This window comes from Pseudomonas sp. RGB, assembly GCF_007713445.1.
Lineage (GTDB): Bacteria > Pseudomonadota > Gammaproteobacteria > Pseudomonadales > Pseudomonadaceae > Aquipseudomonas.
The window spans coordinates 57,672-173,014 of record NZ_VMSH01000011.1; the positions used below are offsets into that span (position 1 = coordinate 57,672).

97 protein-coding genes and 2 pseudogenes (2 of these 99 cut by a window edge) are annotated in these 115,343 nt (G+C 61.4%); 36 read left to right on the top strand and 63 right to left on the bottom strand.

Annotated features, from left to right (window positions below):
* Nucleotides 1-1,425 carry the 5' portion of a 5-methyltetrahydropteroyltriglutamate--homocysteine S-methyltransferase gene (gene metE / locus FPT15_RS21650; RefSeq protein WP_145164499.1) on the bottom strand. Its footprint begins 864 nt before the window's first position, so the window shows 1,425 of its 2,289 coding nt (coding positions 1-1,425); it begins with the start codon at nt 1,423-1,425; its stop codon lies off the left edge, out of view.
* A 98-nt stretch (nt 1,426-1,523) separates the two neighbouring features.
* On the bottom strand, nt 1,524-2,129 hold the full coding sequence (locus FPT15_RS21655) for a LysE family translocator (RefSeq protein ID WP_145164501.1): 606 nt from the start codon (nt 2,127-2,129) through the stop codon (nt 1,524-1,526).
* 370 nt (nt 2,130-2,499) lie between these two features.
* On the opposite strand from FPT15_RS21655, the gene FPT15_RS21660 reads away from it, so the two are divergent.
* On the top strand, nt 2,500-2,988 hold the full coding sequence (locus FPT15_RS21660) for a GNAT family N-acetyltransferase (protein WP_145164503.1): 489 nt from the start codon (nt 2,500-2,502) through the stop codon (nt 2,986-2,988).
* Nucleotides 2,979-3,428 carry a hypothetical protein gene (locus FPT15_RS21665; protein WP_145164506.1) on the top strand — a complete coding sequence of 150 codons (450 nt, stop codon included), beginning with the start codon at nt 2,979-2,981 and terminating at the stop codon, nt 3,426-3,428. The genes FPT15_RS21660 and FPT15_RS21665 overlap by 10 nt, the downstream gene beginning before the upstream one ends.
* A gap of 44 nt (nt 3,429-3,472) precedes the next feature.
* Here the strand turns inward: FPT15_RS21665 and FPT15_RS21670 are convergent, their stop codons facing one another.
* The 7 genes from FPT15_RS21670 to FPT15_RS21700 all read right to left on the bottom strand — a co-directional run bounded on the left by FPT15_RS21670 (nt 3,473) and on the right by FPT15_RS21700 (nt 10,418).
* Nucleotides 3,473-4,792: an OprD family porin gene (locus FPT15_RS21670; protein WP_145164508.1), complete on the bottom strand. Its 1,320-nt coding sequence runs from the start codon at nt 4,790-4,792 to the stop codon at nt 3,473-3,475.
* 137 nt (nt 4,793-4,929) lie between these two features.
* A complete protein-coding gene (locus FPT15_RS21675) occupies nt 4,930-5,763 on the bottom strand; it encodes a phosphodiesterase (protein ID WP_145164510.1) in 834 nt (277 codons plus the stop codon).
* A gap of 9 nt (nt 5,764-5,772) precedes the next feature.
* Nucleotides 5,773-6,804: an ABC transporter ATP-binding protein gene (locus FPT15_RS21680; RefSeq protein ID WP_145164512.1), complete on the bottom strand. Its 1,032-nt coding sequence runs from the start codon at nt 6,802-6,804 to the stop codon at nt 5,773-5,775.
* Nucleotides 6,801-7,595: an ABC transporter permease gene (locus FPT15_RS21685; RefSeq protein WP_145164514.1), complete on the bottom strand. Its 795-nt coding sequence runs from the start codon at nt 7,593-7,595 to the stop codon at nt 6,801-6,803. The genes FPT15_RS21680 and FPT15_RS21685 overlap by 4 nt, the downstream gene beginning before the upstream one ends.
* Nucleotides 7,592-8,410, bottom strand: a complete 819-nt coding sequence (locus FPT15_RS21690) for an iron ABC transporter permease (RefSeq protein WP_145164516.1) — start codon at nt 8,408-8,410, stop codon at nt 7,592-7,594. The genes FPT15_RS21685 and FPT15_RS21690 overlap by 4 nt, the downstream gene beginning before the upstream one ends.
* A complete protein-coding gene (locus FPT15_RS21695; protein ID WP_145164518.1) occupies nt 8,411-9,415 on the bottom strand; it encodes an ABC transporter substrate-binding protein in 1,005 nt (334 codons plus the stop codon).
* Nucleotides 9,399-10,418, bottom strand: coding sequence for a LacI family DNA-binding transcriptional regulator (locus tag FPT15_RS21700; protein WP_145164520.1), 1,020 nt, complete (start codon nt 10,416-10,418; stop codon nt 9,399-9,401). The genes FPT15_RS21695 and FPT15_RS21700 overlap by 17 nt, the downstream gene beginning before the upstream one ends.
* 344 nt (nt 10,419-10,762) lie before the next feature.
* On the opposite strand from FPT15_RS21700, the gene FPT15_RS21705 reads away from it, so the two are divergent.
* Complete coding sequence (locus FPT15_RS21705; protein WP_145164522.1) at nt 10,763-11,860, top strand: carboxynorspermidine decarboxylase; 1,098 nt, start codon at nt 10,763-10,765, stop codon at nt 11,858-11,860.
* Between the two features lie 28 nt (nt 11,861-11,888).
* Nucleotides 11,889-13,133, top strand: coding sequence for a saccharopine dehydrogenase family protein (locus FPT15_RS21710; RefSeq protein ID WP_145164524.1), 1,245 nt, complete (start codon nt 11,889-11,891; stop codon nt 13,131-13,133).
* Nucleotides 13,134-13,409: 276 nt separating this feature from the next.
* Here the strand turns inward: FPT15_RS21710 and FPT15_RS21715 are convergent, their stop codons facing one another.
* On the bottom strand, nt 13,410-14,189 hold the full coding sequence (locus tag FPT15_RS21715; protein ID WP_145164526.1) for an IclR family transcriptional regulator: 780 nt from the start codon (nt 14,187-14,189) through the stop codon (nt 13,410-13,412).
* Between the two features lie 215 nt (nt 14,190-14,404).
* On the opposite strand from FPT15_RS21715, the gene FPT15_RS21720 reads away from it, so the two are divergent.
* The 7 genes from FPT15_RS21720 (at nt 14,405) to lspA (ending at nt 19,563) form a co-directional block, all read left to right on the top strand.
* Nucleotides 14,405-15,187 (top strand): ABC transporter substrate-binding protein, encoded by a 783-nt coding sequence (locus tag FPT15_RS21720; protein ID WP_145164528.1) that lies wholly within the window; start codon nt 14,405-14,407, stop codon nt 15,185-15,187.
* Nucleotides 15,184-15,852, top strand: a complete 669-nt coding sequence (locus tag FPT15_RS21725) for an amino acid ABC transporter permease (RefSeq protein ID WP_083358110.1) — start codon at nt 15,184-15,186, stop codon at nt 15,850-15,852. The genes FPT15_RS21720 and FPT15_RS21725 overlap by 4 nt, the downstream gene beginning before the upstream one ends.
* The gene (locus FPT15_RS21730) at nt 15,849-16,601 is read left to right on the top strand and encodes an amino acid ABC transporter ATP-binding protein (RefSeq protein ID WP_145164530.1); all 753 of its coding nucleotides are present in this window, start codon (nt 15,849-15,851) and stop codon (nt 16,599-16,601) included. The genes FPT15_RS21725 and FPT15_RS21730 overlap by 4 nt, the downstream gene beginning before the upstream one ends.
* On the top strand, nt 16,598-17,866 hold the full coding sequence (locus FPT15_RS21735; RefSeq protein WP_145164532.1) for an FAD-binding oxidoreductase: 1,269 nt from the start codon (nt 16,598-16,600) through the stop codon (nt 17,864-17,866). The genes FPT15_RS21730 and FPT15_RS21735 overlap by 4 nt, the downstream gene beginning before the upstream one ends.
* Nucleotides 17,867-17,994: 128 nt before the next feature.
* Entirely contained in the window at nt 17,995-18,234 is a 240-nt protein-coding gene (locus tag FPT15_RS21740; protein ID WP_145164534.1) for a hypothetical protein, read from the top strand.
* Nucleotides 18,235-18,652: 418 nt separating this feature from the next.
* The gene (locus FPT15_RS21745) at nt 18,653-18,988 is read left to right on the top strand and encodes a DUF6124 family protein (protein ID WP_145164535.1); all 336 of its coding nucleotides are present in this window, start codon (nt 18,653-18,655) and stop codon (nt 18,986-18,988) included.
* A 71-nt stretch (nt 18,989-19,059) separates the two neighbouring features.
* The gene (gene lspA, locus FPT15_RS21750) at nt 19,060-19,563 is read left to right on the top strand and encodes a signal peptidase II (protein WP_145164537.1); all 504 of its coding nucleotides are present in this window, start codon (nt 19,060-19,062) and stop codon (nt 19,561-19,563) included.
* A gap of 52 nt (nt 19,564-19,615) precedes the next feature.
* On the opposite strand, the gene FPT15_RS21755 is transcribed toward lspA, so the two are convergent.
* The 5 genes from FPT15_RS21755 to FPT15_RS21775 form a co-directional block, all read right to left on the bottom strand.
* Nucleotides 19,616-20,335, bottom strand: a complete 720-nt coding sequence (locus FPT15_RS21755; protein WP_145164539.1) for a zeta toxin family protein — start codon at nt 20,333-20,335, stop codon at nt 19,616-19,618.
* Nucleotides 20,336-20,355: 20 nt separating this feature from the next.
* Complete coding sequence (locus FPT15_RS21760) at nt 20,356-20,646, bottom strand: hypothetical protein (protein WP_145164541.1); 291 nt, start codon at nt 20,644-20,646, stop codon at nt 20,356-20,358.
* Between the two features lie 149 nt (nt 20,647-20,795).
* Entirely contained in the window at nt 20,796-21,704 is a 909-nt protein-coding gene (glsB, locus tag FPT15_RS21765) for a glutaminase B (protein WP_145164673.1), read from the bottom strand.
* A gap of 81 nt (nt 21,705-21,785) precedes the next feature.
* The gene (locus FPT15_RS21770; RefSeq protein WP_145164544.1) at nt 21,786-22,172 is read right to left on the bottom strand and encodes a hypothetical protein; all 387 of its coding nucleotides are present in this window, start codon (nt 22,170-22,172) and stop codon (nt 21,786-21,788) included.
* A complete protein-coding gene (locus FPT15_RS21775) occupies nt 22,162-22,557 on the bottom strand; it encodes a hypothetical protein (protein WP_256676506.1) in 396 nt (131 codons plus the stop codon). Before FPT15_RS21775 ends, FPT15_RS21770 begins: the two co-directional genes overlap by 11 nt.
* A 245-nt stretch (nt 22,558-22,802) precedes the next feature.
* On the opposite strand from FPT15_RS21775, the gene FPT15_RS21780 reads away from it, so the two are divergent.
* Nucleotides 22,803-23,150 (top strand): hypothetical protein, encoded by a 348-nt coding sequence (locus FPT15_RS21780; protein ID WP_145164548.1) that lies wholly within the window; start codon nt 22,803-22,805, stop codon nt 23,148-23,150.
* 370 nt (nt 23,151-23,520) lie between these two features.
* Here FPT15_RS21780 and FPT15_RS21790 read toward each other — a convergent pair whose 3' ends face one another.
* Nucleotides 23,521-23,931 (bottom strand): hypothetical protein, encoded by a 411-nt coding sequence (locus FPT15_RS21790; protein ID WP_145164551.1) that lies wholly within the window; start codon nt 23,929-23,931, stop codon nt 23,521-23,523.
* A gap of 109 nt (nt 23,932-24,040) precedes the next feature.
* Between FPT15_RS21790 and FPT15_RS21795 the strand changes: the two genes are divergently transcribed.
* Complete coding sequence (locus FPT15_RS21795; protein WP_145164553.1) at nt 24,041-24,889, top strand: helix-turn-helix domain-containing protein; 849 nt, start codon at nt 24,041-24,043, stop codon at nt 24,887-24,889.
* Here FPT15_RS21795 and FPT15_RS21800 read toward each other — a convergent pair whose 3' ends face one another.
* Nucleotides 24,890-25,531 carry a ribonuclease T2 gene (locus FPT15_RS21800; RefSeq protein WP_145164555.1) on the bottom strand — a complete coding sequence of 214 codons (642 nt, stop codon included), beginning with the start codon at nt 25,529-25,531 and terminating at the stop codon, nt 24,890-24,892.
* 44 nt (nt 25,532-25,575) lie between these two features.
* Nucleotides 25,576-26,556 carry a Gfo/Idh/MocA family protein gene (locus tag FPT15_RS21805; protein ID WP_145164557.1) on the bottom strand — a complete coding sequence of 327 codons (981 nt, stop codon included), beginning with the start codon at nt 26,554-26,556 and terminating at the stop codon, nt 25,576-25,578.
* Between the two features lie 126 nt (nt 26,557-26,682).
* On the opposite strand from FPT15_RS21805, the gene FPT15_RS21810 reads away from it, so the two are divergent.
* Nucleotides 26,683-27,045 carry an NUDIX hydrolase gene (locus tag FPT15_RS21810; RefSeq protein ID WP_145164559.1) on the top strand — a complete coding sequence of 121 codons (363 nt, stop codon included), beginning with the start codon at nt 26,683-26,685 and terminating at the stop codon, nt 27,043-27,045.
* Nucleotides 27,046-27,478: 433 nt separating this feature from the next.
* On the opposite strand, the gene FPT15_RS21820 is transcribed toward FPT15_RS21810, so the two are convergent.
* The 4 genes from FPT15_RS21820 to FPT15_RS21835 are packed head-to-tail and all read right to left on the bottom strand — an operon-like array spanning nt 27,479 to nt 29,325.
* Nucleotides 27,479-27,973 (bottom strand): periplasmic heavy metal sensor, encoded by a 495-nt coding sequence (locus tag FPT15_RS21820; RefSeq protein ID WP_145164561.1) that lies wholly within the window; start codon nt 27,971-27,973, stop codon nt 27,479-27,481.
* Nucleotides 27,970-28,401: a hypothetical protein gene (locus FPT15_RS21825; protein WP_145164563.1), complete on the bottom strand. Its 432-nt coding sequence runs from the start codon at nt 28,399-28,401 to the stop codon at nt 27,970-27,972. The genes FPT15_RS21820 and FPT15_RS21825 overlap by 4 nt, the downstream gene beginning before the upstream one ends.
* On the bottom strand, nt 28,398-28,976 hold the full coding sequence (locus FPT15_RS21830; RefSeq protein ID WP_145164565.1) for an RNA polymerase sigma factor: 579 nt from the start codon (nt 28,974-28,976) through the stop codon (nt 28,398-28,400). The genes FPT15_RS21825 and FPT15_RS21830 overlap by 4 nt, the downstream gene beginning before the upstream one ends.
* 37 nt (nt 28,977-29,013) lie before the next feature.
* The gene (locus FPT15_RS21835; RefSeq protein ID WP_145164567.1) at nt 29,014-29,325 is read right to left on the bottom strand and encodes a YXWGXW repeat-containing protein; all 312 of its coding nucleotides are present in this window, start codon (nt 29,323-29,325) and stop codon (nt 29,014-29,016) included.
* Between the two features lie 225 nt (nt 29,326-29,550).
* Here FPT15_RS21835 and FPT15_RS29855 point away from each other — a divergent pair, with 225 nt between their 5' ends.
* Complete coding sequence (locus FPT15_RS29855) at nt 29,551-29,691, top strand: hypothetical protein (protein WP_178119734.1); 141 nt, start codon at nt 29,551-29,553, stop codon at nt 29,689-29,691.
* On the opposite strand, the gene FPT15_RS21840 is transcribed toward FPT15_RS29855, so the two are convergent.
* Nucleotides 29,688-29,936, bottom strand: coding sequence for a DUF1652 domain-containing protein (locus tag FPT15_RS21840; RefSeq protein WP_145164569.1), 249 nt, complete (start codon nt 29,934-29,936; stop codon nt 29,688-29,690). The two genes, FPT15_RS29855 and FPT15_RS21840, sit on opposite strands and share 4 nt — an antisense overlap.
* A gap of 246 nt (nt 29,937-30,182) precedes the next feature.
* Between FPT15_RS21840 and FPT15_RS21845 the strand changes: the two genes are divergently transcribed.
* Nucleotides 30,183-31,127, top strand: coding sequence for a sensor domain-containing diguanylate cyclase (locus FPT15_RS21845; protein ID WP_145164571.1), 945 nt, complete (start codon nt 30,183-30,185; stop codon nt 31,125-31,127).
* 265 nt (nt 31,128-31,392) lie between these two features.
* Here the strand turns inward: FPT15_RS21845 and FPT15_RS21850 are convergent, their stop codons facing one another.
* The 6 genes from FPT15_RS21850 to FPT15_RS21875 form a co-directional block, all read right to left on the bottom strand.
* Nucleotides 31,393-31,653: a hypothetical protein gene (locus FPT15_RS21850; protein WP_145164573.1), complete on the bottom strand. Its 261-nt coding sequence runs from the start codon at nt 31,651-31,653 to the stop codon at nt 31,393-31,395.
* A gap of 4 nt (nt 31,654-31,657) precedes the next feature.
* On the bottom strand, nt 31,658-32,104 hold the full coding sequence (locus FPT15_RS21855) for a GNAT family N-acetyltransferase (protein WP_145164575.1): 447 nt from the start codon (nt 32,102-32,104) through the stop codon (nt 31,658-31,660).
* A 129-nt stretch (nt 32,105-32,233) separates the two neighbouring features.
* Nucleotides 32,234-33,142: an AraC family transcriptional regulator gene (locus FPT15_RS21860; RefSeq protein ID WP_145164577.1), complete on the bottom strand. Its 909-nt coding sequence runs from the start codon at nt 33,140-33,142 to the stop codon at nt 32,234-32,236.
* A 36-nt stretch (nt 33,143-33,178) separates the two neighbouring features.
* Nucleotides 33,179-33,874: a fumarylacetoacetate hydrolase family protein gene (locus tag FPT15_RS21865; RefSeq protein WP_145164579.1), complete on the bottom strand. Its 696-nt coding sequence runs from the start codon at nt 33,872-33,874 to the stop codon at nt 33,179-33,181.
* A 104-nt stretch (nt 33,875-33,978) separates the two neighbouring features.
* Nucleotides 33,979-34,308 (bottom strand): hypothetical protein, encoded by a 330-nt coding sequence (locus FPT15_RS21870; protein WP_145164581.1) that lies wholly within the window; start codon nt 34,306-34,308, stop codon nt 33,979-33,981.
* Between the two features lie 88 nt (nt 34,309-34,396).
* The gene (locus tag FPT15_RS21875; protein ID WP_145164583.1) at nt 34,397-36,889 is read right to left on the bottom strand and encodes a TonB-dependent siderophore receptor; all 2,493 of its coding nucleotides are present in this window, start codon (nt 36,887-36,889) and stop codon (nt 34,397-34,399) included.
* A gap of 254 nt (nt 36,890-37,143) precedes the next feature.
* Here FPT15_RS21875 and FPT15_RS21880 point away from each other — a divergent pair.
* The 3 genes and pseudogenes from FPT15_RS21880 to FPT15_RS21890 all read left to right on the top strand — a co-directional run bounded on the left by FPT15_RS21880 (nt 37,144) and on the right by FPT15_RS21890 (nt 42,546).
* Nucleotides 37,144-41,710: pseudogene (locus FPT15_RS21880) on the top strand (RHS repeat-associated core domain-containing protein).
* Entirely contained in the window at nt 41,707-42,126 is a 420-nt protein-coding gene (locus FPT15_RS21885; RefSeq protein WP_106580269.1) for a hypothetical protein, read from the top strand. Before FPT15_RS21880 ends, FPT15_RS21885 begins: the two are co-directional and overlap by 4 nt.
* 36 nt (nt 42,127-42,162) lie before the next feature.
* Complete coding sequence (locus FPT15_RS21890) at nt 42,163-42,546, top strand: hypothetical protein (RefSeq protein WP_106580270.1); 384 nt, start codon at nt 42,163-42,165, stop codon at nt 42,544-42,546.
* On the opposite strand, the gene FPT15_RS21895 is transcribed toward FPT15_RS21890, so the two are convergent.
* Complete coding sequence (locus tag FPT15_RS21895) at nt 42,543-42,980, bottom strand: DUF3995 domain-containing protein (protein ID WP_094953794.1); 438 nt, start codon at nt 42,978-42,980, stop codon at nt 42,543-42,545. The genes FPT15_RS21890 and FPT15_RS21895 overlap by 4 nt on opposite strands.
* Nucleotides 42,981-43,073: 93 nt before the next feature.
* On the opposite strand from FPT15_RS21895, the gene FPT15_RS21900 reads away from it, so the two are divergent.
* The gene (locus tag FPT15_RS21900; RefSeq protein WP_106580272.1) at nt 43,074-43,463 is read left to right on the top strand and encodes a DUF2946 domain-containing protein; all 390 of its coding nucleotides are present in this window, start codon (nt 43,074-43,076) and stop codon (nt 43,461-43,463) included.
* A gap of 95 nt (nt 43,464-43,558) precedes the next feature.
* On the top strand, nt 43,559-45,685 hold the full coding sequence (locus FPT15_RS21905; RefSeq protein WP_145164586.1) for a TonB-dependent siderophore receptor: 2,127 nt from the start codon (nt 43,559-43,561) through the stop codon (nt 45,683-45,685).
* Between the two features lie 151 nt (nt 45,686-45,836).
* Here the strand turns inward: FPT15_RS21905 and FPT15_RS21910 are convergent, their stop codons facing one another.
* Together FPT15_RS21910 and FPT15_RS21915 are read right to left on the bottom strand one after the other, a co-directional pair.
* A complete protein-coding gene (locus tag FPT15_RS21910; protein ID WP_106580274.1) occupies nt 45,837-46,853 on the bottom strand; it encodes an ABC transporter substrate-binding protein in 1,017 nt (338 codons plus the stop codon).
* 133 nt (nt 46,854-46,986) lie between these two features.
* Entirely contained in the window at nt 46,987-47,457 is a 471-nt protein-coding gene (locus tag FPT15_RS21915) for a hypothetical protein (protein ID WP_145164588.1), read from the bottom strand.
* A 387-nt stretch (nt 47,458-47,844) separates the two neighbouring features.
* Here FPT15_RS21915 and FPT15_RS21920 point away from each other — a divergent pair, with 387 nt between their 5' ends.
* From FPT15_RS21920 to FPT15_RS21930, 3 genes are all read left to right on the top strand, one after another.
* The gene (locus tag FPT15_RS21920; RefSeq protein WP_145164590.1) at nt 47,845-48,120 is read left to right on the top strand and encodes a hypothetical protein; all 276 of its coding nucleotides are present in this window, start codon (nt 47,845-47,847) and stop codon (nt 48,118-48,120) included.
* Nucleotides 48,121-48,230: 110 nt separating this feature from the next.
* Nucleotides 48,231-48,461, top strand: coding sequence for a hypothetical protein (locus tag FPT15_RS21925; RefSeq protein ID WP_119741687.1), 231 nt, complete (start codon nt 48,231-48,233; stop codon nt 48,459-48,461).
* Between the two features lie 71 nt (nt 48,462-48,532).
* Complete coding sequence (locus FPT15_RS21930; protein WP_106580278.1) at nt 48,533-48,769, top strand: DUF2789 domain-containing protein; 237 nt, start codon at nt 48,533-48,535, stop codon at nt 48,767-48,769.
* A gap of 7 nt (nt 48,770-48,776) precedes the next feature.
* On the opposite strand, the gene FPT15_RS21935 is transcribed toward FPT15_RS21930, so the two are convergent.
* The 3 genes from FPT15_RS21935 to FPT15_RS21945 all read right to left on the bottom strand — a co-directional run bounded on the left by FPT15_RS21935 (nt 48,777) and on the right by FPT15_RS21945 (nt 51,278).
* Nucleotides 48,777-48,980 (bottom strand): hypothetical protein, encoded by a 204-nt coding sequence (locus FPT15_RS21935; RefSeq protein ID WP_145164592.1) that lies wholly within the window; start codon nt 48,978-48,980, stop codon nt 48,777-48,779.
* A 115-nt stretch (nt 48,981-49,095) separates the two neighbouring features.
* Complete coding sequence (locus tag FPT15_RS21940) at nt 49,096-50,778, bottom strand: methyl-accepting chemotaxis protein (protein ID WP_372241490.1); 1,683 nt, start codon at nt 50,776-50,778, stop codon at nt 49,096-49,098.
* Between the two features lie 95 nt (nt 50,779-50,873).
* Nucleotides 50,874-51,278 carry a TraR/DksA C4-type zinc finger protein gene (locus FPT15_RS21945; RefSeq protein ID WP_010564800.1) on the bottom strand — a complete coding sequence of 135 codons (405 nt, stop codon included), beginning with the start codon at nt 51,276-51,278 and terminating at the stop codon, nt 50,874-50,876.
* Between the two features lie 420 nt (nt 51,279-51,698).
* On the opposite strand from FPT15_RS21945, the gene FPT15_RS21950 reads away from it, so the two are divergent.
* Entirely contained in the window at nt 51,699-56,393 is a 4,695-nt protein-coding gene (locus tag FPT15_RS21950; protein ID WP_145164596.1) for a dermonecrotic toxin domain-containing protein, read from the top strand.
* A 102-nt stretch (nt 56,394-56,495) separates the two neighbouring features.
* On the opposite strand, the gene FPT15_RS21955 is transcribed toward FPT15_RS21950, so the two are convergent.
* From FPT15_RS21955 to iolC, 12 genes and pseudogenes are all read right to left on the bottom strand, one after another.
* A complete protein-coding gene (locus tag FPT15_RS21955) occupies nt 56,496-57,518 on the bottom strand; it encodes an ABC transporter permease (protein ID WP_026013640.1) in 1,023 nt (340 codons plus the stop codon).
* A 58-nt stretch (nt 57,519-57,576) separates the two neighbouring features.
* Nucleotides 57,577-59,130, bottom strand: coding sequence for a sugar ABC transporter ATP-binding protein (locus tag FPT15_RS21960; RefSeq protein ID WP_145164598.1), 1,554 nt, complete (start codon nt 59,128-59,130; stop codon nt 57,577-57,579).
* Between the two features lie 63 nt (nt 59,131-59,193).
* Nucleotides 59,194-60,129: a sugar ABC transporter substrate-binding protein gene (locus tag FPT15_RS21965; protein WP_145164600.1), complete on the bottom strand. Its 936-nt coding sequence runs from the start codon at nt 60,127-60,129 to the stop codon at nt 59,194-59,196.
* A gap of 48 nt (nt 60,130-60,177) precedes the next feature.
* A complete protein-coding gene (locus FPT15_RS21970; protein ID WP_145164602.1) occupies nt 60,178-60,360 on the bottom strand; it encodes a hypothetical protein in 183 nt (60 codons plus the stop codon).
* 128 nt (nt 60,361-60,488) lie between these two features.
* A pseudogene (locus tag FPT15_RS21975) lies at nt 60,489-61,517 on the bottom strand (Gfo/Idh/MocA family oxidoreductase).
* Between the two features lie 197 nt (nt 61,518-61,714).
* A complete protein-coding gene (locus FPT15_RS21980; protein ID WP_145164604.1) occupies nt 61,715-62,575 on the bottom strand; it encodes a sugar phosphate isomerase/epimerase family protein in 861 nt (286 codons plus the stop codon).
* Nucleotides 62,576-62,733: 158 nt separating this feature from the next.
* Complete coding sequence (locus FPT15_RS21985; protein WP_145164606.1) at nt 62,734-63,744, bottom strand: Gfo/Idh/MocA family protein; 1,011 nt, start codon at nt 63,742-63,744, stop codon at nt 62,734-62,736.
* Nucleotides 63,745-63,763: 19 nt separating this feature from the next.
* Complete coding sequence (gene iolD / locus FPT15_RS21990; protein WP_145164608.1) at nt 63,764-65,695, bottom strand: 3D-(3,5/4)-trihydroxycyclohexane-1,2-dione acylhydrolase (decyclizing); 1,932 nt, start codon at nt 65,693-65,695, stop codon at nt 63,764-63,766.
* 149 nt (nt 65,696-65,844) lie between these two features.
* A complete protein-coding gene (locus FPT15_RS21995) occupies nt 65,845-66,666 on the bottom strand; it encodes a TIM barrel protein (RefSeq protein ID WP_145164610.1) in 822 nt (273 codons plus the stop codon).
* A gap of 25 nt (nt 66,667-66,691) precedes the next feature.
* Complete coding sequence (gene iolB / locus FPT15_RS22000) at nt 66,692-67,480, bottom strand: 5-deoxy-glucuronate isomerase (RefSeq protein WP_145164612.1); 789 nt, start codon at nt 67,478-67,480, stop codon at nt 66,692-66,694.
* Between the two features lie 3 nt (nt 67,481-67,483).
* Nucleotides 67,484-68,371, bottom strand: coding sequence for a myo-inosose-2 dehydratase (gene iolE / locus FPT15_RS22005; protein WP_145164614.1), 888 nt, complete (start codon nt 68,369-68,371; stop codon nt 67,484-67,486).
* Nucleotides 68,372-68,519: 148 nt separating this feature from the next.
* The gene (iolC, locus tag FPT15_RS22015; protein WP_145164616.1) at nt 68,520-70,457 is read right to left on the bottom strand and encodes a 5-dehydro-2-deoxygluconokinase; all 1,938 of its coding nucleotides are present in this window, start codon (nt 70,455-70,457) and stop codon (nt 68,520-68,522) included.
* On the opposite strand from iolC, the gene FPT15_RS22020 reads away from it, so the two are divergent.
* Both FPT15_RS22020 and FPT15_RS22025 read left to right on the top strand, forming a co-directional pair.
* On the top strand, nt 70,456-70,659 hold the full coding sequence (locus FPT15_RS22020; RefSeq protein ID WP_145164618.1) for a hypothetical protein: 204 nt from the start codon (nt 70,456-70,458) through the stop codon (nt 70,657-70,659). The two genes, iolC and FPT15_RS22020, sit on opposite strands and share 2 nt — an antisense overlap.
* An 83-nt stretch (nt 70,660-70,742) precedes the next feature.
* Complete coding sequence (locus FPT15_RS22025) at nt 70,743-71,651, top strand: MurR/RpiR family transcriptional regulator (RefSeq protein WP_106580294.1); 909 nt, start codon at nt 70,743-70,745, stop codon at nt 71,649-71,651.
* Between the two features lie 124 nt (nt 71,652-71,775).
* Here FPT15_RS22025 and FPT15_RS22030 read toward each other — a convergent pair whose 3' ends face one another.
* Both FPT15_RS22030 and FPT15_RS22035 read right to left on the bottom strand, forming a co-directional pair.
* Nucleotides 71,776-71,976 carry a hypothetical protein gene (locus FPT15_RS22030; protein ID WP_145164620.1) on the bottom strand — a complete coding sequence of 67 codons (201 nt, stop codon included), beginning with the start codon at nt 71,974-71,976 and terminating at the stop codon, nt 71,776-71,778.
* 45 nt (nt 71,977-72,021) lie between these two features.
* Nucleotides 72,022-73,443, bottom strand: a complete 1,422-nt coding sequence (locus tag FPT15_RS22035; protein WP_145164622.1) for a PLP-dependent aminotransferase family protein — start codon at nt 73,441-73,443, stop codon at nt 72,022-72,024.
* A gap of 92 nt (nt 73,444-73,535) precedes the next feature.
* Between FPT15_RS22035 and FPT15_RS22040 the strand changes: the two genes are divergently transcribed.
* On the top strand, nt 73,536-74,747 hold the full coding sequence (locus tag FPT15_RS22040; protein ID WP_145164624.1) for a multidrug effflux MFS transporter: 1,212 nt from the start codon (nt 73,536-73,538) through the stop codon (nt 74,745-74,747).
* Between the two features lie 102 nt (nt 74,748-74,849).
* Here FPT15_RS22040 and FPT15_RS22045 read toward each other — a convergent pair whose 3' ends face one another.
* Nucleotides 74,850-75,755, bottom strand: a complete 906-nt coding sequence (locus tag FPT15_RS22045) for a hypothetical protein (RefSeq protein WP_106580301.1) — start codon at nt 75,753-75,755, stop codon at nt 74,850-74,852.
* Between the two features lie 323 nt (nt 75,756-76,078).
* Here FPT15_RS22045 and FPT15_RS22050 point away from each other — a divergent pair, with 323 nt between their 5' ends.
* A complete protein-coding gene (locus FPT15_RS22050) occupies nt 76,079-76,762 on the top strand; it encodes a response regulator transcription factor (RefSeq protein WP_003219726.1) in 684 nt (227 codons plus the stop codon).
* Nucleotides 76,740-78,131, top strand: coding sequence for a HAMP domain-containing sensor histidine kinase (locus FPT15_RS22055; RefSeq protein ID WP_145164627.1), 1,392 nt, complete (start codon nt 76,740-76,742; stop codon nt 78,129-78,131). The genes FPT15_RS22050 and FPT15_RS22055 overlap by 23 nt, the downstream gene beginning before the upstream one ends.
* Nucleotides 78,132-78,263: 132 nt before the next feature.
* On the opposite strand, the gene FPT15_RS22060 is transcribed toward FPT15_RS22055, so the two are convergent.
* Genes FPT15_RS22060 through FPT15_RS22070 form a run of 3 tightly spaced genes read right to left on the bottom strand, consistent with a single transcriptional unit; the run spans nt 78,264 to nt 80,528 of the window.
* Nucleotides 78,264-78,680 carry an SRPBCC family protein gene (locus tag FPT15_RS22060; RefSeq protein WP_145164629.1) on the bottom strand — a complete coding sequence of 139 codons (417 nt, stop codon included), beginning with the start codon at nt 78,678-78,680 and terminating at the stop codon, nt 78,264-78,266.
* A gap of 29 nt (nt 78,681-78,709) precedes the next feature.
* Nucleotides 78,710-79,507, bottom strand: coding sequence for an SDR family NAD(P)-dependent oxidoreductase (locus tag FPT15_RS22065; RefSeq protein WP_145164631.1), 798 nt, complete (start codon nt 79,505-79,507; stop codon nt 78,710-78,712).
* A gap of 16 nt (nt 79,508-79,523) precedes the next feature.
* On the bottom strand, nt 79,524-80,528 hold the full coding sequence (locus FPT15_RS22070) for an aldo/keto reductase (protein ID WP_145164633.1): 1,005 nt from the start codon (nt 80,526-80,528) through the stop codon (nt 79,524-79,526).
* Nucleotides 80,529-80,641: 113 nt separating this feature from the next.
* Between FPT15_RS22070 and FPT15_RS22075 the strand changes: the two genes are divergently transcribed.
* Nucleotides 80,642-81,535 (top strand): LysR substrate-binding domain-containing protein, encoded by an 894-nt coding sequence (locus FPT15_RS22075; protein ID WP_145164635.1) that lies wholly within the window; start codon nt 80,642-80,644, stop codon nt 81,533-81,535.
* Between the two features lie 118 nt (nt 81,536-81,653).
* Here FPT15_RS22075 and FPT15_RS22080 read toward each other — a convergent pair whose 3' ends face one another.
* Genes FPT15_RS22080 through FPT15_RS22090 form a run of 3 tightly spaced genes read right to left on the bottom strand, consistent with a single transcriptional unit; the run spans nt 81,654 to nt 85,416 of the window.
* On the bottom strand, nt 81,654-82,949 hold the full coding sequence (locus tag FPT15_RS22080; protein ID WP_145164637.1) for an FAD-binding oxidoreductase: 1,296 nt from the start codon (nt 82,947-82,949) through the stop codon (nt 81,654-81,656).
* A complete protein-coding gene (locus tag FPT15_RS22085) occupies nt 82,946-84,034 on the bottom strand; it encodes a polyamine ABC transporter substrate-binding protein (protein WP_145164639.1) in 1,089 nt (362 codons plus the stop codon). Before FPT15_RS22085 ends, FPT15_RS22080 begins: the two co-directional genes overlap by 4 nt.
* 23 nt (nt 84,035-84,057) lie before the next feature.
* Nucleotides 84,058-85,416: a glutamine synthetase family protein gene (locus FPT15_RS22090; RefSeq protein ID WP_145164641.1), complete on the bottom strand. Its 1,359-nt coding sequence runs from the start codon at nt 85,414-85,416 to the stop codon at nt 84,058-84,060.
* Between the two features lie 139 nt (nt 85,417-85,555).
* Between FPT15_RS22090 and FPT15_RS22095 the strand changes: the two genes are divergently transcribed.
* Both FPT15_RS22095 and FPT15_RS22100 read left to right on the top strand, forming a co-directional pair.
* Complete coding sequence (locus FPT15_RS22095) at nt 85,556-86,452, top strand: helix-turn-helix domain-containing protein (RefSeq protein WP_145164643.1); 897 nt, start codon at nt 85,556-85,558, stop codon at nt 86,450-86,452.
* Nucleotides 86,453-86,550: 98 nt separating this feature from the next.
* Nucleotides 86,551-88,710, top strand: a complete 2,160-nt coding sequence (locus FPT15_RS22100) for a TonB-dependent siderophore receptor (protein ID WP_145164645.1) — start codon at nt 86,551-86,553, stop codon at nt 88,708-88,710.
* Here FPT15_RS22100 and FPT15_RS22105 read toward each other — a convergent pair.
* On the bottom strand, nt 88,700-89,830 hold the full coding sequence (locus FPT15_RS22105; RefSeq protein ID WP_145164647.1) for an MFS transporter: 1,131 nt from the start codon (nt 89,828-89,830) through the stop codon (nt 88,700-88,702). The two genes, FPT15_RS22100 and FPT15_RS22105, sit on opposite strands and share 11 nt — an antisense overlap.
* 97 nt (nt 89,831-89,927) lie before the next feature.
* On the opposite strand from FPT15_RS22105, the gene FPT15_RS22110 reads away from it, so the two are divergent.
* Nucleotides 89,928-90,698, top strand: coding sequence for a helix-turn-helix transcriptional regulator (locus FPT15_RS22110; RefSeq protein ID WP_145164649.1), 771 nt, complete (start codon nt 89,928-89,930; stop codon nt 90,696-90,698).
* Between the two features lie 4 nt (nt 90,699-90,702).
* Here the strand turns inward: FPT15_RS22110 and FPT15_RS22115 are convergent, their stop codons facing one another.
* Together FPT15_RS22115 and FPT15_RS22120 are read right to left on the bottom strand one after the other, a co-directional pair.
* Complete coding sequence (locus tag FPT15_RS22115; protein WP_145164651.1) at nt 90,703-91,140, bottom strand: carboxymuconolactone decarboxylase family protein; 438 nt, start codon at nt 91,138-91,140, stop codon at nt 90,703-90,705.
* A 122-nt stretch (nt 91,141-91,262) separates the two neighbouring features.
* Nucleotides 91,263-91,733 carry an Lrp/AsnC family transcriptional regulator gene (locus FPT15_RS22120; RefSeq protein ID WP_145164653.1) on the bottom strand — a complete coding sequence of 157 codons (471 nt, stop codon included), beginning with the start codon at nt 91,731-91,733 and terminating at the stop codon, nt 91,263-91,265.
* Between the two features lie 123 nt (nt 91,734-91,856).
* Between FPT15_RS22120 and FPT15_RS22125 the strand changes: the two genes are divergently transcribed.
* Nucleotides 91,857-93,104: a methionine gamma-lyase gene (locus tag FPT15_RS22125; protein WP_145164655.1), complete on the top strand. Its 1,248-nt coding sequence runs from the start codon at nt 91,857-91,859 to the stop codon at nt 93,102-93,104.
* A 232-nt stretch (nt 93,105-93,336) separates the two neighbouring features.
* On the top strand, nt 93,337-94,014 hold the full coding sequence (locus tag FPT15_RS22130) for a response regulator transcription factor (RefSeq protein WP_178119735.1): 678 nt from the start codon (nt 93,337-93,339) through the stop codon (nt 94,012-94,014).
* A gap of 65 nt (nt 94,015-94,079) precedes the next feature.
* Here FPT15_RS22130 and FPT15_RS22135 read toward each other — a convergent pair whose 3' ends face one another.
* The 4 genes from FPT15_RS22135 to FPT15_RS22150 all read right to left on the bottom strand — a co-directional run.
* On the bottom strand, nt 94,080-96,038 hold the full coding sequence (locus FPT15_RS22135) for a MacB family efflux pump subunit (RefSeq protein WP_145164659.1): 1,959 nt from the start codon (nt 96,036-96,038) through the stop codon (nt 94,080-94,082).
* A 3-nt stretch (nt 96,039-96,041) separates the two neighbouring features.
* Complete coding sequence (gene macA, locus FPT15_RS22140; protein WP_145164661.1) at nt 96,042-97,193, bottom strand: macrolide transporter subunit MacA; 1,152 nt, start codon at nt 97,191-97,193, stop codon at nt 96,042-96,044.
* A gap of 156 nt (nt 97,194-97,349) precedes the next feature.
* A complete protein-coding gene (locus FPT15_RS22145; protein ID WP_145164663.1) occupies nt 97,350-108,674 on the bottom strand; it encodes a non-ribosomal peptide synthetase in 11,325 nt (3,774 codons plus the stop codon).
* Nucleotides 108,671-115,343 carry the 3' portion of a non-ribosomal peptide synthetase gene (locus tag FPT15_RS22150; RefSeq protein WP_145164665.1) on the bottom strand. The gene runs 6,233 nt beyond the window's last position, so the window shows 6,673 of its 12,906 coding nt (coding positions 6,234-12,906); its start codon lies beyond the right edge, outside the window — the gene reads right to left on this strand; its stop codon occupies nt 108,671-108,673. The genes FPT15_RS22145 and FPT15_RS22150 overlap by 4 nt, the downstream gene beginning before the upstream one ends.

The window sequence follows — 115,343 nt, forward strand, 5'->3', positions numbered from 1 at the left end:
GGCGTGCTTGATCTCGCTGTGCATCGCTTCGACGTACTCGGCTTCGCTCAACTTGCCGGCCTTGTACGACTGGCGCGCCAGGCGGATCGAGGCAGTTTGCGGGAACGAACCGATGGTGGTGGTCGGTAACAGCGGCAGGTTCAGGCCGGCACGTTGCTGCTCGATACGCTGGGCAAACCGCGACTGGCGCTGACTGTCCTTGGCGGTGATCGCCGCCACGCGGGCTTGTACGGCAGGTTTGTGAATTCGCGTTGAAGCCGCGCGAGCCGCTTGCACGGCGCGGCTCTGCGCCAACGCGGCGCGTACATTCGACGCCTGCGGCGCGTTGACGGCCTGGGCCAGCACCGCCACTTCGGCGCACTTCTGCACGGCGAAGGCCAGCCAGCTCTTCAGCTCGGCATCCAGCGTGTCTTCGCGGCCCAGGTCGACCGGGCTGTGCAGCAGTGAGCAAGACGGCGCCACCCACAAACGATCACCCAACTTTTCATGTGCGTGCTTCAAGGTCGCCAAGGCTTTTTCCAGGTCGCAGCGCCAGACGTTGCGGCCATTGACCACGCCCAGGGACAACACTTTGTAAGCCGGCAGGCGATCAAGAATGGTCGGGTACTGCTCCGGTGCACGCACCAGATCGATGTGCAAGCCATCGACCGGCAGGTTGGCAGCCAGGCCGAGGTTTTCTTCCAGACCACCGAAGTAGGTGGCCACGAGCTTTTTCAGCGGGTCGCGCTGGATCAGGTTGTAGGCGCGCTCAAAAGCGTTTTTCCAGTCTTGCGGCAAGTCCAGAACCAGGATCGGCTCGTCGATCTGCACCCACTCAACGCCCAGGTCAGCCAGGCGCTGAAAGATCTGGCCGTACAGCGGCAGCAGACGATCGAGCAGGTCCAGCTTGTCGAAGTCACCGCCCTTGGCCTTGCCCAACCACAAGTAGGTCAACGGGCCGATGACGACGGGCTTGACGTTGTGGCCCAGGTCACGGGCTTCCTTGACCTCTTCAAACAGCTGCTCCCAACCCAGGTGGAATTGCTGGTCAGCACTGAATTCAGGCACCAGATAGTGGTAGTTGGTATCGAACCACTTGGTCATTTCCTGGGCGTGGGCACCGCCGCAGCAGTTGTCGCTGACGCCACGGGCCATGCCGAACAGCGTGTGCAATGTGGCTTGGCCGTCGGCTGGGCGGAAGCGCTCAGGGATCACGCCGAACATCAAGGAATGAGTCAGGACCTGGTCGTACCAGGCGAAATCGCCGACCGGCAACAGCTCGATGCCGGCCTGCTTCTGCAACGCCCAGTGAGTGTTGCGCAGGTCACGGCCCACGGCGCGCAGGCCGGCTTCGTCGAGTTCGCCCTTCCAGAACGCTTCCTGCGCTTTTTTCAGTTCACGATCGCGTCCAATGCGCGGAAATCCCAGGGAATGAGCGACTGCCATGACTTACAACTCCAATGTCGATATTTGATGGCAGCCATTGTCGACACCCACTCATCGTGAGACAAACTCATTCTATTCCAGATGATCACAAGATTCGTTCATGTTGAAGCGACGTGGAGATAGAACGCGTGAAACATGAAATACGCACAGCCGGCCAACGCCAGGCCCATGCAGCGGTTGAACCACGTGAACGCCGCCGCCCCGCTGATCCTGCGTCCTAACATGGCGCCCAACAAGGCGTACACCCACGGCGCGCCGACCGCGCCCAGCCCCAGCAAAGCCGAAACCCCGGCGATGGACGCCCCGGTAATATGCGCCGCCGGCAACATCACGCTGGTAATCGGCAAGACCGCCACGATGCCCTTGGGGTTAAGCAACTGAATCACCAGGCCATTCCAGAACGTGAGGGCCTTGCCAGGCGTGCTTGAAGTTTCTTCAACCACCGTGCGGGCGGTGAACACTTGGTAGGCGAGGTACAGCGTGTAGACCCCGCCGACCAGCGAGATATACGGCAGCGCCGCCTGGGAAATGATCGCCTCGCCGGTGTAGCCAAACAGCACGAACATCAACAGCATCGCGCAGCCCACACCGAGGTAGAACCCGCTGGAGCGACGGAATTTGCCGGTAAGCCCGGCGTTCAGCCCCATCAGGTTCACAGGGCCGGGGCTGTACATGACGCTGAAGGCGTAGAGGAAAATGTCCATGGAGAAACCTGCCGTAGAAGAAGTCCGGCGAGTCTACTGAGGCGCTTTGCGCTGAATCTTGTACGTTTGTGGTTCAGCCTGTGGCGAGCAGTCTTTCAGTGGCGAGCAGGCCTGTTGTGGCGAGCGGGCTTGCCCCGCGTTGGGTGGCGAAGCCGCCCCAAAAACCGGCTGACGTGATTTGCCTGAATAAATGCGTTGTTCTTATTGGGGCTGCTTCGCAGCCCAACGCGGGGCAAGCCCGCTCGCCACTACAAGCCCGCTAGCCACAACAGGTCCGCTAGCAACAGCGAGCCTTGTTTCCCGCAGCGATTCATTCACCCCAGCCTCTGCGTGCTGAAATAAACTGTGCGCGTACCTAGTGGGATTATTTATGACTCAACCCAGCGGAGACTTTTCGATACGCACGTTGGAAGACCCTCCCGCGCAGCTGCGCAATTTGGAAAAGCAGGCCGTTGCCGAAGGGTTCAGGTTCCTGACGCGGCTGATAACCGAATGGGAAAACCGCACGAACCGGTTTGACCAACCGGGAGAGTGCCTTGTGGGAGTCTTTCGACAGGGCCAGTTGATTGGCGTTGGAGGCCTATCCCGCGACCCATACGCAGGCCCGCAAATCGGTCGGCTACGCCGGGTATACGTTGATCCAGCGATGCGCGAGCGTCGTATTGGTGGAGAGCTGGTCAGCTATTTACTGGAATACGCCGCTAAACAGTTTCAAGCAGTGCGTCTTTCCACGGATAGTCCAAGTGCCATGAAGTTTTATCTGCGCTGTGGTTTTCACCCCGTGAGCGACGACACCGCAACCCACGCAAAGTCGCTGGTACCCTCGATCGGCAGTGACCCGGAGACCGCATGCAGGTGATAAACAACAGCAGACCTGAGTACATGCCCAGGCTCGAGCAACTTCTGTACGGCAATAACTACAGCGTCTCAATAGACCTGTATGGCCCACTGGATGCGAACCTTCCGCTGATCGAGGTGCTTAAATCAGCGGTGAATTCGTCATGTGAAGTCCCCCGCAGTGCACTCATCAGTGTTGATGAAGCGCGGGCACACATTCTTGAGTCATTGCTTTACTCAGGTGATCCGGCTGCCGGGCCAATCGACCTGCCTGCTAAATGCAGTGAAATAACCTCACTGGTTGAGCAACTGCTGGAAGGTGCCCAGGTCAATAGAGCCGACGCTATCTACAGCTTTCACCTCGCTAAGGGCCACCCAGGCTACCCGGTGTGGTGGGAGTTCGCCCTGGATGTCCATGCGCGAGGCAGTCGTTGGATTCTGCTGGGTTGCAGCAGCGATTAGGCGTAAACCCCAATCGTGAATTGGGGCGTACGCCACTCGACGACTTACAGCAACGGAATCGAATAACTCACAAACACCCGATTCTGATCCTGGTCGCGCGCCACTTCACTGCGCGACACGCCGTTGCGCCAGCCAAAGCCGACGTTTTTGAACGTGCCGCTCTGCACCACGTAATCCAGGGAGATGTCCCGTTCCCATTCGCTGGCAGTGTTGCCGGCGGTGGTGAGGATATGGTCGCCTTTCAAATACATCACCGACGCCTTCAGGCCAGGCAGGCCCAGCGCGACAAAGTCGTAGGCGTATTGCGCAAAGGCGGTGCGTTCGCCGGCCTGGATGAAGGTTTGCACGGTGCGGTCGGTGTAAAGGTACAGGCTCGAACCGCCCTCGCCTTTGTTGACCAGGCCACCCTGGTTGAGTTGGGCAAAGTTGCTGTCGTCGGAAACTTGCTGGTAACCCGCGGTGATCGCGTGCGGGCCCAGCGAGTAGATGAACGCGGCGCTCCAGGTGTTGTTGTCGATTTCGCCGTTGCCGTTCCGGGTATAGCCGCTGAATTTATACCCTTCGGCACGCCCGGCGGCAGTGCTGTTCTTGCCGTCGGAGGTGGTGTTGAAATAACGCAGGTCGGTTTTCAATGAGCCGTAGTCGCCCAACGGCAATACATGGATCAACCCGGCAAAGTGCTGTTGGTAATAGTCTTCGAGGTTGGCGTAGTAGTACTGGACCAGCAGGTCCTTGTTCACTTGGTAGTCGAAACCTGCGTAGTTGAATTTATTGCTCTCTTGCGTGCCACCCGCGGCCGCCAGGCCACTGCGATCGCTTGAGCCACGGCCGGTGGTGTGTTGCAGCTGGCCGCCGATCAGCGTCAGGTTGTCGATGTCTTTGCTGGTGACCTGCGCGCCCTCGAAGGATTGCGGCAGCAGGCGGCCATCGTTGCTCACCAGGATCGGCAAGTTCGGGCGCAGGTAGCCGTAGCGCAGTTCGGTTTTGGCAAAACGCGCCTTGGCCGTCGCGCCACCGCGCGCCCAGCTGTCGGCTGCCTTGCCGTCATCGGTGGGGATCATCGAGCTGCCCACGTGGCGGCCAGCGCCACTGTCGAGGGTTACGCCGAGCATGCCGACGGCGTCGAGACCAAAACCGACGGTGCCGTCGGTAAAGCCCGACTGGTAGTTGAGGATAAACGCCTGGCCCCACTCTTCGGTCTTCGACGGTGCGGCGGCGCCGTCGCGGTTGTCGTTATTGAAGTAGAAGTTGCGCAGGCCCAGGTTGGCTTTGCTGTCGCTCAAAAAATCAGCCGAGGCCAAGGGGCTCAGGGCAATACCCAGGCCGCCGGTTAATACACTCAGTACATTCAAAGTAGCTTTCATCAGGACGAACTCCGGCGCGGAATCCAGGTTCCGGGCGCGTAAAAAGGGCAGCAGGATGCACGCGGCCATCTTAGGTTGGCCGCCGCGTTAACCAACGTTTAAGTGCTTAGTTGAGTGAAGTGAACCTCCGTAAAACCTCAGTCAATCAATCCATGAGCGTCATAAAACGGATACGGCCCCGGGTAGTCCCCGAACACGCCGTTGTGGCTGATCAACCCGTGCTGTGCATCCCAGCGGTGCAGCAGGTAGCCGGCCGGCTCCAGGTTGAAATGCGCAGGCGCGGCGTCTTGCAGGTCAAGCACGATCTGGTGCGAAGTGCCGGGGCACACGCAACTCAGGCTGCCGCCAAAACGCCGTTGCATCGGGCGGTGCAAATGCCCGCACAACAGGCGCTCCACGTGTGGGTGGCGGGCGACGACGCGCTCCAGGGCGGCGGCGTTGATAAAGGGCTCGCGGTCCATATGGCCGATGCCGCTGCTAAACGGCGGGTGATGCAGGATCAGCAAGGTCGGTGCCTCGGGGCGCAGCGCCAATTGCGCGTCGAGCCACTGCAATTGGCTGTCGAGCAGTTGGCCGCCGTGACCACCGGGAATGGTCGAGTCCAGGCCGATCAAGCGCAACGGATGCTCATCCACGACCCAATCCAGCGGGCCGTCTGCCGACGTCGGCAGATAAGCGTGATCGCCGAACGCATCCAGTAACGGCCCGCGCGTGTCGTGGTTGCCGGGCACCAGGTAGCAGGGCATGTGCAGGCGCGCCAACTCCGGGTGCAGCACGGCGTATTCATCGGCGCGGCCAAAATCCACCAGGTCGCCGCTGATCACTACGATATCGGGCCGTGGGTAACTGGCGTTGAGATGGTCGACGGCGCGGCGCAGTGCGCCCAAGGTATCGACCACCCCATAGGTCAGGCGGTTACCGGCTTTAAGGTGCAGGTCGCTGATCTGCGCAACAAGAAACGGACGGTTCAAAATAAGCTCTCACGCATTCAGGGTGAACACCACGTGCGGCGCGATTGCCAGGGCAATCGGCGCGCCGACGCGGTGCAGTTGGTTATCGCTGCTGTCCACCAGCAGCGGTTGCGGGCCGCCCACATCCACCAGCAGGCGGCTTTGTGCGCCCTGGAAGAACTGCGCGACCAGATGGCCGTGCAGGTGCCCTTCGTCTTCCATCACGCGCAGGTGTTCGGGCCGGCAGTACACGGTGCTCGGTAAGCCGGCGCCGTGCCACGGCAGTTCGCCGCCGCAGACTTTCAGGCCGTGGGCAGTCCGCGCCAGCACAGAGAAGGCATTGAGGTTGCCGACGAAGCCTGCGACAAACGCATTGGCCGGTTGCTGGTAGATCTCCCGAGGGCTGGCCAGTTGCGCGATACGCCCCTGCTCCATCACCAGGATGCGGTCGCCCAGCGCCATGGCTTCGCCCTGGTCGTGGGTGACGAACACCGAGGTGATGCCAAGCCCGCGCAGCAGTTGATCCAGCTCGCTGCGCAGGCGCTCGCGCAATTGCGCATCCAGGGCGGCCAGCGGCTCATCGAGCAACAGCACTTTGGGACGCGGTGCCAGCGCGCGGGCCAGGGCCACACGCTGACGCTGGCCGCCCGACAGTTCATGGATGCTGCGCTTGCCGTGGTGCTGCAAGCCCACCAGTTCCAACAGTTCCTCGCAGCGCTTGTTGCGCTCAGGCGCCGACACGCCGCGAATCTTCAAGCCGTAGACAATGTTGCCGGCCACGTCCAGGTTGGGAAACAGCGCGTAATTCTGGAACACCATGCCCACATCACGGCGCTCGATGGGCAAGCGCGTGACATCCTGATCGCCGAAAAACACCTGGCCCACGTCCGGGCGTTCCAGGCCGGCAATCAGGCGCAAGGTCGTGGTTTTGCCACAGCCGGACGGGCCGAGAATTGCCAGGGTTTCGCCGCCTTCGACGCTCAGGTTCAGGTCATGCACGGCCACGGTGCCGTCGGCGAATGCCTTGCGACAGCCTTGCAGGCGAATAGTGATAGCGGTCATCGACGCTCTCCACGGGACAAACGAGCACTGATGGCCTGCAACGCAATCAGCAGCGGCACGATCATCAGCAAAAAGATAAGGGTGTAGGCGCTGGCGATTTCCAGACGTGCCGAGGCGTAGCTGTCGGCCAACCCCACCGGCAGCGTCTTGGTCATCGGCGTGTGCAGCATCCAGGTCAGGTTGAACTCACCCAGGCTCAGGGTGACCACCATCAGCACGCCGGCCAGAATGCCCGCCCGACAATTGGGCACCACCACGCTGAAAAAGCGCTTGATCGGCCCCGCGCCGAGGCTGGCGGCAGCCTCTTCCAATACCGGCAGTTGCTGACGTTGCATCACCGCCATCACCGGGCGCACCAGGAACGGCAAGGTGAACAGCACATGGCCGACAAGGATGAACAGCCAACTGCTGCGAAAGCGGCCGAATTGGCCGTAGGTCAGCAGCAACGCCAACGCACTGGCCAAACCCGGCATCGCCACCGGCAGCACCATCAGCTCTTCGAAGGCGCGGCTGAAGCGGTTGTTCATGCGCACCAAGGCATAGGCCGCCGGCACGCCGACCACGCAGACGCACACCGCACAGGCCAGGGCCAATTGCAGCGACAGCCACACCGTGGGTGAATAGGCCTGCCACACCTGCACCAGCCAGTCGAAGGTCAAGCCGCTGGACAGGCCGACGAAGAAATTACGCGTCAGCCCGGCCAGCAACGACATCAACACCGGCACCAACATGAAGGCGCACACCAGCAGGGTAAACAGCAGTTGCACCACAAACAGCGATGAGCGCTTCACAGGACCGTCCCCGCGTTTTTCACCAGGCGACGCGTTAGCAGCAACACCGCCCAGGTCACTGCACCGAGCACCACCGACAGCGCGGCGGCGACGGCAAAGTTGGCGTAGTTGGTGAACACGTTGTAGATCGCCACAGGCGTGACATTCAGCCGCGTGCCCAAGGTAAAGGCGGTACCGAACGCGCCCATGGACGTGGCAAAACAAATCGCCCCGCAGGAGGCCAACGCAGGCGCCAGCCCCGGCACGATCACGTCGCACACCACCCGCCAATGCCCGGCGCCCAGTGAGTGCGCGGCTTCCTCCAGGCTGCGGTCGAGGCTTTCGCACGCGGCCATCACCGTGAGGATCACCCGCGGGATCGAGAAGTACAGGTAGCCGACAAACAACCCCGCCAGCGAGTACGCGAAAATCCAGCGCTCACCGGCCAGTTGCAGGCCCAGGGCCGCAAACAGGCCTTGGCGACCGGCCAACAGGATCACCAGAAAGCCCACCACCACGCCAGGAAACGCCAACGGAAAGGTGAGCAATGCCACCAATGCCGAACGCCCGAAGAACTGCTGCCGCGCGAGGAATACACCACTGATGCCGCCGATCAGTAACGCGGTGAGCGTCACAAACACGGCCAGCACGCAGGTCTGCGCCAGGCTGCCCAGGTACTGCGTGCTGCTGAGCACCTGCCAATAGCCGCTGCCGTTGCTGTCGCGGCGCTCGGTGCCCAGCACGATCAAATGCGCCAGCGGCAACAGCCAGAACGCGAACAGCACCGCGAAGGCCGGGGCCAGTGCCCAGGCGGCATGTTTTGCCGAGGTTGCCACTTACTTGACCTCGCTCAGGTAACGGGCGGCGAAGGCTTCCTGCACAGCGGCCATTTTTTCGTAGTCCACCACGCCAGCGCGGGCGTAGTCGCTGTCGGGCAGGAACTGCGCGGCGACGTCGGCCGGCATTTTCATTGCGCGCACCGGGCGCAGGTAGGCCTTGGCCCACAATGCCTGGCCTGCATCGGAGAGCACGAAATCGAGGACCTTTTCAGCGTTGGCGCGGTGCGGCGCGTTGGCCACCAGGCTCATCACGTACGGCACGCTGATGCTGCCTTCTTTGGGGATCACGAAGGCAACGTTGGCGTTGTCCTTGTAACGCGCGCGGTAGGCGTTGAAGTCGTAGTCCACCAGAATCGGCAGCTCACCGGACAGCACCCGCGCATAGGCGGTTTGCTTGGGCACGATGGGCGCGTTTTTGGCGAGCTTCTGGAAGTAGTCGATGGCCGGGGCGAAGTTATCCAGGTCGCCGCCCAAGGCGCGGTTGATCGCCACGGCGGAGACGTAGCCGACAAACGCGCTGGACGGGTCGAGGTAACCGACCATGCCTTTGTACTCAGGCTTGAGCAGGTCGGCCCAGCTTTGCGGCACGGGCAAGCCGCCCAGTGCATCGACGTTGACCATGATGCCCAAGGTGCCGGAGTGAATCGCAAACCAGTGGCCGGCCGGGTCTTTCAAACCATCGGGGATCTGCTCCCAGCCCTTGGGTTTGTAGGTGCCCACCACGTCGGCCTTTTGCGCCTGCAAGCCGAAGGTCACGCCGTAATACACCACATCGGCCACCGGCGCGGCTTTCTCCGCCACCAACTGCGCCAGCGACTGCCCGGAGTTCTTGTTGTCGAGCGGCACCTGCACGCCGGTATTGGCGGCGATGGCCTTGAGTTGGCTGCCCCAATCGGCCCAGTCGGGCGGGCAGTTGTAGCAAATCGCGGTTTCGGCGGCCTGGGCCAGGCTGGCCATGCCGCACAGCAGCACGGCTGCCAGGGTTTTACTGAACGCGCGCATCAGGTGTCTCCTCAAGGGGTTGAGTGCTGTCGCCGGGCCGGATATGGCACGGCAGGCAATGGGAAATCGGGGCGTTGCCGGCGATCTGCGCCAGCAATTGGTCAATCACCGTGCTGGCCAGCAGGCCGATGGGCTGCACCACGCTGCACAGCGTCGGGTGCATCTGGGTGCCGAGGGCGATGCCGTCAAAGCCCATCACCGAGAGTTGCTCGGGCACATTCCAGGCGTTGCGGCGCAACTCGGCGATCAGGCTGATGGCCAGAAAATCGTTGGAACACACCAGCGCGGTCGGCGCCTGCGGGCCTTGGAGAAACGGCTCGATTGCCGCGAACTCGGCCTGGGTGTGAGCCGGCATTTCAATCACCGCGCGGCTTTTAAGCCCGTACTCGCGCATCGCGTCGCAATAGCCGGCGTAACGAAGGCGCGCACGGTCGGACTGCAACGCGGGGCCGGCGACCATGCTGATGCGCCGGTGCCCCGCTTCGAGCAAATAACGCGTGGCCAGGGCCATGCCCGCGCGGTTGTCGACCGACACGGCGCTGTAGCTGGGGTTGCTGGGTTGGTGATACGCCAGCACGAACGGTGTTTGTTCGCTGGCAAGGCTGTTGAGCACGCTGTTGCTTTCGGCGTCGGTCACGGTTAACACCAGCCCGTCGACGCGCTGGCGCAGCAACTCTTCCACCACAATGCTCTCGCGTTCGCTGCTGTAGTCGGTGGTCGCCAGCAGCAGGCTATAGCCACGCAGCCGGGCGGCACGCTCCATGGCCTGGAACTGTTCGGCAAACACCGGATTAAGCAGGTTGGGCACCACCACGCCAATCAGCTGGGTGGTTTGCAGGCGCAGTTGGCGGCCGAGCAGGTTCGGCCGAAAGCCCAGCTCGCGGGCGGCGGCGAACACTTGCTCACGGGTCGCCGGGCGCACCTGGTCGGGGGAAGCAAAGGTGCGGGCGGCGGTGGCGCGGGATACCCCGGCCAGCTGCGCAACGTCTTTCAGGTCAGTCATGGTCACTCGCTTGAGATCGATCTCATTGGCGAGGACAGTAACGAGGGAATGTGGCAGTAGCGTGGTGCCAAGATGACGGTTTGATGGCAGCGCCCCCGTGCTAAATGTGGGAGGGGGCTTGCCCCCGATAGCGGTGGGTCAAAAAAGAATAGGCTGACTGACACACCGCAATCGGGGGCAAGCGCCCTCCCCCATCAGATCGGTGTGTAGCCACAGATAGTCATACTCCGCGGGTATGCTTGGAAACCGGCGCAGCAAAATCCGCCCGCTAACCTTTCGATCTGATCCAAGTGCGGGCACAATGCGTGTCCTTTTTTGGCAGGCACCGCCGCAGGCTCTCAAAAATGATCAAAACGCCGTACTACCTCATCGATAAACAGAAACTTCTGGTCAACATGCAGAAGATTGCTTACGTGCGCGAACAGTCCGGCGCCAAGGCTTTGCTGGCGCTCAAGTGCTTTGCCACCTGGTCGGTGTTCGACCTGATGCAGCAATACATGGACGGCACCACCTCGTCGTCGCTGTATGAGTTGAAGCTGGGCCGCCAGAAGTTCGAAGGCGAGGCGCACGCCTACAGCGTGGCCTGGGCCGACGATGAAATCGAAGAGATGCTGGAGAACTGCGACAAGATCATCTTCAACTCGATCAGCCAGCTGCAGCGCTTTGCCGAACGCAGCGAAGGCAAGACCCGTGGCCTGCGCGTGAACCCACAGGTGAGCAGCTCCGACTACCTGCTGGCCGACCCGGCGCGACCATTCAGCCGTTTGGGCGAATGGGACCCGGTGAAGATCGAAGGCGTCATCGAGCAAATCTCCGGTTTCATGTTCCACAACAATTGTGAGAACGGCGATTTCAGCCTGTTCGACAAGATGCTCGGCACCATCGAAGAACGCTTCGGCGCGCTGCTGCACAAGGTCAAGTGGGTCAGCCTCGGCGGCGGCATTCACTTCACCGGCGAAGGCTATGCCATCGACGCGTTCTGCGCCCGTTTGAAAGCGTTCTCCGAGAAGTACGGCGTGCAGGTTTACCTGGAACCGGGAGAAGCAGCGATCACCAACAGCGCTTCGCTGGAAGTCACCGTGCTCGACACCCTCTACAACGGCAAAAACCTCGCCGTGGTCGACAGCTCCATCGAAGCCCACCTGCTGGACCTGCTGATCTATCGCCTCAACGCCAAGCTGGCGCCGAGCGAGGGTGAACACACTTATATGGTGTGCGGCAAATCCTGCCTGGCCGGGGACATCTTCGGCGAGTATCAATTTGATCGTCCGCTGGCCATCGGCGATCGGCTGTCGTTCATCGACACCGCGGGCTACACCATGGTCAAGAAAAACTGGTTCAACGGCCTGAAAATGCCGTCCATCGTAGTGAAACAACTCGACGGTACTGTCGAGGTGGTTCGTGAATTTGGTTACGACGACTACCTGTCCAGCCTTTCGTAAGCTGGCGGATAAAGGAGAGATAAAGCAATTGAAAAAGAACGTTCTTATCATTGGTGCAGGAGGTGTCGCCAAGGTGGTGGCCCACAAGTGCGCGCAGCACAACGACGAACTCGGTCGTATTGCTATCGCGTCGCGCAACATCTCCAAATGCCAGGCCATCATCGACAGCGTCAAGGCCAAGGGTAGCCTCAAGGTGCCCGCCGACATCCAAGCCTTCGCGCTGAACGCCCTGGACGTGGAAGCGACCAAGGCCCTGATCCGCGAGACCGACTCGCAGATCGTCATCAACGTAGGTTCCGCCTTCCTCAACATGTCGGTGCTGCGCGCCTGCATCGATACCGGCGTTGCTTACCTTGACACCGCCATCCACGAAGAGCCGGGCAAGGTCTGCGAGACCCCGCCGTGGTACGGCAACTACGAATGGAACCACCTGCAAGAGTGCAAACAGAAGAACATCACCGCCATCCTTGGCGTGGGCTTCGACCCGGGTGTCGTCAACGCGTATGCCGCGCTGGCGCAGCAACAGCATTTCGACCGCATTGATTCGATCGACATTCTCGACGTCAATGCCGGCAGCCATGGCAAATACTTTGCCACCAACTTCGACCCGGAAATCAACTTCCGCGAATTCACCGGACAGGTGTGGAGCTGGCAGAACAGCCAGTGGACCAGCAACACCATGTTCGAAGTCAAACGCACCGACGACCTGCCGGTAGTCGGTTCGCAAAACCTGTACCTGACCGGCCACGATGAAGTGCACTCGCTGTCGAAAAACCTCGACGTGCCCAACGTGCGTTTCTGGATGAGCTTTGGCGAACACTACATCAACGTGTTCACCGTGCTGAAAAACCTCGGCCTGCTCTCCGAAAAACCGGTCAAAACCGCCGAAGGCCTGGAAGTGGTGCCGTTGAAAGTGGTCAAGGCCGTACTGCCCGACCCGTCTTCGCTCGCCCCTGGCTACACCGGCAAGACCTGCATCGGCGACCTGGTCAAAGGCAGCAAAGATGGCCAGCCGCGTGAAATGTTCATCTACAACGTGGCCGATCACGAAGAAGCCTTTGCTGAAACGGACAGCCAGGGCATCTCCTACACCGCAGGCGTACCACCGGTGGCCGCAGCGCTGCTGGTTGCACGTGGCGAGTGGGATGTGAAACACATGGCCAACGTCGAGGAGCTGCCGGCTGAGCCGTTCCTTAAAGCGCTGGACGTGATGGGCTTGCCGACTCGGATCAAAGACGAGAACGGCGACCGTGCGTGGGATGCGATTGCCTGAACAGGCGATTGCTGACTGAACAAAAAAATGCGCCCTTGGGGGCGCATTTTTTGTTTGGGCATATACAGACCCGCAATCCAATGAAGATTCAAAATGTGGGAGCGGGCTTGCTCGCGAATGCAGGGTGTCAGTCAACATATTCGGCACTGACACTCCGCTTTCGCGAGCAAGCCCGCTCCCACATTTTAATTTGTGGCTGTTATTCCCCAGTGGCTTGGCGCACGAAAGCATCGAACAAACACCGCACTAGATTTGCAGTGGATTTGAGAGGTCGAGTTATTCCAGATTTCTGGCCGAGTTGCTCAGCGCCCGCGAGCACTGCAACAACGCCGGTGCCAGCTGTTTCTCGGCATCTGCCCTACTCCACCGACTGGTCGGCGCCACCACATGCACTGCCGCCACCGGCCGGCCATTGGCGCCGAGCACCGGCGCGCCGATGGTCATGTCGCCCAGGAACAGTTCCTGGCCGTTCACCGCATAACCCTGTTCCCGCACCTGTTGCAGCGACTCAAGAATCTGGTCGACTTCAGTCAGCGTCTGGCTGGTGTGGGCAATGCGCTGGCTGCTCTCAATCAACACCAACGCCTCATCCGTCGGCAACGCGCTCAAATACGCGCGCCCCGAGGCCGTGCAATACATCGGCACCCGCGAGCCAATCGGCATGTGCACCGGCACGAAGCCCGCGCTGACAAACCGCGCGATGTAGGTCATGTCGTAGCCCGCAGGCTCGGTCAGGCACGAGGTTTCGCCGGTCAAGCGCGTCAACTCAGACAGAAACGGGTTGGCCACCTCAATCAACGAATGCGCATCCAAATAACTGAAACCCAACTCCAGCACCCGCGGTGTGAGTTGGTAATGCCGTGTGCGCGAGTGTTTCCGAAGGTAACCCAGGCTCTCGAGGGTAAACACCATGCGCTGAGCTGAGCTTTTGGTCATGCCGGCGGCCTCGGCCACCTCTGCAAGGCTCATGCTGCGGCGCTGGGCGCTGAATGCCTTGAGCACCGACAGGCCTTTTTCCAGGGATTGGTTGTGCAAGCTGTTGCGTTCTTCAGACATGGCGGACTCACGGTCAGGTCGATCAGGCGTGGCGATATTCTTACCTCAGATCACAAAAATAGACCACTAAATATCGTATATCGATACGAATGATTCATTTTGTTGATTTTACAACCCAACATACGATTTATTTTAATCGAAATGGCACAGAGCTTGCGGTTTCATCAGCAACCGCTTGCGGTACTGACGATCCGTTTTCCTTCTGGAGTAACCCGATGAACAGTCTTTCGCCCTTGTTTCGCCGCCTTGCCTTCGGTCTTTGCGCCGCGCTCTGTGTCAGCGCCGTGCACGCAGAGAGTGCGTCCTCGTACAAAGTCGGTGCAACGGCCAGTGGCTCGCCGTTTACCTTCCTGGATATCAAGAGCAACAGCATTCAAGGCGTAATGGTCGATGTGGCCGAGGCCGTCGGCAAGGCTGGCGGGTTTACCAGCCAGATCGAACAGACCAACTTCGCCGCGCTGATCCCCTCTCTCACCTCCGGCAAGCTCGACTTCATCGCCGCCGGCATGCTCAAGACCGCAGAGCGCACCAAAGTCGTCGACTTCAGCGCTCCGGTGTATGCCTACGGTGAAGGCCTGATCATCAGTGCCGACGACAACACCGCCTACCCCGATCTCACACCACTCAAGGACCAAGTGGTCGGCGTGCAAGCCGGCACGGTGTTCTATGACCAACTCAACAAGCTCGGCATCTTCAAGGAAATCCGCACCTACGACTCCATCGGCGAGATGGTCCGCGACCTGTCCTTGGGCCGCATCAAGGCGGCGGTCGGCGACCAGCCGGTCGTCGCCTACCAGATCCGCCAGAAGCTGTTCAAAGGCGTGAAACTCGCCCCCGACTACACACCCACCAACGTCGGCGAAGTGTGCCTGGTGGTACGCAAAGGCGATGCGCAAACCCTCGATCGCCTGAACACCGCAATCGCCAGCATCAAGGCTGACGGCACTCTCGACGCCATCCTCAAGAAGTGGGGGCTTGATACCCAGGTGCGCCCATGAACCCGGCTGAATTCCTGCAAAACGCCCAGGACTTTTTGCCGATCCTGCTGCAAGGCGCGTGGGTGACGATCCAGATCACCGTGCTGTCGTTCCTGCTCAGCAGCGCGATTGGCTTGGTGTTGGCACTGCTCAAGTTGTCGCCGATACGCGCGTTGTCGTGGGCGGCCAGCACCGTGATCAACGTGATCCGTGGTCTGCCGATCATCGTGCAACTGTTCTATATCTACTTCGTGCTGCCGGACATGGGCGTGCACCTCACCGCGTTCTACGCGGGCGTGATCGGCATGGGCATCGCCTACTCGGCGTACCAAGCGGAGAACTTTCGCACCGGCATCATTGCCGTCGAACAAGGCCAGCGCGAAGCCGCCGAGGCATTGGGCATGCGCTCGGTGCTGATGATGCGCCGGGTGATCCTGCCGCAAGCCTTCCGTATCGCCTTGCCGCCCTACGGCAACACCCTGGTGATGATGCTCAAGGACTCATCCCTGGTGTCGACCATCACCGTGGCCGAGATGACCCGCCAGGGCCAGTTGATCGCCTCGTCGACCTTCCAGAACATGACCGTCTACACCCTGGTTGCCCTGCTCTACCTGCTGATGAGCCTGCCGCTGGTGTACGGCCTGCGCCGGATGGAACAGCACTTGGGCCGGAGGAAAAAAGCATGATCGCGATACGCCAACTGCAAAAACATTACGGCAGCCACCGCGTGCTGCACGGCGTCGACCTCGATGTAGCCAAGGGCGAAGTAGTGTGCCTGATCGGCCCGTCGGGCTCGGGCAAATCCACCCTGTTGCGCTGCATCAACGCGCTGGAAGCCTACGACGGCGGCGTTATCACGGTGTTTGGCGAAACCGTGCAGCGCGCTAGCAAGAGCGTGCACGCCCTGCGCAGCCGCATGGGCATGGTGTTCCAGCGGTTCAACTTGTTCCCGCACCGCACGGTGCTGGAAAACGTGATGGAAGGCCCGGTGTACGTCAAAGGCGAGCCACTCAAACAAGCCCGCGAAGAAGCCTTGGTGCTGCTGGAAAAAGTCGGCCTGAGTGCCAAGGCCGACGCCTACCCGGAACAGCTCTCTGGTGGCCAGCAACAACGCGTGGCCATCGCCCGCGCCTTGGCGATGAAACCCGACGCCATGCTGTTTGACGAACCCACCTCGGCACTGGACCCGGAGCTGGTCGGCGATGTGCTGGCGGTGATGCGCACCCTGGCAGATGAAGGCATGACCATGATCGTGGTCACCCACGAAATGGGTTTTGCCCGCGAAGTGGCCGACCGCGTGTGCTTTCTGCACGGCGGCTACATCGTCGAAAGCGGTGCGGCCGAGCAAGTACTCGGCGACCCGCAACACCCACGCACCCAGGATTTCCTGCGGCGCGTGCTGCACCCCACCGGCAATACGCGGAGCCTGTCATGAAGTCTTTATGGTCAGCGACGGCGCCGTCGGTACTGCCGACACCGGCGTTGAGTGAGTCGGTGAAGGTCGATGTGGCGATTGTGGGCGCGGGTTACACCGGCCTGTCGACCGCCCTGCACCTGGCCGAGCGCGGCGTCAACGTGTGCGTGCTGGAGGCCAACGAGCCCGGCTGGGGCGCATCGGGGCGCAATGGTGGGCAGGTCAACCCGACACTCAAATACGACCCCGAACAGTTGGTGCAGATGTACGGGCCGGAACGTGCCGAACCGTTGATTTACACGGTATCGAATTCGGCGGACCTGGTATTCAAGTTGATCGAACGCCATCGCATAGATTGCGCGCCGGTGCGCAAAGGCTGGATGCAGGTGTCGTACACGCAAAAAGGCGTGGCCGGGCTGCACGCTCGAGCCGATCAATGGGCGCGTCGCGGCATACCGGTGCAGCGCTTGGAAGCACGTGACGTGGCGGCGCGCATGGGCAGCGAGGCCTTTGCCGGCGGCTGGCTGGATGGCCGCGCCGGGGCGATTCAGCCGTTGGCGTATGCGCGTGGGCTGGTAGGCGCGGCGTTGGCGGCGGATGTGCAAATTCATGGCCACAGCGCCGTGACGGGGTTGCAGCGCCAGGGGTCGGGCTGGCAATTGCAGACAGTTTCTGGCGCACAGGTCACGGCCGATCAGGTGGTGCTGGCCACCAATGGCTACAGCGGCAATCTGTGGCCGGGCATGGCACAAAGTATCTTGGCGGCGAACAGCTTCATTGTCGCCACAAAGCCGTTGAGCGGGCGTGCGGCTGACAGCATCTTGCCGGGGCAGGAAACCGTGTCCACCGCGCAAAGGCTGCTGCTGTACTTTCGCAAGGACAGCCATGGGCGCTTGCTGATGGGCGGGCGCGGCCTGTTCAACGACCCCACATCACCCGCCGATTTTGCGCACCTGGAGCGCTCGCTGGCGTTGCTGTTTCCACAGCTGGGGCCGCTGGAATTTGAGTACCGTTGGGCCGGGCGTATCGCAATCACCCGCGACTTCATGCCCCACATTCACCAACCGGCGCCGGGGCTGACGCTGGCATTGGGGTGCAATGGGCGTGGGATCGCGCTGTGTACCAGCCTGGGGCAGCAATTGGCCGGGCGTTTGTGTGACGGCAACGCGGATTTCGCTTACCCGGTGACGCCATTACAGCGTTTGCCGTTGCATGGGTTGCAGCGCTTTTACATTGGAGCGGGTGTGGCTTGGTATAGCTTGCTGGACAGATTGAACATCAGTTGACGGCCCAGACAGTCTAGAAAACTGTCAACTCTCACAGGTTACCGAACCCGCAAAATCCGTTAGCTTCGCCAGTCGAGAGTCAATCATCGATTGGCTTACCCACTCGGCATGTGCAAAAGGAATCGTCCATGACGTTCCACGAAACCTCAAACCGCAACCCTTCGCCTATCAAGCCTAAAGGACGAAACCGCTTGGGCATCACCGCCCGCCTTCCGCGCTGGGCATTCGCAGTGCTGATCGCGCTCTGCGGCATCGGCGTGCTGCAAGAGCGCACTCGCCGCGTGCGGCCAGCGCACGCCCTATTGCTGGGCGTCGGCGTGCTCATGCTGTTAGGGATGGGCTGGGTGCGGGGGTGTGTACAGGCGTGATGAACACCTGTGGCGAGGGCGCTTGCTCCCTCGCCACAGGGTTTTCGCAGGGTTTCAAGACCGCGCTTAGCTCACAGCTCGAAGGCAAAACACACCAACACTTGCCAGGCTTGCGGCTCTCGGAAGTTTCCTACAAGGGTTTCAGGTTGTGGCTCGGATAGGGGCTGACTAACCTCTCGTCGTCGCTGCCAATTCAGCGACCGGATTTGACCGTCCGATTCCAAAAGAGCAAATGTGCTAACACCGATATTGGGCGTTTTTTTACGTCTGAGGTATCGTGTCGCGGCAGCTGTGCGCGGGATACCTTCGGGTATGCCGGTTTTGCTCCTTTTGGCCGGTCGGTCAACCCGCGTATAGCTGCCACCCTCTTTCGTTTGACCGCGAATCGTGGCAGTTCCATTTATAAAGGAGCTTCACCATGATTAAAGACAGCCCCAATCCCCCAGGCCAGCAAGACTTCGACACCAGCACCCTGCACGAAGTGGCCTACCGTGCGATCAATCACTACCTCAATCCGGGCAAACCCATTCCCGAACCCAGCGAAGGCCTTTTCACCGTGCGCGCCGACCTGGGCACCGAAACCTTGCTGGTCAACGCATCCCAGGACCTGGCGTCCATCTGTGATATTGCCAACCATATGGCCTTTGAAATCGACGGTTCCCAACGTAATGTCGCGCTGGGTATCTGCCGGATGCTCGAAGGGGTGCAACTGCTGGTGGACAAGGCACTGAACGTGGCCCACCCGACGGTTTGAGATGGACGAGATAGAGCGCCTGAGCTATCTTCGGGCGCTCTATCGACAGACCCGGAACAGGAAGTTACCGCTTGAGCTCCTCGCCCCTACTGCGAAGCCGCACCTTCGCTCTCTTCGCTGGCATAGCCTTTATTGCCGTGGACCAACTGGTCAAACTGCTGGCCCTGGTTTCGCTGCATGCCAACAGTTTCAAAATCGGCTCTAACCCCATCAACCTGGCGCTGGAACTGAGCCTTAACCCAGGCGCCTTTCTCAGCCTGGGCGCTGCGCTGCCGCCGCAGGTCAAACAACTGATTTTTATCGTCGGCGTGGCCATCGTGGTCGCATGGGCGATGGCGTGGTCGCTGACCCACTGGAACCAGCCGCTGCGTAAAGTCTTACCGCTTTATGCGATTGCCCTGGGCGGTATCGCCAACCTGATCGACCGGGTATTTCGCGACGGGCATGTGGTGGATTACATGGTGTTGAACGTGGGGCCGACGCATACCGGCGTGTTCAATATTGCCGATATCGCGATTACGGCCGGGGCGATTTATTTGATGTTGGATTTGTTTATAAAACCGCGCAAGGCTTAAATCGAAACGCGACCACCGAGCCCAAAGTAAAAGCAAAACCGTCGCGCTACTTCTACGTTAATTTATCGATAACGTATTGCTGAAACCAAGCTGGCTGGGTATCCGAGATGATATCGATATCCTCACCTTCTGTGATTTCAGCAAGCTGAGCGAAGATGGGTTCACCATCTTGTGAGTTGTCAAAGATGTAAGCTCGGTTTGACAGCAATATTGCCTCGGACAGATTTTCCAAAGACCGCTGATAACGAGATCGGATCTTGTCTGCTGGGACATCATGCCCTCCCTGGGATGCTCTGTAAGCGACCCTGGCGACGTTGATATCAGCATCTGCCGTAGCAACGTAGTAAACGTACACGCGGTAACCGGCGGCTTTTGCATGGCGCAGCAGTTCAATTTTGCTGATATCCGACATAACGGTTTCGAAAGTGAAACTCACACGCTCTTCAATCAACGAAACTCGAATAAAGTCAGCTATAGCAGAAGCGATATAGGAGTCGACTTGCCGCGAAGGAAAGGCGATCTGATCATGTGCCACAACCAGACTATCCAGCTTTGCCAGTGAATCGGGAAATTTTAAAAGTAGCGTATGACTACGCAAGAATGGGATAGCCCGCCTTGCATAGTGTTCAAGCCCAAAGGCGGCGAACTCAAAGGTGCCCGTCTCGCGAATGCTTAACTCAATTGCGTCAGGGTTGATGTAGTTAACCAGCAAATGCGCCGGAACTTTCGAGTTGAACGTGCTCTTACCACTCCCATTCGGCCCGGCGAACATCCGGACTCGAGGCGTCGTGCTCAAGCCTGAATCTGCGCCTGGGCAGATCGACGATCCAAAAGAGACTTTCTGGTTTTCAAGCGGGTGCCAGCCTTGATTGTCCCGTAGGTTTCGACTGGGCGGATAATCAGCGTCTCGGTATTTGAGACCTTCATCAGTTGGCCAGCACGAACGACGAGTACCGACTCTCCCTTGGAAAGGGCAACCTCATAAGCATCCCGAAATGCCTTGGCGGCAATAGAGGGGATACTCGATTCCTGGGCAAGAACCTGTGCTTCGGTAATCGGTGGCTTAACTTTTTTACGTGACATGCAAGTCTCCGGCTCAGGACAAGGGAGGATCAATGACAATTAGCATAGATCACCTCGGGCGTCGATCGCAGGACTGACTTTACCTCAATATGTATCCCATGTCCCCCCAGCCAACGTTTTTACGGCGTTCACACCCAAGGTGGAAGCGCTCAAAACACCGACCACCCAATCCGCTCACTCAACAATTCCAACGCCTTCATCCCCGCCAGCGAATTGCCCGCCGCATTCAACTCCGGTGACCACACGCATACGGTGAACTGCCCCGGCACCACCGCGACAATCCCGCCACCTACCCCGCTCTTGCCCGGTAAACCCACGCGATAAGCAAAATTGCCCGCCTCGTCATACAGCCCGCTGGTGGCCATGATCGAGTTGACTTGCTTGGTCTGGCGCGCGGTCAGAATCTGCTCGCCGCTGTGGGCACTCACGCCCTGGTTGGCGAGGAAACTGAAGGCCCTGGCCAAGTCCAGGCAGCTCATTTGCAATGCGCAGTAGTTGAAGTAGCTGTGCAGCACTGCGTCCACGTCGTTGTGGAAGTTGCCGAAGGCTTTCATCAGGTAGGCCATGGCCGCGTTGCGTGCACCGTGCTGCGCTTCGGACTCGGCGACAACGCTGTTGACCAAAATCTGCGGGTTGCCCGACAGGCGCCGCACGAAGTCGCGCATCGACAGGATCGGCACGGCGAAACGCGATTGGTTGATGTCGCAGATCACCAGCGCGCCAGCGTTGATGAACGGGTTGCGCGGGCGGCCGCGTTCGAATTCCAGCTGCACCATGGAGTTGAACGGTTGCCCCGACGGTTCGTGGCCCAGGCGCTCCCAGATGGTTTCGCCGCCGTGGTCGATGGCCTGCACCAGGCTGAACACCTTGGAAATGCTCTGCACCGAAAACAGCGTGTCGGCGTCACCGGCGCAGTAGGCCGAGCCATCGTTGCCGTACACGGCGATACCGAGTTGATTGGCGGGCACATCGGCCAGTGCGGGGATGTAGTCGGCGACTTTGCCCTGGCCGATCAGTGGACGAACTTCGTCGAGGATCGACTCGAGCAACGCCTGCATGTCTTGTCCGGTCATTGTTTCTTTGAATCAGTGATAAGCGGGGCGCGCAGGATACCTGAAACGCGCCGCTCAGGTGGCGCACTAGAGAACGTGAAGCCCGGCATCGTCGCGCAAATACATCAGCGACTCGTACTGGAACGACAGCAAGAAACAGGCATCACACCTCGCGGCCAGTTGCTCCATCAACGCCCTTACGTCAGCCAATGGATCGGCATCCTCGGGAACTGGCCCTTTGATGCGCAGATAACCTCGGGTGGCCACTGTAAACGTCAGATCGTGCAGACCCTGTGCGCGAATAGCCGGATCCTCCACTTCATAGAAGCCACTCAGGAAAAGGCCCGACTCAAAGCGGGCCTCTAGTGACTGCTCATTCTGGTCCAGCTCAACGCCGCCTATAGCGTTTACCGCATCGGCCAAGTGCGCCATGGACATTCGCGTGTCAGCTTCAAGATGAATATCAAGCCCCATGGGGTGCCGCCTGCAACTTTGCACAGAGGCGCACAGCGTCGCTCTCGTCGGCATTTGCGTCGAGAAAGATCAAATCCTCAGACACCCCCGAAGCCGATGAAATACCCACCACGAAATCACGCCGTGTTACGCCGGCCAAGGCCTTTATGAATAGCACCAATTGGGTGATTTGAGCCCGGCCTGCATGGTGCAAAGGAAGATTGAGCCCGATAAACCAATCGCTCAGGTCATCAGGCGCCATGCCTGGGGCACGCTCGTGTACTTGATTTACCAGCACAGCGGAAAATGGCGCCCAGTCGAGGGTCAATGTGCGAAAGGCGTCGACCAACACGGGCTCAATGGTTTCGTTGTCAGCACCATCGACGTAACAATAAAGCGTCTGCATGTTGTGCATCCCGGGTCTGCGAGTAGCGAGTCTAACGCGATCGCGGCGGATGCGGATCAATCCGGTTGGCCAGCAGGTTTTTCACGTTGTCGAAAATCTGCGTGCTCAGGTCGTTTTCCAGCAGGGTGACATAGCGTTTCCATCAGGTGTGCATGGGTCACTTCCGGGTAGGGATCGCTCGCCAATCAAAGTAGTCCAATAGCCCGTACACTGCACCGCTGCGCTTACTCCACGAGGACTTTTGCATGAAATTGATGATTGGCTTGGCCGCCCTGTTGCTGGTATCGGCCTGCTCGACCCACTCGCCCACCGCTGCACCGGCGCAGGACTCTGCCGCATCCACGTGCCTGGCGGGCGGTGGCACGATGAGGCAGGTCGGCAAGTTGCAGAGCTGGAAGTGCATCACGCCGTACAAGGATGCGGGCAAGGCTTGCACGGATTCGAGCCAATGCCAGGGTGAGTGCCAGACCAGTGTGACCACGCAATCGGGCAACGGCCCGGTAGCGGGTACGTGCCAGGTGGACAACAGTCACTTCGGCTGCTCGGCGACGGTGGAGAAAGGCAAGCTGGGCCGGGCGATTTGTGTGGATTGATGGGCGCCGCCGAAACAATGTGGGAGCGGGCTTGCTCGCGAAAGCGGAGTGTCAGTCACTGCATGTGTAGCTGACTGGGAGCGGGCTTGCTCGCGAAAGCGGAGTGTCAGTCACTGCATGTGTAGCTGACCCACCGCATTCGCGAGCAAGCCCGCTCCCACAGTTTTACCGCGTACACGTCGAAAGTGAGCGACGTTGGAGACTGGCTCATTCAGCACCGTTGGCCGAGTGCTGTGCCTGAACCAAAGGACGTCACCGAAATAATGTGGGAGCGGGCTTGCTCGCGAAAGCGGAGTGTCAGTCACTGCATGTGTAGCTGACGCACCGCATTCGCGAGCAAGCCCGCTCCCACAGTTTTACCGAGTACACGTCAAAAGTGCGCCACGTCGGATATCTGCTCATCGAGCAGATCCCGCGCCAGCGCCCATGCCTGGTCCCTGGACTCTACTACCAGCAGCGGGTAGCCCCAGGCTTTGCCGAACATCACGGCAAATGGTTTGAGGGCCAGGCGTTGGGCGGCACTGGGTTCTACCTGGATCATGCCTTTGACGAAGGTGCGCAGCGCCTGTTTGTTTTTCTTCATCCAGATCGAGGCTTGCTTGCGCTCCTCGTGGGAGTGCTCGTGGTTGTTTTCGTCCACGGATTTTTCGTGCAGCAGCAAGAACGCCTGCTCTCTGGCCAACAGCCCTTCAAAGACCACAAAGGCATCTTCCGGGCCGCCTTCGTTGGGCGCGTCGAAGACGATTTTCACCACGGGGAACGTTGTACTGTCGAGTCGCATGGCACAGCTCCTGAATGAGAGTGGATCTCACTATAGTGACCACGCCACTGGACGGCATTGCACAAAATAGCCAGACTGTTTCGCAATTCAGCCAAGCTGCGAACTCACCATGAAGCACCATCGCCTCGATCTGCATCATCCCTCGATGTCCAAGGATGCCGACCTGTTCCCGCGTGCGGTGGTGGCCGTGCGTGCCAGCAGCACCAGCGAACGCTGGGAGCACGCGCCGCATTCGCATCGCAAGGGCCAACTGATGTACACCCTGCGCGGGGTGATTCACTGTCAGATCGAGGCCGGTATCTGGATCGTGCCGCCCCAATGCGCGCTGTGGATTCCCGGTGGCCTGCCGCACGCCGCGAGGGGTTCAGGTGAGGCCGAGGTGTATTGCCTGTTGATCGACCCCGACGTCAGCGGCGCCCTGCCCGCGCAATGCTGCACCCTGGCCGTGTCGGGCCTGTTGCATGAGTTGATCGGCAAGGCGGTGAGTTTCCCGCAGCTGTATGACGAAGACGGCGCCCAGGGGCGTTTGATCAACACGCTGCTCGATGAACTGGCCCAAGCACCGGTCGAAGCCCTGCATTTGCCCATGCCCCAGGACCTGAGGCTGCGACGCCTGGCGGAAAGTTTGCTGGCCGATCCCGGCGACAAGGCGACCCTCGGCCAATGGGCCGTGCGCATCGGCATGAGCGAACGCAGCATGACGCGCTTGCTGTTGGAGGAGCTGGGCCTGAGTTTCGGGCGCTGGCGCAGGCAGTTGCATGTGATCCTGTCCCTGCAGCGCCTGGCCAAGGGTGAAAGCGTGCAGCGCGTGGCGCTGGACCTTGGCTATGAAAACGCCAGCGGTTTTATCACCATGTTCCGCAAGGCGGTGGGCCAGCCACCGGCCCGTTACCTGGCGGACCGCGCCGGGGCGTCGAGCCCCACGCCGGCAGCCATTTCGATGCACCCGGGCGCCTGATCAGCGCTGCACCGGGACCCGGATATCCCCGCTGCGGCACTGAGTCTTCACGCTTGCGGGGCAACCGGCAAAGCGCAATTCCTTGGTCAGGCACACGCGCACTTCGGACAACACCTTGCCCTTGCAGATCACGGCCATGCCATGGTCGCCCATGGCCGGGTTGCTCTGGCGAAACAGCTGTTCGATGTCGCGCGCTTCCAGGTAATTGGGCACATTGAACGGCTGCAATTGCTGCGGAATCTGCACTGTCGCCAGCGCCGCATCCGTCGCGTCCAGATAGCGCGACGCATCCAGTCCGCTGCACGTGCCGTGCTTGGACCATTCGTGTTTAAGCAGCGTGCGCGTGGGGAATATCAAAGCGCCCTTGGCCAGTTCCTGCGCCGACAATCGCGATTGCGGGTCACACGACGCCGGCCACCCGCCTTTCGCGTATTGCGGCCATAGCCCATGCAAGACAAACCCATAGCCCTTGCCGGAGCATTGTTGGTTGTCCGGGTGCGTGAGGCAAAACGTCGGCGACCACGACAGTGACAGCAGGTAAAAATCAAAATCTCCCGCGGGCCGCTGCTCGCGTGGCGCCGCTTGCGCCACCAGGCTGGCCAGCACCAGCCACAGCGCTATCCAGGCTGTCTTGTAGTTCATCCATCTGTTCCTTGAAAAAATAAGCGCCACGCACCGCAGGACAGTTACTCGGGGCGGTTGGGATTGCGCTGCAGTACCTTGTCCAGAACCCGATCGGTCTTCAGCGCCTCGATCGCCAGCGAAGGATGCTCGGCCTCGCCACGAATGTGCGCGTTCATCGCCAGCACATGGTGCCACTGGATATGCGCATGGCAAGGCACTTCGAGCACTTCGTCGACTTCACCTTCAAGGCGCAATGGCTGGTCTTCGAACACGGCAAAGGTGATGCGGCCCCGGCTGCCGATCAGCTCGACGCGGTCTTCGCGGCGGTCCGCAACAAAGTTCCAGCAGCCCATGCCCAGCGCGCCGGAACCGAAGGTCCAGCAGGCCGTCACGGCATCTTCGGCGGCATATTCCCCGGCTTGTCGGGCGGTAAACCCGGTGACTTCGACGATATCGCCGGCCAGAAACTGAAACAGGTCAAACCCGTGGCTGGCGAGGTCCGCAAAGTAGCCGCCACCGGCAACAGCCGGGTCGGTACGCCAATTGGTGGCACTGGCGTCCGCGGCGGCCGGTGGCTTACTCAAGGTCCAGATCACTTGGCGCAATTCACCGATGCGCCCGTCCCGCAGCCAGTCACGCACCTGCTGAAAGCGCGGGAGCGAGCGGCGGTAGTACGAAACAAACAAGTGCAACCCGGCGCGTTCGAAGGTGCGCTGCATCAACGCGCTTTGCTCGGCGTTGAGGGCCATGGGTTTCTCGACACAGCAATGTTTGCCGGCCGCCGCCACCATCAGGCTGTATTCGAGGTGGCTGTCGGGCGGTGTCGCGATGTACACCGCGTCCACTTCAGGGTCGTCGATCAGTGCCTGCGCGTCGGTATAGAAGCGCGCAATGCCGTGGCGTGCCGCATAATCGCGCACCGCCTCCTCGCGACGCCCCATCACGGCCACCAGCGCAGAACCTGGCGCTTTGTAGAAAGCGGGTCCACTCTTCAATTCAGTGACACTGCCACAACCGATCATGCCCCAACGTACGGTAGTCATCTGTTCTCCTCGTCGGTTTTCATCAATCGGTCAGTATCCACATCCCCACCAGTGCGCGCCATAAGCACTTAGCATGACAATTGCATTACACTTTTGTGACATTCATCCCGCTGCGGGGCACACACGATGAAAATAAGGGCCACGGTCATTTGCGAACACGAGGGGCATATCCTCTTCGTGCGCAAGGCCAGATCAAAATGGGCGTTGCCCGGCGGCAAGGTCGAGCGTGATGAGCGCCCGGTTGGCGCGGCCGAACGCGAGCTGGAAGAAGAGACCGGATTGAACGTGGACGGCTTGCTGTACTTGCAGGAGTTAAAGGCCCGCGACACCGTGCACCACGTGTTCGAAGCCTCGGTGGTGAATATCGCCGATGCGCGGCCCTGCAACGAGATCGTCGATTGCCGCTGGCACGCCTATGGCGCCCTGGACGAACTGGACACCACCGACGCCACCCGCCACATCGTCAAATCCTTCCTACGCCGCTTGTAATTCCGCGCTCTGCCCGCTGTCCGGCACACCTCACTTCACCACGCCATTCGCTTTCTGCCGTTCGACAAAGGATTTGACGAACGCGGCAGCGGCTGCATGCGCCACCAGAACCGCGCGAGAGCCGCCAAACCGGGCAAATTGGAAAGATGGGCCTGTTAGCCTGGAGCCTTGCGCGGTCAAAAATGTGGGAGCGGGCTTGCTCGCGAAGGCGGTGTGTCAGTCAATGGATTCGTACCTGATCCACCGCCTTCGCGGGCAAGCCCGCTCCCACATTGGGTTTACCTACAATCAGGTAGATCGCAACACGCCGCCGTACAGCGAAGAAGTGCTTTTGTGGTAGCCACTCGCGCCCCCCCAGGAAAACCCAAAGGCTTGTTTCTTTTCAGCAGCCGGCATATGCAACTCTCGAAGGTGATCGTGAGTGCATAACAGCTCAAGAGCGCGGTTTATTCCCCGCTACCTGGGGAAGTTTCTCGCGGCTTTTGGCCTGCCCGCGCTGGTATAACGCCTCCACCAGTTTTTGCCGTTCATCCTGGGGCAGATTGCTCGCGAACTGCGCCAGGGTGGTGTCCACCAAGGCCCGCAGCGCTGCGTCGGCCTCACGCGCCTTGGCCAGTTCCGTCACCAGCACTTCGCGATCGAGGGTCGGTGCTTCCAGCTGCTTGATCACGCCCAGCCGCGCTTCGCGACCGGCCATGATCAGCGGTTGACTGTCGGCACGGTTCTGGCGCAGTAACTGGCGCAATTCCTTGCGCCGCTCTGCCGGCAATTTGATCATCGCCTGGCGCAAACCGTGCTGGTTGACCACCGCCTCAGCGGGCTGGGGTGTGGCCATCCAGTGGTAGAGGCCGCCACCCACGCCGCCGATCAAAAACACGTTGAGCAGCACCGAGACAAGCAACCACGGTTTAAGGGATTTTGGGGTCATTGCTCAGTTTCCTCGGCGTTGACGGTGAAGACGACGTCGGCATCGCCCTGATCGAAGACGCTGGGCAGCACTTCGGATGACAGCATCGGCAGCGGCACGCTCAGCGACGCCACCAGCACCCCGGCGGCGATGCCGGCAATGCCCACGCCCACCAGGCCGGCGGGCGACAGCCAGTTGGCGTAACGCGACCAGAACGACGCCCGTCGCGGTGCAGACTCACGGATCTGGCGTGCCAGCGCCGGGTCGGCGAATGCCAACTGATGGCTGTCCAACTGCCCATCCAGCCAGCTGGCCTCACGCAATGCCTCACGGGCGTGGACATTGCCGCTGTCGAGCAGCGCCTGGGCGGGCGCCTGTTCAGCCAGAGGCCAGCGGTGCAGGCTGGCCCCGTAGGCGTCAGCCAGGTGCGCAAATCGTTCAGGTGTCATGATTTTCCCCTTCCTGGGCGGGCAAGCCCGGGTGTGTCGGCAAGGTGACTGCGCAACTGGCGTCGGGCCCGCGACAGCAGGCTCTCCAGTGCCTCGACGCTGATGTTCATCAGGGCCGCGGCGTCGATATTCGACAGCTCCTGGTAGTACTGCAACACAATGGCTTCGCGCTGACGCTCGGGCAAGGTCGCCAAGGCGGCGGCCATCCTTGCGCTGCGATCGGCCGTTTCCAACTGCTCATCCGGAGACGGCGCGCTGTCAGCCAGTTCGAGCACCTCGTCTTCGTTCAACGGGCGCTCCTTGCGCCGACGCAAACGGTCGTGGCACAGGTTGAGTGCCACGCGGTGCAGCCAGGTGTCGAAACGCGCTTCGCCAGGCCGCCAGTTGGCCGCCTGGCGCCAGATGCGCAGGAAACTTTCCTGGGCCACGTCCTTGGCCTCGTCGGCATCCCCGAGGATCCGACTGGCGAGCGCGAGCAAACGCGGAAGCTTGCGCGTCACCATTTCGTTGACGGCGGCGGGCTCGTTGTTGCTGATACGCGCCAGTAGCTCAACGTCCGGATCAGTGTCTTTCAATCGGGTGGTTCTCAATGCACTGGCTAAGGTTCAGGGTTCAGCGGATCCAATGGCCTTCGCGCCAGTACCAGTTCGGGCCACGGGATTCCCAGTGCCCGGGTTCCCAACGGGCGTTGCGCACCACGTGCTGCCAGTGGCCCGGCACCCAGGCATACGCGCCGTGCGTCCATTGCCAGTGGCCACGGTCCCAGACAAAGCCTGGGCGTTCGGCGGGAATCACCTCAACGCGCTCCGCCGGTGGCGCCTGGCGGATGATCACTTCGGTTTGGGCAAAGGTGGGGGTGCTGACAAGCGCGGCAAACGCCAGCGGGACCAGCAAGGCATAGTGCAATTTGGCCAGTGGATTCATGGCAACTCCTTCATACGGCGAACGAAAATGTTTGCTGCTGATGGGTTGAACGGCGGGGTAGGAAAAATCCGTCGCGAGAAATACGACATTTTTCTCGACGGTGGTTAAGGCGAGTATTACTCAGGGGTTGGTGGCGCTTGATGAAATGTTTGAAAGCATGACGACGGATTTGTGCAGGTGGCGGCGTTCAAGGTGTAACGCAATGCACACCATGAGGAAATAACCATGTCTCGTCGCCTGACCATGCTTGTCGCCGCCCTGCTGATCGCCAGCCTCAGCGGCTGTGTGATCCTGCCGGAACACCGGCATTGCTGCTGGCGCTACTACGGCGCTGTGTCCACGCCCAGCAGCACCGTCAATAGCTAACCGACTGCCGCAAAGCCACGACGCCCGGCTTTAAGCTCGGTGCGCAGTTCGCCAATCAGGTTTGCGATGGAACGGACGCTGTCCAGACCTTGGGGCGACACCCGGGTCAGCAACAGGTCGACACGCCCGGACGCCGGTTCAAATACGCTGATGCGCAGCGAGCCGTCGCTGTTGAGGCTGCATTCACACACAAGCGGCAGGAAGCCCGAGGCCATGATGCGGTTGAGTTCGGTGATCGACATCATGACAAGCCCCCGTCCTTGGGTTCTACCCTGTAGGTGCATTGCATCCAGCATAGATATGCTTTTGCCGAGCACTGAACAATTAATTCAAAAGTGATACCTGCGCCGCATTTTGCCCTGTGGACGCTGGCGCCCTGGCGCCAAAAACCCAGCATGCGACCTCTCGTCCGCTGCGTTGGCAAGCGCTTGACTCTGCACGGCGTTCACAAGACGCTCTTGGCTCTTTGCCATCATCCAGAGCTGCCCGCCATGAGCATCGATCCCCCAAAATTGCCCGACAGTGATGTGTACAAAACGCTGCTGGAATCGACCAAGGCCATTCCCTGGCGCATCGATTGGCAGACCATGACGTTCAGTTACATCGGCCCGCAGATCGAAGCACTGCTGGGCTGGACCCCGCAAAGCTGGGTCAGCGTGGACGACTGGGTCGAGCGCATGCACCCGGATGACCGTGAATACGTGGTGAACTTCTGCGTATCGCAATCGCGCGCCGGCGTTGACCACGAGGCCGATTACCGCGCGCTGACGGCAAGCGGTGACTACGTGTGGATTCGCGATGTGGTGCATGTGGTGCGCAACGGCGATGAGGTTGAAGCGTTGATCGGCTTCATGTTCGATATCAGCGAGCGCAAGAAGACCGAAGAACACTTGATTCGCCTGCAAAAACAACTGGAGGAATATTCCTTCCAGGACGGCCTCACCGGCATTGCCAACCGCCGCATGTTCGACACTGTGCTGGAACGCGAATGGGCCAGTGCCCAGCGCAGCCAGTTGCCGCTGTCGTTGATCATCCTCGATATTGATTTTTTCAAGCAGTACAACGACCACTACGGCCATATCAAAGGCGATGAAGCCTTGCGCCAGGTAGCGCGTACCTTGTCGCTGGCGGCTAATCGGCCACGGGATTTCATTGCACGGATCGGCGGCGAGGAGTTTGTGTGGCTGCTGCCGGAGACTGACGCGGCGTCGGCCAGGCAAGTGGCGCGGCGCTGCCTGCACCTGATCTGCCAACAACAGATCGAACATGGCTTTTCAGCGGTTTCCAAGCTGCTGACCCTGAGCCTGGGCGTTGGTACGCATCTGGTGACGCCCAACAGCAACCTGCTCGGGTTTGTCGAGTCAGTCGATAAGTTGCTGTACAAGGCCAAACATAACGGGCGTATGCGGGCAGAGTTTGCCGACGGTGAAGTTTGACGCCGACGTCAAATTGCGGGCAAAAAAAATCCCAAGTAGCTGATGGAAACTTGGGATTTAAAATTGCATAAACCGTGGGAGGTGAACGCCCGGCTATAGTAACGACTGTAATAACCTGTAACAAGAGGATTTTAATCCTTTCGTCGGATTGAAAACGCCGTAAGTCATTCAATAACCACACTTTTTTTAAGGAGGACGAGGTTATAAATGCCACTTTTTGGTGCAAGTTACGCTTATATATCCTTATATTAAAAAAGGGTATGGATCACAGGGGGGCGACACTGTTGGACGATTGCCCGTTTAACTGCTGGCATGTATCGCGAAGTTCCAGACTGTTGGACGACGCCGCACTGGCGACACGCTCCACTTGCCTGCAAAGCGCCAAACGCTCGACCGCCTCGACCCGATCCCGGTCGACCTGGGCATTGAGCCGCATGAAATAGCCACCCAGTAACACCGCGACGCACAGCACCCCGATCGCAAAGTAGCGAAAGCCGTAGGACGCTGGGGGTTCTGTCGGGTTCATGGCACTAAGGCACCCTGCTCTTCTCGTATCGGACGTCGTCGCCCTCTAGCCGATCAACCATCGACCAGCCCAACCGCTGGTAAAACCCGTTGGCACGGATTTCATCGCGGCCATCGGTGATCAAAAACAACCGTTCATGCTGTTCAAACAGAGCCGCTTCAGCCACCGCCATCAAGCGGCGACCCAAGCCTTGGCCTTCGTAGCCGGGCTGTACGAACATCGCAAACACCTCACCTGCGGCCCGGTCGACCATGGAAAAGGCGGCGGGCTGGCCCTCCACCTCGGCGATCCACACACAGGGCGCTGCACGAATGCTGTCCGCCAGCACCTGCGGGGTAATCCCCAGCGCGGTCATCTGTTCGCGGCTCAAATGGTTTTGCACCACCGAGGTGCGGATAGCGAAGAGCGTGTCGATATCGTCCGGCGTCGCCACGCGTATCAGTATTTGCATACGGACCTCCTGTTGAAGGGCGCAATTGTATGCACATAGAAACATAAGCATTGTCGCGGATTTGTAAAAAGCCCAGCCGGCAGGTGTATAGGGGCGGTGTCGAGCCCCACAGGCATACACCCGCTTTAACTACACGGCATTCGCCTGCTGCTGACGACGATACTGCCCCGGCGCGATGCCATGCGCCTTGCGGAAGCAGCGTGAAAAGTACGCCTCATCGGTAAACCCGCAGCGCTGGGCGATCACGCCGATCATTTGCGCGCTGTTGAGCAACAAAGTGCGCGCCAATTGCATGCGGCGATCCAGCACCAGTTGCGAAAAGGGTTTGCCGGTTTCCTTGCGCAACAAATGGGTGAGGTAGTTGGGCGAGAGAAAGGCAGCGGCGGCAGCCTCCGTCAGGTTGAGGGTTGGCTCGTGCAGATGCTCGCGAATGTAGCCCTGCACCCGCGCCAGAGCGTCCTTGCGCCCGCGCCGGGTCGCGTTAGTGGCGGCAAATGCCTGCAGCGGTTGGGCGTACTGCTCGCAGACCAGGCCGATCAGTTGGAAGAGATAGCCTTTTAACCGCTCACGGGCGCCGAAGGTGCGCTGGGCGTCCAGGGCGCGCATGTGCGCGAGCCAGGTTTTGACTTCGTCGAAGGCCGCATCGTCGAGGATGAAATCCAGCTGCTCCTGAAAGCGAAACGGCGACAGCTCCGGCGCTTGGCCGATGGGAATGTCTTCCAGGTCCAGCGGGTCGCAGGTCAGCTGCGGCAGGAAAAACGCCTGGCTGAAGTTAATCAGCATGAACTCGCCGTCTTCGGGGTGGGGAATTACATGCAGGCGATGGGGCAGGATAAACGCCAGCGCCTTGTGCGGAAACGGCCGCACCGCGCCGCCGATATGCTGCACGGTGTCGCCGCCCAGGTTGATCTGGATCTGAAAATATTCATGCCGATGCGGGCTGGTCAGCGCCGCCCGCCCGCGCTTGTCGCGGATATAAAAGTCGGGGCGGTCACTGCGTTGTTCCATGTCATAGGTGGTGACGCGGGTGCCTGGCATAACGAAATCTCGGGTGGCCTGGGCACCACTGTAGCCTCAACCCTGGCCGAGGGTGAAGCTCAGATCGCCAACGCCGTCGATGCCGGCAGTAACCACATCGCCCGGCTGCAGCGCGCCCACACCGGCAGGGGTGCCGGTAAAGATCAGGTCGCCGGCCTTGAGTGCGACGGATTGCGAGGCATAGCTGATCACTTCACTGACCGACCAGATCAAGTCGGCCAGGTCGCCAACCTGGCGCTGTTCGCCATTGACCTTCAGCCAGATTTTGCCGGTAGATGGGTGCCCCACCGCACTCACGGGTTGCAACGCGGTGCTGGGCGCCGACTCATCAAAGGCTTTGGCCCATTCCCACGGGCGCGCGAGCTTTTTCGCCTGGGCCTGCAGGTCGCGGCGGGTCAGGTCGATGCCGACGCCGTAACCCCAGACGTGGGAAAGCGCGTCTTCAGGGCTGATGTTTACTCCGCCCTTTGCGATGGCCACCACCAGCTCCACTTCATGGTGAAGATCGGCGGTCAGCGGCGGATAGGCAATCACGCCCTCGGCCGGCACCACCGCATCGGCCGGTTTCATGAAGAAGAACGGCGGCTCGCGATCCGGATCATGCCCCATCTCGCGGGCATGTTCGCTGTAGTTGCGGCCCACACAGAACACGCGGCGCAGCGGAAAACGCGCCGCGCTGCCGTGAATGGCCAGGGATGGGGTGGGTTCAGGGGTAATTACATAATCAGTCATGGCCTGCGCCTCTTGGTTTGCCTGGCGCCAGTATGACGAGGCGTGCCAGGGCAAAGTTGGACAGGCTGACGCAGATTTTGCACTGGCCGGTGCAGGTTAACCGGTTATTTGCGCGCGACCTTATAGCGCAGGCAATCCTGGTAAAAGCTCTGGCGAATCGCCTCGGGCTTGAGCCGGGAACGGCTGTCGTAAGTCTGCTCGGTGATGCCCATGGCCATCATGCGCATCCACGATTTGTTGAACTTGATCGTCTGGATCTTTTGCCGCGCGGCGTACAGCGACACGCCCGACAGCTTGAGTTCCTGAGCCCTGGCCGCCGTGCCGGCGCCCCAGCTGCACATGTACTTGTCACCCTCGCGCAGCTCCCGTGCCTGCACGGCAGCCGCGCCGCCCGCCAATGAGCAGGCGATCAGCATGATTCCAACAGTGCGCATGTGCTTCCTCACCTAACCACCTGAAAATAAAAGTGATTCTGGCGAGAATTTTGTTACAAAGGGGCCATTAAATTGCCTTATCTGCCTTTCACCATTGATAGGTCGCGCTCGCCTGCACCGTGCGCTGCGAGCCATACCAGCACCACGAATAGGAATAGCAGGACGCCACGTATTCCTTGTTCGCCAGGTTAGTTGCGTTCAGCGCCAGGCGCAGGTTGTCCTTGGGGTTGGCGATATTCGGGATGTCGTAGTGCACCGCCGCATCAACCAAGGTATAGCCCGGCACCTTCAGGGTATTGGCGGTATCGCCCCAGGACGAACCGACATAGCGCGCCCCCGCGCCAACGCCAAAGCCCTTGAGTTGACCGTCGTGGAAGGTGTAATCGGCCCACGCCGAGGCGGTGTGACGCGGTACACCGTAGGTGGTGGTGCCCTCAACCGGAATCGCCGGGCCTATGCCTTTATCCGTGAGTGGCGCGTACTGCACGGTGCTGTTGGACTTGCTGGCGCGGTTATCCAGGTAGGCGTAGGCCGCAGTGATGTCCAGGTTATCGTTAAGGCTGGTCTTACCTTCCAGCTCGAAACCACGCGACTGTTGTTCGCCATCCTGGATGCTGCAGCGGCCGTTGCCACACAGATGGCTCGGGTCCGGGTCCAGGGTCGGCACGTTGCTCTGGCGCAGGTCGAAAATCGCCGCGGTAATAAAGCTGTTGCTGCCCGGCGGCTGGTACTTGATGCCGATTTCATACTGCTTGCCTTCGGTCGGCTTGAACACCGAACCGCCATAACCGGTGCCCGATTGCGGGTTGAACGACTCCGCGTAGCTGGCATACGGCGCCAGGCCATTATCGAACAGATAGACCACGCCGACGCGGCCGGTAAACGCCTTGCTGTCCAGCGACGACTTGCTCTTGGCGCCGGTCTGGAGGGTTTTGGTGGTGCTGTCGGTGCTAGCCCAGTCATAACGACCGCCGAGCAACAACACCCATTTGTCCCACTTCATTTGCTCCTGCAGGTACGCCCCGGTCTGCTCGCTGCGCGAGGTGGCATCGGTGGCGAATGCCGGCGTGACCACGGGCGCGCCGTAGACCGGGTCGAAGATGTCCAGGTCCGGCCCCTTGCCGTAACCGGCCTTGGTGTCGGTGCTGGTGTTCTGGTAGTCGAGGCCCATCAACAGCGTGTGCTGCAGCGGCCCGGTGTCGAATTTGGCCTGCACCTGGTTGTCGAGGGTGTAGGCGTCCATGTCGACATCAGTGGCGATGGTCGAGCGGTTGGAAGTGCGGTAATCGGCCTGCAGGTTGCTGTTGTAAATACTGCGGTAGATGCCTTCGGCGCGCAGGTAACGCGCGTTCTGGCGCACGGTCCAGACATCGTTGACGTGATGCTCGAAGGCATAACCGACGGAGTAGTACTCGCGGTCGCTCTTCTCGAAGTTCTTTTCGCCGTCGTAGAAATCCACGTCGATCTTGCGCCCGGTGGGGCTACGCAACACCGAGCCCCAAGCGGGAATAGAACCGTAGGACGCACCTTTGGGGTCCTTCTGGAAATGCCCGAGCAGGGTCAGCGAGGTGTCCTCGTCCGGGCGCCAGGTGAAGGCGCTGGACAGCGACTGGCGACGGGTTTCGGTGTGTTCGACTTGGCCATCGGCATCATCGAACAGCCCCGCCACCCGGTAGGAATAAACGCCCTGCTCGTCCATCGGGCCGCTGAAGTCAAAGGTGGTGCGCTTCTTGTTGAAGGTGCCGTACTCGACGCCGACTTCATGAAACGGCGTATCCAGCGGGCGCTTGGTGACCATGTTGATCACCCCGCTCGGCGTGCCCTGCCCGTACAGCACCGAGGCCGGGCCGCGCAGCACTTCAACGCGTTCCAAGTCAAAGGCATCTTTTTGCGGCAAGGCGTCACGGCTCGACGGCATGCGCAAGCCATCGAGGTAGGTGGCCGGGGCGAAACCGCGGATGGTCAACTGGTCGAGGCGCGAGGCCGTGGCGCCACGGGTTTCCGGAACCACGGCGGCGCTGTAGCGCAAGATCTGGTTAAGGCTTTCGGCGTTCTGCGCGCGCATCTGGTCCTTGGTGACCACGGAGATCGACTGCGGGGTTTCGATCAGCGCGGTGTCGGTCTTGGTGCCCGACAGGCTGCGAGTGGCCACATAACCGATCACCGGCCCGGTGGGGCTTTCACTCTGGTAGGCACCGCTGATGGTGGTGGCCTGTAGCTCCATGGCGCCGCCGTTCTCCGGGATGGCTTCCAGGCGGTAGCGTTCGGCGGAGATCTTCAGCGCCTGCAAGCCGCTGCCGGCGAGCAGTTGGGTGAGTGCCACGTCGGTGTCGTATTGCCCACTCGAGCCGTTGCTGTGCTTGCCGCGCGTCAAGCTTGCATCGAATGCCAGTACCAGGCCCGCCTGCTCGGCCAGGCTATTGAGCGCTTGGCTCAGGTCGCCGGCGGGAACCGCGAAACGGCGCAACGCGCTGCTGCTTTCATCAGCGAAGGAAGACTGGATCGTCAGCAACGGCACGGCGGCGAAGGCAAACGCCACTGACAGGGCCAGTGGATGCAAGGGACGAGCAAGGCGCGACATGGGAAATCCTGCGTAATAGAGGTTCTATTAACCATGACGGCCATGTCCGGAAATCGGGCAAGGATGAGAGTGGTTTTTATTTGCTGAGGTTTTACGCAATGAGCTTGATCGCTTTTTTGTGTAGGCCTTCAGGCTAGTTCCTGGCGGTTTTTACCCGCTTAAAGTCGTCCCTTTCTGATTTTTCCAGCCGTTCATCCAGGCGCTTTTTCCTGCGGCATGCTCCGACGCCTTGCCCTTTTGCCGAGACGTCACGGATGACCCACGCCGCCCACATTGCCTTTATCGAACATGAGCTCAATGGCTTCCATCAGAGCCTGGCGGAGTATCGCCAGCAGATGAGCGCCTGGTATGCGCGGGCGCTGGATTCGGTCAGCCATGCAGCGGACATGCCGTCGTTGCTGGGGATGGACAGGGTATTGCGGGTGGGGGACTCGCAACGTTCCTTCAGCATTTCCGATGCGGATTTTTCCACCGTTGCGCGCTGCTCGGCGGGTGGCGAGCTGAAGATCGAGAGCAAGTTCGAATCGATGTACGACGTGCCGATCGGCAAAATCCCGGTTGAGGTTATCCGCCTGGAGGACGGCAGTTCCACGCGGGTCATGCTGGATGAACATGGCAAAGGCTCCCACACCTGCGTGGCCGGCGGGCGCTATCAGGTGCGGGTACAGGGCGGTGTCTCCACGCAGCAGGTAGACGCGTTGTTTGCCTCCTACGCCGGGCTGACGGCGGATCTGGAGCAATGGCTGCGCGAGCAATGGAACGGCTTCAAACCGTCTTGGCAACAATCGACAGCCAGCGCGATTGGCAGCGGCGTTCTGGCGGGCAGTTGGGCGGCGATCCGGGACGTGTGGGACAGCATCAAGCTGGTGCAGGCGATTCTTGCAGACCCCATGAAGTTCGGCGAGCAGCTGGGTGCCGAGGCCGCCAAGTTGGCGCAGTTGGCCAGCGATGCGCCGCAGGTCATGGAAAAGGCCATGTTGCTGGCCAGTGATGAGGCGGCGCTGTACCTGATGGTGCGCACGGCGATGCTGTGGCTGGACGCGTTGCCACCGGGCGAGATGGCCGAGGCGGCGGCGGGGTTTGTGGTGTCGCTGCTGATCGACCTGGTGATTGGCGCAGTTTTGATGATCGCGCTGCCAGCGGCGGGTGTGGCGTATCTGAGCTTGCGGTTGGTCAAGTATGGCGCACAGATACTGGATGCGGCTGTGGGCTTTGTGCGTGGCCTGCTCGGGATTCTGAGCAAGTTCATGCAGGCGGTGGATCGCTACAAGGCGGTGGCGGTACGCGGCGTAGTCGGTGGGCTGAAGCAAGGCACGATGCAGATGCGCTGGCGCGCGCGGCAGAACGCGGTGCTGAAGCAGAAAGAGCATGTGGATGATGTGCCGGCCTCTGCGAAGAACCCGCAGGGCGATGCGGCGGCGCCTGCGGACAAAACCGTCACCAATGGCTGCCCGGTGTCGATGGTCACCGGCGAAGAATTGCTGACCCTCACTGATGGCGCGCTGGACGGAATTTTGCCGTTTGAGTGGACGCGGTTGTACCGCACCAGTGCGGTGGAAGTGGATTGCGGGTTGGGGTTTGGCTGGAGTCATGCGCTGGCACAAAGGCTAGTGGTGACGGGTGACTCGGTGGTTTGGACGGATCATGAGAATCGATCGACTGCCCTGCCCTTGCCTACCGCTGCCCGACCGGCGATCACCAACAGCCTGGCCGAAGCGGCGATCTATTTGGGTGCCCTGCCCGATGAGTTGGTGCTGGCCCAGGCATCACGGTTTTATCACTTTCACGACGGTCAGCTGACGGCAATCAGCGATGCGTATGACAACCGGCTGCGGATTTCTCGTGATCATTTGGGGCGGATTGAGCGGCTGGATAACGGTGTCGGCCGGTCGTTGTTTTTACGCTACGAACTGGGCCGCATTGTTGCCGTGGACTATCAGGTCCATCGCGCTAAAGGGCGTGAACCCTACGTCTGGGTGACGGAACAGAACGTCGTTTCCTACGCCTATGACGATGCTGGCCGACTGGTTTCGGCGACCAATGCAGTAGGCGAAAGCGAGGTTTATCGGTACGACGATCAGCACGTCATTCTTGAGCGGCAGTTGGCCGGTGGGGCGAGTTTCTTTTGGGAATGGGAACGGGCTGGCAAGGCGGCGCGCTGTGTTCGGCACTGGGCCAGTTTTTCGCAGATGGATACGCGGTATGCGTGGGAGGACGGCGGCAGGGTCACGGTTCATAACGCTGATGGCAGTCAGGAAGTGTATGTCCATGACCAGCGCGCGCGGCTGGTGCAGCGGGTTGATCCGGATGGCGCTGAGCACTTCAAATCCTACGACGACAAGGGCCGGCTGACGGTTGAGCAGGATCCGCTGGGCGCGGTGACGGCGTATCAGTACGACGACGCTGGGCGTTTGGTGGCGTTGTTTCCGGGGGAGGATGAGCCGACGTCCTACGAGCACGATAACGGGTTCGTACGGGTTGTGCGGCGCGGTGAAGCGGTTTGGAAGTATGAGCGCAATGAACAGGGCGACGTTACGCGTCAGACAGATCCTGACGGCAACGTTACGGATTACACCTACAACAAACACGGGCAACTGATTGGGGTTTGGTATCCGGATAACGGTTGTCATCGGCTGGTCTGGAATGAGCGTGGACAGCTTGTTGAAGAGCAACTGCCGAATGGCGGGGTTAAGCGGTATCGCTATGACGATGTTGGGCGACAGGTTGCGCGTGAGGATGAGCATGGGGCGCTGACCCAGTATCAGTGGGACAGCGTCGGCCGGTTGATTCTTGTCGTACTTCCTGGCGGCGCAACGCGGGAATACAGCTACAACCCGTACGGAAAAATCACCTCCGAACGTGACGAATTGGGTCACGTCACCCGTTACGAATACGCCGACGGTTTGCACCTGATCAGTCGCCGTCTCAATGCAGATGGCACCCAGGTTAAATACCGCTACGACAACGTGCGGTTATTGCTGACCGAGATCGAAAACGAAGTCGGCGAGACCTACCGGCTTGATTACCACCCCAACGGCCTGATCCAGCAGGAAATCGGTTTTGACGGCCAGCGTACGGCCTACGTGTATGACCTCAACGGCAACCTGCTGGAAAAAACCGAACACGGCGACGATGGCAGTCAGCTAGTCACTCGCTACGAGCGAGACCCTTCCGGGCGGCTCGTACGAAAAACCCTTCCAGACGGTGGAGTGGTTGAATACGCCTACGACCGCCAAGGCAACCTCCTCAGCGTCGACGACGGCCACTGGGCGTTAGCCTACGAATACGACAGCCAAAACCGCCTCACCGCCGACCACCAAGGCTGGGGCACCTTACGCTACGGCTACGACGCCTGCGGCCAACTAAAAAAACCTGCGCCTGCCGGACAACAACCGCCTCACCTTCAACCACGACAAAGGCGGCCACCTCGCCACCGTCGAACTGAATGGCAAAACCCTAACATCCCACCTGTTCAACACCGGCCGCGAACGCCAGCGCCAGCAAGGCGAACTCCTCAGCCACTACCACTACGACGACCAAAACCGCCTGCACGCCCACGCGGTGACCCAGGAAGAACACAAGCACTACCGCCGCCACTACGACTACGACAAAACCGGCAACCTCACCCGCCTGCTCGACACCCGCAAAGGCGAACACCACTACCACTACGACCCCCTCGCCCGGCTCACCCGCGCGGATCACTCGCAAGACCAGCAAGAGCGTTTCGGCCACGACCCGGCTGGCAACCTGCTGATGCAGGACCGCCCCGGCCCGGACATCGTGGCGGGGAATCGGTTGGTGATTCAGGGCGATCATCATTATGACTATGACGCGTTTGGCAACCTGATCCGCCAAAGACGCGGTAAAGGGCACCAACTCGTCACCGAGTATCGCTACGACTGTCAGCATCGGTTGATCGGCATCACCCAACCGAACGGGCAAACCGCTAGTTATCGCTATGACCCATTCGGTCGGCGGATCAGCAAAACCGTTGATGGGATAACCACAGAGTTCTTCTGGCAAGGCGACAAGCTGATTGCGGAGCATCACGCGGATCGGCATCGCAGTTACATCTATAAACCGGACAGCTTTCGGCCGCTCGCCCTGCTGGAAGGTTTTGGCCCGAAAGACACAAAGCCCTTCCACTATCAACTCGACCACCTAGGCACACCGCAAGAACTCACAGCGCCCGACGGCGAAATCGTCTGGTCCGCGCACTACCGCGCCTACGGCCAGATCAGCCGCCTCGACATCAACAAAATCGACAACCCACTGCGCTTCCAAGGCCAATACTTCGACCCGGAAAGCGGGCTGCACTACAACCGCCATCGCTACTACAATCCAGATATTGGTCGCTACCTGACACCCGACCCGGTGAAGCTGGCGGGTGGGGTCAATGCGTACCAGTACGTGCCTAATCCTACGGGGTGGGTTGATCCGTTAGGATTGTCTTGCATCGCTGGTGGCTGCCCTGGACAGTTAGAAAAAAAGTCACCGAAAAATCCAGAGCAAAGACCTCCGGGAACGAGCGATTCTGCGCAGTCATCTACGTATGAGCAGGCGTCAAATAAAGCCTTGAACTGGCTGCTCGAAAATGATTTTCGCGCAGAAAAACCAACCCTAGGAAAATTCGGCCCACGCAAAGGAGAACCAATCGGGATGCAAACGGCTGACGGTAAAACTGACTACCGCGTTGAATACGACGACAGAAGCGGTGCTCACATAAACGTTTGGTCTGGAAAGCAAAAAGGACCTCATTATCTTTTTAATGGAAGTCCCAAAATGGTACTTCAACTGACAAAAAGGTTCGTAAAAAAATGAACTACCTAGACGAAGAGGTAATTGGAGACCTTGAGGGTCTAAAAATAACATTTAGCATTTTGCCCGAGCTAGAGCACGAAAAACTTGTTGACAGCATTAATGGGAATATCCCTTTTTCCGGAAGCCAAATTGCGTGGTCAAAACTACAGAACAGCATAAATTTTGACTCAAGCACCTCGATCAACCCACTACTATTACTGACCCAAGAAATCAACAAGACAAATACGGAGAAAATGTATTTCGTAGGTGATTCCTGTTCGGTAGCTTACTCAGTAGGGCGTGAAAGTCTGGGCGAGGTGCTCAAGGTTTTCTCCGAATTGCCTCAGCATACTTATATAGTGCCAGAGCCCATGACCTGGATCGCATGCCTATCGTTCGAAGGCTATATTGACTTCGCAAAACTTCTCGCAAAGTGAAATCAGCCAATCAACATTCGACTATGAGCAGTTGACATGAGGATAAGAATAGCTGACGTATTCGAAGGAAAAAATACTTTAATTATGAGATTCCACTCACCCGTCGGAAGTGGCACCGCCCTATGGAACGACGCTGTGCCAAAATCCGGTGACATCGTTGATGTTGAGTTCGATTTGGATGAGGTTTTTTCTTGGGGAAAAAATATGACGCCCTCCTCTGAGAAAACGCCAAAAATCATTGCGATAGGCGACATCACTTATATAACCGCTGAGCTATTCCATAGCGAAAATGAAGAATGCACCGCATTAAGACTCGGCGATTCAACAATCCTCATCGAGCTTGATGGGCCTATACCTCAGGCACCTGGATTCGTTGAGATTAGAGCAGCTAGAATTCAGCTCTACCCAACAAACGTTTAACCCCACGCCACCACCAACAACCCCACCCCCAACACCAAACACAACGGCGAATAAAAATACGTATCCAACCTGGCAAACCTCGACCCACCGACCTTCTTGAAAAACCCCACCAACTCCGAATCGCCAATCGCCCTGGCAAACATCACCACGGCTATCGCGCTGATCCCCCACTGCAGCGCCCCATGGGACACTGGCGAAAAATACAGCCCGGCCCGCAGGCAGACGAGCAATGCAATCGCCACCAAGCCCATCGCGACGAGGAAGGTGCCGAGTGCCGAGGGTTTGAACGCTGGTCGCGGCCCGTGGGCGAATTCGCCGGGCAGTTGGGGGATGGCGGCGAGGCTGCCGAGTTTGCCGCCGGCGGCCCAGTACAAATGCACCATGCTGATGCAGGTAAAAACCCCGACGATCCATCGCGCGATGACAAAGCTCATGGCGGGCGCTCCCTGAAAATGTGCGAATGATGATAGTCGCCCTGAGATTTTTTGTAGGCATTTCGTCGGCGGCTGATGGTAAAGTGCCGCCCCATGAAAATCGCCCGTGCCGACCGCTCGCTCATTGCCTGGATGCTTTACTGCTGCGTCCTGTTCAATGTGTTCGCGTGCAGTATTGGGCATGGGCAGATGCTGGGGATGCAGCTTAACGGCATCGGCGGCCAGTTCTGCACGGTGGACCCGCGTACCCAGGCACCCGCGCAAACCAACTCCACGGATGAGAATCTGCCGACGTTGTCCAAGGCGTTCGGTTGCCCGTTGTGTTCGACCGGCGGTATGGGCCCGGCACTGAGTTCCAGCCTGAATGTGGCGGTGTTGCCACAGCCCCATGCGCCACCACCGGCGGTGGTGCTTGCCGCTGACATCCCTGCCCGTTTCACCTGGCCTGCGGCCAACCCGCGCGCGCCTCCCGCTCTCGCCTGATCCCTTCGCTTTCTGATTTGCACTGGCCACCGTTCCCCTCGGGGAGTACGTACGGCTGTGCGTTGTTTTCAAGCCAAGTTTTTCAGGATTCAACCATGAAATATTTACCCCTGTTGGCGGGCCTGTTCGGCTGCCTGCCTGTCTGTGGCTGGGCGCTTGAGTTGGCCCCCACCACTATTGATGGTGAGCAAGCCGCCGAGCCCGGCCTGGCGCTCGACCAATCCAGCGGCATGGCGTCGCGGCTGGGCTTGAGCGTGCGGGAAACCCCGGCGTCAGTGGCCATCGCCACGCGCAACGATATTGAGCGCCATGGCGCCAAGACCTTCCGCGATGCGGCCAACACCTTGCCCGGCGTTAACGCCAGTGCGCCGCCGGGGTTTGGCGGGTTTGTGTCTTACCGTGGGTTTACCAGCAGCCAAATCACTCAGATGTTCAATGGCATCAACGTCGCCACCGGCTTGGCTCGGCCGGTGGATGCGTGGATCTATGACCGCGTCGAACTGGTCGGCGGCCCCTCCTCCTTGATCAACGGTGCCGGCTCCGTGGGCGGCTCGCTGAACTACGTGACCAAGCTGGCAACCCGCGAGGAACAGGCGGCCGAAGGCCAACTCACCTACGGCAGCTACGACACCGCCGGCATGGCCTTTGGCCTCAACCACGCACTGACCGAACCGGGCGCCGAGGTGCAGCATTACGCTCGACTGGATGTGAGCCGCAACACCAACCACAGCTATATCGACCGCGACCAGCGGGATGCCTGGAGTGTGGCGTTTTCCCTGCTCAGCGACCTGACGCCCAACCTGTCCCATACCTTGGCGCTGGAATATCAGGATGAACATGAAGACAGCCCGTACTGGGGCACGCCGGTGCTCAACCCCAAGACGGGTGAGTTGAAAATCGACCGGCACAACCGGTTCAACAACTACAACGTTGCCGATGGTCGTTACGAGCAGCGCACGATCTGGGCGCGTTCGATCATTGATTATCGGATCAACGACAGCACCACGCTTAAGAACACGCTCTATCACTTGGACAGCCAGCGCGACTACCGCAACCTGGAGACCTACCAATACAACGCCGACAACAGCGCGGTGAACCGTTCAACGGCCTACCAGGTGCGTCATCAGGGCGAACAGAACGGCAACCAGTTCGAACTGCGCCACGACGATACGTTCTTCGGCTTGTCGACCACCTGGTCCGGCGGCTTCGAGTACAAGGTCAACAGCACCACCAACAACCCACTGAACGTGCCGGGTAACAGTAGCGTGGACCCGAACCACTACAACCCAGGGCACTTCTACGACATACCGGGCACCCGGCCGGGCTTCGTCAAGGACAAAACCAATGCGGTCACCACCCAGGCACTGTTCGCCGAAAACCGTCTGGGCCTCACCGACAAACTCTCGCTGCTGACCGGCCTGCGCTACGACGCTATCGACCTGGACGTTACCAACCACAGAACGGTGACAGCCACCAACCCACGTCACTTCAAGCGCAGCTGGGAGCCGGTGACCGGTCGCGTGGGCCTGACTTACCAGTTCATCCCGTCGGCCAATGTGTATGTGCAATACAGCACCGCGGCCGAGCAGCCGTCGACCACCACCCAAGTGTTCGACGTGTCGACCGGCAAACAGTGGGAAGTGGGCAGCAAGTTCGATTACCTCGACGGTCGCGGCTCGGCCACCGTCGCGGCCTACAAGATCGAACGCAAGGATTTCGCCGTCACCGACCCGCTGGACCCGAACAACAGCATCCCGGTGGGCGCGCAGTCCTCCAAGGGCATTGAGTTGGCCAGCTCATTGCGCATCACGCCAAAGCTGCTGGCCGAGGGCAATTTCGCCTGGGTGGATGCCGAATACGATGATTTCAACGAAAAAATCGCCAGCGGCGCGGTGGTCTCACGCAAGGGCAACACGCCTACCAACGTACCCAAGCGCGTGGGCAACGTGTGGCTGACTTATGACTTTACGCAAGATTGGCAAGGTGGCGTGGATGCGCGGTATGTCGCGCAGGTGTATGCGGACAATGCCAATACCCTGACGGTGCCGGCCTACACGCTGTTCGGGACGTTCCTGCGCTACAAGGTGGACTCACACACCTCATTAACCGGCCGGGTGCGCAATCTGACGAATGAGGTGTATGCGGAGTTTGCGCACGTGTCGCCGGCTTACTATTTGGGGTCGCCACGCACATTTGAAGTGGCCATTCAAACCAAGTTCTAAGCCTGAAATACAATCAAAAATGTGCGAGCTGGCTTGCCTGCGATAGCATCACCTCGGTCTACCTGATAAACCGAGGTGCCTGCATCGCGGGCAAGCCCGGCTCCCACACAAGCCCACATTTGAATCTGCATCGAATAGAAAGATCGTCGGCTTACTTCAGACTTGCCTCAACTTTCTGCGCCACATCCTCAGTCAACCACGCCTTCCACACCTCAGGATGCTCCTTGAGAAACGCCTGGGCCACTTCGCGTGGCGCCGTGTGGTTCTCGCTCATGGTCGCCAAGGCCTTGTTCAGCGGCTCGATGGGAAACTGAACCTTGGTAAAAAATTCGGCAATCTGCGGGTTTGCCTGTTGGAACGGCGTCGATACACCAATGCTCAACTTGGACGCCAACGAGCGGGTCGGCCTCGGGTTGGGGTTATCCGCATCGGTCAGTGTCTTCCACGCATCGGCGTCAAACGGTGGCTCTTCCAGCTGGATCAGCTTGTAACGCCCCATCAACGGCGTCGGCGACCAGTAGTAGAACAACACCGGTTTGCCACGACGGATTGATGAGGCGATTTCCGCATCCAGGGCCGCGCCCGAACCACTGCGGAAGTTTACATAGCTGTCGTCGAGGCCGTAGGCCTTGAGCTTTTGTTTGTTGACCACTTCTGAGGTCCAGCCGATGGGGCTGTTGAGAAAGCGCCCCTTGCCTGGCGATTCCGGGTCTTTGAACACATCCTTGTAACGCGCCAGGTCTGTGACGCTTTTGAGGTCCGGCGCCAGAGGCTTGAGGCCCTTGGCAGGGTCGCCCTTGACCACATACTCCGGCACCCACCAGCCTTCAGTGGCGCCCTTGACCGTATCGCCCAGGCCTACCACTTTGCCTTCGGCCTCAGCCTTGATCCACACCGGGCTGCGGCCGGCCCATTCCTCGCCAATCACCTGGATGTCGTTTTTCGCCAACGCGGTTTCCAGGGTGATGGTCGTGCCGGGCAAGGTATCGGTGGGCAGGTCGTAGCCCTTCTCAACGATAAAGCGCAGCACCTCGGTGATCAGGCTGCCACTTTCCCAGTTCAGGTCGGCAAAATGCACCGGAGCCTGGGCGGCCGATACCGGCAGTGAAGCCACCGACAGGCTCAAAGCCGTCAGGGACGCTGCCAACAGGGTTCTCAATCCTTTCATGCCTTGTGCACCTCGCGTTTTCGCAGCCATAGCGGACGGCTTTGCTGCCAATGCGCGAAGCCTCTGATTAGTTAAGTCAACTCAACTGTAGTAGAGGTTCCGGGAGAGCAGAAATACACGCGAGGTTTAACGACTATTCACTGGCCTTGAAGGTCACCAGTTCACCCTTGCGCCACTTGGCGGCCTTGCCGGTTACGGCTTTGAGCGTTTTGGTGAGGTTTTCCTGCAGCTGTTCGTGAGCGGCAAACACCAGCATTACGCTGTGGCCTTCCTTGAATACGATGCCCTGGCCTTCGGGCGAAGAAACAAAGGCGTAATCGCCCAAGCCATACACCGTCAACTTGATATCGCGGAACTTCAATTCGAATTTGCCGCCTTCACGGCTCGGCAGCACCGCCGCGCGAAAATGGTCGCCGACCTTGAGCTCCAGGCGCGGTTTGTCATCCACCACCATCGCCGCTTCGGTGTCGATTTCGGCAATGTAGATGCCTTCCGGCGTCTGTTCGGTGATGTAAACAAAACGGGATTGAAACTGCTTGACCAACTTTGCGCGCAAATCACCCAGCACGAATAACGCGTGCATATCCAGATTACTGACTGCCAAGGAAACGCCCCCACATCGAAAAAGCACCGACCGCCGCAGCGGACAGCACAAAAAAACGGCCGTAACGGCTCGATCACACATTCATTAAAAAACTGAAGAGAACCCGCTGCTGCGCTGTAAGACTAGTACACAGATGCGCGATGGACCTTGTGCAAGTCATCAGGCGCCACAGGAAATCACAGGTTCAAGGACCTGAGAATACAGGCCCGTCAGCTTCAGAGAATAACCCAATTAAAAACGCAGTTTCCGACAGCATACACATCACAAAATACCTGGCCATGGAACCAGGCCAACGCTGTGGACGACAATACTAAAACAGCAACGCGGGTCAAAACCACCTGAAAACGCTGCGGGCAAGTCAACAAGATCGACCGACAGGAGCCGGCCATGCAAACACGTCAACTCAATGCTACGTCTTCCCGCACTCGTTCATCATGTCCAGACGAGCGTCAATACTACTGCCTGGACAGCCCCGACGGGTACTCCAATTCCGTTCTTTACCAAGTTGTACCAGCGGGCCGCAATTTCTTTCATATCCTGGAAGTGACCAGCGGCAGGATCAGAGGCTTTCGCAGCAACCACATCCGGGCCTGCGAATTGGCTAAAAAGCTTGAAGCCAACCCGCTGACCTTTCACCCAGGCATCGTTTCGTCATCTGGATGAGTTTACTGCGCCGCCGCCCCTCAACAACTGCCATACTGGCCCGTCCATTGAAGTTTGCCCCTATCGGGTCAGGTTTTATCAGTGCAGTTACCTTGAAGGGAAGGCTATACGTGACGGAATTTGATATTGGCGAATTTTTCATCCATGGCGATGCGAGGGAAGTTGACGGTGAGTTTCAAGCGGTGATCATCATGCGGGCCAAACCACCGCTGACCACGGTCACAACACACCAGGTAGAAAAAGATCGTTGGTTCAAAACTGTCGACGCCGCTGCAACAGCGGCAAAAGATGCTGCCAAGGCACTTAAGTCCGCCGTGGATTCAGGTGCACTCAATTCCTGACAATCCGATAGAACTCTGCCGCCTCCTGCGCCTCACATGCACAACGACCATCACCTTGCATGGAGAACACTATGGACGCGCCAATCCCCACTCTCGAAACACTGTTTGAACAATTGGGCCTGGATTCAACCCCGGAGGCAATCGACGCATTCATCGATGCGCACCCGCTGGCTGAAGACGTGAAGCTTATCGATGCGCCTTTCTGGACGCCGCAACAAGCGGCGTTCCTGAAAGAAGAACTGCGTGAGGACGCCGAATGGGCTATCCCCGTGGACGAACTGAACCAGCGCCTGCATCAACCTCACTAAGCTACCCTCAATGCAGGCTGTCGGATTGCTCCAGGCGCAATAGCGCCTCCCAGGCAGCCCTGCACTCCTCGGCTTCGTCGCGACTGGCGAACGCTGTGCCACGTTGCTCGCCATTGAGCAGCACGACCCAGCAGGCTTTCTGACCCAGCGCGCGCAGCGTCTCGGGAACACCACTGCCGATCATCACGGCGACATCGACTTTGTTTTGCATGGAGCTTCTCCGCCACATTAGTTAGCTACCTAACAATGTCGGCCATGCTACGGTTTTCCTCCCGTTGGAAAAAGCTATCTCCGGAATAGCTCCCTTGCATAAACAGCAACAATCGCTAGCGTGCCGGCTTCGCCGCCTGCGGTTTATAGCCCAGACGCAAGCCGCCCCAATGCCGCCCGTTGACCATGATCGGCACCGACAAGTCGTGCATCAACTCGCCGGTATCGCGCGTATAGGTCTGCAACAGCACTGCCTGTTGATGGCTGCCACAGCGGATGCCGGTACGGTCTTCGAACTTGCGCTTGGTGCGGTTCTGCACCGCATCGACTTGCCCGTCGCCAGTGAGCGCCTGGGAAAAAGCCTTGTTGTGTGTCGGTACATAACCCTGAGGCGTGCAGGCAATGGCGAATACCAATCCCTCATGGCGCGGCAGCAGCGCTTCCTGGATCGCCGGCAAAACCTCATCGGTGTAACGGTCAAAACGCGTGTGGTATTTGCTCGGGCTGGTATTCGGGATCGGCGTGTAACTGCGGTCGAACAAGTCCTGCAGGCTGATGCGGTTTTGCAATACATCGGCCTCGAACTGCTCGGCGATGCGATGTGCGCCCTCGCGGGCCAAATCATAGATGCGCTGGTGATAGTCATCCAGGCCGACTTCGGCCAAGCGCTCGCTGATGGTTTCGGCTTGCCCTTCCATTTGCACGGCGGCGTCGGCCAGTTGGCGGGTTTGCTGGTCGCTCACGGTCAGATCGCTGCGCATCTGCTCCACCGCATGGAACAGGCTGTCGAGTTGCGCGCGGTTGGTATCGGTGCCCTGCGCAATTTCATTCACCTGCCCTTCCACATCCGCCGCCAGGCTGGCGATGCTCTCCAGTTGTTCGCCGGCGTGCTCCACCTGTTCAACGCCCGTGTGCAGGTCCGCCGACAACTGGCGAATCTGCTCCACCACCTGCGCCGTGCGTTGCTGGATATCGGCGACCATCACCCCAACCTCATCGGTCGCCGTGGCAGTACGCCCGGCCAGGCCGCGCACTTCATCGGCAACCACGGCAAACCCGCGCCCGTGCTCACCGGCCCGCGCCGCTTCAATGGCCGCGTTCAAAGCAAGCAGGTTGGTCTGGCTGGCGATCGATTGGATCACCAGCGTGACGCGCTGGATTTCTTCACTGCGCAGGCTCAAGGCTTCAATCAACTCGCGACTGGCGTCGGCACGCTGGCTGAGCTGGCGCATGCGGGTGATTGACTCGACCAGCACTTCACGGCCCTGCGTACTGTGCTGATGCGCCTGGCTGGCCGCGCCCAAGGCTTGACGGCTGAGTTGGGAGGTCACCTGCTCAGTGCCGATCATGACTTCGGCGCTGCTGACGATTTGCCTGGCTGCGCTTAATTGCGATTGCAACCGGGCCGCCAATTGCTTGACCGAATAGGCCACGCCGGCAGCGGACAGCGCGTTATGGCTGGTGGTGTAGGAAAGATCGCGAGTCAGCTCGCCCATCGTATCGGCGACGGGGACAGGCGCCACGCGGTGCGTTCGACTTTTAAGGGTGGGCAGCCATATCACCAGCAAGGCCAGCGGCAGGCACAGGTACAGCGGCAAGCCAGCAAACGCCAGGCCCAGCAGAACCAGCACCAGGGCGGTGCTCTGCAAGAGCGGCGTCAGCCAGCCGGGCAGCGCGCGCACCCGCGCGTGCACGGGCACTGCTGCGCCCATCAGAGATCCGTCTCCAGCCATCGTCGTTACCCCACTGCTTGTCGTTATTGTTTCTGCATTAAACGCCACTATCGGGCCATTATCCATGGGCCGTTAGTGGGAGGCTTGCAGCAGATCAATAGACAGGGGCGTAACCGGTATTTCTCTTGAGCGCCGCATCAGCAGCGCCCAACTTCAGCACATCAGGCTTGACGCTGGTGCTTGTCGATCTGCTCGTGGCGCTCTTGCGCTTCGATGCAGTACTTGGTGGTCGGGCTGATCAGCAGGCGCTTGAGGCCGATAGGCTCGCCGCTGTCGTCGCACCAGCCAAAGGAATCTTCCTTGATGCGTTCCAGTGCACGCTCAAGCTGCGGCAGCATGCGCTGGTCGCGATCGATGGCATTGACCAGCCAGGTGCGCTCTTCTTCAACGGACGCCGCGTCAGCCGGGTCAGCCGGGGTGTCCAGGCTTTCGATGGCGATACGGTTCTGTTCAATGCGCTCGTGGTGTTCCACTTTCATGTCTTGCAGCAGCTGCTCGAAAAAAGCGTGCTGTTCGGCATTCATGTAGTCATCCGCCGGCATGGCCAGCAACTTTTCCTTTGTCATTGATTTCTCTATAAAAAATACGTGCATTAAGGCGAATAAGGGAGCGTTCCGGCAGACCTCTGCAGGCCTCGGAAAGGCGCCGTCCATTTCAAGCGCCACCCGGCACTCAATTTACGAGGGGCGGCAGTCTAAGGCCGACTTGAGGGCTCAGCAACTGAAAAGACAGGCATTTTTTCCCAATTAACCCCCAAAGGCACCAGGACGGGCTTGGCGAATGGTCATCGGAGTGCGTTTATAGCAAGAAATTCAGTGTTGTGGAGCTATATAGAAGACAAACGGTTGAATAAGGCCACCAGGCCTATGCGCAAGGGCGATTCAACAGAATCCAGCACGCGGTGGCGGCAGTTACATACCTCCCGTCGAAAATTCGCCCCGGTATAGATAGAGGCTCCGAAGTTTCCCTACCGAACAGGACCTCTCATGCCCGCAATCCCCTCCGCCCATCGCGCGCTCCCCGCACAAGCCGTCAGCGCACAATTTGCTTCACGCCCGACGCTGGACACTGTTACCCGGCAACTGCTGACAGAGCTGATCCGGCAACGCTATCCAACCTTGGTCATTGATCTGTCCCGTACACAATTGGCCATACCCAGTCCCACCGGAGGCTGGACTCTGCATCCGCTCATGGCCCGCGTGCTCGCGTTTCTCGCCACCGGCACCGAGCTGGACTTAAGTGACCGGCACGGCGAGTCCTGCTACCTGACCGACGCTCCGCCTGGCCGTCTCAAGCTTGCAGCCCCGGCGACCTCCGCCCTCGACATGAACATCATCGAAAACATAATCAAGCAATTGCCCTTGACCCTGCCGACAGCCCTGCAAAACGCCCTGGCCACTTATTGGCGCGAAGAGGCCGACAACGGCCTGTCACGCTGGCGCTGGCTCAGCGATTGGCTGGCCGACAACCTCAGGGTCGCCGCCATCAGCCAGGCGGAGTTGGACGCCACTGAGCGTGAAATGCTTGAACAACTGATCAGCTACCCCGACCGCGACGAACGTATCCGTCGATTCGGGGCCAACGCCGTGCGCGCCTATTACCCGCGGGCGACGCTCAAGGAAGGTCAACAGACACTCCCCCTGCTCAGCCCGCACCTGTTGTTGACCCAGGCAACCCGGGTCCTGCTCTGCCAAACCACCGGTGCCTGCGAACGTTTTTCGTCCATGGACGCCAGCCTCCAGGCCTGGGCCCGACAGGTTGCGCAGCCCTACGTGGTCGAGCACATCACCACCCAACAATGGGAGCCCGACGGCAACGTTTTCGACATCCAGGCGGCACTGATGCTCAATCAGCAACTGGAAGACCTGGGCGCCCTCACCCTGCCCACCCGCCTGGAACTCGATACACTTCGCGCGCTGTGCCTGGAGATCGGCAAGCCCGCCCACTCTTTTCTTGAGGCGCCGACCTCTGCCGCGAAGCTACAGACGACACTGCGCCAACAAACCCCGGCCTGGCTGCAACGTGCCAGCGCGGCTGACCAGCTACGCTATGGACGCTATAGCCTGGCCTTGGCCAGCGCCAAGAAACGCAGCAACGGCCACACCTTTCTCAGCGATATTCCAGACATCTACACCTTCGCAACCAATGCCCTGTTGCAACAGCTGAAACACGATGAGATCACCTTCGACCAGGTGACGCCCGAACAGTCGAAGGCCACACAGTTTCACCCTGATGACCTGCAATTGACATTCAGCGTGGCCGTCGGATACCCAGGAGGCTCCGGCTTCGTCGAGCCCGTGCACATGAGCCTCACTGACCTGGCCATCAACAACCTGCAGGGCCAGCCCCATGGGCAACTCACCGTACGACATCGCCGCTCGCTGCCCCTGCCAACCTGGCTGACGCCCGACTACATCAAAGGCCGCGGCGGCCTGATCGAGCAGGTCGATATTGGCAAGGCCTACCCCGAATTGCTCGACACCCAATTGCTCGGCGACAGTGACCAGGCGCGGCAACGCACAGAGCGCTTCGCACAACACACCGTCGCACAGCTGCCAATGCTGGCCCTGGAATGGGCGCTGAACAACCAGCACGGCATGACCCTGCGCGGGGCTCGCTACGTCGCCGCACTGATGGGCGAGCGCATTGAGCAACGCCAGGTCGAAGGCCAGGCCATCGTCATTCGCCACCTCGCCCTGGTGCGCAAATCCCAAGCGACACCGGATGTTGTCACCAATATGTACATCATCGAATCCGAGAGCGCCCTCGCCGGCCCACACCTGCTGTACCGGCCCTTGTATGCCGATCCCCTCCGGGAGTTCGCCAGCCGCGAGGACTTGCTGCAGGCCATTGCCCACCCTGGTGAATTGCAGACCAGTGTGCTGACCTGGTTGTCCGACGGCGCAAGGCCGGTCTACGCCAACGGTGGATTCCAGGAACCTCATTACCCGCGATTTGGCATGGGCGATGAGTTCAGCGTCCCTGACGTACCGCAACCCGCCACCCTGGCGACTGACGGCAGCAACGACGAGCTGAGGCAGTTTCTGTCCAGCGGCCAGCTGATGCAGTTCTTGTATGGCAGTAACGCACGGGCGCTGGTCGATCAGGCTGATCGCGCCTCGGTTTCCAACCACGAGAGCCGCTGGCGCGTGCTGCTTGAAGGCGCCGGCCTGCTGTTCAACACCCTGCTGCTGCCCCTGGCCCGAGGCCCTCTTATGCTCACGGGTTGGCTGCTCAGCCTGATGAGCAGTGCCAGCCATGATATTCCAGCCCTTGGCAGCGATGATCCGGTGACCCGGGAATTGGCGCTGGTCGACCTGTTGCTGAACATCGGCATGCTGATGCACCAATGGCTACCGCCGACGACATCGCCCTCGACACCGCTGACTAACGATGTCAGGCAACAAGCCCTTCGTTCACCGATTACCAGGCTGGGCAACGAGCACTGGCCACCACCCCCCGCCCCTGCGGTACATCAAGGTCCTACCGTACTGGAAAACGAAGGGCTAGCGAGGGACGCTACGGTGTTCGATTTCAGCTTTTCCAACGCCCACCACCGACTCACGCCCAGCCAACGCGAACGGCTGGCCGGGTTCAAGGCACCCAAGCCCGAGCCATTGCCCAAGCCCCAATTGGACGGGGCACGCAGTGGACTGTATTCGTACCTGGGAGACTGGTACGCCTTGCTGGATACCCAGTGGTACAAACTGAGCCCTGAACGCGACGCGGGCGTGGTGATTGTCGACCCCATCGACCCCACCCGGCTGGGGCCTTTCCTGCAAACCGACGGCTTGGGCAACTGGTCGCTGGACTTGCGTCTGCGCCTGCGCGGTGGGATGCCAGCCAAACGCATTGCCGCCGAACGAAAGCGCCAGGCCGAGCGCAAAATACAGCTAAACGCGCAATACGAGCAATTTTCCAACGACCAACAAGCCCAGCAAAAAAAAGCTGACGACGCAGAAATGCTCATGACCCTGGCGGCCGCCAACCCCAAGTACTCCGACGCCGCAAAGGCCAGCACCCGCAGGGCCTTCGACAGGGCTTTATACGAACAGAGTGAGGGCTACCGCAAAATACTCGACAGTCGCAAAGAGCGGGAAGCGTTGCACATCCCCTTCCCGGCCCAGGTCAGTGCCACACTGCTGGAAAACACCGTCAATAACGCACGCAAGTCAGTCGTGATCGCCGACATGGACCGCAAAGCGCTCTATGCCATGCACCAGGAGTTCATGGGTGGGGGGATCGAACGGACACCCGTCATGCTCGCCAACGTTGCCCATCACTTACAATTTCTAAATGAGATGAGTGAAATCAATGAGCGGCAGATAAAGGCCCTGGAACTCAAGGATCACTACCTGCTGGAGTTATTCAATCTGGGCCAGCCCGGCCTGGAAAGCTATAACCGCCTGACCATGAACCGCCCTGCCGAACTTGGCGCATTGGCGATCAAGTACCAGCAACTCAATACCCTTAAATACCTGAGCGTCAAAATCTGGGACCATAGCGCCAACACCGAGTTGTATTCCGTGCTTGAGCCGCTGCACCCCCAAGTGCGCACCCATGCTGAACTCAGCACCCTTAGCCTGACGCCGGATGAGCGCCTGAACGTACTGGACAGTCTCTTCCGGCACTACGGCCAGGCGCTGGACGCGTTGCAAAGCATGGCCATGGTTCATGCCGACAACTTGCACATGACGCCTTTCCAACACATACAAAAACTGCTGACAGAGCTGTACCAGGATGCCATGCAGCAGTTGGCCGCCGAGATCAAGCCTGAACCCCACGCGGTCAAGCACCCTCCCAAGCATCCTCGGCCTGCTGACGGCGGCCCGCAAAAAAAGGTGATCAAGACCCGCAGGCAAGGCGTGTTGATCGGCGACCTGAAGCCTGCCGACGCAACGTTTCCAATCGATCGGGTCGAAGTGCGCTCCGTAGAGGGTGACCAACTGTTGGGCACTTACTCACAGCGCGAGCACCAATGGGACGAAATCATAGAGATACGCCCCAGCGCCCCGCCGCTGCCGCCAGGCACGCGGGCACTGAGTGTGGTCAAAGGTGAGGTGCGCAAATACCTGCAAGAGCTCACGCCGATCCTCAAGCGTGAGGCCGGCTATGCAAAGGTTTCCAAGTTTCCTGTCGAGATCCAGGAGAGTCTGCAGAAGGAGGCTCGCCGATTCACCGAGCTGGCCGACGAACTCTATCGATCCATCCAGGCCAAGCCAGAGGATTCAAGAGTACTTGCCGACCAGACCCTGCTGGACGAGATGCGAGCGGCGGTCACAACCTTGACCACCAAGGGCCAGGAACTGCGCGTCCAGTACTCACTGGAACTGCCGCCGAACGACGCTAACCTGGTGTACTTGCTGGACCAGGACCTCGTGCAACTGGCCAGGCTCGGCTCACGCATTGAGATGCGAGGCGTCCGGCAGGATTTCATCCAGGAGTACGCGGTCAACGACAAACGCGGCTATCCGCTGTGGTATGCACATTTTCATTACGCCAAAGCCGACACACCCAAGCACGACTACACCGTGGCCCACCTGAAAAAAAAGAATCAACGTAAGGACAGTTACTACTCGCTCCTGGCCAACGCCCGGGGCCCACAAAGCGTGATGGATGTGCACCATGGCACAATCGGCCGTGAACTGGCAGAGCGCCGGTTCCTGCCTTTGGCCCCGTAAACCCTGGAGCGAGCGTGCTCGCCAGCATCGTCAACGCTGACATGGGGAGTCTGGCACCGCGCAGCGCTCTCGGGTTCTTCGCGAGCCAACTCCCCCATCGACTCAGCGCTTGAGCTTGCGCTTATTGCGATACTGGTCGATCACCACCGCGATCACGATGATCAGCCCCTTGATGATGTCCTGGATGTACGCATCCACGCCGACAAAGGTAAACCCGCTGGCCATCACGCCCAGGATCAACGCGCCGATCACGGTGCCGGTGATGCGCCCAACCCCGCCCGCCAGGCTGGTGCCGCCGATCACCGCTGCGGCAATCGCATCCAGCTCATAGGACATGCCCATGCCGGCCTGGCCGGTCGCGGCACGTGCCGAGGCGACGACGCCCGCCAGGCCCGCGAGCAACCCGGCGATGCTGTAGACGATGATCAGATGGCGCTTGACGTTGATCCCCGACGTGCGCGCCGCCTGCATATTGCCGCCGATGGCGTAGGTGTACTTGCCGTATTTGGTGTAGCGCAGCGCGATATGGAAGATCACCGCCACCACCAGAAAGATGATCACCGGCATCGCGCCATGGCCGATCGCCGTGTACGAATCCGACAGCATGCTCACCGGCTGGCCTTCGGTGTAGTAACGCGCCAGGCCGCGGGCCGAGACCATCATGCCGAGTGTCGCGATAAATGGCGGAATCCCCGTGACGGCAATGATGCTGCCGTTGATCGCCCCTGCAAGCAGCCCGACCCCCAGGCCCATCGCCACCGGTATCCACACCGGCAAATCCGTCAGGCTGGGAAACACCGCGCGGGAAAAATCCGAAGTCTGCGCCAGGCTGGCGGCAATCATCGCCGACAGCGCCAGCACCGAGCCTGAGGACAAGTCGATGCCCGTGGTGATGATCACCTGCGTCACGCCAATCGCCAGCAGGCCGATGATCGACACTTGCAGGATCATCAGCACCAGACGTTGGGAATTCATCAGAAAGCTCTGGTCGCGCACGATCCAACCGAACAGTTCAAACACCAACCCGATGCCGATCAGCACCAGGAAAATGCTCAGCTCGGTGGGCAAGCGCCTGCGGTGCTTGACCGGTGCCGTGGCAGGCTTGTTGTCTGTTATTGCGTTCATAGCCAATCACCTTCTTGTTCTGTGGCACAGGCCAACCGCAGGCCTGCGCTGCTGTTCGTCAGTGGACGACGGTCATACCGGAAGCCAGCTGCATGACTTTTTCCTGGGTCGCCTCCGCACGGTCCAGGGTGCCCATCAGGTCGCCCTCGTGCATCACCATCACCCGGTCGCTCATGCCCAGCACTTCAGGCAGCTCGGACGAAATCATGATCACCGCCATGCCTTCGCTGGCGAGAAAAGCGATCAAGCGATAAATCTCGGCCTTGGCGCCGACGTCGATGCCACGGGTGGGCTCATCGAGAATCAGCAGGCGCGGGTTAGTCATCAGCCAGCGCGCCAGCAAGGCCTTTTGCTGGTTACCGCCGGACAAGGTGTCGATGCACTGCTCCAGAGACGGGGTTTTCACCCGCAGCTTCTTGCACATGTCTTCACACAACGCGCGCAGGGCCTTTTGCTGGATAAAACCGTTGCCCGAGTAGTGCGGCAGCACCGCCATTTCCATGTTTTCCAGCACCGACAGGCACGGGAACAGGCCGCTGAGCTTGCGGTCCTCGGTCAACAGCGCAAAGCCTTTCTCGATGGCCATGTGCGGGTCGCTGATGCGCACCGGCTTGCCGTCGAGGCTGATCTGGCCGCCAGAGCTTGGCGTAATGCCGAAGAGGGTCTCTGCCACATTGGTGCGGCCCGAGCCCATCAACCCGGCGATGCCGAGGATCTCCCCGGCGTGCAGGTCGAACGACACCCCCTTGAACACGCCGTCCAGGCGCAAGTCGCGCACCGACAGCAGCAATTCGCCGATGGGCGCCTCACGCACCGGGAATAACTGGCTCAGTTCACGGCCGACCATCATCGAGATCAGGCTGTCGCTGTTCATGCTGTCGGCGCGCTGCAGGCCGATGTAGTGGCCGTCGCGAAACACCGCGACTTCATCGGCAATGGCGAACACTTCGTTCATTTTATGCGTGATATAGACGATGCCTTTGCCCTGGGACCTGAGGTCGGCAATGATCGAAAACAGGTGGGCCACTTCCTTTTCGGTAATGGCCGACGTCGGTTCATCCATGATCAGGATGTCGGAGTCATAGGACACCGCCTTGGCAATCTCGACCATCTGCCGTTCGGCGATGCTCAGGTTGCCGACATGTTCTTCGGGGTCCAGGTTGATGCGCAAACGCGCCAGCAACTCGGCGGTGCAGCGGTGCATTTCGCGGTGGTTGACCATGTGCAGGCTGTTGAGCTGCTCGCGGCCGATCCAGATGTTTTCGGCGATGCTCATGTGCGGCATCAGGTTGAGTTCCTGGTGGATCATCGCGATCCCGGCCTTTTGCGCCGCCAGCGGCGTTTCAAACACGATCGGCTTGCCGCGCAGACGTATTTCACCGGCGTCGGGCTGGTAGATGCCGGCGATAATCTTCATCAGCGTCGACTTGCCTGCACCGTTCTCGCCCATCAGCGCCAGCACCGAGCCTGGGCGAACGCGCAGTTGCACATCGGCCAGGGCCACGACGCCGGGAAAGCCTTTGCTGATGTTGAGGATTTCCAGCAGGTAGGGTTCTTCCGGCGCCAGGGGCTGAATGCCGGAAGGCTGCGAGACAACCGCTTGAGCAAGCATATCGGGTACTCCATCAGCAGGACGACCGTGGCCGCCCTGCTCGCTTATTGTTGTTATGAAGGGCTACTTGAAGTCTTTGACGTTGTCCGGCGTGATCAGCTTGAACGGAATGATCACGTTCTGCTCGACCGGCTCATGCTTGGCCATCTTGCGCGCCGCTTCCACCGAGCCGACAGCCTGCCCTTTCGCGTCCTGGAAAGCCGACGCGGCCATGTCGCCCTTGGTAATCGCGTTCAAGCCATCCGGTGTACCATCGACCCCGGCGATCAACACGCTGCCCGGTTTGGTGCCCGCCGACTTCAGCGCCATGGAGGCGCCGATGGCCATCTCATCGTTGTTGGCCAGCACCGCATTGAACTCACGCCCCTGGGTCAGCCAGTCGTTGACCAGCGTCATGCCGCGGTCACGCAGCCAGGTACCGGTCTGTTCCTGTTCGATGGTGATGCCGGGGTACTTGGCCAGAACCTCTTTCACGCCTTTGGTGCGGTTGGTGGTGGAGTTGTTGGCCAGGTCGCCCAACAGGATCACGATCTTGCCTTTGCCACCGAGTTTGTCGGCGATGTACTGCATTTGCAGGCGACCGGCCTCGACGTCATCGGAGGTCACGGCCACCACATCTTTAGGCAAGTCTTTCTGATCAGGCCGGCGGTTGACGAACACCAGCGGAATGCCCGCCTTGGTCGCCGCACTGATGATGTTCTTGGTCGACGCGGTATCCACCGGGTTGACGATAATCGCGTCGACTTTCTGGCTGATGAAGTTCTCGACCTGGCTCAGTTGCTTGACCACGTCGGCGCGGGCGTCTTCAAACTGCAACTGCACGCCATCGCCCTTGGGGTAGGACTTGGCTTGCTTGTCCATGTCCTCGCGCAGGTAAGTCAGAAAGGTGTCGTCGAAGGCGGACATGCTCACGCCTACTTTGATATCGGCAGCCGAGGCAAAACCGCTGGCAAGCAGCATGGACAAGGCCAGCGCGGTGAAACGGATCGGGGTCTTCATGAACGGTCTGTCTCCAATTTCTTGTTGGTTTTGTGGACGTTGCGTTTTTCAGAGCGAGGAAGCCGGCAGCCGCACGATCGGTGCCCCCGGAATGCAGCACACCAGGGCGCCTTTGTTTTCGACGCACAGCACATTGAGGAAGGAGAAATAAAACGGCCGGGCGCGGGGCAGACCGCGTGGCGCTTGCTGGGCAGGGCGTAAAACTCGCAGTACAGCGTTGAAGATTTTCATCTGACGGTACCTGGTTGTTTTTGATCTTGTTTTTGTTGAGTCGCCCGGATCAAGCCCGAAGCGTACTTTTTGCAACCTGGAAAAGACTTTATTGGAAAATAATTTCCATATCAACCTGTTTTAGAATTTTATTCTATTTTTGTTGAAACCACCTGTTGGCGCTGGTTGCTAAGGCGCGCGGCGTCCAATATACGGGTGGTTTCCAGTGCGTCATAGGCGTTCACCGGCAGCGCTCCCTGCCCTTGCACGGCACTGTGCAACTGGCGATAGAACTGCGTCCAGCAGCCTTTCTCCGAGGGCACACGCTCGCGTTCCGCGCCTTGCTCAAACCAGCCCCAGCGTCGGTGCTCTTCAGCGCCCCAGTGCTCGCCTTCGGTTTTCGGCGTCTTGCCGGCCATCAGCGCTTCTTCCTGGCCATCAAGCCCGTCCACGGTGTAACAACCCAGGGTGCCGCTGACGCGAAAACGCGGGGCCTGACTGTTTTGCAGCGCACTGCCCCACAGGTGGGAAATCACGCCGTTGGCGTGGGTCAGCGAAACAAAAAAGCCGTGATCGAGAGTGGGATGTTCCGGGCTGAACTGCAGTTGCGCGAACACCCGGTCCACCGGGCCGAACAGCTGCATCGCCTGGTCCACCAGATGACTGCCGAGGTCGCGCAACCATCCGCCGCCGCTGGCATTGCCCACGGCTTGCGGATTGAAGCGTTCGACACGGGACTCAAAACGGGTGATCTGGCCCAGCGCACCGGCGTCGATCAGTTTGCGCAACGTGAGGAAGTCCGAGTCCCAACGCCGGTTCTGGTAAACGCTGAGCAACACGCCCTGGCGTTCGGCGGCGGTGATCAGTGCCTGGGCCTGTTCGGCGTTGCTGGCGAACGGTTTGTCGCTGACCACCGCAACCCCATGTTCGATGGCTTCCAGTACCAGCGCCGGACGGCCCTTGAGCGTGGTGGAAATCACCAGGACGTCGACACCGGCCTCGACGATCTAGCCGATGGTGTCGTAGGCCTTGAGGCCGGGATGGTCAGCCGCCAATTGCTGGCGCCGCTCGGGTGAGCGTGTCACCACGCCGACAAACGTTGCGCCGGGCAACGTTGCAATCAACGGTGCGTGAAAAAAACGGCCGCCGTGGCCGTAGCCAACTAGTCCGATTCGCATAGATGCGCTCCTTCATGAAGTGGAAACCCAGTTCAAATGTGGGAGCTGGCTTGCCTGCGAATGCAGCGTGTCAGTCAATGAACCCGCCACTGAAAGACCGCTATCGCAGGCAACCCAGCTCCCACACTGACTGCATTCCACCTGCCCGAAAATGATCCTTGATCGTTCCTGCGCAGAGCGTTGGAACGATCGGTTGCTTATTGGCACAGCTCGTGGGTTACCCGCTCCAGCATCATCCGGTTGGATTCATCCGGTCGGTCTTCCCAAGCAAACACCGAAACCGTGGCGATGCCGTCGAACTTGATCTCGCGCAAGGTGCCGAAAAACGCCTCCCAGTTGACCTCGCCCTGACCGATGTCCAGGTGCTGATGCACCGTGGCGGTAACGCCCGGCGGGTTGACGATGTAGCGCAGGTTCGACGACGCGCGGTGGTTATAGGTGTCGGCAATGATCAAGTGGCCGAGCTTGGAACCGGCGTACTTGAGCATCGAGGCGATATCGCCTTTGCCGTCGTCATAAAAGAAGGTGTGCGGCGCGGCGTAGAGGTAGTTGATCCAGTCGCGGTCGAGGCCGCGAATGATGTCCACCGACTCGTTGTTGCGCTCACAGAAGTCATACGGATGCGCCTGGATATCCAGCTTGATGCCTTCACGCTCGAACTCCGGGATCAGCTCGTCCATGGAGCGCATGAACTGGTTTTCGCACACCAGCGGGTTGTCGGACTGGCCGGTGAACTCAGTGTTGACCAGCTCGCAGTCCATTTCCACGGCGATCTGGATCGCACGCTTCCAGTTGCGCACGGCGGCGACGCGCAGGCCTTCGTCGGCCGCGGCCCAGTGGTACATCGGCAGCAGGGATGACAGTTGCACACCGGCATCGCTCAAGGCCTTGCGAAATTCCTTGATGCGCGCACGGTCAACGCGAGCGGCTTTGTAGAACGGCAGGAAGTCTTCGCGGGGTGAGAGTTCGATGTGCTGGTAGCCGAGTTCGGCGGCCTTGTCGACCATCTGGCCAAGGGGCAGATGGCGGTACATGTAGGGGTCTAAGGCGATACGCATAGGTGAAACTCCCGTATCTGAAATTGGAATCCGCTCGAATGTGGGAGCTGGCTTGCCTGCGATAGCGGTGCATCAGGCGGCATTTATATTGAATGTGCCGCCGTTTTCGCAGGCAAGCCAGCTCCCACACTGATCCGGTTCCTCCAGTGCAATAGGTGTCAGCCGTAAAAATGTGGGCGCTCTGGCAGGCCGACTTTCACAACCTGCTCACTGCGCTGCGCCTCAATGCACGCATCCGCCGCCACCGCTGCCGCAAACCCATCCCACGCCGACGGCCCGCCCACGTGCCCGGCGCGTACGCCGTCGATGAACGCCTGCAGTTCGACGTCGTAGGCGCCGATAAAGCGGTCCTTCCAGTCCATCAGAATCGCATTCGACAGCTTGGCCTCGCTGCGCAGTTGCACCTGCGAAGGCTCCGGCAGTTTGGCAATACCGGTCTCCCCCACCACTTCGCACTGAATGTCGTAGCCGTACTGGCAGTTCACAAACACTTCCACGTCGATGCGCGTGCCCTTGGCGGTTTCCAGCAGCACGATCTGCGGGTCACGCAAGTGGGCCAACGCCTTGCTCGATTTGCGCGGGAACACCACCTGCACCGACACGTAGTCGTCGTTGAGCAACCAGCGCAACACATCCAGTTCATGGATCAAGGTGTCGGTGATCGCCATGTCGGTCTTGTAGTTTTCGCCCACCGTCGGGTTGCGGTGCGCGCAGTGCAGCATCAAAGGCTCGCCGATCTGGCCGCTGTCGATGACCGCCTTGAGGGCGCGATAACCTTCGTCGTACGGGCGCATAAAGCCCACTTGCACCAGGCGCTTGCCGAAGGCGATTTCGGCATCGACGATTTTGCGGCAGCCTTCTGCAGTGACGGCCAAGGGCTTTTCGCAGAACACCGGCTTGCCGGCAGCGATGGCAGCGAGCACGAATTCTTCGTGGCTCGGGCCCCAGGAAGTCACGAGAATTGCCTCGACCTGCGGCGAGTTGATCAACGCATGGCCGTCCGCGTACACCTCGGCGGTCAGCTGCAAATCAGCGACGACCCTGGCGGCTTGCTCAAGGTTGATGTCGGTCACCGCCACCACCTGGCTATTGAGCATGGTCTGGCTGCACCGACGGATATGGTCCCGGCCAATGGCGCCCGTACCGATAACGCCCAACTTCAAAGACATACAAACACTCCTCTTGTTATTAGTACTGCCGGGCCTTGGCCAGGCGTTCATTGAGTTGTTTGGCCACCGCGTCAGTGCGCGCGCTGGTCGAGACCTGCGCCACCCCGACCCGCCACCACGACAGGTATTTGTGGATCATGGTCTTGGGCAGAACCTTGATATCGATCAGCGTCGACACCGTTTGCGTACGTGCATCGGCCAACGCCGCCTGCAACTGTTCCACCGTGCTGACCTTGTAGGTCTTGCAGCCATAGGCCGCCGCACTCATGGCGAAATCCACCGGCACAAAACCGCCGTCGAGCTTGCCGGTCTCCGGGTTGCGGAAGCGAAACTCGGTGCCGAAGCTGTCCATGCCGTGTTCCATCTGCAGGTTGTTGATGCAGCCGAAAGTCATGTTGTCGAGCAGCACCACGTTGATCTTGCGCCGCTCCTGGATCGAGGTGGCCAGCTCCGAGTGCAGCATCATGTAGGAGCCGTCACCCACCAGCGCATAGACCTCGCGCGCCGGCTCGGCGAGCTTCACGCCCAGGGCCGCATTGACCTCGTAGCCCATGCACGAATAGCCATACTCGACGTGGTAGGTGTTGACGCCCTTGCTGCGCCAGCTGCGCTGCAAGTCGCCCGGCAAGCTGCCGGCGGCGGCGACGATGATGGCGTCGTCGGCCAGAGTTTCGTTGAGCACGCCGAGCACGCGGCTTTGGGTCAGACAGGAACCGGTCAGCTCGATAAACTCGCGCAGCACGGCCGGATCCATGTGGTCGTTGATTTCCGGGACGAAATTGTCCGTCTGGTAGTCAGCCTGGTAGATGCGGTCCACCTCGGCATCCAGCTGCGCCTTGGCGTCGCGCGGCTGATCCGCCCAGTCGGAACGGTAGTCGCCCAAGGCATCCGCCAGTGCTTCGAGGCCCACTTGGGCATCCGCCAGCAGTTGCACGCCGTCCAGTTTCAGGGCATCGCAAGGGCTGATATTGAGGTTGAGAAACTTGACCTCAGGGTGCTTGAACAGCGACTTCGACGCGGTGGTGAAGTCGGTGTAGCGCGTACCGATGCCAATGATCAGGTCCGCTTCCGGGGCCAGCAGGTTTGCCGCCAGGCAGCCGGTTTCACCGAGACCGCCCAGGTTCAGCGGGTGGCTGGAGACCACTGCGCTTTTGCCTGCCTGGGTTTCGGCGAAGGGGATGTCAAAGCGTTCGGCAAACGCTTGCAGCGCGGCATTCGCGCCGGCGTATTTGACCCCGCCGCCGCAGATGATCAGCGGTTTTCGCTTGCCTCGAAACGCAGCCAACGCATCGCCGATCATCGCTTCAGTCGGCGGCCGGCGTTCGATACGGTGCACACGTTTTTGCAGGAAGTAGTCGGGATAGTCCCAGGCTTCAGCCTGTACATCCTGCGGCAGGGCCAACGTGACGGCGCCGGTTTCCGCGGGGTCAGTGAGCACGCGCATCGCATGGATCGCAGCAGTCATCAGTTGCTCGGGGCGGTTGATGCGGTCCCAGTACTTGCTCACGGAACGGAAGGCATCGTTGGTGCTGATGCTCAAATCGTGAAACTGCTCGATCTGCTGCAGCACCGGGTCGGGCTGGCGGCTGGCATAGACATCGCCGGGCAACAGCAGCAACGGAATACGGTTGGCCGTGGCGGTGGCGGCGGCGGTAATCATATTTGCCGCGCCCGGCCCCACCGACGAGGTGCACGCGTAGATCTTGCGGCGCAGGTGCTGCTTGGCAAACCCGATGGCGGCGTGGGCCATGCCTTGCTCATTGCGGCCCTGATGCACCACCAGATCGCCGCTGTCCTGCTCCAGCGCCTGGCCCAGCCCCAGCACGTTGCCGTGGCCGAAAATGGTAAAAACCCCGGCGACAAACTTGCTCTGCACGCCATCGACTTCGATGTACTGGTTATCCAGAAACTTCACCAGGGCCTGGGCCATGGTCAATCTTGTTGTGGTCATCACTTGCACCTTGAGTGAATGCAGATCCATTGTTCAACACAGATCTAATGTGGGAGCTGGCTTGCCTGCGATGGCGGTGTATCAGCCAACTGTTTATCAACTGACAGACTGCTATCGCAGGCAAGCCCGCTCCCACAGTTTGGCCGGCGTTAGGTCCGGGAATTTTGTAGATGGGCGATGCTCGCCCCCAATGCCTGCTGGATATCCGCCAGCGCATGCACGCTTTCAGCAAACGGCTCGAACGACAGATAACCGCCGTAGCCGGTGCTGAGCAAGGTGTCGATCTGCGCCGCATTGCCGAGGATATCGCCCTCGCCCACCAGCACGCGGTGGCCGTCGCGAATGGCATTGAGCGGTGCGTCGCGATCCTCGACGCCGGAGATATGCACCAGGCCGGTCAGCTGCGGGAAGAATTCCTGTTCGCCAGCCAGGTGATGGTGAAAGGTGTCGTGCACCAGGCGGAACACATCCAGGCCGCCAATCGCCTGGATCGCATCCACGGCCACACGCTTGCGGCGCAGCGCGCATTCTTCAAAACCCAGCGGCTCGATGAAACCGAGAATCTTGTACTCGCGCAGGATCGGCGCCAACTCGCTCAACGCCGTGCGCAAACCGGCCGCGCGTTGGGCTTCGTTGCGGGTATCGCCGCGCTCGTTCAGCGGGCACATCACCAGGCCTTGCGCACCGCATTCGCGGGCGTAGGTGGCGAGCTTAATCGCCTGGGCACGGCGCTCGTCATTCCAAACATCAAACGGGTACAGCGCGTTGATCGACAGCACCGTGATGCCCTGCACCGCGCACAACTCACGCACGCGGCTGGCCGGGGTGCCGTATTCGATTTCATGACCTTTGAGGTCGTTGCGAATCTCGATGGCATCGCACTTGAGGGCCGCCGCCAACTGGATGAAATCCGGCAGGGAAAGGTCGGGCGCGACCATGCGGTTAAGGGCAAAACGTAGCGGCGACTTCATTATTGTTGTTCTCCGTTCAAACCGGTCAGAGGTCCAGCAGCCAGCTGTGCTGCGGGTCGTTATGGAAATGCCAGGCGCGCTTGGGGCCGGCCATCACGTTCAAGTAATACGACTCGTAGCCATACGGCACGCTGACCGGGTGATACCCCTTGGGCACCACCACCAGGTCGCTGTTTTCCACAGCCATGGCCTGGTCGATGCTGCGATCGTCGGTGTACACGCGCTGGAACACGAAGCCCTGGGGCGGGTTGATCTGGTGGTAGTAGGTCTCTTCGAGAAAGCTTTGGTGCGGCAGGTCGTCGGTGTCGTGCTTGTGCGGCGGATAGCTGGACGAGTGCCCGGACGGCGTGCGCACTTCCACCACCAGCAGCGAATGGGCCGGCTCGCTGTCGGGCAGGATGTCGCACACATACCGGGTGTTGGCGCCCTTGCCGCGCACGCTGCGCTTGCACTGTTCAGGGCGAATCAGGCGCGGCTCAAAACCTGGGGCACCGGGTGCGGCGCACACGGCGATTTGCACATCGCTCAACGCGGTCACCTGCGCATCGGTGCCGGGCGGCAGGTAGGCGGCGAAGGGCGATTTGTCTTCGAACACGGACTGACGATCCCCCAGGTTCTGCCAGTTGAAGCCCTCGCCTTGGATATTCACCCGGCCGCTGAGCAGCACCAGGCACAGCTCCTGATCACCGGCGGTGACCGGCAACGTTTCACCCAGGCTCAGGCGGTAGGCGGCAAAGCCTACGTACTCCAGGCGCCCTTCTTCCAGGGCAACCATGGTTTGCCCGCGTTTGCTGCTCTTGACCAACAAGCTCATCACTTAAGTCCTCTCGCTGAGAAGCGTGCGCAACGTGTCGTAGCCCTTTTTCGCGTAGATATAGCTGGGCGCTACGGCCGGGTCCTGCTCGGCTTCCACCACCAGCCAGCCCTCGTACTTGGCCGCCAACAGCACGTCGAGCAACTCGGCAAAGTCGATATCGCCGTCACCGGGCACGGTGAAGGTGCCGTTGACGATGCAGTCGGGAAAGCTCCACATCTGGTTGCGCGCCAGTTGCACCACCGGTTTGCGCACGTCCTTGAAATGCACGTGACAGACGCGCTCGATGTGTTTGCGCAGCACCTCGACAGGCTCGCCGCCGCCCATGTAGCAGTGGCCCGAATCGAACAGCAGGCCGACTTCCGGGCCGGTGCGGCGCATCAACTGGTCAATGTCTTCGGGGGATTCGACGTAGGCACCCATGTGGTGGTGGTAGGCCAGGCGCACGCCCTGGGACAGGGTGAAACGCGCCAGTTCGGTAAGTTTGTCGGCGTATTCCTGCCAGGCGTGTTCACTGTGAAAACGTGGACGTTCGATCAGGCGCACCCTGGCGCCCTGAATCGAATCGGCGACTTCGCCGTAGACCAGCACCTTGGCGCCGTTGAGTTTGAGCAGCTCGACGTGACCGGCGATGGCCTCGATTTCTTGCGCCACCGAACGCCGTGCCAGGCGGCTGGAATACCAGCCGGAGACCAGCGCCAGGTCGTAGGGGCGCAGCACGTCGCCGACGCCTTGGGCGTCCTTGGGGAATTTGCCGTTGAGTTCAAAACCTTCGTAGCCGATCTCCTTGCCTTCGCCCAGGGCGGTGCTCAAGGGCGTTTCACCGCCCAGGGCCGGCAGGTCGTCGTTGCTCCAGGAGATCGGGTTGATGCCAATTCGGATTGCGGGCATGGCTGCACCTTTTGTTTTTATCTGACTTAAGCCTGGTGAGGTTTGCTTTGTGTGGGAGCTGGCTTGCCTGCGATCGCATCAGCCCGGCGTATCTGATGGACCGAGTTGTCTGCATCGCAGGCAAGCCAGCTCCCACATTTGAGCGTGTTTAACTTCTAGCACTGCGCCAGGCGTTGATGAGCTGTTCGAAGGTGCCCTGCACCTGCTCGATCAGCGTTTGATCATCAATCTCCCCCGCCATCCATGCGCGGCTCGGTTCCTGGAAGATCGTACGGCCCACCGCAAACCCTCGGCAGGTGCTGCTTTGGCTGGCTTGCCGGAAACCGTCGGCGAGGCATTCAGCCGAAGCGTTCAGGCCCAGCAGCACCACGCCACGGCAATACGGATCGCGCTCCTGGATCAGTTCGTCGAGTTTTTTCCAGTCCTGCGCCGACTGCGCCTCGATCTTCCACCACGCCGGGTAGATGCCCAGGTTGTACAGGCGCTTGAGGCTGCGATAGAGCACGTCGGGATAGGTGGACGGGTGATCCTTGGGCGGGATGACTTCCAGCAGCAGCTCATGGCCGCTGACCAGCGAAGCTTCGTACACCGCCTTCAGTTGCGCTTCCTGTTCCAGGCGCAGCATCGGCTCGTCATCAGGGTGGTATTGCACCAGGCACTTGATGATTTGCTCCTGGGGCCAGGCAATCAGGTTGCTGCCCACCGAGCGCCCGTGCTCGAACGCCAGCGGCCGCGAGTTCTGCACTTCCACCGGGCGCGCGATCCACCAGCCGCGACCGCTGGCGGCGTTGAGCGCGTCCTGGCCGAAACGCTGGTCGGCCAACAGGCCCACGTCGGCTTCGACGCCCTGCTCGCGCAGCTTGGCTTCGACGCGTTCGATGGCCTGGATAAACAACTGCTTGATGGCGCTGATACGCGTCGGGTCCTGGCCGCCTTTTTGCGCCAGGTCCACCAGTTGCCAGCGATGGTCGAAGGCAAACACGAACAGCTGCTTCCAGGCTTTGCGCGGCACCGTGACGCGGTGCAGACGCTGCAAGGTGACGTCTTGATCGGGCCGGGTGATGGGCACCGGGCTGTTGAACAGGTAATCCAGCTCGGCAGGCGTGGGCATGGCCGGCGCGCAGGCGTGGCGGGACACCACCAGGCCGCCACACGCGTTGGCCAACTGGCTGCAACGCTCGTCGCTGGCGTCGTTGATCCAGCCGCTGAGAAAGCCCGACATGAACGCATCGCCGGCGCCCAGCACATTGAGCACCTCGACGCGCACGCCGGGGTAGATGGCGCCGTCTTCCAGCCGCGCGGGGATCGCGCCGTGGATCACCGTGCAGCCCTGCGGGCCGAGCTTGACCACCAGGGTGGCCGGGGTCAGTTCACGCACGGTGCGCAGCGCGGTGAGCAAATCTTCACTGCCGCCGGCGATCAGAAACTCTTCTTCGGTGCCGACGATCAGGTCAAAACGCGGCAGGATTTTCTGCACATGCTGGCTGACGTTCTGGTCGGCGACAAACCGGGTCTCGCCGTCGGCCTTGCCCGCCAGGCCCCATAGCACCGGGCGGTAGTCGATATCGAGCACGCGCTTGACGTTGTGTTTAGCTGCGTAGTCCAGGGCCTGAATGCTGGCCTTGTACACGCCATCGGTGGAGAAATGCGTGCCGGTGATCAGCAAGGCTTTGCTGGAGGCAATAAAGGCCTCGCTGATGTCTTCGGCGCGCAGGGCCATGTCGGCGCAGTTTTCGCGGTAGAACACCAGCGGGAAGGTTTCGCGGTCCTTGAGGCCCAGCAGCACCAGCGCGGTGAGGCGTTCCGGGTCGACCTTGATGCCGCTGACATCGCAGCCTTCGCGGGCCAAGGACTCCACCAGGAAGCGGCCCATGTGGTCGTCGCCCACCCGGCTCAACATCGCCGATTTAAGCCCCAGCCGTGCGGTGCCGAAGGCGATATTGGCGGAGGACCCGCCGAGGTACTTGGCGAAGCTGGACACGTCCTCAAGTCGCGCACCCACTTGCTGTGCGTAGAGGTCGACGCCCAGGCGTCCGAGGCAAATCAGATCCAATTGACGCCCACTGGCAAAACGAGTCTGGCCCATGCTGGCTCCTGTTATTTTTATCAGCCTGCGTGGTGCCGCCGTGGTGGCGGCACACGCTCTTGGTGAAAGCAGACTAGAACGTCCGGCGGCCGCAATCAATATTTATTCCATAATTATTTTTAGTGGAATATTTTTTCCAATAAACCAGCATAATGGCCTGCCAGCCCTCCTGCATCGTTTCAGCAGGCCACGGCCACCGTGATGCCGGGGTATTTTTTTGCGCCTACCCTGTAGACTTGCGCCCACCCATCAGCGCATCAGAAGAACACGCCAGAAGGATTGCCCATGTCCCGCACCGATCCCGAGACCACCCTGGAAGAGACTATCGCCAGCCCTCCGATCAATGCCGAGCGCCTGTTGCAGCTGATCACCGACGAATACGAAAGCCTGCCACGCCAGCTCAAACGCATCGCCAGCTACATGAGCCAGCAAAGCGACCGGATCATGGTCGACCGCATCAGCGACATCGCCCGCGAGTGCGAAGTGCACCCTTCGGCCATCGTGCGGTTCTCCCAGCGGTTCGGTTTCAGTGGTTTCAGTGAGATGCAGGCGCTGTTTCGCGAGGCCTACACCCACAAGACCACGCCGGTGCAGAACTACCAGCAACGCATCCGCAGCATGATCGCCAACAAGTCGCAAAAGGCCAGCGGCGGCGACCTGGCGCGCGAATGCGTGAACGCCACCCTCTCCGGCATCGAGCGCCTGGGGCTGGAACTCGATGATGTGGCCTTCGAGAAAGCCGTGGACCTGGTGGTCAATGCCGACAATATCTACGTGGTGGGCGTGCGCCGCTCCTTCGCGGTGGCCGATTACCTGGTCTACAACCTGCAGCACACCAACAAGCGCATTCACTTGATTTCCGGTTTGGGCGGCAGTTACCGCGAGCAGATGCGCAGCGTGCGTGCCAATGACCTGGTGATCGCCATCAGCTTTACGCCGTATGGCAAAGAGACTCAGCATTGCCTGCGCATTGCCCAGCATCACCAGGCCAAGACCTTGATCATCACCGACAGCAACCTGTCGCCCCTGGCCAAACGGGCGAACGCGGTGCTGTTGGTGAATGAAGGGTCGTCGTTTGCGTTTCGCTCGCTGAGCGCCACGTTGTGCCTGTGCCAGGCATTGTTTATTGCGGTGGCGTATCGGTTGGAGTTGAAGGTGGATGAGATTCATGAACAGGTGGGGTTCGACGACTGATCTTCTGGTACTGAAGATCCGCTGTGGGCGCGAGTCTGTCGTGGCGAGCGGGCTTGCCCCGCGTTGGGACGCGAAGCGGCCCTGAAACCTGACGCCGCGGTCTATCAATGAGCGCGCGGCGGCCTTATTGGGGCTGCTTTGCAGCCCAACGCGGGGCAAGCCCGCTCGCCACGACAGACCGGCCCACCACAACAAGCCCGCTCGCCACAGCAAGCCCGCTGGCCACGACAATCATTGGCGCGGCGATGCGGCTCATGCCTTCGGTGATGGCTGCCAGCAGGTCACCGTCCTTGCGCTCAGCCCAGGCGTTTTTCAGGTAGCGCACAGCATGACCAGGATTAAACGCAGAAGACGGCTTATGAGGCACGGGTTAAGCCGCTGTTAACAATTGCGTGAGCACCCGGCCGTGATAGCGAATCTGCGCCAGGGTCAGCGCTGTGTAGCCGATGATCACCGCCGCCGGCAAGTTCGCCGCGACGCAGAACTTGCTCAGTGGCTGCAAGGTCAGCCCGGCGGCGGCGGCGCGGGTGCAGAATTCGCTTTCCTCGACACCGCTTGGCAGCCACAGCACAAAGTGCAACCCGGCGTGCTGGCCGCTCACCGGGCACTCATCCGGCAGACAGGCGAGCAGCGCATCGCGACGCGCCTGATAAGCCTGGCGCGAAGCCCGCAGGTGCCGCACAAACGCGCCGCTGGCGAGAAACTCCACCAGCCCCGACTGATCCGTCGCGCCCACCGAATGCCCGGTGAGTTGCAGGGTGCGCAGCAACGCGGGGCGCAACGCCTTGGGCACCACCATGAACCCCACGCGCAGGCCCGGGAACAGGTTCTTGTTGAAGCTGCCGCAGTAGATTACCCGGTCGCCGGAATCCAGGGATTTGAGCGCCGCCAGTGGCGCGCTGTTGTAGTTGTATTCGCTGTCGTAGTCGTCTTCGATCACCCAGGCGTCGGCGCGGGCGGCCCAATCCAGCAGCGCCAGGCGGCGTGAAACCGACAGGGTCATGCCCAGCGGCGCCTGGTGCGCCGGTGTCACATAGGCCAGGCGCGCCGTGTCGGGGAGTTGCGCGGTATCAAGGCCTTCGGCTGTCACCGGCACCGGCACCACCTGCGCACCGGCCAGACTGAACAGGCGGCGTGCCGGTGTGTAACCGGGGTCTTCCACGCACGCGGTGTCACCGGGTTTGAGCAGCGTGCGCGCGATCAGGTCCAGGCCATGGCGAATGCCGGTGGTGACAACGATTTCGTCCGCCTCGCAGTGCATGCCGCGATAACTGCGCACGTAGTCGGCGATCTGTTCACGCAACGCGGGCAAGCCGGCCGGGTGGGCGGCCTCCAATACGCCTGGCCCCGCAGACAGCAAGCCTCGGGAGACGCACCGCGCCCAGGTTTTCAGGTCGAACAGGCTCGCGTCCGGGCGCCGTGCGACAAAGGGGACGTGGCTTTGCACACCCGCGTCAGGCTGATCCGGTATGGCCGCGCGGCGTGGACTTGCGCTGGGCGCCGGCGCCGCAATGAATTGCTCGGGGATCACCGCGCTGACGCGCGTGCCGGAACCCGCCACGCGCTGCACGTAACCTTCACTGTGCAAGCGCTCAAACGCCGCTTCAAGCGTGCCACGCGACACCAGCCAGCGTTCGGCCAGGCTGCGGGTAGACGGCAAGCGGCTGCCGGCGGGCAATTGCCGATTCAGGATGGCGGCGCGCAATGCGTCGTAGGCGCCCTGCTGCTTGCCGGCGTCCAGGCTATCGGGGCGCGGCAGGTCCAGGTGGGAGGCGGCTTTTCCTCGGCTCATAGTGGTCCATTCATTGGAGGCATAAGTGGCCCTGAGGATTAAACCACATACCCGCTAGAGTTCGAACTCTACTCCTTGCGAAGAAGCTTCCCATGACGCAACGCGCCCTCTCCTCCGGGTTCTGGCTGGTGCTGCTGACCGTACTCATCGGCCTGCCACGTATCACCCTGGACATGCACCTGCCAGCCCTGCCGGCCATGGCCGACGACTTCCACGCCAGCGACAGCCAGTTGCAGCTGACCCTCACGCTGTACGCCCTGGGCTCGGCCATTTCCTTGCTGGTCAGCGGCCCGTTGACCGACCGCTTCGGGCGCCGCCCGGTGCTGCTGAGCGGGCTGTTGATGTACGCGGTCGCCACCGTGGCCTGCGCGCTGGCCGACAGCATTGGTGTGCTGATCGTCGCCCGCCTGTTTCAAGCCTTGGGCGGTTGCTGCACCACAGTCATCGGCCGGGTGATCGTGCGCGATCACTTTGACCGTCATGAACAGGCGCGCCTGCTTGGCCTGATCTCCATGGCCATGGCGATTTCGCCGATGGCCGCACCGGTGCTGGGCAGCCTGATGCTGCCGTTCATCCATTGGCGCGGCCTGTTTATCGTATTGGCCGTGATCGGCGTGACGCTGTGCCTGGTGGTGTTTCGCCGGCTGCCGGAAACCCGTCCACCGGAAGTCGCCGCCGCGCCGCCGAGCAACCTGCTGCGCCTGTACGGCCAGCTGTTGCGCGACCGTTATTTCCTGCGGTACTCCCTGGCAATCGGCTGCGTGTACAGCACGTATTTCCCTTTTATCAGCGAGTCGTCGGCTCTGCTGCAACGCGGCTTTCACTTGTCTGCCTCGGCCTACGCGCTGGTGTTTGTCGCGACGATCAGTGGCTACATGCTCGGCGCCAACCTGTTCCGCCGACTGGTGCTGCGCGTTGAAGCCGATCAGTTGATCAGTGCCGCCATCGCCTTGAATGTGCTGGGTTGCGTGATGCTCGCCGGGGCCACGGTCGCCGTGCCCCAGGCCTGGCTGGCGATTGTGCTGCCGATGGTGGTGATCATGGTGTCGGTGGGGATGGTGATTCCGGCCTGCCAGCTGTCGGTGTTGCAGCCTTACGGCGCGATTGCCGGAACCGCGTCGGGGTTTTTCTTCTTTATCCAGATGTTCCTGACGGCCGTGAGCAGTTGGGCCACCGGGATGCTGTCGGACGGCACCTCGCAACCCCTGGTGATCATGACGTCAGTGGCCAGCGCATTGCTGGTCGCAGGTTGGCGGGCCTTGCAACAAAAAGCCGCGCCTGTGGGTCAGGCGCGGCTTGGGTAAAGCGCGATCAGGATCAGTGCATGAAGATCGCGATCAGAATGATGAGCGGGATAGGCACACCGAGGAACCAAAGCAGTAATGAGCGCATGTTGTTCTCCTTGATTAACGAACGTAGTTTTCAGTTTCGACGTACACCACGGCGTCACGACGACGACCGCCGAAGGTGGCAGCGAAACTGGCAAAGAAGGCACCGATCAACAGCGCAATGAAGGTCCACAGCGAGGTGTAGGCAGCCACTTTGGCGGCAGTGTCGGCGGCTTGCTTGGCTTTGACCTTGGCGTCTTCGATGGCTTTGCGGGCATCGCCGTACACCTTGTCGATACGCGCTTCGGCGTCAGCCTGGCTGAGGTTGGTGCGCTGGCTGATCAACTGAGCCAGGTAGGTACGGTCTTCAGGGGCCAGCTGGCCGTCGTTGCTCAGGGTGCGAGTGAAGATGCGCGCTACAACGCCATGCACGGCATCATCGCTGACGGCGGCTGGGCGATCATCGCGAAACAGGCTGTCGACGTAGTAGTCAAAGTCGCCGCTGTTGGCGCCTTTGGCTGCACTGCCGGCTGCCTGAGTCAGGCCACTGGCGGCGCTCGAAGCGACACCGGCGCCGGCTTTAACGCCGCCGCTGACCACACTGCTCACCGAGCCGACGACCAGCACTGCGGTCACCAGCGTAGCGACTGCCCATGCGAGGAAACCGTGGGCGGTGTCGCGAAAGTACACTTCGTCACCGTGCATGTTGGCCCACTTCACACGCAAGCGGCCGGCAATGTAGCCGCCCAGGCCCGATGCGACGATCTGGGTGAACGCCAGCCAGACAATCGTGGAAATGCCAAGCCCCTTGGCGCTGATACCGCTGTCGGCCCACGGCGACACCGCCGAAAAGCCCAGGCCGAAGCCCAGCAGCACGAGGATCAGCGACAGTGCGGCCGCCGCAGCGGCCCCGGCGAAAATTGCCCCCCAGGAAACCCCAGAGTGCGAGCTCGATTCTTGCAGCGTGGATGACGATGTGATCATTGTTGTTTTGCTCCCGGCAGGAAAAATAGTGTTACAACTCTCAAAAGGGACAGTGCAGGCACCATGCCAGCCGAGCGAAAAAATAAATCCCTTATATTTCAACAAGATACAAAAATTGAACTAACTTAAACCATGCAAGTTGCAAGAAATGATCGAAAACAGCGTGCTTTATGCAATCCCCCAACGCCCACGGCCCGTGTGAACGCTGGCCGGCATGAAAGTTGTGTCAGTTTTGCCAAGATGAAGTTTAATTTAGGAAGCGTTCAGGCATTTCTTGGCAAAATGCCCCCACTTCTAGTGTGAATCGCTCACCAGGTAATCCTATGACCCGTATTTTGACCATCGAGGATGACGCCGTTACAGCCCGCGAGATCGTCGCCGAGCTGAGTAGCCATGGACTGGATGTAGATTGGGTGGACAACGGCCGTGAAGGCCTGGTCCGCGCTGTGAGTGGTGACTACGATCTGATCACCCTCGACCGTATGCTGCCGGAACTCGATGGCCTGGCCATCGTCACGACCCTGCGCACCATTGGCGTGTCGACGCCGATCCTGATGATCAGCGCCCTTTCCGATGTTGACGAGCGAGTACGCGGCCTGCGGGCCGGCGGCGATGACTACCTGACCAAGCCGTTTGCGTCCGACGAAATGGCCGCCCGCGTTGAAGTGCTGCTGCGGCGCAAAAGCACGGTCAAGGAGTTCGAAACCGCCCTGCGCGTGGCCGACCTCGAACTGAACCTGATCAGCCGCGAAGCCAGCCGCGCCGAACAGCCGCTGAGCCTGCTGCCCACCGAATACAAACTGCTCGAATTCCTGATGCGCAACACCGGGCAGATCCTGTCGCGCATGATGATCTTCGAGGAAGTCTGGGGTTATCACTTCGACCCGGGCACCAACCTGATCGACGTGCACATCGGTCGCCTGCGCAAAAAAATCGACCCGCCGGGCCTCACGCCGCTGATCCGCACGGTACGAGGTTCCGGTTATGTCATTGCTGAACCCCTCTAAAGGCTGGCGCTCCTCCAGCAGCCGCTTGCTGGCGCTTTACAGTTCGCTGTTCGTCGCCTGGAGCTGCATCCTCATGGGGGTGCTGTATTACGAGGTGTCGGGTTACCTGGGTGATCTGTCGCGTCACTCGCTGATGCAGCGTCAGCACCTGTTTCAACGCTTCGACGGTGAAGAACTGGTGGAAGCCCTGACCACCAGCATGACCTTCGACATGAAAGGCGTGGACGCCTACGGCCTGTTCGATGAGCAATTTCGCCCCTTGAGCGGGCCGATCCGCGCAGTGCCACCGGACCTGCCGCTGGACGGCAAGATCCACGCCCTGGCCAACTGTGTCGACTCTGACGACCCGAAACTGCCCAAGGACAGCTGCGATGCGGTGGCCACCCACACCGAAGACGGCCGCTGGCTGGTACTCGTGCGCGCCAACGGTTCGCTGTTTGGCGTAACCCGGATCATCTGGCATGCGCTGCTGTGGGCACTCTCCCTGACGATTATTCCCGGTGCTGCCGGTTGGCATTTGTTACGCCGTCGCCCGCTGCGGCGCATTCGCGGGATTCAGGCCAGTGCCGAGGCCATCGTCGCCGGTGACCTGACGCACCGCCTGCCGTTGTCTGACCGACGCGACGAACTGGACATGCTCGCCGCCATCGTCAACGCCATGCTCGACCGCATCGAGAAGTTGATGAACGAGGTCAAGGGCGTGTGCGACAACATCGCCCACGACCTGCGCACGCCGCTGACGCGCTTGCGCGCGCAGCTCTACCGCATCAAACAAGAGGCAGAGGAAAACTCCGTCTACGCGGTGAAACTGGACGATGCGATTGCTGAAACCGATACGCTGATGGCGCGCTTTCGCGGGCTGTTGCGCATCTCGGAGCTGGAAGACCACCAGCGCCGTTCGGGTTTCCTGGTGATGGACCCGCTGCCGCTGTTGCGCGAACTGCATGACTTTTACCTGCCGCTGGCGGAAGAAGGCGAATTGCAGCTGCGCCTCGAAGTGCCCGACTCGTTGCCGTGGATTACCGGCGACCGCGCACTGTTGTTCGAAGCCTTGGCCAACCTGTTGAGCAACTCGATCAAGTTCTCGCCACCCAACGGTGAAGTGATCCTGCGTGGCGTCAATGATGCCGGCAGCACGCGTATCGAGGTGCACGACTCAGGCCCGGGCATCCCGGCTGCGGAGCGCGACGCGGTGTTCCAGCGCTTCTATCGCGTGGATGAAAGCGACCAGCAAGGCGGGTTCGGGTTGGGCTTGTCGATTGTCGCGGCGATCATCAACCTGCATGGCTTCAAGTTGGAAGTCGGCAACAGCCGATGCGGGGGCGCATGCCTGCTGCTGGAGTGTCGGCAGCAATTGATGCCTGAATAGTCAAAACACCCCAAAACAGTGTGGGAGCTGGCTTGCCGGCGATGGCGATGTATCAAGCAATTTGTTCATTGCCTGACACTCCGCCATCGCAGGCAAGCCAGCTCCCACATTGGACTTTCGGTGCCTGGAAGGTCAGGCCGGGAAGTTGGCGCGCAGTGCCTCAAGCCCGCCGCTGTACACGCCGGCAAACAACTCCTCCACCGCCGCATCCGTGGTCCCCGCCGCCGGGGTGAACACGCCGGACCACGTCACTTTCGCCGACTCATCGGTCAACGCCTCAACCTGCAACGTCGCCAGGTAAGCACTCACCGGAAACGGCGACTGCTCGATGGTGTAGCTGTAAGTGCGCGCCACGTTATCAAAGCTCTGCAAGCGCTCGACCACCACACCGCCGTCCGCGGTTTGCAAGTGACGCACACGCCCGCCGTCGCTCGCCTCGCTTTTGACGATAAACGGTAGCCAATCGGGCAGCGCGTTAAAGCCGCCAATCAATTGCCAGACCTGATCGGCCGAAACCGGAACCTCAATCACCGAAGAAGCTGTCGCCACAATAAATACTCCAAAAAAATTACAAGAATTCAGATCGCCATGCTGTCGACAACACCACCGTCGACGCGCAATGCAGCGCCCGTGGTGGCAGAAGACAAGGGTGAAGCAATGTACGCCACCAGGTTGGCCACTTCATCCACATTTGCCGCGCGCTGGATGATCGACGTGGGCCGCGCATTGCGCACAAACACGTCCGCCTCTTCCCGCGCACTGCGCCCGGACTTGGCGGTGGCGTCTTTGAGCATCTGCTCCAGGCCGTCGGTAAAGGTCGGCCCCGGCAGCACCGCATTGACCGTCACACCGGTGCCGGCCAGACGCTTCGCCAAACCATGGGAGACCGCCAGATTGGCACTTTTGGTCACGCCGTAGTTGATCATGTCCGCCGGCGTTGCCACCCCGGATTCCGAGGACAGGAAGATCACCCGCCCCCAGCCCTGCTCAACCATGCCCGGCACATAATGCCGCGCCAGGCGCACGCCGGAGATCACATTGACCTCGTAGAAGCGCGTCCATTCGCTGTCTGGTGCGTCGAAGAAATCCACATCGTTGAAGATGCCCAGGTTGTTGACCAGGATGTCGGCGCGCGGTTCGGCCGCAAAGAGTTTCTCTGCGCCTTGCGCTGTGCCGAGGTCCGCCACCAGCCCGCGCAGATCCGCGCCCGGCACTGCCTGACGAATGCTCGCCAGGGCGTCGTCAACCTTGCCCGCTTCCCGCCCGATCACCACCACAGTGGCGCCGGATTGCGCCAGGGCCTGGCTGATGCCCAGGCCGATCCCGGCAGTGCTGCCGCTGACGATGGCTACTTTGCCGCTTACATCGATTTTCATCTGAGAACTCCTGAAGTTAGCGCGGCAGCGGTGCGCTGGCCGACATCAACTGTGCGTCGCGCAAGGCCTGCCAGAAGGCTGCCGGAATCTTCTCTGACAGCGCCGCGACGTCTTCGGCAATCCGCCCCGGACGACTGGCACCCGGAATCACGGCGGCCACCGCCGGGTGGGCCAGGGAGAACTGCAGCGCAGCAGCTTTCACGCTCACGCCATACGCTTGGGCAATCGCCTTGATCTGCTCGACCTTGCTGATAATCGCCGGGCTGGCCTTCTGGTATTCGAAGTGCGCACCGCCCGCCAGGATGCCCGAGCTGTAAGGCCCACCGACGACGATTTCGACGTTCTGCGCCAGCGCGGCATCCATCAGGCGTTGCAGGGCACGCTCGTGGTCCAGCAGGGTGTAGCGGCCGGCGAGCAGGAAACCGTCGGGCTGCGCTTCGGTCAGGTCCAGCGTCAGTTCGCACGGCTCGACGCGGTTCACGCCCAGGCCCCAGGCCTTGATCACGCCTTCTTCACGCAGACGGGTCAGCACTTTGAAGGCGCCGGTGCGGGCCTGGTTGAAGTAGTCCAGCCACTGGTCGCCGTAGAAATCCTGGGCGATGTCGTGAATCCACACGATGTCCAGACGGTCGGTTTGCAGGCGCTTCAGGCTGTCCTCGATAGAGCGCAGCGTGGCGTCGGCGCTGTAGTCGTTGAGCATCTTGTTCGGGCGGCCATGTTCGAACACACCGCTTTTTTCGCCGAGGTCGCGGGCGCTTTCTTCGACCTCGTCGAGAATCACGCGGCCGACTTTGGTGCTGAGCACAAAGTCATCGCGGTTGTACTGCGACAAGGCTTGGCCCAGGCGGATTTCCGACAACCCCGAGCCGTAGAACGGCGCGGTGTCGAAGTAACGCACGCCGCTGTTCCACGCAGCCTCGACGGTGGCCTGGGCTTCGTCTTCGGGAATGGCGCGGAACATATTGCCCAGCGGTGCAGTGCCAAAGCCCAGCTGGCCAGGCAGTGTGTCTTTCAAGCTCATGGTGGTTCCTCAATCGGGTTCAGGGTCGCTGTGACCGCTGAGCAGATCCTAGATTGCGTAGATCGGACCGTCCAAGACATACTGCGACCAACTTGAGTCCTGCGAGGTCTTACATGATTGATCTGCGCCAACTGCGCTATTTCGAAGTGGTTGCCGAAGAAGAACACGTCGGCCGCGCCGCCGAGCGTTTGCACATCTCCCAGTCGCCCTTGAGCCGGCAAATCGCCCAGCTCGAAGAGCGTTTGGGCCTGACCCTGTTCGAACGCAGCCAGCAGCGCATCCGCCTGACGCGCGACGGCCAGACGTTTCTGGCCGAAACCAAGGCGCTGCTGACCCACGCCAATCGCCTGGAGTCCCTGGGCAAACGCTTGGGTCGCGGTGAAGAAGGCGGCCTGTGCATCGGCTATATCGAAAACGCGATGCATGCCGGCGTGCTGCCCAACGCCTTGCGCGTGTTGAGAGACGACCGCCCCACCGTGCACATCAAGCTGTACAACTTGCCGTCGCTCGAACAGCTCGAAGGCCTGCGCCAGCGCAGCCTGGATATCGCCCTGGTCAGCGAACCACCGGCCGCCGATGACCCGGACCTGACCGCGCTGCAAGTGCTGGACGACCCCATGCTGCTGGCCCTGCCTGAGCATCATCCGTTGGCCAAACACAACGAACTGCTGCCCGAACACCTGGCCGATCAGGAATGGATTGGCGTGCAACGCAAAGCCGGCGCCCACCCGGCTGATGACTTTGTCGCGGCCTGCATCCGGGCCGGTTTTACCCCGCAAATCCCGATGGAAGCCAGCGAACCGTTCACCGCGTTGGGCCTGGTGGCCTCGGGCTTGGGCGTGGCGATGGTGCAAAAAGGCTTGAGCCGCAATGCCCCGCCCGGCGTGGTGCTGCGTGAGCTGCCGTGGCTGACCTACACCACACCGTTGTGGGCGGCGTGGCATCGGATCAATCTGCGCCCGCTGGTGGAAACCTTCCGCAAAGTGCTCACCGAACCCCAAGGCTGATGGCGATCAAACAGGTGGGAGCAGGCTTGCTCGCGAATGCAATGAGTCAGTACCGAACAAGCCAACTGACACTGCGCTTTCGCGAGCAAGCCCGCTCTCACATTTGAATCGCGGCGCATCAGCTCACCCTCTCCCGCAGCCGGAACCACAACATCCCCAGCGCCAGCAGCGGTGAGCGCAAGGCCTTGCCGCCCGGAAACGTCATGTGCGGCACCTGGCTGAAAATGTCCAGGCCCTGGCTATGGCCGGCATGAATGGCTTCGGCCAAAAGCTTTGCGCACCAGTGGGTCACGTTCAGCCCATGTCCGGAATAGCCCTGGGCATAGAACACATTCGGGTATTGCTTGAGCCTCCCGACTTGCGGAAAGCGGTTGGCGGTGATGCCGATCTTGCCGCCCCACTGGAACTCGATGGCGGTGTTCGCCAACTGCGGGAATACCTTGAGCAGCTTGGGTTGCATGTACGCGGCGATGTCCACCGGATCACGCCCGGAGTAGTGACAGGCACCGCCGAACAACAGACGCCGGTCGGCGGAAAGCCGGTAGTAATCCAGCCCGACTTTTTGGTCACACAGCGCCAGGTTCTGCGGGATCAATTGCTTGGCGACAGCCTCGGACAATGGCTCGGTGGCGATGATGTAGCTGCCCGCCGGCAGCACCTTGCCGCTTAAGCGCGGTTCCAGTTCATCCAGGTGTGCATTGCACGCCAGCACTAGATGGGCGGCGCGCACCGTGCCAGCGGCGCAGCGCACTTGCACGGTGTCGCCGTGGATCAGTTCGAGCACCTGGGTGCGCTCGAAAATCCGCACCCCCAGCGACTCGGCCACCTGCGCCTCGCCGAGTACCAGATTCAGCGGGTGCAGGTGCCCAGAGCCCATGTCCACCAAGCCACCGGCATAGACCGTCGAACCGACCACCTGCTGCATGTCCTGCGGTTCGACCAGCCGAGTTTCATGGGCATACCCAAGCGCCGCCAGGCTCTGCTGCTCGCCCTTGAACGCAGCGAATTGCGCGGTGGTATTGGCCAGCTCGCAAAAGCCCCAGCGCAGATCGCAGTCAATGCTGTGCTGACGAATGCGCTCGCCCACCAGCGCCACCGAATCAATCCCGGCCCGCTCCAGGTAACGCACGCCCTCCTCGCCTACGTACTTGGCGAACCCCGACACGTCGTGGCCGATGCCGCGAATCAACTGCCCGCCGTTGCGCCCGCTGGCGCCCCAGCCGATGCGCCGGGCCTCCAGCAGAATCACCGAGAGCCCGCGCTGGGCCAGTTCGATGGCCGTATTGACCCCGGTGAAACCGCCGCCGATCACGCACACATCGGCGCTCAGGTCGGTGCCCAGCGATGGACGCTCAGGCATGGCATTGGCCGAAGCACGGTAATAGGACCGGGCGTGGTCACTGGATGAAATCATTTGTTGGTCTTCACTTTGCTCCAGGCGCGGGTCATCAGGCGCATGGTCGCCGGGGTCGGCGTGGTGGAAATGTAGAGTTTGTCGAGCACTTCCTGGGGCGGGTACACCTCAGGGTTGTTCACCAGTTCCGGCGCCATGAAAGGCTTGGCGGCGGGGTTGGCATTGGCGTAGCCGACCGAGGCACTGACCTTGGCGATCACTTCGGGGTCGAGCAAATAGTTGATAAAGGCATGGGCCTCTTTCGGGTTGCTCGCGTCGGCTGGGATGGCCAGCAGGTCAAACCACAGGTTGGAGCCTTCCTTGGGAATCGAATAGGCGATATTCACGCCGTTCTTGGCTTCCTTGGCGCGGTTGGCGGCCTGGAACACGTCGCCGGAATACCCGAAGGCCACGCAGATATCGCCGTTGGCCAGATCCGAGATGTACTTGGAGGAATGGAAATACGTGATGTACGGCCGCAGGGTCAGCAGCTTGGCTTCGGCCTGTTTGTAGTCCTCGGGGTTCTCGCTGCGCGGGTCCTTGCCCATGTAATTGAGGATCGCCGGGAACAGCTCGTCCGCCGAATCGAGGAAAGCCACGCCGCACTCGTGCAGCTTTTTGATGTTCTCGGGTTCGAACAGCACCGCCCACGAATCGATGTGGTCGATGCCCAGCACTTGCTTGACCTTGTCGACGTTGTAGCCGATGCCATTGGTGCCCCACAGGTACGGCACTGAGTGCGCGTTGCCCGGGTCGTTTTTCTCCAGCAGCTTGAGCAGTTTGGGGTCGAGGTTCTTGAAGTTGGGCAGCTGCGAGCGGTCGAGCTTGAGGAACGCGCCGGCCTTCACCTGGCGCGCCAGGAAGTGGTTGGACGGCACCACCACGTCATAGCCGGTGCGCCCCGCCAGCAACTTGCCTTCCAGGGTTTCGTTGGAATCGAACACGTCGTAGACCACCTTGATCCCGGTCTTGGCCTGGAAATCAGCCAAGGTGGTCTCACCGATATAGTCCGTCCAGTTATAGACGCTGACCGTCGGCGCGGCTTGGCTGGCACTGCTGAACGCGGCCACCAGGGCCAGCGGGAGAAGCTTTTTCACAAGACGCATATCGACACCCCTTTTGAGTTTTTTTAGACGCTCAACAGCAGGAACTCACGTTCCCAGGAACTGATCACCCGCTTGAAATTCTCATGTTCGGCGCGTTTGACCGCCACGTAGCCGCGCACGAACTTCTCGCCCAGGTACTGCTTGACCGTGTCGCAATCCTCCATCCGCGCCAGCGCGTCTTCGAGGGTGAACGGCAGGCGCAGGTTGCGGCGCTCGTAGGCGCGGCCTTCCACCGGGGCGCTGGGCTCGATCTTTTCGATCATGCCCAGGTAGCCGCACAACAAGCTGGCGGCAATTGCCAGGTACGGGTTGGCATCGGCGCCCGGCAAACGGTTCTCCACGCGCATCGCGTCGGGACTGGAAGTGGGCACGCGCAGGCCGACGGTGCGGTTTTCTTCGCCCCACTCCACATTCACCGGCGCCGAGGTGTCCGGCAGGAAGCGGCGGAACGAATTCACGTTCGGCGCGAACATCGGCAGCAGCTTTGGGATGTACTTCTGCAACCCGCCGATGTGGTGCAAGAACAGCTGGCTCATCTTGCCGTCGGCATCGACAAACACCGGTTTGCCGGTGGCGATGTCCACCACGCTCTGGTGCAGGTGCATGGCGCTGCCCGGCTCGTCGGCCACTGGCTTGGCCATAAAGGTCGCGGCCACGTTGTGCTTGAGCGCCGCTTCGCGCAGCGTGCGTTTGAACACGGTGATCTGGTCGGCCAGGTGCAGGGCATCGCCGTGGCGGAAGTTGATTTCCATCTGCGCCGGGCCGTCTTCGTGGATCAGCGTGTCGAGGTCCAGGCCCTGCAGCTCGCACCAGTCGTAGACGTCTTCGAACAGCGGATCGAATTCGTTGGCGGCGTCGATGGAAAATGACTGGCGGCCGGTTTCGGCGCGACCGGAGCGACCCACCGGGGTTTTCAATGGCAGGTCCGGGTCTTCGCAGCGCTGGGTCAGGTAGAACTCCATTTCCGGCGCCACAATCGGCTGCCAGCCTTGCTCGGTGTACAGCTGCAGCACCTTTTTCAGCACGTTGCGCGGCGACAGCTCAATCGGGTTGCCCTGCTTGTCATAGGTGTCGTGGATCACAATCGCGGTGGGCTCGATAGCCCACGGCACCACGTACGTGGCGTTGGACACCGGGCGGCAGATCATGTCGATGTCGGCCGGGTCGAGCAGGTCGTAATAGATATCGTCGTCGACAAAGTCCCCGGTCACCGTTTGCAGCAACACACTTTCCGGCAGGCGCATGCCTCGCTCATGCAGGAACTTGTTGGTGGGCGCAATCTTGCCGCGTGCGATGCCAGTCAAATCACTGATCACGCATTCGACTTCGGTAATCTTGTGTTCTTTCAGCCAGGCGGACAGCTGATCGAAGGGGGCGTTCATAAGGACCTCGTCATGGGTTGGATGCATGCGCCTGCTTGTACTCGCGGCGCATTGAGGTCTATCTTGATGCCGCCGCACGCCGGCATCTATCCACTTTGCACCCACCATAACGCACCAATAGAGTGCGCCCAGGTTACCCATGACACAGGCAACAGCTTTGCGCGTACAGGCTTTCACCACCGGTGATGTGGCCGCTCAATGCAGTGCGACACCCGGTTGGGTGCAGCAGTACCAGCAGATGTCCCCAGGGCATTTTGCCGGGCAGATCCGTTACCTCGACCTGCAAGGCGTGCAGGTGTACGAAGAGTGCATGAACACGCGCGTGGAGCAGAACTTCAACGCGCCGCCCGGCGCATTGGCGTTCTGTTTCGATGGCAGCGACAACGCGCTGTACCTGCTCAATGGCGAAAGCCGCAACACCTGGATCACCCCGGAAAACTACCGCGAAGTGGCCGTGGTGTTCGGCCCGCAGTTCGTGCAGCGCCAGGGCCTGGATGTGGCCCGACTTGAAGGCCTGTTCATGGCGCCGCTGACCTGTCAGCAGAACGCGCTGTTCACCCGTTGGCTCAGCGGCACCCTGACGCGGTTGTCCGCCACACTCGACCCGATCAGCCGCGATGCCCTCACCCAGCAGTTGCTCGACGATTGCCTGTTCATCCTCGACAACGCCTGCGTGTGCCTGGACCGCAGCTCATTGCAGCGACGCAGCGACGAACGCCTGCTGATGGCGCGCATCGGCGAGTGGGCAGCGGATGCGCCGGATGAAACCGTCAACTTGCTGGAATTGGCGCAAATCGCCGGCGTGCCGCTGCGCCAGTTACAGCAAGGCTTCAAGACCTACACCGGAATGAGCCCGGCGCAGTGGTTGCGTCTGCGCCGGTTGAACGGGGCGCGGCGCGAGTTATTGACCTCAGCCGACACCACCGTGGCCGAGGTCGCGATGAACTGGTCGTTCTGGCATTTGGGGCGGTTTTCGAATAGCTACCGCGCATTGTTCAAGGAACTGCCCAGTGAAACCCTGAAGCGTTCCAGCTGAAAGGCGGGACGACAGAACCATTCGCGATAACTTGTAAAACCCCGCACTTCCCCCTAGCTTATGCGCCCCCCCGTCCTGCGCTTTAAGGCCCTGCCCCCATGGTTTTGCGTTTTCGTCCTGCCGTTCACTCACGTTTCGCCCTCGGCCTGCTGCTCAGCGGCGGCATCGGTAGCAGCCTGGCAGCTGAAATAGAACTGCCGGCGGTGAACGTCCAGGGCCAGGACGAGTCCGGCTACCGCAGTGAAACCGCATCGGTCGGCGGCTTCGCTGAAGCGCCATTGCTGGACACCCCGGCCTCGATCACAGTGATCAACGCCGCGCTGATCAAGGACCAGCAAGCGCGCCTGCTCAGCGAAGTGCTGCGCAACGATGCCTCGGTCGGCGACAGCTACGCACCGATTGGCTATTACGAAAACTTCGTGGTGCGCGGCTTCTCGCTCAATGCGGCAAGCAGCTACAAGATCAATGGGCGTACCGTCACCGGCGAGCAGAACGTCGCCCTCGAAAACAAGCAGCAAGTGGAAGTGCTCAAGGGCCTGGCCGGTGTGCAGAGCGGTATTGCCGAGCCCAGCGGTGTGATCAACTACGTGACCAAACGCCCGCAGGACGTGCGCTCGGTCACAGTGTCCACCGACGATCGCGGCAGCGGTTACATCGCCACCGATGTCGGCGGCTGGTTCGGCAGCGAGCAGCAGTTTGGCCTGCGCGCCAACGTGGCCCATGAAGACCTCAACAGCTATGTGGAGCACGCCAATGGCCAGCGCGATTTCGTGTCCCTGGCGTTCGACTGGACGATCAGCCCCGACGCGCTGCTGCAACTGGATGCGGAGTACCAGAACAAGCAACAGCGCTCGGTGCCGGGTTATCAGCTGCTGGGCGGCACCGAGGTGCCGCATGACGCGTCGCCGAAGAAACTGCTGGGGCACCAGAGCGGTTCCAAACAGGTGGGCATCGACTCGCTGAACCTCAATGGCAAGTTCGAATACCGTTTCAGCGATCAGTGGAAAGGCACTATCAGCGCCGCGCGCAGCAAGGTGGTGATTGATGACTACAGCGCGTTTGCCTGGGGCTGTTATGGCTCGACCAGCTGTAGTTCATCGAGCGTGCCCAACCATTTCAGCCCCGAAGGCAACTACGACGTCTACGACTATCGCAGCCCCGACGATACCCGCCGTGACGATGAAGTGCAGGCTGCAATGACCGGGCTGTTCGACACCGGAGGCCTGGGCCACGAGCTGACTGTGGGCAGCAGCGCGTTTCGCCGGGTGATCGACAAGCGCGAAGCGGTCAACGCGTACATCGGCAGCGGCAATATCAACGAAGACGCACCGACCTTCGCGCCCACCGACGAACCGCTGAAAGACAGCCACCGCAACCTCGACAGCCGCCAGTACGGGCTGTTCGTCACCGACCGCATTCGCTTCAACGAGCAATGGCAAACCATTCTTGGCGGCCGCGAAGTGCGCCTGGATGAAAAAGCCTATGACGATAATGGCAACCAGGCTCGCCACACCCAGCAATACGTGTTCCTTCCTCAAGCTTCGTTGATTTACAAACCAGTGGAAAACATCTCGCTGTACGCCAGCTACAGCAAAGGCCTGTCGCTGGGCGGCATGGCGCCTTGGTTCGCTGAAAACGCCGACGAAACTCTGGCTCCAACCGTGTCACGGCAAATCGAAGCCGGCGTGAAATACGACTGGCGCCGAATTAGCTTCGCCGCCGCCGTATTCCAGACACATCAGGCCTATCAGTACGCCAAACCGGAAGATGGCAAGTTCACCTACGTGCAACAAGGCCAACAGAAAAATACCGGCCTGGAACTCTCCGCCAACGGCTGGGCCACCGACCGCCTGCAAATCGCAACCAGCGTGGCGGCGATTCGCGCGCGCGTGAGCAACAGCGGCACGCCGGAATACGAAGGCCATCAGGCGATCAACGTGCCCACGCTGCGCGCCAGCGTGTACGCCGACTACGCGTTGCCATGGGTGAACGGTCTGGCGCTGCTCGGCGGTGTGCAATACAGCGCCAAGAAATACGCCAACCGCACCGGCAATGTTGAAGTGGGGGATTATGCAGTGGTCAATGTCGGCAGCCGCTACACCACCAACGTCGACGGCTATGAAACCGTGTTTCGCCTGAGCGTCGACAACCTGTTCGACAAGCGTTACTGGCGCGACGCCGGCGAATACATGGGCGATGACTACCTGTTTCAGGGCGCGCCGCTGACGGCGCGCCTGAGTGCTTCGGTCAACTTCTGAACACCCGCGGCGCTGCCAGACACAGCGCCGCCACGCCACAGATCAACAGGCACCAGCCCAGGTTCTGGGCCCAGGCCACCAGCCCAAGCCCGGCGCCGATCATCAAGTAATACAGCAAGCCGAACACTGCGGCGGCCGTGCCAAGCCGGTCGGGATAGCGCACCAGCGCGGCACCCAGCACATTCGGGATTGCCATGCCGAATGCCAGCACCACCAACAGCATCGGCCATACAAAGAGCCAGCTGTCTTGCAGCAGCACGACGAGCAAGCCCCCCAGTGCCGCTACGCCAGCGGCGCTCAGCACCAACTGCTCACCGTTCATGCCACGCTTGAGCAACCGCTTGTTCAGCCACGCCCCAAGCCCCGAACCCAGCGCCAGCAGCACGCCGCTGTAGCCGAACTCGGCAGCGGACAAACCCAGCCGCGCGAAGATAAACGGCCCCACGCTGTAATAGCCGAACAGCGCAATATTGAACGCCGCCACCAGGCCGACCGAGCGCCAAATGCCTGCGTCCCTGAGCATCAGGCCCAGCGTTTCGGGCAGCGACGCCGTCGACACTGAGGCAGGACGCGTCTCGGGCAAGGCCCACAGGCACCAGCCCCACAACGTCAGCGCCGCCAGCAGCAACCCGGCCAGCATGCCGCGATAACCGAAGTACGCCACCAGCGTCGCGCCACTGAACAAACCCAGCGCAGGACTCGCAGCCAGGGCGATGCCCATTATCGAAAACCCCTGGGCCAACTGCGCACCGTGGAAGCGATCGCGCAGCACCGTCTGCGTCACCACCGAGGCGACCGCCGCACCAAACGCCGCCAGCGCCTGGGCCACTAACAAGGCATTGAACGTGGCCACACTCAAGGCCAGCACCGAGGCCGCCACATACAGGGCCAATCCGGCCAACATCACCGGCCGCCGCCCCCAGCGATCACACAGCCGACCCCACACCACGACCCCGAATGCGAACGCCAGGAAATACACCGACAGGGTCTGCCCTGCGCGTTCGGGCCCAACCGCAAACGCTTCGCCGATATCACCCAGGGCCGGGCTGTAAAGGGTCTGGGCCAATTGCGGAAACATCAGCAACGCCACAGTCAGCACCAACAGGTTTTGCACGTTCATTGACGACTCCTTGGTATAAACAACGCCAGGAGTTTAAGGACCGGCAACTGGGGTATTATCCAAACTTCGCCATTTTATCGATCAAATCGGACAACCTATGGCCTGGCTTGCCGCCGACGCGTCTTTCGACCCCGACCGCCTCCCGGCGCCGGTCATCGGCATCGCCGCACTGCTCGGCGACCATGACTCCGGCCTGCATCGGCACCAGCGTGGGCAACTGTTGTTTACCCAACAGGGCTGCACCCGCATCACCCTGGACAACCAACTGTGCCTGCTGCCGCCCTCCCGCGCGGCATGGATCCCCTGCGGTGTGCCCCATCGCGCGGTGATGCACAAAACCGTGGATTACCGCTCTGTCTACCTGAGCGCGGCATTGGCTGATCAGTTGCCCAAACAGGTGCGGGTCATCGAAGTCAGCGCCTTGCTGCGGGCGGTGCTGGAACCCATGGCGATGGCGCCGTTCGAGACTGATTGGCACGCCGGCCGGCATGCCCATCTATTGGGGTTGTGCCTGGATGAAATCCGGCAGGCCGCCGAGCAACCGATGCTCCTGCCCTTGCCGCACGACAAGCGCCTGGCCCCGTTGCTGGCCGATCTCGACAGGTTGCCGCCAACGCTGCAAGTGCTGGAAAAACAGATTGGCGCCAGCACCAAAACCATCGGCCGGATTTTCCTGCGGGAAACCGGCCTGGGGTATCAGCAATGGCGCCAGCAGTGGCGCTTGATGCGGGTCATCGAACTGCTCGCCACCGGGCGCAGCCTGGGCTACTGCGCGTTCGCGCTGGGCTTTGCCAGTGACAGTGCGTTGATCGCCTTTTTCAAGGGCATGACCGGCACCACGCCACGCGGGTATTTCAAATCAAGCTGAAGGCTTACTTGGGCATCTTGCGAAAGCCCACGGCCAGGCGGTTCCAGCTGTTGATGGTGGCGATGGCCACGCTCAAATCGACCTGCTCCTGGGCGCTGAACTCGGCGGCCAGCGCGTTGTAGTCTTCGTCTGCGGCGTGGGTCTGGCTGAGCAGGGTGAGGCTTTCGGCCCAGGCCAGGGCGGCACGCTCACGTGGGGTGAAAAACGGCGTTTCACGCCAGGCCGACAGGGTGTACAGGCGGCGCTCGGTTTCGCCGCCCTTGCGGGCGTCGGCGGTGTGCATGTCGAGGCAGAAGGCGCAGCCGTTGATTTGCGAGACGCGCAGGCGCACCAGTTCCAGCAGCGGGAGTTCGAGGGACAGTTTGTCGACAGCGCCTTCCAGGGCGAGCATGGCTTTCATGGCGTCCGGGGAAGCGGTGTAGAAATCGGTACGGGTTTGCATGGTGATACTCCAGAACGGTGGGGATTGGTGGCCAGAGTAGTCACCGTGAGTGCCTGGAGAAATATCCAATTGCGGGGAAGATTGGGTGGCCAATGTGGCGCCCGTGCGGGAAGGTAAAACGATCAACCCGGCAACGGAATCACCCGCAGCCGCCTGACCGACTTGTACGAAAAACTCGAATAGATCTCCTTGACGCAGGGCAGCGTTTGCAACACCTCGCGCGCAAATTCGCCGAACGACTCGAGGTCCTTGGCCACCACCTCAAGCAAGAAGTCATAGCGCCCGGACACGTTATGGCACGCCACAATCTCGGGAATTTCCAACAACCGCTGCTCAAAGGCGCGCGCAATGTCCTGGGTATGACTTTCCATCATGATGCTCACAAACGCGGTCACCCCGTACCCCAGCGCCTTGGGCGACAGGATCGCCTGGTAGCCGCTGATCACCCCGCTCTCTTCCAGGCTGCGCACCCTGCGCCAACACGGTGAGGTGGTCAGGGCCACGCGGTCAGCCAGCTCGGCCACCGTCAGCCGGGCATTGCCTTGCAGCGCGTTTAACAGTGCTTTATCGGTGCGATCCAGACTCACGGGCATGATGTGCCTCTATTCATTGTTTTTATCGACGTTTCGACCCTTAACCCGGGCATTTCCAGCAAATTTTGCAACGTTCATCTTTGGTTATGAGCATAGCATCGTAGGAAATAAGGAGCGTCCGGCATGAACAATAAACACAATGCATTCGGCTTTTCCACTCGCGCCATCCACCACGGCTATGACCCCAAGGACCACCACGGCGCCCTGGTGCCGCCGATCTATCTGTCTGCCACGTTTGCATTCCCCACGGCTGAATACGGCGCTGCCTGCTTTGCCGGTGAAGCCAGCGGCCACTTCTATACGCGTATCTCCAACCCGACCCTGGCGCTGCTGGAATCGCGCATGGCCACCCTGGAAAACGGCGAGGCCGCCGTGGCGTTCAGCTCCGGCATGGGCGCGATTGCCGCGACGTTCTGGACCTTGTTGCGTCCGGGCGATGAGGTAATAGTCAGCCAGACCCTCTACGGCTGCACGTTCGCCCTGCTGCACCACGGCATCGGCGAATTCGGCATCAAGGTGCGCCACGTCGACCTGACTGACCTGGCCGCCTTGCGTGCGGCGCTTTCCCCCGCGACCCGCATGATCTACTGCGAGACGCCGGCCAACCCCAACCTGCGCCTGGTGGACATTGCGGCGGTCGCCGCGCTTGCCCACCAGCAGCCCAACGTTACCGTGGTGGTCGATAACACCTACTGCACGCCCTACCTGCAACGGCCTCTGGAACTGGGCGCCGACGTGGTGGTGCACTCGGCGACCAAATACCTCAGTGGCCATGGCGATATCACCGCCGGCATCGCCGTGAGCAACCAGGCCCTGGCGCAGCGCATTCGCCTGCAAGGGCTCAAGGACCTGACCGGCGCGGTGATGTCACCGCAGGATGCGTCGTTGCTGATGCGCGGCCTCAAGACATTGGCCCTGCGCATGGACCGCCATTGCAGCAATGCCCTGGCGGTGGCCGAAGCGCTGCAGGCACACCCGGCCGTGCAGTGGGTGACCTACCCCGGGTTGCGCGCTTTCCCACAATACGAATTGGCGGCGCGGCAGATGAAGCAGTCCGGCGGCATGATCGCCTTTGAACTCAAGGGCGGCATTGCAAGTGGGCGCCGCTTCATGAACGCCCTCAACCTATTCACCCGTGCGGTCAGCCTGGGCGATGCCGAATCACTGGCCCAGCACCCGGCCAGCATGACCCATTCCACCTACACGCCCGAAGAACGTGCGCAACACGGCATCAGCGAAGGCCTGGTGCGTTTATCGGTCGGGTTGGAGGACATCGCCGACCTGCTGGAGGATATCCATCAAGCCCTGGCCAAGTGCACCCGCACCGTCGCGTCCCGCCGGGTCCTGGTAGAAGAGCACAGCGTGAAATAAGCCTTAGGCACCCAGTAACGCTTTCCTACAAACGGTGGTCGGACTGGTCTGACCACCGTTATGCGTTTTTAATCTGATTTTTTCCAGATTGGATCCCCATGCTTTCGTCAGGCTGTACTAGCATAGGTGCTCGACGGGTGCATTATCACTGCAGATTATTCACCCTGGTTACCTTCTTAAATCCCGTCGCGATAAGGCTGAATACCTGCACTGGAAACTCATGGACGAATTGATGAACTCACACCTGTTCCCACATATAGGCAAGGTCATCGCCAGCACCGGCAGTCGCCATTTCCCACGCATGCTGCATGACCTCATCCTGACCCAACTGGCAGTGGACGCCACCCATATCACGCAATTGCGGGTCAGTGCCGAAGGCCACACCCGCCGCAGGATCAGCCCGGTCTACACCGATTCGGTAGCCGCCTTGGGTGAAGAACAGCCCGCCGCCCAGCTGCACCTCACGCGCCGCAGGGATGATGTTCGCTATGTACTGTCGGTGTACCGCTCGCACCAGTCAGAAAGTTTTTCGCCGCAGGAACGCAGCATGCTGCAGGACTTCTCCACGCTGCTGCTGCCCATGGTCGAAAAACACATCACCGCGATCCAGCCTTGCCGCCCGACCAGCGAACCGGTGATGCCGGAAAACCAGGGCATCGAAACCCTGCGCCGGCGCATTGAAGAACGCCTGGTGCAATCGGGCCTGACGCTTTCCAACCGCGAACTCGAAGTATGTGTCGGCCTGCTGGCCGGGCGCACTGCACCGCAATTGGCAGAGCAACTGGCACTCAAGGTCAACACCATCGAGAGCTACCTCAAACGCGCGGCGATCAAGCTGGGCATCAGCGGGCGGCATTCGTTGTTGCGGTGGATGTACGCGACCGAGGAAGGCACGCTTACAGCCCTCTGAATCACCAAAACCTGTGGGCGCTGGCTTGCCAGCGCCCACATTTGATCGTTGCCGACTGGGAGTGGTCAGTCCCTGGCCAACGCCTCAATCGGGTCCAGCCGCGCCGCATTCCTGGCCGGTACAAAGCCAAACACAATGCCGATCAGGGTCGAGCACGCAAACGCGGTAATGATCGAGCCGAGTGAAAACACCATTTCCCATTCCTTCACAAACAACGAAAACAGATAGCCGATCGCAAAGGACAACGAGATCCCGATCATCCCGCCGATCAAACACACCATCACCGCTTCCACCAGAAACTGCTGGCGGATGTCCGACTGCCGCGCGCCCACGGCCATGCGAATACCAATCTCGCGCGTGCGCTCGGTCACCGACACCAGCATGATGTTCATCACCCCGATACCGCCCACCAGCAACGAAATCACCGCGATCAGCGACAACAACAGCGCCAGCGAGCGGCTGGTTTTCTGCACCGTTTGCATGATGCTGTCGAGGTTATTGGTGAAGAAATCCTTGGTGCCGTGACGTTGCAGCATGAGTTTATTGACGTTTTCTTCCACCACCTTGCTCGACTGGCCGTCCTTGATACGCACGGTGATGCTGTCCAGATGGCGCTGGCCCAACAGGCGCCCCGCCGCCGTCTCATAAGGCACCCACACGTTCAGCGCCTTGCTGGCGGCGAACATGTTTTTGTTGTCGGCCGTTACACCAATCACCGTGCACGGCAGATTGCCGACCAGGATCACCTGGCCCAACGGGTCCACATTCGGCCCGAACAAGCGATGTCGGGTGTTGTGGTCGATCACCACCACCTGGGCCTGGCGCCGCGCGTCACTTTCGCTGAAGGCAATCCCGGCTTCCAGCTTCAACCCCTTCACCTTGAAGTAGCGGTCGCTGACGCCATTGACCTGTGCATCCAGGTCGATATTGCCAAAGCGCAGCAGCAGGTTGCGGCCCACCACCGGCGTGGCGCTGTCGACGTAATACAGCTGGTTCAACGCCTCCACGTCCGAGGGCATCAATGTTTCGATGGCGGATGCGCGGCTGTCACCAAAACTGGTGCCGGAAAAGATGTCGATGGTGTTGCTGCCGATCGCCTGGATGTCTTTAAGCACATAACGCTTGGCGCCCTCACCGATGGCCGAGATCGACACCACCGAGGTGATGCCGATGACAATCCCGAGCATCGTCAGCAGGGTGCGCATGCGATGGGAAATCAACGCGACCCAGGCCATGTTGAATGCTTCCTTGAACAACCCCAGGCTCGCCACCAGGCGCCGTGCGCCGCTACGCCGGGTCTCGATGGGCGCCTCGGCGGGCACCTCCAGGCCGACGCTGTCGTTGGCCTTGTCGCTGACAATCTCGCCGTCACACACCTCGACAATACGCTGGGCATTGGCGGCCACCTTGGGGTCGTGGGTGACGATAATCACTGTGTGCCCGGCGGCGTGCAGCTCGGCAAGGATGCGCATCACCTCCTTGCCGCTGTGGGTGTCGAGGGCGCCGGTGGGTTCGTCGGCGAGAATCACTTCACCGCCGTTCATCAACGCGCGGGCGATACTCACCCGTTGTTGCTGGCCGCCGGAAAGCTGGCTCGGCCGGTGGCTGGTGTGCCCCGCCAGGCCCAGGCGGGTGAGCAAATCCCGGGCGCGGCTGTGGCGTTGCGTCTCTGGCGTGCCGGCGTAGATCGCCGGCATTTCCACGTTGTGCAAGGCGCTCAGGTGCGCGAGCAAATGGTAGCGCTGGAAGATAAAGCCGAAGTAATCGCGGCGCAGTTCCGCCAGTTGCTCATCGCCGAGCGAGCGGGTTTCGATGCCATTGATTTTGTAGCTGCCGGCGGTGGCGTAGTCCAGGCCGCCGAGGATGTTCATCAGGGTGGATTTACCCGAGCCCGAGGCGCCGATGATCGCGACCATTTCTCCGGCATGGATGGTCAAGTCGATGCCCTTGAGCGCGATGAATTCGCGCTCGCCGGCCATGAAACTGCGGGTGATGCCCTTGAGTTCCAACAGTGGCTGGGTCATGCGTCAGTTCCCCGCCACAACAGGCGTTGCGTCACCGATCACGACCTTATCGCCCTCCACCAGGCCGTCCAGAATCTGCACTTTGACGTTGTTGTTGATCCCGGTCTTCACATCCCGCGACACGGCTTTGCCCTTGGCATCCAGCACGCGCAGCGGGTAGCTGCCATCGGCGTTGCGTGAGCCGAGTGCCGCCACCGGCACCATCAGCGCGCCCTGGGCGGTGTCGAGCACGATACGCACCTGAGCGGTCATGGCGATGCGCAGGCGATGGTCAGGGTTGGGCACGTCGAACAGCGCGTTGTAGAACACCGCGGTGTTTTGCTTGGGCGTGCCGGCGGTCTGGGTTTCGAGGAAGTTCTGCGGCGCCGGCTCGGTCCCGCGCAGCTTGGCGTAGTAGCGCTTGTCGGCCTCGCCGAGGATGGTGAAATACACCTGCTGGCCGGGGCTGATGTGAATCACATCCGCCTCGGACACCTGGGCCTTGACGGTCATGGTGTCCAGGTCCGCCAGCTTGAGCAGCACCGGCGCCAGCTGGTTGGCGATCACGGTCTGGCCTTCCTGGGTGACGATGCCGACCACATCCCCGTCAATGGGCGCGACGATGCGGGTATAGGCCAGGTTGACCTTGGCGGTGTCGATCTGGATGTGCGCACTCTTGATCTGCGCATCCAGGGACAGCAGGTTGGCTTGCTGCACCTGGAAGGTGGATTGCGCGTCTTCAAAATCCTGACGCGACACCGACTCGTCGATCTGCAAGCCTTTGTAGCGCTCGTAGACAGACTTGGCCTGCTTGAGCTGCGCCGCCGTGGCGCGGCGCTGGGCCTGCAGGTTCTCTTCATCGACCTGGGCTTTGCGCAAGGTGTTTTGCAGGATCAGCGGGTCGATTTCGGCGAGCCATTGGCCTTTTTTGACCTTGTCACCAACCTTGACCTTGAGCGACTTCAACTGCCCCGAAACCTGGGCGCCGACGTCAACCTGTTTGATGCCTTCGAGCACGCCCGTGGCCAATACGGCATTTTCAATATCACCCCGTTCAGCCGTGGCGGTGAGGTATTGCGGTGTGTCGGCGGGCGCTTGCACCGTATACACGACAAGGCCGATGGCAACCGCCAATACCGCGAGCATTCCGAGTTTGCGAAACGTTGACTTATCCATAAATGACCATAAAAAAATGAAGAGGGTCTGAAGCAAAAACGGCCTGATGTGGGCGCTGGATTGCCTGTGCTTGCTGAGTGTCAGTCACCCTATGCCGGGCTGATACACCGCCATCGCAGGCAAGCCAGCTCCCACCTTCAGATCGGTGTATGCCACTCACGACACCACCTCCCCAATCACCACACCCTCACGCCACCACCGTGCCAACCCTTGAACATTCGGCGCCTTGAGCAACGTAAAGTGGTTCCCCGGCCCATACCAAACCTCCAGCCCGCTGCCCTGCCGTCGCCATCCCTCAATCATCAGGCTCTGTTCGCGCTGATTGCCCGCCGCATCCAGCGAAGGGTCCTCGGCCAACACCAACCGCACCACGCCGTTGTAACGCTGATGCGGCTGATACACCGTGCGCAACGCCGCTGCATAGGTGCGCGCCGGCCCGTCCATGGCATCCACCGCAGAGCGCACCGGCAACAGCCCCACGCCCACCATGCCCGCATGCAGCCATTGGCGCTGCGCCACTTCATCACGCTCGGCAAAGTCCACACGGTCGATACCCAGCGACTTGCCGGCGGCCAATTGCATCGCCTCGATCAACCGCAACAACGCCGCCGTGGTGGTGTAAGGCCGCCCGGTGCCGCCCGGCGCTTCGCTGTCAATCACCGTCAACGACGCCACCTCACGGCCCATCGCCTGCAACCGCAGCGCCATCTCCAACACGATCCAGCCGCCAAACGAATGCCCCACCAGGTGCACCGGCCCTTGCGGGCACTCCTGCGCAAGCGCCGCCAGATAACACTGCGCCGCCGCTTCGACCTGGCTATGCGGCACCGCCTGGCCATCCAACCCGCGCGGCTGCAAGCCGAACAGCGGCCAGTCACGCCCCAGCGCCTCGCTCAACCCCACATAGCCGGTGACGCTATCGCCCGCGCCCGGTACGCAGAATACCGGCGCATACCCTGCCCGCCCGCTCTGAATGCGCAGCAGCGGTTGGTGCGCCACTTGCGCCACCGGCGAACACACGGCCAGCGCCTCGCTCATCGCCCGCCCCAGCGCCTGAATATGCGGCGCCTGCATCATGCTCTGGTGATCACCCGGCACCTGCACCCGGCGCAACTGCCCAGGCGCCAACGCGTCCTCCCAACCCAGCGAAACACTGCGCCGCGACAACTCGGTGGGCCGCTCTTGCGCGCTGAACAAATGCACCGCGACCGGCAACGGGAACAGGCTGTAATGCGCCAGCGCATGCCCATGCCCGACCTCCCGCTCGATAAAACTCAAGAGGTCCGCGTCCGCAGCCGCTGCCATTTGCGCGTATAGCAAACCTTGATCGCGACAGCGTTGCAGCAGACCCGCAAAGTCCAGCTGTCCAATGCCCGCCTCCAAGTATTCAAGGCTCGCCAGCTCATCCACACCTCCCTGTGCTTTCCAATACGCCGTGCACTGCAACAGCAAATGCCGTTTGAGCGCATCCGGCCCGCTCCAGCGCGCCTTGCCCTGATCGGTCAGGCGCGGCACGTAGCTGTCGATCAAACCGAGGAAGGCCACCGCCTCATCCAGCCCGAGTAATTGCATCGCCACTTCGTAGGCCAGCACGCCGCCAAACGACCAGCCCGCGAGCCGGTATGGCCCGTGAGGCTGGATGCGCCGAATCAACCCGACCAGGCGCGCGGCCAGACCTTCCATGGTGTTCAGATGCACTTCGCCAAGCGCTGCGCCCGGCAGGCCATAAATGGGATAGTCGCCGGGCAGGTGCTGGCCCAGCGCCGGGAAGTACACGTCCATGCCACTGAACTCATGCAGCAGAAACAGCGGCGGCTGCGAGCCGCTGCTGCGCACGGTAATCACCGACGTTTCGCGCGCCGGCGGCTGCGTGCGCTGCTGCAGCATCGCCGCGACGCCAGCCACGCTGGCATGCTGGAACAGCTCGGCCAGGGACACCTGCAACCCGGCCTCTTCCATCAGGTTGACCAGCCGAATTGCCAGCAACGAATGCCCGCCCAGCTCAAAGAAGCTGTCATGGCGCCCAACCTGCTCCAGCTTCAAGACTTCAGCCCACAGGTTGGCCAGTTGCTGTTCCAGCGCATCGCCAGGCGCTTCGAAATCACGCCGATTCAACGCGTCCAGCGCCGGAACCGGCAAGGCTTTGCGGTCGATCTTGCCATTGGCCGTCAGCGGCAAATGCGCCAGCGGTACATAGGCCGATGGCAGCATGTAGTCCGGCAGCTGGCCTTGCAGGTGCGCCCGCACGCTGTCGAGGTCGACAGGTTCGGCAGCCCAGGTGAAGTAAGCCGCCAGGCGCTTGTCACCCGGCACGTCCTCACGCGCCAGCACCACCACGTCCTGAATACCCGCAAAGCTCGCCAGGCGCGCTTCGATCTCACCCAGCTCAATGCGAAAACCACGGATTTTCACCTGGTCGTCATTGCGGCCGATGCACTCCAGCAAACCCTCCTGGGTCCAGCGACCAAGGTCACCGGTGCGGTACATCAGGGCACCGGCGTTGAAGGGATCGTCGACAAACTTTTCAGCGGTCAGCTCAGGGCGGTTCAAATACCCCCTGGCCACGCCATCGCCGCCGATGCAGATCTCACCGGTCACCCCCACCGGCACCGGCTGCAACCAGGCATCCAGCACGTGAACGTGCGTGTTGGAAATCGGCCGGCCGACGGGCACGCTGTCGGCGTCATCGGCAATCGCCTGCACTTCATAGGTGGTGGCATAGGTGGTGGTTTCCGTCGGCCCGTAGCAATGCACCAAACGCAGCCCTGGCGCCTGCGCCAACAGGCTGCGGAACGCCGCCGGGTCGGCGCGCTCGCCGCCGCAGAGCAACATGCGCAAGCCGGCCAGCGCGCGCGGAATCAGCTGCACGTACTGGTTGAACAGCGCCGTGGTGACGAACAGCACAGTCGCGCCTTGCAGCGCACTGCCGAACGCGGCCGGGTCGAGCAAGGTCGCGTGGTCGATCACCTGTACCTGCCCGCCGTTGAGCAACGCGCCCCACACGTCCATGGTGCTGGCGTCGAACGCCGGGTTGGAGGCGAAGGCAACGCGGTCGGCCGCATTGAAGTCGGCGTAGCCGTTGTTGAGCACCAGCCGCGTGATACCGCGATGCGGCACCAACACGCCCTTGGGCGTACCGGTGGAGCCGGAGGTGTACATGATGTACGCCACACTGTCCGAGGCTTGTGACAGATCCGGGTTGTGGCTCGGTTGCGGGTCAAGGGTCAGGGTGTCCAGGTCCAGACGCCGGGCGGCGTAATCGATGGACGCGTCGCTGCGGGTCAGCAGCCAGCTCGCGCCGCTGTCCTGCAGCATAAAGCCCTGGCGCTCGGCGGGCGCGTGGATATCCAGCGGCACATAGGCCGCCGCGCATTTGAGAACCGCCAGTTGGCTGACCAGCAGATCGAGCGAGCGCGGCAGCAGGATCGCCACGTTATCGCCGGGACGCACGCCCAGGCTCAACAGGTGATGGGCCAGGCGATTGGCGCGGGTGTTCAATTGGCCGTAGCTCACTGCCTGCTCGCCATGCAACGCCGCCACTGCGTCAGGCCGCGCCTGCGCCTGGGCTTCGAACAGGCGCTGCACCGTGTGCTCGCGGGGGAATGCGCGCGCGGTGGCGTTGAAGCCCGCCAGCTGTTGGACTTCGGCGCTGGGCAGTATGGGCAGGCGGCTGATGGCGATTTCACGGTTGTGCTCCAGCGCATGCGCCACGTGTTCAAGTGCATGGTGCAGGTAGCCACACAAACGTCGGGCACCCGGCCCCATGGCGTGCACGCTGAACCCGTCGCCGAGGTCATCGACACTCACCGACAGCCCGTAATTGGTGTGTTCCTCGGCCTTGAGCAACTCGATGCCCTGCCAGGCCTGCGCCACGCCGCCGGTTTGCGCCGCGCTGTGGCGGTAGTTGAACAGCACGCTGAACAGCGGCGTCGCCACCGGCACGGCGCTGCAACGCTGGGCCAGCGCCAGCGGCGCGTGCTCATGGCCGAGCAGTTGGGTCAGGCGTGCATGCGTCGCACGCAACGCCGTACGCACCGAGTGCTCACCCAGATCGACCCTCAGCGGCAAGGTGTTGATAAACACGCCCATGGCGCGCTCGGCGCCTTCGCCGCCCTGCAGACGGCCAAGCATCACGGTGCCGAACACCACACGCTCGCGGCCGCTGACCTTGCCCAGCACATGGGCCCAGGCCAGGTGCATCAGGCTGGCGGCGCTCACGCCCGCTTGACGGGCCTGGGTGCGCAGGCGCTGGCTCAACTGAGGGTCGATGGTCAGCTGCGCTTGTTCGTCGACACCCAGGTTTTCGACCTCGGTGGGTTCGTCGATCTCACCGAGCATGTCGCGGAAAAACGCCTCGTGATCGTTAACCGCCAAACGGGTCTGGGCCACGTAATTGCGGTACGGCACTGCAGCGCCCAACGCCGCGTCGCGACCCAACAGAAACGCCTGCATTTCGTGCTGCAGGATGTCCAGCGCGATGTGGTCCATCACCAGGTGATGAAACAGCAAGGTCGCCACCACGCGTTGCGGTTCCTGCACGTAAACCAGGCGCATCAGCGGCGCTTGAGCCAGGTCGAGGCGCGACGGCAACGGCCCTGTTTCGACGCTTAACGAGGCTTCACGCCAAACCACCTGCACCGGCTCATGAAGGCCATCCCAATGGAAAGAGGAACGCAGCACATCATGCCGCTGGATCACCGCCTGCAACGCCTGGGCAAAGGCTTGCAAGCGCGCCGTGCTGTCGAACGCAAACTGCGCCTGCAGCAGGTACGCATCGCCCTCGAGTACGGCGCGGTGATGATAGAGAATGCCGGCCTGCAACGGCGCCAGCGGGTAGATGTCCTGCACATTGGCCGCCCCGCCGGGGATGCGGGCGACAATGCGCTCGATAGCCGGCTGATCCAGCTGGATCAGGGGCAGCATGTCCGGGGTGATGTGCGTGCAGCCGGGTGCGATGCCATTGGCCGGCACCGCCACTTCACGCCCGCTGCCCAGCGCCGCCGCCAACGCCGACAGGGTCGGCTGGGCAAACAGCACCTTCACATCCGCCGACAACCCAAGGCGGCGCATGCGCCCCATCAGGCTCACGGCCAGCAATGAGTGCCCGCCCAACTCGAAGAAGTTGTCGTGACGGCCCACCCGCTCCACGTTGAGCAGCTCGGCCCACAGGCTGGCCAGGGCAATTTCGGTATCGCCCTGGGGCGCCTCGTATTCGCGCACCACCACCGAATCCAGGCCTGGCGCCGGTAGGGCCTTGCGGTCGAGCTTGCCGTTGGGGCTCAGTGGCAAGGCGTCGAGATGGACGAAAATCGCCGGCACCATAAACTCCGGCAAGTGGTGCAGCAGATGGCTGCGCAACACGTCGATTTCGCAGTGCGCGCCGGTGTAGTAGGCCACCAGGCGTTGCTCGCGGGCGATAACGGCCGCTTCATTGATCGACGGATACTCGGTCAGGCGGGCCTGGATCTCGCCCAGTTCGATGCGTAAACCGCGGATCTTCACCTGGTCATCATTGCGGCCCAAATATTCGATATTACCGTCCGGCAAGTAGCGCCCGACGTCACCGGTGCGGTACATCCGCCCGCGGGTGAACGGATCATTCAGGAAACGCTCGGCCGTCAGCTCAGGCCGATTCAGATAACCGCGCGCCACTTGCACGCCGCCGATAAACAACTCGCCGACCACCCCCAACGGCACCGGCTGCAACTGGCTGTCGAGCAGGTACATGCGCGTATTGGCAATGGGCTTGCCGATTGGCGTGTTGTCCGGCGTCACCGCGCCCGCGCAATTCCATGCCGTGACGTCCACCGCCGCTTCAGTCGGGCCATACAGGTTGTGCAATTCACTGTTCGGCAACTGCTGCTTGAAGCGCCGCACCAGGCTGCCCGGCAGGGCTTCGCCGCTGCACATCACACGCACCAGCCCGGCCGCTTGGCGCACATCGCCATGGGCCAGGAATACATCCAGCATCGACGGCACAAAGTGCAGCGTGGTGATCTGCTCAGCCTCGATCACATCGCACAGGTACTCGGGCTCTTTATGCCCGCCAGGGCGCGCCATCACCAACCGTGCGCCCGTCAACAGCGGCCAGAAGAATTCCCACACCGACACGTCGAAGCTGAACGGGGTTTTCTGCAGCACCGAGTCCTGCGCCTCGAGGCCATATTCGTCCTGCATCCACAGCAGGCGGTTGACCACCCCAGCGTGTTCGTTGATCACGCCCTTGGGCTGGCCGGTGGACCCGGAGGTGTAGATCATATACGCCGTCACGCCCACTGCAGTCGGGTTATCCAGCGGCTGATGCTGCCAGCAAGGGTGGTCCAGATCGACCACCGGCACCGCACCCAGCAACTCGCGCGTGGAGCCTTGAGCCAACACCACTGCCGGCGCACTGTCCTGCAGCATGTAGGCAATACGCTCCAGCGGGTAGGCCGGGTCCAGCGGCACATACGCGGCGCCCGCCTTGAGGATGGCGTACAGGCCCACGACCATGTCCAGGCTGCGCTCCACGCAAATAGCCACGCGCGAATCCGGCTGCACACCCAGCGCCAGCAAGTGATGGGCCAACTGATTGGCCTGCTCATTCAACTGGGCATAGGTCAGTTGCCGTTCGCCGGCCTTGACCGCAATCGCGTCCGGGGTGCGCTTGACCTGCGCCTCGAACATCCCGTGCAGGGTCTGGTCGAGGTTGTAATTGACCTCGGTGGCGTTGAACTCAAACAGCAGCTGCTGACGCTCACGGTCATCGATCAGCGATGCATGCTCAAGCACCGCCTGGTCGTTTTCGACCATCGCCTGCAACACGCGCTTGAAGTAACCGACATAACGCTGCACGGTCGACTCATCAAACAGCGCCACGGCATATTCCAGCGCGCCAAGAATGCTGCCCTGCACTTCGCCAAGGTTCAGCGACAGGTCGAATTTGGCAAAGTGGCTGTTTTCGACGATGCCTTCCAGGGCCAGGTCGCCCAATGCCAGGGTCGGTGCGCTGCTGTCCTGCCACGTCAACAGGGTTTGGAACAACGGGCTGTGGGCCAGGCTGCGCGGCGGCCGGGTGATTTCCACTACCTGTTCGAACGGCAGGTCCTGATGGGCCTGGGCTTCCAGCGTCAGCGCCTTGACCCGCGCCAGCAGCGCCTCGGTGCTCAACTCGCCGGAGGTGTCGATACGCACTGCCAGCGTGTTGACGAACAGGCCGATCAGCCCTTCTACCTCACTGCGCGTGCGGTTGGCCACCGGCGAGCCGATCACCAGGTCGTGTTGCCCGGACAACCGCGCCAGCAACGAGGCCCAGGCACTCATCAAGGTCATGTACAGCGTGGTGCCATGGCGTTGGCTCAAGGCCTTGAGCCCGGCGGTGAGGCGTTCATCCAGGCGCACTTCGACGCTGCTGCCGGCGTAATCCTGCTGCGCCGGGCGCGGGCGGTCGGTGGGCAGCGTGAGCAAGGCCGGCGCGCCCGCCAGCGCCTGTTGCCAATAGCTGCTCTGGCGCTGCAGCACCTCGCCGCTCAGCCACAGCCGTTGCCACACGGCGAAGTCACCGTACTGGATCGCCAGCGGCGGCAACGGGTCGGGCAGGCCGTGGCTGAAGGCTTGGTACAGCGCCATCAGCTCGCGGGTCAGCACGCCCATCGACCAACCGTCGGAGACGATGTGGTGCAAGGTCAGCAACAGCACATGGTGATCGTCGGCCATCACCACCAGCCGCCCGCGCAGCAGCGGGCCGCGCTCCAGGTCGAAAGGCGCCGAGGCTTCGCCGTGGATCAAGGCATCCAGGGCCTGCTGGGGTTGCGGGTGGCGGCGCAGGTCCTGCACTTGCAGCGGCAGCACGTCTTCGGCCGGCACAATCAGCACCTGGGCGTCGTCGCCGTGCTGGGCAAAGCGGCTGCGCAGGGTTTCGTGGCGCGCCACAATCCGCGCCAGCGCCCGTTGCAGCGCCTCCACATGCAATTGCCCACGCAGGCGCAGGCCAATGGGGATGTTATAGGCGGTGTTGGCGCCTTCCATCAGTGCCAGGAACCACAGGCGCTGCTGGGCGAAGGACAGTGGCACGGGTTCATCGCGGCTGGCCGGGAGAATATCCGGCAAGGTGCTGCGCCCCGATTGGGCCAGGACTTCGGCGACCGCCGCCAGCTCGGCATTGGCAAACAGGTCGCCGAGGATCAGCTCGACACCCAGACGCTGCCGCACCTGGGAAACCATGCGCATTGCCAGCAGCGAGTGCCCGCCCAATTCAAAGAAATGGTCGCGACGCCCGACGCGCGCCACGTGCAATACATCGGCCCAAATCTGCGCCAGCACGCTTTCGATCTCGCCCTGGGGCGCCTCGTACTCGCGGGTAAACACCGCAGCCATGTCTGGCGCGGGCAAGGCCTTGCGGTCGAGTTTGCCGTTGGCGGTGAGCGGCAATGCCTCAAGCTTCACGTAGGCAACCGGGACCATGTAGTCCGGCAAATGCGCCACCAGGTGGGCGCGGATATCGCCAACCGCCAGCGGAGCGAACGACGGGGTTTCGGTGAAATACGCCACCAGCCGGTCCTCACGGACCAGCACCACCGCTTCCTGAATACCCGGCAATTGGTTGAGTTGGGTTTCGATCTCGCCCAGCTCGATGCGCACGCCACGGATCTTCACCTGGTCGTCGTTACGCCCCAGGTACTCGATATTGCCGTCCGGCAGCCAGCGCGCCAGGTCGCCGGTGCGGTACATGCGCCCGGCGTTGAATGGGTCTTGCAGGAAGCGCTCGGCCGTCAGCTCCGGACGGTTCAAGTAACCACGCGCCACGCCTTTGCCGCCCACATACAGCTCACCGGCAACCCCCAGCGGCACCGGCCGTTGCTGCTCATCGAGCAAGTACACCGTGGCATTCGCAACAGGCTTGCCGATATGCAGTGGCTGGCCCGCCTCCACCTTGCCGGACGTGGCGACCACCGTGGCCTCGGTGGGCCCGTAGTTATTGATCAACTCAAAACGCTGGGCCCGCGCGAACTGGCGCAGGCGATCACCGCCGATCAGCAAGGTGCGCAAGGTCGGGTGTTCGATCTGTTGGCTGAAGGCGTACTCGGCCACCGGCGTGGGCAAAAAGCACACGTCCAACGGCTGCGCGCACCACCACGCGAGCAAGGCGTCGATGTCTTCGGTGCCGTCATTGGCCGGCGGCAGGTGCAGGGTCGCGCCGACACACAGCGCCGGCCACACTTCCCAGGCCATCGCATCAAAGCCGAAACCGGCGACACTGGCGGTGTGGCGCCCGGCACACAGGTCAAAGGCGCGGCAATGCCAGTCCACCAGGTTGGCCACGGTGTGGTGTTCGACCATCACGCCTTTGGGCAAGCCAGTGGAACCGGAGGTGTAAATCACATAGGCGAGGTTAGCGGGCGTGACATCGACCGTGGGGTTGTTCGCCGAATGATGCTGCCAGGTGAAGCGGTCCAGGTTGATCACCGGCACTTGCAGCGCGGGCAGTCGGTCCAGCAGCGCCTGTTGCGTCAGCACCGCCACCGGCGCGCTGTCGGTGAGCAAATAATTGAGGCGCTCGGCCGGGTGGGACGGGTCCACAGGTACATAGCAAGCGCCGGCCTTGAGGATCGCCAGCAACCCGGCCAGGGTATCCAGGCCACGGCGGGCGACGATGGCCACGCGGTCGTCAGGCTTGACCCCCAGCGCCAGCAGGTGATGGGCCAACAGGTTGGCTTGCTGGTTCAGTTCGGCGTAGGTCAATTGGCGGCCTTGCTGCACGGCGGCGATGGCCTCGGGCGTGCAGGCCGCCTGAGCTTCGATACGCCCGTGCAGCGTGGTGCCTTGAGGGAAGTCGGCGTGGGTCGTGTTGAACTGCTCGAGCAGTTGTTGTCGCTCGGCGGCGGGCACGACCGAGACCTGATTGAGCGGAGTCTGTGGCGCCTGCTCCAGTGCAGTCACGAGGTTTTCCAGCGCGGTTTGCAGGTAGGCGCAGACGCGCTGCGGGTCCACCTGGGTGCTGGCGAGCAAGCTCAGGGCAAAGCCTTCGCCGAGGTCATCCACGCTCAAGGTCAGCGGGTAGTTGGTGCGTTCTTCGGCGCTGAGCGCCGCGATACCTTGCCAGGCCGACACGGCGGCAGCGCTGGCGGCCGGGGCACTGTGGCGGTAGTTGAGCAACGCGCTGAACAGCGGCGTCGGCGCAACCACGCCGCTGCAGCGCTGGGCCAGGGCCAACGCGGCGTGTTCGTGGCGCAGCAAGGTGGTCAGCCGCGCGTGGGTGGCCTTGACCCCGGCGCGCACGTCTTCGGCGCCCACGTCCACGCGAAACGGCAGCGTGTTGATGAAAATGCCCAGTGCCCGATCGGTGTCATGGCTGCCCTGCATGCGGCCCATCAATACGGTGCCAAACACCACATGCTCTTTACCGGCCAGCACACCCAGCACCTGCGCCCAGCCCATATGAAACAGGCTGGCGGCGCTCACGCCCAGTTGCCGGGCCTGCGCACGCAAGCGCTGGCCCAGCTCCGGCGCCAATGGCAGGCTGACTTCGGCAATCCCGCGGGCATCGCCTTGCACGTCTTGCAGGCCAAATGGCAAGGTCGGCTCGCTGATGTCGCCGAGCATCTGGCGGAAGAAACTTTCGTGCTCCTGCTCGCTGATCCCCAGCCGCGCCTGCGCCACATAGTTGCGAAACGGCACCGCCTGGCCCAGCGCTGCGCCCTGCCCCAGCAGGCACGCCTGCATTTCATGGCACACCACTTCCAGGGCGCTGTGGTCAAGGGCCATGTGGTGAAACAGCAAGGTCGCGACGATGCGCTGATTGGCCGGATCTTCGGCACGCACCAGGCGCAGCAACGGCGCCTGGGTCACGTCGAGGCGATAGTGGCGGGCATCGAACAACGCGTGCAGCTGCGCGGCGATATCGCCGTCAGCCGGGTCCAGTTCCAACACCTGCACCGGCAATTGCGCCTGGCGCCAGACCACCTGCGACGGTTCCTGCAACCCGTCCCAGACCACGCCGGTGCGCAGGATGTCGTGGCGGTTCATCACGCTTTGCAGGGCGTGGGCGAAGGCCTCAAAACGCGCCAGGCTGTCAAACGCAAACTGCGACTGCATCACGTACGGGTCGCCCTGCTCGGCGCTGACGTGATGGAACAGAATGCCTTCCTGCAACGGCGCCAGCGGGTAGATATCCTGGATATTCGCCACGCCGCCATCGACGGTGGCGACGATGCGGTCGATCTCGTCCTGGCTCAGGCTCGACAGGGTCAGCATGGCCGGCGTGATGCGCTCGGCGCCCGCCGGGATGCCATTGGCCGGCACCGTCACTTCACCGGCCTTGGTCGGCGAATACTCGCCGGCCTTGATCAACTCGATCAACGCCGGCTTGTGCTCGCGCAACGCGGCAAGAATCGCCGGGTCGCTCAGCGCCTGTTTATTGCCCTGCACCGACAACTGCTCGCCCTTGAGCGCCAGTTGCACATCCTTGGTTTTCAGCGTCGCCAACAGCTCAGAAATGCTCACAGGACGATCTCCATTCGTTCGGTTATGGCGGCGTAGCCGGCCAGCGTCGGCTGTTCGAACAGCGCCCGCACATCGGCTTCCAGGCCTTCCTGGCGCAGGCGTCCGATCAAGCTCACGGCGAGCAGCGAGTGCCCGCCCAGTTCAAAGAAGTTGTCATGGCGCCCGACCCGCTCGACGTTGAGCAGCTCGGCCCACAGCCTGGCCAGGAGGATCTCGGTATCACCCTGCGGCGCCGCGTACTCGCGCACGGTCAGCGCGTCCATGCCCGGCGCAGGCAAGGCCTTGCGGTCGAGCTTGCCGTTGGGGCTCAGCGGCAGCGCGTCAAGGTGCATGAACAGCGCCGGCACCATGAAGTCCGGCAGGCGCTGCAGCAGGTGCGCGCGCAGCTGCTCGATGTCGGTAGGTACGCCGGTGTAATAAGCGACCAACCGGTCCTCGCGGGCCACCACCGCAGCCTCATTGACCTGCGCATGTTCGAGCAATCGCGCCTGGATTTCCCCCAGCTCGATGCGCAGGCCGCGGATTTTCACCTGGTCATCGTTGCGGCCCAGGTACTCGATATTGCCGTCGGGCAAGTAGCGGCCAACGTCGCCGGTGCGGTACAGGCGCCCATGGGTGAAGGGGTCCTTGAGGAAGCGTTCGGCAGTCAGCTCGGGGCGATTCAAGTAGCCACGCGCCACTTGCACGCCGCCGATAAACAGCTCGCCGACCACGCCCAATGGCACCGGCTGCAATTGCGTATCCAGCAGGTACATGCGCGTGTTGGCAATCGGTTTGCCGATCGGCGTGTTGTCCGGCACCTCGGGACGCGCGCAGTTCCAGGCGGTCACGTCCACGGCCGCTTCGGTGGGGCCATACAGGTTGTACAGGCCGACTCCCGGCAGCTGCTGCTGGAAGCGCCGCACCAGGCTGCCCGGCAAGGCTTCGCCGCTGCACATTACGCGCACCAGCCCGGCCGCCTGGCTGACATCACCGTGGGCCAGGAACACGTCCAGCATCGAGGGCACAAAGTGCAGTGTGGTGATCTGTTCGGCCTCGATCACTTCGCACAGGTACTCAGGCTCTTTATGGCCACCCGGGCGCGCCATGACCAGGCGTGCGCCGGTAAACAGCGGCCAGAAGAACTCCCACACCGACACGTCGAAGCTGAACGGGGTTTTCTGCAGCACGCTATCACTGGCCGTGAGACCGTACGCGTCCTGCATCCACAGCAGGCGGTTGACCACCCCGGCGTGCTCGTTGATCACGCCTTTGGGCTGGCCGGTGGAGCCGGAGGTGTAGATCACATAGGCCTGGTGCCGGGCGGTAAGGCCTGGCACGTGGGGGTTGCCAGCGGGCTGGTGCTGCCAGGTGGCGTGGTCCAGGTTGACCACCGGCACCTCACCCAGCAACGCGCGGGTGGCGCCTTGCGCAAGCACCACCACCGGCGCGCTGTCTTGCAGCATGTAGGCCAGGCGCTCGCGAGGATAGGCCGGGTCCAGCGGCACATAACCGCCGCCGGCCTTGAGGATCGCAAACAGGCCGATGACCATGTCCAGGCCACGCTCCACGCAGATGCCTACACGCGAATCCGGCTGCACACCGAGTTCACGCAGGTGATGGGCCAGGCGGTTGGCGCGTTCGTTCAGCGCGCTGTAGGTCAGGTACTGATCGCCGGACTTGACCGCCACGGCCTGCGGCGTGCGCTCGACCTGGGCTTCGAACAGGCCGTGCAGGGTTTGATCGAGGTTGTAGTTGACGTCGGTGGCATTGAATTCCACCAGCAGTTTTTGCCGTTCCTCACTGCCCATAATCGGCAGGCGATTGAGCGGCTGATGCGGCGCCTGCTCGAGGGCTTCAACCAGCCCTGACAAAGCGGTCTGCATGTAACCGCACACGCGTTGCGCGTCGATTTGCGCCAGGGCGGTGACGTCATAACCATCGCCCAGGTCATCCACGTTCAAGGTCAGCGGGTAGTTGGTGCGCCCGTCGTTGACCAGCGTCTGCATGCCTTCCCAGGCCTGCTGCGCCTCGGCCGAGCGCGTGGCGGCGCCGCGATGGCGGTAGTTGAGCATTGAGCTGAACAACGGCGCCGGGGCTGCCACGCCGCTGCAGCGCTGGGCCAGCGCCAGCGACGCGTGTTCGTGCCCCAGCAGCGCGGTAAGCCGTGCATGGGTGGCTCGCACCGCAGCGCGCGCACCTTGCGCGTCGATGTCCAGGCGCAGCGGCAAGGTATTGATGAACACCCCCAGCGCGCGGTCGGCGCCCTCGCCGCCTTGCATGCGACCCACCAGCACCGTGCCGAACACCACGCTGTGGCGACCCGAAGTGGCCGCCAGCACTTGGCCCCACGCCAGGTGGAACAGGCTCGCCGTGCTCACGCCCAGCAAGCGCGCCTGGGCGCGCAGCCGGCGGTTGAGGTCATTGTCCAGGCGCAGGCAGTGTTCTTCGATCGCGTTGCCGTCGCCGCGCACATCCTGCAAACCGAACGGCAAGGTCGGTTCATCGACGTCACCGAGCATCTGGCGAAAGAACGCTTCATGTTCCTGCTCGCTTACGCCCAGACGCGCCTGGGCCACATAGTTGCGGTACGGCATCGGCGCCGCTGTTGGCGCGGCGTGGCCGAGCAAGTGGCCCTGCATTTCGCGCAGCACCACGTCGAATGCGGTGTGGTCGAGGGCGATATGGTGGTAGAGCAACACCACCACTACGCGCTGGTTGGCCGGGTCCCGGGCGTACTTGAGGCTGATCAACGGCGCGTGGCTGAGCGTCAGGCGATAGCGTCGCGCATCGAAACGCTCATGCAGGCCAGCCAGTACATCGCCTTGCAGGTGCAGCTCTTCACGCGGCAGTTCAGCCTTGCGCCACACCACTTGCAGCGGTTGCGCCAGGCCTTCCCAGACCACGCCGGTGCGCAGGATGTCATGGCGGTCGATGACCTGTTGCAGCGCCTGGGCGAAGGCGTTCAGGCGCTCAATGCTGTCGAACGCCAGGTGCGACTGCAGCAGGTACGGGTCGCCCTGCTCGGCGGTGATGTGGTGGTAAAGAATGCCCTCCTGCAACGGCGCCAGCGGGTAAATATCCTGCACATTGGCAGCGCCGCCGGGTACACGGCTGACGACGTCGTCGAGAGTTGACGGGTCGAGCTCCACCAACGGCAACATGTCCGGGGTGATGCGCTGGCAGTCGGCGGTGATGCGGTTGGCCGGCACCTGCACTTCGCGGCCACTGCCCACGGCGGTGGCCAACGCCGCGAGGGTGGGCTGGCTGAACAGCACACGCACGTCAGCACTGAGGCCGACCTGACGCATGCGTTCGATCAGGCTGACCGCCAACAACGAATGACCGCCCAGTTCGAAGAAGTGGTCATGCCGGCCGACTTGCTCCACCTGCAACACCTCGGCCCAGATCCGCGCCAGGGTGGTTTCCACCGCGCCTTCCGGCGCTGCGTAGTCGCGGCTCAGCAACGCGGCTTGATCGGGTTGCGGCAAGGCCTTGCGGTCCAGCTTGCCGTTGGCGGTCAGCGGCAGCGTGTCGAGCCTGACGTAGGCTGCTGGCACCAGCGCGTCGGGCAGCTGTTGCTGCAGTTGCGCACGCAAGGTTTCAATCGCCAGCGGGTACTTTTCGATGAACCAGGCCACCAGACGCCCCTCGCGCACCAGCACCACGGCTTCAGCGATGCCGTCGAGTGCCGCCAGGCGGCTTTCGATTTCACCGAGTTCGACGCGCACACCGCGCACTTTGACCTGGTCGTCGTTACGGCCCAGGTACTCGATATTGCCGTCGGGCAGCCAACGCGCCAGGTCACCGGTGCGGTACATCCGCCCAGGGTTGAACGGGTCCTGCAGGAAACGTTCGGCGCTCATCTGCGGGCGGTTCAAATACCCCCGCGCCACGCCGCGGCCGCCCACATACAGCTCACCGGCGACACCCACCGGCACCGGGCGCAACTGTGCGTCGAGCACGTACACGCTGGCATTGGCGATGGGCCGGCCGATGTGCAGCGCCTGCCCGGCGCGCACACGGCCGGAGGTGGCGACCACCGTGGCCTCGGTAGGCCCGTAGTTGTTGATCACCGCAAAGCGCCGCTCCTGGGTGAACTGACGCAGGCGATCACCGCCGATCAACAGAATGCGCAAGGTCGGGTGGTGCAGGTTCTGGCTGAAGGCGTACTCGGCCACTGGCGTGGGCAGGAAGCTGACGTCCAGTGGCTGCGCCAGCCACCAGGCGAGCAATTCGTCAATGTTTTCATTGCCGACCTTCGCGGGCGGCACGTGCAAGGTGGCGCCTGCGCAGAGTGCCGGCCAGACCTCCCAGGCCATCGCGTCAAAGCCAAACCCGGCGACGCTGCTGGTGTGACTGCGCGCGTCCAGGCCAAAGGCCTCGCAATGCCAGTGCACCAGGTTTTCCACGGTGCGGTGTTCCACCATCACGCCTTTGGGCTGGCCGGTGGAGCCGGAGGTGTAGATCACGTAAGCCAGGTGCGCCGGCGTCAGGCCGACCAGCTGCGGGTTGCTGACGGCGTGGTGCCGCAAGCACTCGTCGAACAGGTCGACAGTGGCGTGCGTGCCCAGCAAGTCACGGGTGCTGGCCTCGGCCAAGACCGCTACCGGCGTGCTGTCCTGCAGCAGGTAGGCGATACGTTCGGCGGGGTAAGCCGGGTCGACAGGCACGTAGCCGGCGCCGGCCTTGAGAATGCCCAGCAGCCCGACCAGCATGTGCGGGCCACGGCGACAGCAGATCGCGACGCGGTCGTCCGGTTGCACGCCGAGTGTCAACAGGTGATGGGCCACCTGGTTGGCGCGTTGATTGAGCTGCTGATAGGTCAGGACTTCGCCGTCCTGCTGCACGGCAATCGCGTGGGGCTGACGTTCGACCTGGGCTTCGAAGGCGCCGTGCACGGTGTGCCCGGTCGGGAAGTCCGCGGCCGTCGCGTTGAATTCGCGCAGCAGGGTTTCGCACTCTGCCGGCGGCAGCACTGGCAATTGATTAAGCGGGGTGCTCACCGCGCTTTCCAACGCCGCGACCAACTGCTCCACGGCGCGGTGCATGTAGCCACACAGGCGCTGGGCGCCGATCTGCGGCAGTGCCAGCACGCTCAGGCCAAAGCCTGTGCCGAAGTCATCGACGCTGAGGGTCAGCGGGTAATTGCTGCGCTCCTCACCGCCCAGCAGTTGCACGCCTTCCCAGATGCCATGGCCATCGCGGGCCATTTCGCCGGGGCTGCTGTGACGGTAATTGAGCAAGGCGCTGAACAACGGCACGGCCGTCGGTACGCCGCTGCAACGCTGGGCGAGGGCCAGCGACGCATGCTCGTGCCCCAGCAGCGCGCTCAAGCGGCTATGCGTGGCCTTGACGGCCGCAGCAGCAGCGGACGCTACATCGACGCGCAGCGGCAAGGTGTTGATGAACATGCCCAACGCACGGTCAGCGCCCTCACCCGCCTGCATGCGCCCCATCAGCACCGTGCCGAACACCACCTCATCACGCCCGGACACCAGCCCCAGCACTTGTGCCCACGCCAGGTGCATCAGGCTGGCCGCACTGACCCCCAGCACCCGCGCCTGATCACGCACCCGCACTGCCAATGCGGCGTCCAGCGGCTGTTCGGCCTCTTCGATAGCGCGGCCGTCGCCCTGCACGTCCTGCACGCCAAAGGGCAGGGTCGGCTCATCGACATCGGCGAGCATGTCGCGGAAGAAATGCTCGTGCTCCGCCACGCTGACACCAAGGCGCGCCTGGGCCACGTAGTTGCGAAACGGTGCAGCGTCGGGCAGTGCCTCGGCCTGGTTGAACAGGAACGCACGCATCTCCTGGCCGACCACTTCCATGGCGGTATGGTCGAGCGCCAGGTGATGGAACAACAGGATCGCCGCGACCCGATTATTCGCCGGGTCCTGGGCATAGACCATGCGCAGCAGCGGCGCCTGGGTGATGTCCAGGCGATAGTGGCGGGCATCGAAACGTTCGTGCAGTTGCTCGATGACGCCGCCGTCAGCCGGGTCCAGAACAACCTCTTGCACCACCAGGCGGGCCTCGCGCCAGACCACTTGCACCGGGCTGTCCAGACCTTCCCAGACCACGCCGGTGCGCAGGATGTCGTGACGGGCCGCGACCTGTTGCAGCGCGCCCATGAAGGCGTGCAAACGCTCAAGGTTGTCAAACGCCATGCGCGACTGCAGCAAGTACGGGTCGCCCTGCTCGGCGCTGATATGGTGATAAAGAATGCCTTCCTGCAGCGGCGCGAGCGGGTAAATATCCTGCACATTGGCCGCGCCACCCGGCACCGTGGCGACGATGCGCTCGATCGCTGCCTGGTCGAGTTGCACCAGGGTCAACATCGACGGCGTTATCCGGGTGCAGCCTGCTGGAATGCCATTGGCCGGCACCTCGACCTCACGCCCGCTGCCGACTGCCGCTGCCAGCGCCGCCAGGCTTGGCTGGCTGAACAGCACACGCACATCCGCGCTCAGGCCCACCTGGCGCATGCGCTCAATCAGGCTCACGGCCAGCAACGAATGCCCGCCCAACTCGAAGAAATGGTCATGCCGGCCGACACGCTCGAGCTTGAGCACGTCCTGCCAGATCTGCGCCAGCAAGGTTTCCACCTCGCCCTCCGGCGCCTCGTAACCGCGACTGAGCAGCGCGCTCTGATCCGGTACGGGCAAGCCCTTGCGGTCGAGCTTGCCG

Coding starts and splice junctions, on each gene's coding strand:
- FPT15_RS22125 (WP_145164655.1), top strand. CDS start 91,857: ATGAACAATAAACACAATGCATTCGGCTTTTCCACTCGCGCCATCCAC.
- FPT15_RS21940 (WP_372241490.1), bottom strand. CDS start 50,778: ATGGATAATGGCCCGATAGTGGCGTTTAATGCAGAAACAATAACGACA.
- FPT15_RS22100 (WP_145164645.1), top strand. CDS start 86,551: ATGGTTTTGCGTTTTCGTCCTGCCGTTCACTCACGTTTCGCCCTCGGC.
- FPT15_RS21695 (WP_145164518.1), bottom strand. CDS start 9,415: ATGCGCGCGTTCAGTAAAACCCTGGCAGCCGTGCTGCTGTGCGGCATG.
- FPT15_RS22065 (WP_145164631.1), bottom strand. CDS start 79,507: ATGAAAATCGATGTAAGCGGCAAAGTAGCCATCGTCAGCGGCAGCACT.
- FPT15_RS21835 (WP_145164567.1), bottom strand. CDS start 29,325: ATGAATCCACTGGCCAAATTGCACTATGCCTTGCTGGTCCCGCTGGCG.
- FPT15_RS21790 (WP_145164551.1), bottom strand. CDS start 23,931: ATGCGACTCGACAGTACAACGTTCCCCGTGGTGAAAATCGTCTTCGAC.
- FPT15_RS22135 (WP_145164659.1), bottom strand. CDS start 96,038: ATGACCCAGCCACTGTTGGAACTCAAGGGCATCACCCGCAGTTTCATG.
- FPT15_RS22075 (WP_145164635.1), top strand. CDS start 80,642: ATGATTGATCTGCGCCAACTGCGCTATTTCGAAGTGGTTGCCGAAGAA.
- FPT15_RS21865 (WP_145164579.1), bottom strand. CDS start 33,874: ATGACTGATTATGTAATTACCCCTGAACCCACCCCATCCCTGGCCATT.
- FPT15_RS21770 (WP_145164544.1), bottom strand. CDS start 22,172: ATGGGGCTTGATATTCATCTTGAAGCTGACACGCGAATGTCCATGGCG.
- FPT15_RS21995 (WP_145164610.1), bottom strand. CDS start 66,666: ATGAAGTCGCCGCTACGTTTTGCCCTTAACCGCATGGTCGCGCCCGAC.
- FPT15_RS22070 (WP_145164633.1), bottom strand. CDS start 80,528: ATGAGCTTGAAAGACACACTGCCTGGCCAGCTGGGCTTTGGCACTGCA.
- FPT15_RS21985 (WP_145164606.1), bottom strand. CDS start 63,744: ATGTCTTTGAAGTTGGGCGTTATCGGTACGGGCGCCATTGGCCGGGAC.
- FPT15_RS21935 (WP_145164592.1), bottom strand. CDS start 48,980: ATGCAAAACAAAGTCGATGTCGCCGTGATGATCGGCAGTGGTGTTCCC.
- FPT15_RS21965 (WP_145164600.1), bottom strand. CDS start 60,129: ATGAAGACCCCGATCCGTTTCACCGCGCTGGCCTTGTCCATGCTGCTT.
- FPT15_RS22045 (WP_106580301.1), bottom strand. CDS start 75,755: ATGATCACATCGTCATCCACGCTGCAAGAATCGAGCTCGCACTCTGGG.
- FPT15_RS21910 (WP_106580274.1), bottom strand. CDS start 46,853: ATGAAAGGATTGAGAACCCTGTTGGCAGCGTCCCTGACGGCTTTGAGC.
- FPT15_RS22020 (WP_145164618.1), top strand. CDS start 70,456: ATGCTGGCTCCTGTTATTTTTATCAGCCTGCGTGGTGCCGCCGTGGTG.
- FPT15_RS21980 (WP_145164604.1), bottom strand. CDS start 62,575: ATGCGTATCGCCTTAGACCCCTACATGTACCGCCATCTGCCCCTTGGC.
- FPT15_RS21665 (WP_145164506.1), top strand. CDS start 2,979: ATGCAGGTGATAAACAACAGCAGACCTGAGTACATGCCCAGGCTCGAG.
- FPT15_RS21740 (WP_145164534.1), top strand. CDS start 17,995: ATGACGTTCCACGAAACCTCAAACCGCAACCCTTCGCCTATCAAGCCT.
- FPT15_RS22055 (WP_145164627.1), top strand. CDS start 76,740: ATGTCATTGCTGAACCCCTCTAAAGGCTGGCGCTCCTCCAGCAGCCGC.
- FPT15_RS22080 (WP_145164637.1), bottom strand. CDS start 82,949: ATGATTTCATCCAGTGACCACGCCCGGTCCTATTACCGTGCTTCGGCC.
- FPT15_RS22035 (WP_145164622.1), bottom strand. CDS start 73,443: ATGAGCCGAGGAAAAGCCGCCTCCCACCTGGACCTGCCGCGCCCCGAT.
- FPT15_RS21920 (WP_145164590.1), top strand. CDS start 47,845: ATGCAAACACGTCAACTCAATGCTACGTCTTCCCGCACTCGTTCATCA.
- FPT15_RS22090 (WP_145164641.1), bottom strand. CDS start 85,416: ATGAACGCCCCCTTCGATCAGCTGTCCGCCTGGCTGAAAGAACACAAG.
- FPT15_RS21930 (WP_106580278.1), top strand. CDS start 48,533: ATGGACGCGCCAATCCCCACTCTCGAAACACTGTTTGAACAATTGGGC.
- FPT15_RS21660 (WP_145164503.1), top strand. CDS start 2,500: ATGACTCAACCCAGCGGAGACTTTTCGATACGCACGTTGGAAGACCCT.
- FPT15_RS21745 (WP_145164535.1), top strand. CDS start 18,653: ATGATTAAAGACAGCCCCAATCCCCCAGGCCAGCAAGACTTCGACACC.
- FPT15_RS21795 (WP_145164553.1), top strand. CDS start 24,041: ATGAAGCACCATCGCCTCGATCTGCATCATCCCTCGATGTCCAAGGAT.
- FPT15_RS21960 (WP_145164598.1), bottom strand. CDS start 59,130: ATGCTTGCTCAAGCGGTTGTCTCGCAGCCTTCCGGCATTCAGCCCCTG.
- FPT15_RS21735 (WP_145164532.1), top strand. CDS start 16,598: ATGAAGTCTTTATGGTCAGCGACGGCGCCGTCGGTACTGCCGACACCG.
- FPT15_RS21870 (WP_145164581.1), bottom strand. CDS start 34,308: ATGCGCACTGTTGGAATCATGCTGATCGCCTGCTCATTGGCGGGCGGC.
- iolB (WP_145164612.1), bottom strand. CDS start 67,480: ATGAGCTTGTTGGTCAAGAGCAGCAAACGCGGGCAAACCATGGTTGCC.
- FPT15_RS22110 (WP_145164649.1), top strand. CDS start 89,928: ATGGCCTGGCTTGCCGCCGACGCGTCTTTCGACCCCGACCGCCTCCCG.
- FPT15_RS21950 (WP_145164596.1), top strand. CDS start 51,699: ATGCCCGCAATCCCCTCCGCCCATCGCGCGCTCCCCGCACAAGCCGTC.
- glsB (WP_145164673.1), bottom strand. CDS start 21,704: ATGCAGGCGTTGCTCGAGTCGATCCTCGACGAAGTTCGTCCACTGATC.
- FPT15_RS22105 (WP_145164647.1), bottom strand. CDS start 89,830: ATGAACGTGCAAAACCTGTTGGTGCTGACTGTGGCGTTGCTGATGTTT.
- FPT15_RS22095 (WP_145164643.1), top strand. CDS start 85,556: ATGACACAGGCAACAGCTTTGCGCGTACAGGCTTTCACCACCGGTGAT.
- FPT15_RS21845 (WP_145164571.1), top strand. CDS start 30,183: ATGAGCATCGATCCCCCAAAATTGCCCGACAGTGATGTGTACAAAACG.
- FPT15_RS21800 (WP_145164555.1), bottom strand. CDS start 25,531: ATGAACTACAAGACAGCCTGGATAGCGCTGTGGCTGGTGCTGGCCAGC.
- FPT15_RS21700 (WP_145164520.1), bottom strand. CDS start 10,418: ATGACTGACCTGAAAGACGTTGCGCAGCTGGCCGGGGTATCCCGCGCC.
- FPT15_RS22120 (WP_145164653.1), bottom strand. CDS start 91,733: ATGCCCGTGAGTCTGGATCGCACCGATAAAGCACTGTTAAACGCGCTG.
- FPT15_RS21725 (WP_083358110.1), top strand. CDS start 15,184: ATGAACCCGGCTGAATTCCTGCAAAACGCCCAGGACTTTTTGCCGATC.
- FPT15_RS21945 (WP_010564800.1), bottom strand. CDS start 51,278: ATGACAAAGGAAAAGTTGCTGGCCATGCCGGCGGATGACTACATGAAT.
- FPT15_RS21825 (WP_145164563.1), bottom strand. CDS start 28,401: ATGACACCTGAACGATTTGCGCACCTGGCTGACGCCTACGGGGCCAGC.
- FPT15_RS21820 (WP_145164561.1), bottom strand. CDS start 27,973: ATGACCCCAAAATCCCTTAAACCGTGGTTGCTTGTCTCGGTGCTGCTC.
- FPT15_RS22040 (WP_145164624.1), top strand. CDS start 73,536: ATGACGCAACGCGCCCTCTCCTCCGGGTTCTGGCTGGTGCTGCTGACC.
- FPT15_RS21885 (WP_106580269.1), top strand. CDS start 41,707: ATGAACTACCTAGACGAAGAGGTAATTGGAGACCTTGAGGGTCTAAAA.
- FPT15_RS21905 (WP_145164586.1), top strand. CDS start 43,559: ATGAAATATTTACCCCTGTTGGCGGGCCTGTTCGGCTGCCTGCCTGTC.
- FPT15_RS21680 (WP_145164512.1), bottom strand. CDS start 6,804: ATGACCGCTATCACTATTCGCCTGCAAGGCTGTCGCAAGGCATTCGCC.
- macA (WP_145164661.1), bottom strand. CDS start 97,193: ATGGATAAGTCAACGTTTCGCAAACTCGGAATGCTCGCGGTATTGGCG.
- FPT15_RS21705 (WP_145164522.1), top strand. CDS start 10,763: ATGATCAAAACGCCGTACTACCTCATCGATAAACAGAAACTTCTGGTC.
- FPT15_RS21955 (WP_026013640.1), bottom strand. CDS start 57,518: ATGAACGCAATAACAGACAACAAGCCTGCCACGGCACCGGTCAAGCAC.
- FPT15_RS21780 (WP_145164548.1), top strand. CDS start 22,803: ATGAAATTGATGATTGGCTTGGCCGCCCTGTTGCTGGTATCGGCCTGC.
- FPT15_RS21890 (WP_106580270.1), top strand. CDS start 42,163: ATGAGGATAAGAATAGCTGACGTATTCGAAGGAAAAAATACTTTAATT.
- FPT15_RS29855 (WP_178119734.1), top strand. CDS start 29,551: ATGTCTCGTCGCCTGACCATGCTTGTCGCCGCCCTGCTGATCGCCAGC.
- FPT15_RS21720 (WP_145164528.1), top strand. CDS start 14,405: ATGAACAGTCTTTCGCCCTTGTTTCGCCGCCTTGCCTTCGGTCTTTGC.
- FPT15_RS22050 (WP_003219726.1), top strand. CDS start 76,079: ATGACCCGTATTTTGACCATCGAGGATGACGCCGTTACAGCCCGCGAG.
- FPT15_RS21970 (WP_145164602.1), bottom strand. CDS start 60,360: ATGAAAATCTTCAACGCTGTACTGCGAGTTTTACGCCCTGCCCAGCAA.
- FPT15_RS22115 (WP_145164651.1), bottom strand. CDS start 91,140: ATGCAAACCCGTACCGATTTCTACACCGCTTCCCCGGACGCCATGAAA.
- FPT15_RS21895 (WP_094953794.1), bottom strand. CDS start 42,980: ATGAGCTTTGTCATCGCGCGATGGATCGTCGGGGTTTTTACCTGCATC.
- FPT15_RS21715 (WP_145164526.1), bottom strand. CDS start 14,189: ATGTCTGAAGAACGCAACAGCTTGCACAACCAATCCCTGGAAAAAGGC.
- FPT15_RS22085 (WP_145164639.1), bottom strand. CDS start 84,034: ATGCGTCTTGTGAAAAAGCTTCTCCCGCTGGCCCTGGTGGCCGCGTTC.
- iolE (WP_145164614.1), bottom strand. CDS start 68,371: ATGCCCGCAATCCGAATTGGCATCAACCCGATCTCCTGGAGCAACGAC.
- iolD (WP_145164608.1), bottom strand. CDS start 65,695: ATGACCACAACAAGATTGACCATGGCCCAGGCCCTGGTGAAGTTTCTG.
- FPT15_RS21860 (WP_145164577.1), bottom strand. CDS start 33,142: ATGCCAGGCACCCGCGTCACCACCTATGACATGGAACAACGCAGTGAC.
- FPT15_RS22130 (WP_178119735.1), top strand. CDS start 93,337: ATGAACTCACACCTGTTCCCACATATAGGCAAGGTCATCGCCAGCACC.
- FPT15_RS21840 (WP_145164569.1), bottom strand. CDS start 29,936: ATGATGTCGATCACCGAACTCAACCGCATCATGGCCTCGGGCTTCCTG.
- FPT15_RS21810 (WP_145164559.1), top strand. CDS start 26,683: ATGAAAATAAGGGCCACGGTCATTTGCGAACACGAGGGGCATATCCTC.
- FPT15_RS21655 (WP_145164501.1), bottom strand. CDS start 2,129: ATGGACATTTTCCTCTACGCCTTCAGCGTCATGTACAGCCCCGGCCCT.
- iolC (WP_145164616.1), bottom strand. CDS start 70,457: ATGGGCCAGACTCGTTTTGCCAGTGGGCGTCAATTGGATCTGATTTGC.
- FPT15_RS21760 (WP_145164541.1), bottom strand. CDS start 20,646: ATGTCACGTAAAAAAGTTAAGCCACCGATTACCGAAGCACAGGTTCTT.
- FPT15_RS21755 (WP_145164539.1), bottom strand. CDS start 20,335: ATGTTCGCCGGGCCGAATGGGAGTGGTAAGAGCACGTTCAACTCGAAA.
- FPT15_RS21855 (WP_145164575.1), bottom strand. CDS start 32,104: ATGCAAATACTGATACGCGTGGCGACGCCGGACGATATCGACACGCTC.
- FPT15_RS21875 (WP_145164583.1), bottom strand. CDS start 36,889: ATGTCGCGCCTTGCTCGTCCCTTGCATCCACTGGCCCTGTCAGTGGCG.
- FPT15_RS21850 (WP_145164573.1), bottom strand. CDS start 31,653: ATGAACCCGACAGAACCCCCAGCGTCCTACGGCTTTCGCTACTTTGCG.
- FPT15_RS22025 (WP_106580294.1), top strand. CDS start 70,743: ATGTCCCGCACCGATCCCGAGACCACCCTGGAAGAGACTATCGCCAGC.
- FPT15_RS21775 (WP_256676506.1), bottom strand. CDS start 22,557: ATGCAGACGCTTTATTGTTACGTCGATGGTGCTGACAACGAAACCATT.
- FPT15_RS21805 (WP_145164557.1), bottom strand. CDS start 26,556: ATGACTACCGTACGTTGGGGCATGATCGGTTGTGGCAGTGTCACTGAA.
- FPT15_RS21670 (WP_145164508.1), bottom strand. CDS start 4,792: ATGAAAGCTACTTTGAATGTACTGAGTGTATTAACCGGCGGCCTGGGT.
- FPT15_RS21730 (WP_145164530.1), top strand. CDS start 15,849: ATGATCGCGATACGCCAACTGCAAAAACATTACGGCAGCCACCGCGTG.
- FPT15_RS21900 (WP_106580272.1), top strand. CDS start 43,074: ATGAAAATCGCCCGTGCCGACCGCTCGCTCATTGCCTGGATGCTTTAC.